Source organism: Streptomyces sp. NBC_00122 (genome assembly GCF_045160845.1).
GTDB lineage: Bacteria > Actinomycetota > Actinomycetes > Streptomycetales > Streptomycetaceae > Streptomyces.
Genome location: NZ_CP108191.1, coordinates 338116 through 449400 on the forward strand (window position 1 = coordinate 338116; position 111285 = coordinate 449400).

General features: G+C 72.9%; 107 protein-coding genes and 1 pseudogene (2 of these 108 cut by a window edge). 54 read left to right on the plus strand and 54 right to left on the minus strand.

Annotated elements, in window-relative coordinates:
- The 3 genes from OG737_RS01555 to OG737_RS01565 form a co-directional block, all read left to right on the plus strand.
- Positions 1-202, plus strand: partial view of a VOC family protein gene (locus OG737_RS01555; protein ID WP_405921109.1) — the end only. It extends 266 nt beyond the left edge of the window; the window shows 202 of its 468 coding nt (coding positions 267-468); its start codon lies off the left edge, out of view; it ends in the stop codon at positions 200-202.
- 107 nt (positions 203-309) lie between these two features.
- Positions 310-900 carry a TetR/AcrR family transcriptional regulator gene (locus OG737_RS01560; RefSeq protein WP_405680363.1) on the plus strand — a complete coding sequence of 197 codons (591 nt, stop codon included), beginning with the start codon at positions 310-312 and terminating at the stop codon, positions 898-900.
- The gene (locus tag OG737_RS01565) at positions 879-1823 is read left to right on the plus strand and encodes an ADP-ribosylglycohydrolase family protein (protein ID WP_405680362.1); all 945 of its coding nucleotides are present in this window, start codon (positions 879-881) and stop codon (positions 1821-1823) included. The genes OG737_RS01560 and OG737_RS01565 overlap by 22 nt, the downstream gene beginning before the upstream one ends.
- 3 nt (positions 1824-1826) lie before the next feature.
- On the opposite strand, the gene OG737_RS01570 is transcribed toward OG737_RS01565, so the two are convergent.
- Positions 1827-2618: a glutamate racemase gene (locus OG737_RS01570; RefSeq protein WP_405680361.1), complete on the minus strand. Its 792-nt coding sequence runs from the start codon at positions 2616-2618 to the stop codon at positions 1827-1829.
- 175 nt (positions 2619-2793) lie between these two features.
- On the opposite strand from OG737_RS01570, the gene OG737_RS01575 reads away from it, so the two are divergent.
- The 5 genes from OG737_RS01575 to OG737_RS01595 all read left to right on the plus strand — a co-directional run bounded on the left by OG737_RS01575 (position 2794) and on the right by OG737_RS01595 (position 9198).
- Positions 2794-3972, plus strand: coding sequence for a glycosyltransferase (locus tag OG737_RS01575; RefSeq protein WP_328924314.1), 1179 nt, complete (start codon positions 2794-2796; stop codon positions 3970-3972).
- 245 nt (positions 3973-4217) lie between these two features.
- Positions 4218-4724, plus strand: coding sequence for a DUF6643 family protein (locus OG737_RS01580; RefSeq protein WP_328924315.1), 507 nt, complete (start codon positions 4218-4220; stop codon positions 4722-4724).
- A gap of 54 nt (positions 4725-4778) precedes the next feature.
- Positions 4779-5603, plus strand: a complete 825-nt coding sequence (locus OG737_RS01585; RefSeq protein WP_328924316.1) for an MOSC N-terminal beta barrel domain-containing protein — start codon at positions 4779-4781, stop codon at positions 5601-5603.
- Positions 5604-5994: 391 nt separating this feature from the next.
- Positions 5995-6627 carry a hypothetical protein gene (locus tag OG737_RS01590; protein WP_405921110.1) on the plus strand — a complete coding sequence of 211 codons (633 nt, stop codon included), beginning with the start codon at positions 5995-5997 and terminating at the stop codon, positions 6625-6627.
- A gap of 102 nt (positions 6628-6729) precedes the next feature.
- The gene (locus OG737_RS01595) at positions 6730-9198 is read left to right on the plus strand and encodes a right-handed parallel beta-helix repeat-containing protein (RefSeq protein ID WP_328924318.1); all 2469 of its coding nucleotides are present in this window, start codon (positions 6730-6732) and stop codon (positions 9196-9198) included.
- Here the strand turns inward: OG737_RS01595 and OG737_RS01600 are convergent.
- Positions 9149-11605 carry a hypothetical protein gene (locus OG737_RS01600; protein WP_405921111.1) on the minus strand — a complete coding sequence of 819 codons (2457 nt, stop codon included), beginning with the start codon at positions 11603-11605 and terminating at the stop codon, positions 9149-9151. The two genes, OG737_RS01595 and OG737_RS01600, sit on opposite strands and share 50 nt — an antisense overlap.
- Before the next feature lie 176 nt (positions 11606-11781).
- Between OG737_RS01600 and OG737_RS01605 the strand changes: the two genes are divergently transcribed.
- Complete coding sequence (locus OG737_RS01605) at positions 11782-12273, plus strand: SRPBCC family protein (RefSeq protein WP_328924319.1); 492 nt, start codon at positions 11782-11784, stop codon at positions 12271-12273.
- Here the strand turns inward: OG737_RS01605 and OG737_RS01610 are convergent.
- Together OG737_RS01610 and OG737_RS01615 are read right to left on the minus strand one after the other, a co-directional pair.
- A complete protein-coding gene (locus OG737_RS01610; protein ID WP_405680358.1) occupies positions 12267-13010 on the minus strand; it encodes a hypothetical protein in 744 nt (247 codons plus the stop codon). The genes OG737_RS01605 and OG737_RS01610 overlap by 7 nt on opposite strands.
- A gap of 96 nt (positions 13011-13106) precedes the next feature.
- Entirely contained in the window at positions 13107-14243 is a 1137-nt protein-coding gene (locus tag OG737_RS01615; RefSeq protein WP_328924321.1) for a PLP-dependent cysteine synthase family protein, read from the minus strand.
- 198 nt (positions 14244-14441) lie between these two features.
- Here OG737_RS01615 and OG737_RS01620 point away from each other — a divergent pair, with 198 nt between their 5' ends.
- On the plus strand, positions 14442-14990 hold the full coding sequence (locus tag OG737_RS01620; protein WP_328924322.1) for an ATP-binding protein: 549 nt from the start codon (positions 14442-14444) through the stop codon (positions 14988-14990).
- 309 nt (positions 14991-15299) lie between these two features.
- Here the strand turns inward: OG737_RS01620 and OG737_RS01625 are convergent, their stop codons facing one another.
- A complete protein-coding gene (locus OG737_RS01625; protein WP_328924323.1) occupies positions 15300-16607 on the minus strand; it encodes an ROK family protein in 1308 nt (435 codons plus the stop codon).
- Between the two features lie 267 nt (positions 16608-16874).
- On the opposite strand from OG737_RS01625, the gene OG737_RS01630 reads away from it, so the two are divergent.
- The 3 genes from OG737_RS01630 to OG737_RS01640 all read left to right on the plus strand — a co-directional run bounded on the left by OG737_RS01630 (position 16875) and on the right by OG737_RS01640 (position 18702).
- A complete protein-coding gene (locus OG737_RS01630) occupies positions 16875-17618 on the plus strand; it encodes a maleylpyruvate isomerase family mycothiol-dependent enzyme (RefSeq protein ID WP_328924324.1) in 744 nt (247 codons plus the stop codon).
- Between the two features lie 74 nt (positions 17619-17692).
- The gene (locus tag OG737_RS01635; protein WP_405680357.1) at positions 17693-18205 is read left to right on the plus strand and encodes a hypothetical protein; all 513 of its coding nucleotides are present in this window, start codon (positions 17693-17695) and stop codon (positions 18203-18205) included.
- Positions 18202-18702: a GNAT family N-acetyltransferase gene (locus tag OG737_RS01640; protein WP_405921112.1), complete on the plus strand. Its 501-nt coding sequence runs from the start codon at positions 18202-18204 to the stop codon at positions 18700-18702. Before OG737_RS01635 ends, OG737_RS01640 begins: the two co-directional genes overlap by 4 nt.
- 15 nt (positions 18703-18717) lie before the next feature.
- Here the strand turns inward: OG737_RS01640 and OG737_RS01645 are convergent, their stop codons facing one another.
- Positions 18718-19704, minus strand: a complete 987-nt coding sequence (locus OG737_RS01645; RefSeq protein WP_328924327.1) for a spherulation-specific family 4 protein — start codon at positions 19702-19704, stop codon at positions 18718-18720.
- A gap of 162 nt (positions 19705-19866) precedes the next feature.
- Complete coding sequence (locus tag OG737_RS01650) at positions 19867-20565, minus strand: TetR/AcrR family transcriptional regulator (RefSeq protein ID WP_328924328.1); 699 nt, start codon at positions 20563-20565, stop codon at positions 19867-19869.
- 157 nt (positions 20566-20722) lie between these two features.
- Here OG737_RS01650 and OG737_RS01655 point away from each other — a divergent pair, with 157 nt between their 5' ends.
- Positions 20723-21181 (plus strand): nitroreductase/quinone reductase family protein, encoded by a 459-nt coding sequence (locus OG737_RS01655; RefSeq protein ID WP_328924329.1) that lies wholly within the window; start codon positions 20723-20725, stop codon positions 21179-21181.
- Positions 21182-21476: 295 nt separating this feature from the next.
- On the opposite strand, the gene OG737_RS01660 is transcribed toward OG737_RS01655, so the two are convergent.
- Complete coding sequence (locus tag OG737_RS01660; protein WP_405680354.1) at positions 21477-22829, minus strand: geranylgeranyl reductase family protein; 1353 nt, start codon at positions 22827-22829, stop codon at positions 21477-21479.
- A 183-nt stretch (positions 22830-23012) separates the two neighbouring features.
- On the opposite strand from OG737_RS01660, the gene OG737_RS01665 reads away from it, so the two are divergent.
- Positions 23013-24377: a dipeptidase gene (locus OG737_RS01665; protein ID WP_405921113.1), complete on the plus strand. Its 1365-nt coding sequence runs from the start codon at positions 23013-23015 to the stop codon at positions 24375-24377.
- Between the two features lie 107 nt (positions 24378-24484).
- A complete protein-coding gene (locus OG737_RS01670; protein WP_328924332.1) occupies positions 24485-25174 on the plus strand; it encodes an MBL fold metallo-hydrolase in 690 nt (229 codons plus the stop codon).
- Positions 25175-25189: 15 nt separating this feature from the next.
- On the opposite strand, the gene OG737_RS01675 is transcribed toward OG737_RS01670, so the two are convergent.
- A complete protein-coding gene (locus tag OG737_RS01675; RefSeq protein WP_405921114.1) occupies positions 25190-26227 on the minus strand; it encodes an NUDIX domain-containing protein in 1038 nt (345 codons plus the stop codon).
- Between the two features lie 188 nt (positions 26228-26415).
- Here OG737_RS01675 and OG737_RS01680 point away from each other — a divergent pair, with 188 nt between their 5' ends.
- Complete coding sequence (locus tag OG737_RS01680) at positions 26416-27402, plus strand: LacI family DNA-binding transcriptional regulator (RefSeq protein ID WP_328930179.1); 987 nt, start codon at positions 26416-26418, stop codon at positions 27400-27402.
- Positions 27403-27538: 136 nt separating this feature from the next.
- Here OG737_RS01680 and OG737_RS01685 read toward each other — a convergent pair whose 3' ends face one another.
- The 5 genes from OG737_RS01685 to OG737_RS01705 form a co-directional block, all read right to left on the minus strand.
- Complete coding sequence (locus OG737_RS01685; protein WP_405680352.1) at positions 27539-28837, minus strand: DUF6986 family protein; 1299 nt, start codon at positions 28835-28837, stop codon at positions 27539-27541.
- 163 nt (positions 28838-29000) lie between these two features.
- On the minus strand, positions 29001-29963 hold the full coding sequence (locus OG737_RS01690; RefSeq protein ID WP_328924335.1) for an electron transfer flavoprotein subunit alpha/FixB family protein: 963 nt from the start codon (positions 29961-29963) through the stop codon (positions 29001-29003).
- Positions 29964-30022: 59 nt separating this feature from the next.
- Positions 30023-30808: an electron transfer flavoprotein subunit beta/FixA family protein gene (locus OG737_RS01695; protein WP_328924336.1), complete on the minus strand. Its 786-nt coding sequence runs from the start codon at positions 30806-30808 to the stop codon at positions 30023-30025.
- A gap of 202 nt (positions 30809-31010) precedes the next feature.
- Positions 31011-31541, minus strand: a complete 531-nt coding sequence (locus OG737_RS01700; RefSeq protein WP_328924337.1) for a flavin reductase family protein — start codon at positions 31539-31541, stop codon at positions 31011-31013.
- 313 nt (positions 31542-31854) lie between these two features.
- Positions 31855-32256 carry a TlpA family protein disulfide reductase gene (locus OG737_RS01705; RefSeq protein WP_405921115.1) on the minus strand — a complete coding sequence of 134 codons (402 nt, stop codon included), beginning with the start codon at positions 32254-32256 and terminating at the stop codon, positions 31855-31857.
- Between the two features lie 197 nt (positions 32257-32453).
- Here OG737_RS01705 and OG737_RS01710 point away from each other — a divergent pair, with 197 nt between their 5' ends.
- Positions 32454-33176 (plus strand): lysophospholipid acyltransferase family protein, encoded by a 723-nt coding sequence (locus OG737_RS01710; protein WP_328924339.1) that lies wholly within the window; start codon positions 32454-32456, stop codon positions 33174-33176.
- Between the two features lie 76 nt (positions 33177-33252).
- Here OG737_RS01710 and OG737_RS01715 read toward each other — a convergent pair whose 3' ends face one another.
- The 3 genes from OG737_RS01715 to OG737_RS01725 all read right to left on the minus strand — a co-directional run bounded on the left by OG737_RS01715 (position 33253) and on the right by OG737_RS01725 (position 35701).
- Complete coding sequence (locus OG737_RS01715) at positions 33253-33723, minus strand: hypothetical protein (protein ID WP_328924340.1); 471 nt, start codon at positions 33721-33723, stop codon at positions 33253-33255.
- Positions 33724-33851: 128 nt separating this feature from the next.
- A complete protein-coding gene (locus OG737_RS01720; RefSeq protein ID WP_328924341.1) occupies positions 33852-35057 on the minus strand; it encodes an alginate lyase family protein in 1206 nt (401 codons plus the stop codon).
- A gap of 92 nt (positions 35058-35149) precedes the next feature.
- Positions 35150-35701, minus strand: a complete 552-nt coding sequence (locus OG737_RS01725) for a CGNR zinc finger domain-containing protein (protein WP_328924342.1) — start codon at positions 35699-35701, stop codon at positions 35150-35152.
- Positions 35702-35779: 78 nt separating this feature from the next.
- On the opposite strand from OG737_RS01725, the gene OG737_RS01730 reads away from it, so the two are divergent.
- Positions 35780-37027 carry an MFS transporter gene (locus OG737_RS01730; RefSeq protein WP_328924343.1) on the plus strand — a complete coding sequence of 416 codons (1248 nt, stop codon included), beginning with the start codon at positions 35780-35782 and terminating at the stop codon, positions 37025-37027.
- Here OG737_RS01730 and OG737_RS01735 read toward each other — a convergent pair.
- From OG737_RS01735 to OG737_RS01770, 8 genes are all read right to left on the minus strand, one after another.
- On the minus strand, positions 36963-37565 hold the full coding sequence (locus OG737_RS01735) for a transglutaminase family protein (protein ID WP_328924344.1): 603 nt from the start codon (positions 37563-37565) through the stop codon (positions 36963-36965). The genes OG737_RS01730 and OG737_RS01735 overlap by 65 nt on opposite strands.
- 43 nt (positions 37566-37608) lie before the next feature.
- Positions 37609-38703 (minus strand): threonine aldolase family protein, encoded by a 1095-nt coding sequence (locus OG737_RS01740; RefSeq protein ID WP_405680348.1) that lies wholly within the window; start codon positions 38701-38703, stop codon positions 37609-37611.
- Positions 38682-39443 (minus strand): SDR family oxidoreductase, encoded by a 762-nt coding sequence (locus OG737_RS01745; protein WP_328924346.1) that lies wholly within the window; start codon positions 39441-39443, stop codon positions 38682-38684. The genes OG737_RS01740 and OG737_RS01745 overlap by 22 nt, the downstream gene beginning before the upstream one ends.
- Positions 39444-39469: 26 nt before the next feature.
- Positions 39470-40876: a DUF6421 family protein gene (locus OG737_RS01750; RefSeq protein WP_328924347.1), complete on the minus strand. Its 1407-nt coding sequence runs from the start codon at positions 40874-40876 to the stop codon at positions 39470-39472.
- An 81-nt stretch (positions 40877-40957) separates the two neighbouring features.
- Entirely contained in the window at positions 40958-41272 is a 315-nt protein-coding gene (locus tag OG737_RS01755) for an alpha/beta hydrolase (RefSeq protein WP_405680346.1), read from the minus strand.
- A complete protein-coding gene (locus OG737_RS01760) occupies positions 41206-41592 on the minus strand; it encodes a hypothetical protein (RefSeq protein WP_328924348.1) in 387 nt (128 codons plus the stop codon). Before OG737_RS01760 ends, OG737_RS01755 begins: the two co-directional genes overlap by 67 nt.
- 151 nt (positions 41593-41743) lie before the next feature.
- A complete protein-coding gene (locus OG737_RS01765) occupies positions 41744-42322 on the minus strand; it encodes an HD domain-containing protein (RefSeq protein ID WP_328924349.1) in 579 nt (192 codons plus the stop codon).
- 14 nt (positions 42323-42336) lie between these two features.
- Entirely contained in the window at positions 42337-43455 is a 1119-nt protein-coding gene (locus OG737_RS01770; protein WP_405680344.1) for a helix-turn-helix domain-containing protein, read from the minus strand.
- A 173-nt stretch (positions 43456-43628) separates the two neighbouring features.
- On the opposite strand from OG737_RS01770, the gene OG737_RS01775 reads away from it, so the two are divergent.
- The 3 genes from OG737_RS01775 (at position 43629) to OG737_RS01785 (ending at position 45062) form a co-directional block, all read left to right on the plus strand.
- Positions 43629-43940 carry a hypothetical protein gene (locus OG737_RS01775; RefSeq protein ID WP_328924351.1) on the plus strand — a complete coding sequence of 104 codons (312 nt, stop codon included), beginning with the start codon at positions 43629-43631 and terminating at the stop codon, positions 43938-43940.
- A 202-nt stretch (positions 43941-44142) separates the two neighbouring features.
- Complete coding sequence (locus OG737_RS01780) at positions 44143-44418, plus strand: hypothetical protein (protein ID WP_405921116.1); 276 nt, start codon at positions 44143-44145, stop codon at positions 44416-44418.
- Between the two features lie 164 nt (positions 44419-44582).
- Complete coding sequence (locus OG737_RS01785; protein ID WP_405921117.1) at positions 44583-45062, plus strand: hypothetical protein; 480 nt, start codon at positions 44583-44585, stop codon at positions 45060-45062.
- Positions 45063-45535: 473 nt separating this feature from the next.
- Here the strand turns inward: OG737_RS01785 and OG737_RS01790 are convergent, their stop codons facing one another.
- A complete protein-coding gene (locus OG737_RS01790; protein ID WP_328924353.1) occupies positions 45536-46075 on the minus strand; it encodes a DUF3887 domain-containing protein in 540 nt (179 codons plus the stop codon).
- 1047 nt (positions 46076-47122) lie between these two features.
- On the opposite strand from OG737_RS01790, the gene OG737_RS01795 reads away from it, so the two are divergent.
- Positions 47123-47767: a hypothetical protein gene (locus OG737_RS01795; RefSeq protein ID WP_405921118.1), complete on the plus strand. Its 645-nt coding sequence runs from the start codon at positions 47123-47125 to the stop codon at positions 47765-47767.
- Positions 47768-48009: 242 nt separating this feature from the next.
- Here OG737_RS01795 and OG737_RS01800 read toward each other — a convergent pair.
- Positions 48010-48195 (minus strand): annotated as a pseudogene (locus OG737_RS01800) (LLM class flavin-dependent oxidoreductase); the annotation flags it as partial.
- A 49-nt stretch (positions 48196-48244) separates the two neighbouring features.
- On the opposite strand from OG737_RS01800, the gene OG737_RS01805 reads away from it, so the two are divergent.
- Positions 48245-48859: a PadR family transcriptional regulator gene (locus OG737_RS01805; RefSeq protein ID WP_328924355.1), complete on the plus strand. Its 615-nt coding sequence runs from the start codon at positions 48245-48247 to the stop codon at positions 48857-48859.
- A gap of 235 nt (positions 48860-49094) precedes the next feature.
- On the plus strand, positions 49095-49787 hold the full coding sequence (locus OG737_RS01810; RefSeq protein ID WP_328924356.1) for a glycerophosphodiester phosphodiesterase family protein: 693 nt from the start codon (positions 49095-49097) through the stop codon (positions 49785-49787).
- 9 nt (positions 49788-49796) lie between these two features.
- Here OG737_RS01810 and OG737_RS01815 read toward each other — a convergent pair whose 3' ends face one another.
- Complete coding sequence (locus tag OG737_RS01815) at positions 49797-50336, minus strand: GNAT family N-acetyltransferase (protein WP_328924357.1); 540 nt, start codon at positions 50334-50336, stop codon at positions 49797-49799.
- Between the two features lie 173 nt (positions 50337-50509).
- On the opposite strand from OG737_RS01815, the gene OG737_RS01820 reads away from it, so the two are divergent.
- The 4 genes from OG737_RS01820 (at position 50510) to OG737_RS01835 (ending at position 53556) form a co-directional block, all read left to right on the plus strand.
- Entirely contained in the window at positions 50510-51043 is a 534-nt protein-coding gene (locus OG737_RS01820; protein ID WP_328924358.1) for a DUF5134 domain-containing protein, read from the plus strand.
- Between the two features lie 85 nt (positions 51044-51128).
- Complete coding sequence (locus tag OG737_RS01825; RefSeq protein ID WP_328924359.1) at positions 51129-52067, plus strand: M56 family metallopeptidase; 939 nt, start codon at positions 51129-51131, stop codon at positions 52065-52067.
- Between the two features lie 46 nt (positions 52068-52113).
- Positions 52114-52761, plus strand: coding sequence for a phosphatase PAP2 family protein (locus OG737_RS01830; protein ID WP_328924360.1), 648 nt, complete (start codon positions 52114-52116; stop codon positions 52759-52761).
- A 114-nt stretch (positions 52762-52875) separates the two neighbouring features.
- Positions 52876-53556, plus strand: coding sequence for a helix-turn-helix domain-containing protein (locus OG737_RS01835; protein ID WP_328924361.1), 681 nt, complete (start codon positions 52876-52878; stop codon positions 53554-53556).
- Here the strand turns inward: OG737_RS01835 and OG737_RS01840 are convergent.
- Positions 53525-55009, minus strand: a complete 1485-nt coding sequence (locus OG737_RS01840) for an LVIVD repeat-containing protein (protein ID WP_405921119.1) — start codon at positions 55007-55009, stop codon at positions 53525-53527. The two genes, OG737_RS01835 and OG737_RS01840, sit on opposite strands and share 32 nt — an antisense overlap.
- A 78-nt stretch (positions 55010-55087) precedes the next feature.
- Here OG737_RS01840 and OG737_RS01845 point away from each other — a divergent pair, with 78 nt between their 5' ends.
- Together OG737_RS01845 and OG737_RS01850 are read left to right on the plus strand one after the other, a co-directional pair.
- Entirely contained in the window at positions 55088-55774 is a 687-nt protein-coding gene (locus tag OG737_RS01845; protein ID WP_405680343.1) for a DUF305 domain-containing protein, read from the plus strand.
- Positions 55775-55826: 52 nt separating this feature from the next.
- Entirely contained in the window at positions 55827-57188 is a 1362-nt protein-coding gene (locus OG737_RS01850) for an FAD-dependent oxidoreductase (protein WP_328924363.1), read from the plus strand.
- On the opposite strand, the gene OG737_RS01855 is transcribed toward OG737_RS01850, so the two are convergent.
- The 3 genes from OG737_RS01855 to OG737_RS01865 all read right to left on the minus strand — a co-directional run bounded on the left by OG737_RS01855 (position 57181) and on the right by OG737_RS01865 (position 60177).
- Positions 57181-57537, minus strand: coding sequence for an ArsR/SmtB family transcription factor (locus tag OG737_RS01855; protein WP_405921120.1), 357 nt, complete (start codon positions 57535-57537; stop codon positions 57181-57183). The two genes, OG737_RS01850 and OG737_RS01855, sit on opposite strands and share 8 nt — an antisense overlap.
- Before the next feature lie 108 nt (positions 57538-57645).
- The gene (locus OG737_RS01860; protein WP_405921121.1) at positions 57646-58746 is read right to left on the minus strand and encodes an NADH:flavin oxidoreductase/NADH oxidase; all 1101 of its coding nucleotides are present in this window, start codon (positions 58744-58746) and stop codon (positions 57646-57648) included.
- An 81-nt stretch (positions 58747-58827) separates the two neighbouring features.
- Positions 58828-60177 (minus strand): wax ester/triacylglycerol synthase family O-acyltransferase, encoded by a 1350-nt coding sequence (locus OG737_RS01865; RefSeq protein ID WP_405921122.1) that lies wholly within the window; start codon positions 60175-60177, stop codon positions 58828-58830.
- Between the two features lie 251 nt (positions 60178-60428).
- On the opposite strand from OG737_RS01865, the gene OG737_RS01870 reads away from it, so the two are divergent.
- The 3 genes from OG737_RS01870 (at position 60429) to OG737_RS01880 (ending at position 63229) form a co-directional block, all read left to right on the plus strand.
- Positions 60429-61520 (plus strand): exo-alpha-sialidase, encoded by a 1092-nt coding sequence (locus OG737_RS01870; protein ID WP_328924367.1) that lies wholly within the window; start codon positions 60429-60431, stop codon positions 61518-61520.
- An 11-nt stretch (positions 61521-61531) separates the two neighbouring features.
- Positions 61532-62218, plus strand: a complete 687-nt coding sequence (locus OG737_RS01875; RefSeq protein WP_328924368.1) for a uracil-DNA glycosylase — start codon at positions 61532-61534, stop codon at positions 62216-62218.
- Between the two features lie 96 nt (positions 62219-62314).
- A complete protein-coding gene (locus OG737_RS01880; RefSeq protein ID WP_328924369.1) occupies positions 62315-63229 on the plus strand; it encodes a hypothetical protein in 915 nt (304 codons plus the stop codon).
- Positions 63230-63290: 61 nt separating this feature from the next.
- On the opposite strand, the gene OG737_RS01885 is transcribed toward OG737_RS01880, so the two are convergent.
- From OG737_RS01885 to OG737_RS01895, 3 genes are all read right to left on the minus strand, one after another.
- Entirely contained in the window at positions 63291-64370 is a 1080-nt protein-coding gene (locus tag OG737_RS01885; protein ID WP_405680340.1) for a lactonase family protein, read from the minus strand.
- 54 nt (positions 64371-64424) lie between these two features.
- Positions 64425-65564: a nitric oxide synthase oxygenase gene (locus OG737_RS01890; RefSeq protein ID WP_328924371.1), complete on the minus strand. Its 1140-nt coding sequence runs from the start codon at positions 65562-65564 to the stop codon at positions 64425-64427.
- 215 nt (positions 65565-65779) lie between these two features.
- Positions 65780-66361 carry a GNAT family N-acetyltransferase gene (locus OG737_RS01895; RefSeq protein WP_328924372.1) on the minus strand — a complete coding sequence of 194 codons (582 nt, stop codon included), beginning with the start codon at positions 66359-66361 and terminating at the stop codon, positions 65780-65782.
- A 141-nt stretch (positions 66362-66502) separates the two neighbouring features.
- Here OG737_RS01895 and OG737_RS01900 point away from each other — a divergent pair, with 141 nt between their 5' ends.
- On the plus strand, positions 66503-68794 hold the full coding sequence (locus tag OG737_RS01900) for a helicase (RefSeq protein ID WP_328924373.1): 2292 nt from the start codon (positions 66503-66505) through the stop codon (positions 68792-68794).
- On the opposite strand, the gene OG737_RS01905 is transcribed toward OG737_RS01900, so the two are convergent.
- Complete coding sequence (locus OG737_RS01905; RefSeq protein ID WP_328930181.1) at positions 68784-70277, minus strand: FUSC family protein; 1494 nt, start codon at positions 70275-70277, stop codon at positions 68784-68786. The two genes, OG737_RS01900 and OG737_RS01905, sit on opposite strands and share 11 nt — an antisense overlap.
- Before the next feature lie 654 nt (positions 70278-70931).
- Between OG737_RS01905 and OG737_RS01910 the strand changes: the two genes are divergently transcribed.
- Genes OG737_RS01910 through OG737_RS01930 form a run of 5 tightly spaced genes read left to right on the plus strand, consistent with a single transcriptional unit; the run spans position 70932 to position 75189 of the window.
- Positions 70932-72473, plus strand: a complete 1542-nt coding sequence (locus OG737_RS01910; RefSeq protein WP_405680339.1) for a sensor histidine kinase — start codon at positions 70932-70934, stop codon at positions 72471-72473.
- Positions 72470-72877, plus strand: a complete 408-nt coding sequence (locus tag OG737_RS01915) for a roadblock/LC7 domain-containing protein (RefSeq protein WP_328924375.1) — start codon at positions 72470-72472, stop codon at positions 72875-72877. Before OG737_RS01910 ends, OG737_RS01915 begins: the two co-directional genes overlap by 4 nt.
- Positions 72874-73233 carry a DUF742 domain-containing protein gene (locus OG737_RS01920; RefSeq protein ID WP_328924376.1) on the plus strand — a complete coding sequence of 120 codons (360 nt, stop codon included), beginning with the start codon at positions 72874-72876 and terminating at the stop codon, positions 73231-73233. The genes OG737_RS01915 and OG737_RS01920 overlap by 4 nt, the downstream gene beginning before the upstream one ends.
- A complete protein-coding gene (locus OG737_RS01925; RefSeq protein ID WP_328924377.1) occupies positions 73214-73834 on the plus strand; it encodes an ATP/GTP-binding protein in 621 nt (206 codons plus the stop codon). The genes OG737_RS01920 and OG737_RS01925 overlap by 20 nt, the downstream gene beginning before the upstream one ends.
- Positions 73828-75189, plus strand: coding sequence for a cytochrome P450 (locus OG737_RS01930; RefSeq protein WP_405681464.1), 1362 nt, complete (start codon positions 73828-73830; stop codon positions 75187-75189). The genes OG737_RS01925 and OG737_RS01930 overlap by 7 nt, the downstream gene beginning before the upstream one ends.
- 7 nt (positions 75190-75196) lie before the next feature.
- On the opposite strand, the gene OG737_RS01935 is transcribed toward OG737_RS01930, so the two are convergent.
- The 5 genes from OG737_RS01935 to OG737_RS01955 form a co-directional block, all read right to left on the minus strand.
- Positions 75197-76306: a hypothetical protein gene (locus OG737_RS01935; RefSeq protein ID WP_405680337.1), complete on the minus strand. Its 1110-nt coding sequence runs from the start codon at positions 76304-76306 to the stop codon at positions 75197-75199.
- A gap of 2 nt (positions 76307-76308) precedes the next feature.
- Positions 76309-77229: a methyltransferase domain-containing protein gene (locus tag OG737_RS01940; protein WP_328924380.1), complete on the minus strand. Its 921-nt coding sequence runs from the start codon at positions 77227-77229 to the stop codon at positions 76309-76311.
- Positions 77230-77382: 153 nt separating this feature from the next.
- Positions 77383-77811, minus strand: coding sequence for a universal stress protein (locus tag OG737_RS01945; RefSeq protein WP_328924381.1), 429 nt, complete (start codon positions 77809-77811; stop codon positions 77383-77385).
- A gap of 9 nt (positions 77812-77820) precedes the next feature.
- Positions 77821-79290, minus strand: coding sequence for an APC family permease (locus tag OG737_RS01950; RefSeq protein WP_328930182.1), 1470 nt, complete (start codon positions 79288-79290; stop codon positions 77821-77823).
- A gap of 150 nt (positions 79291-79440) precedes the next feature.
- Positions 79441-80034, minus strand: coding sequence for a histidine phosphatase family protein (locus OG737_RS01955; RefSeq protein WP_328924382.1), 594 nt, complete (start codon positions 80032-80034; stop codon positions 79441-79443).
- A 70-nt stretch (positions 80035-80104) separates the two neighbouring features.
- On the opposite strand from OG737_RS01955, the gene OG737_RS01960 reads away from it, so the two are divergent.
- Positions 80105-80815 carry a YoaK family protein gene (locus tag OG737_RS01960; protein ID WP_328924383.1) on the plus strand — a complete coding sequence of 237 codons (711 nt, stop codon included), beginning with the start codon at positions 80105-80107 and terminating at the stop codon, positions 80813-80815.
- A 121-nt stretch (positions 80816-80936) separates the two neighbouring features.
- Positions 80937-81527 carry a sigma-70 family RNA polymerase sigma factor gene (locus tag OG737_RS01965; RefSeq protein WP_328924384.1) on the plus strand — a complete coding sequence of 197 codons (591 nt, stop codon included), beginning with the start codon at positions 80937-80939 and terminating at the stop codon, positions 81525-81527.
- Here OG737_RS01965 and OG737_RS01970 read toward each other — a convergent pair.
- Genes OG737_RS01970 through OG737_RS01980 form a run of 3 tightly spaced genes read right to left on the minus strand, consistent with a single transcriptional unit; the run spans position 81451 to position 85479 of the window.
- Entirely contained in the window at positions 81451-82473 is a 1023-nt protein-coding gene (locus OG737_RS01970; RefSeq protein WP_328924385.1) for a MerR family transcriptional regulator, read from the minus strand. The two genes, OG737_RS01965 and OG737_RS01970, sit on opposite strands and share 77 nt — an antisense overlap.
- A 37-nt stretch (positions 82474-82510) precedes the next feature.
- The gene (locus OG737_RS01975) at positions 82511-83884 is read right to left on the minus strand and encodes a cryptochrome/photolyase family protein (RefSeq protein ID WP_405680335.1); all 1374 of its coding nucleotides are present in this window, start codon (positions 83882-83884) and stop codon (positions 82511-82513) included.
- Positions 83881-85479 (minus strand): SDR family oxidoreductase, encoded by a 1599-nt coding sequence (locus OG737_RS01980; protein WP_405680334.1) that lies wholly within the window; start codon positions 85477-85479, stop codon positions 83881-83883. The genes OG737_RS01975 and OG737_RS01980 overlap by 4 nt, the downstream gene beginning before the upstream one ends.
- 143 nt (positions 85480-85622) lie before the next feature.
- Here OG737_RS01980 and OG737_RS01985 point away from each other — a divergent pair, with 143 nt between their 5' ends.
- The 4 genes from OG737_RS01985 to OG737_RS02000 all read left to right on the plus strand — a co-directional run bounded on the left by OG737_RS01985 (position 85623) and on the right by OG737_RS02000 (position 89439).
- Positions 85623-86150, plus strand: a complete 528-nt coding sequence (locus OG737_RS01985) for an Lrp/AsnC family transcriptional regulator (protein ID WP_328924388.1) — start codon at positions 85623-85625, stop codon at positions 86148-86150.
- A complete protein-coding gene (locus OG737_RS01990) occupies positions 86147-86824 on the plus strand; it encodes an HAD family phosphatase (RefSeq protein ID WP_328924389.1) in 678 nt (225 codons plus the stop codon). The genes OG737_RS01985 and OG737_RS01990 overlap by 4 nt, the downstream gene beginning before the upstream one ends.
- 83 nt (positions 86825-86907) lie before the next feature.
- Positions 86908-88290, plus strand: a complete 1383-nt coding sequence (locus OG737_RS01995) for a cytochrome P450 (protein ID WP_405921123.1) — start codon at positions 86908-86910, stop codon at positions 88288-88290.
- A gap of 60 nt (positions 88291-88350) precedes the next feature.
- Positions 88351-89439 (plus strand): FAD-dependent oxidoreductase, encoded by a 1089-nt coding sequence (locus OG737_RS02000; RefSeq protein ID WP_328924391.1) that lies wholly within the window; start codon positions 88351-88353, stop codon positions 89437-89439.
- Positions 89440-89461: 22 nt separating this feature from the next.
- Here OG737_RS02000 and OG737_RS02005 read toward each other — a convergent pair whose 3' ends face one another.
- The 3 genes from OG737_RS02005 to OG737_RS02015 form a co-directional block, all read right to left on the minus strand.
- Positions 89462-90283 (minus strand): hypothetical protein, encoded by an 822-nt coding sequence (locus tag OG737_RS02005; protein ID WP_328924392.1) that lies wholly within the window; start codon positions 90281-90283, stop codon positions 89462-89464.
- 186 nt (positions 90284-90469) lie between these two features.
- The gene (gene mltG / locus OG737_RS02010; RefSeq protein WP_328924393.1) at positions 90470-91336 is read right to left on the minus strand and encodes an endolytic transglycosylase MltG; all 867 of its coding nucleotides are present in this window, start codon (positions 91334-91336) and stop codon (positions 90470-90472) included.
- A 63-nt stretch (positions 91337-91399) separates the two neighbouring features.
- Complete coding sequence (locus tag OG737_RS02015) at positions 91400-93262, minus strand: ABC transporter ATP-binding protein (RefSeq protein WP_328924394.1); 1863 nt, start codon at positions 93260-93262, stop codon at positions 91400-91402.
- Positions 93263-93358: 96 nt separating this feature from the next.
- On the opposite strand from OG737_RS02015, the gene OG737_RS02020 reads away from it, so the two are divergent.
- The 4 genes from OG737_RS02020 to OG737_RS02035 all read left to right on the plus strand — a co-directional run bounded on the left by OG737_RS02020 (position 93359) and on the right by OG737_RS02035 (position 100553).
- Positions 93359-93811, plus strand: a complete 453-nt coding sequence (locus OG737_RS02020) for a MarR family transcriptional regulator (RefSeq protein ID WP_328924395.1) — start codon at positions 93359-93361, stop codon at positions 93809-93811.
- A gap of 40 nt (positions 93812-93851) precedes the next feature.
- Positions 93852-96788, plus strand: a complete 2937-nt coding sequence (locus OG737_RS02025; protein WP_328924396.1) for an FAD-binding and (Fe-S)-binding domain-containing protein — start codon at positions 93852-93854, stop codon at positions 96786-96788.
- Positions 96789-96936: 148 nt separating this feature from the next.
- Complete coding sequence (locus tag OG737_RS02030) at positions 96937-98775, plus strand: ABC transporter ATP-binding protein (protein ID WP_328924397.1); 1839 nt, start codon at positions 96937-96939, stop codon at positions 98773-98775.
- Complete coding sequence (locus OG737_RS02035; RefSeq protein WP_328924398.1) at positions 98772-100553, plus strand: ABC transporter ATP-binding protein; 1782 nt, start codon at positions 98772-98774, stop codon at positions 100551-100553. Before OG737_RS02030 ends, OG737_RS02035 begins: the two co-directional genes overlap by 4 nt.
- A gap of 75 nt (positions 100554-100628) precedes the next feature.
- Here the strand turns inward: OG737_RS02035 and OG737_RS02040 are convergent, their stop codons facing one another.
- Positions 100629-101420: a metal-dependent hydrolase gene (locus OG737_RS02040; RefSeq protein ID WP_328924399.1), complete on the minus strand. Its 792-nt coding sequence runs from the start codon at positions 101418-101420 to the stop codon at positions 100629-100631.
- A gap of 144 nt (positions 101421-101564) precedes the next feature.
- On the opposite strand from OG737_RS02040, the gene OG737_RS02045 reads away from it, so the two are divergent.
- From OG737_RS02045 to OG737_RS02055, 3 genes are all read left to right on the plus strand, one after another.
- The gene (locus tag OG737_RS02045) at positions 101565-104087 is read left to right on the plus strand and encodes a DUF3516 domain-containing protein (RefSeq protein ID WP_328924400.1); all 2523 of its coding nucleotides are present in this window, start codon (positions 101565-101567) and stop codon (positions 104085-104087) included.
- A gap of 49 nt (positions 104088-104136) precedes the next feature.
- On the plus strand, positions 104137-105045 hold the full coding sequence (locus OG737_RS02050) for an acyl-CoA thioesterase II (RefSeq protein ID WP_328924401.1): 909 nt from the start codon (positions 104137-104139) through the stop codon (positions 105043-105045).
- Between the two features lie 86 nt (positions 105046-105131).
- Positions 105132-105533, plus strand: a complete 402-nt coding sequence (locus tag OG737_RS02055; RefSeq protein ID WP_328924402.1) for a YchJ family metal-binding protein — start codon at positions 105132-105134, stop codon at positions 105531-105533.
- Here the strand turns inward: OG737_RS02055 and OG737_RS02060 are convergent.
- Together OG737_RS02060 and OG737_RS02065 are read right to left on the minus strand one after the other, a co-directional pair.
- Complete coding sequence (locus OG737_RS02060) at positions 105497-106312, minus strand: DUF6397 family protein (protein WP_405921124.1); 816 nt, start codon at positions 106310-106312, stop codon at positions 105497-105499. The genes OG737_RS02055 and OG737_RS02060 overlap by 37 nt on opposite strands.
- Before the next feature lie 93 nt (positions 106313-106405).
- Positions 106406-106804: a roadblock/LC7 domain-containing protein gene (locus OG737_RS02065; protein WP_328924404.1), complete on the minus strand. Its 399-nt coding sequence runs from the start codon at positions 106802-106804 to the stop codon at positions 106406-106408.
- Positions 106805-106910: 106 nt separating this feature from the next.
- On the opposite strand from OG737_RS02065, the gene OG737_RS02070 reads away from it, so the two are divergent.
- Positions 106911-107348 carry a PPOX class F420-dependent oxidoreductase gene (locus tag OG737_RS02070; protein WP_328924405.1) on the plus strand — a complete coding sequence of 146 codons (438 nt, stop codon included), beginning with the start codon at positions 106911-106913 and terminating at the stop codon, positions 107346-107348.
- A 46-nt stretch (positions 107349-107394) separates the two neighbouring features.
- On the opposite strand, the gene OG737_RS02075 is transcribed toward OG737_RS02070, so the two are convergent.
- The 4 genes in view from OG737_RS02075 to OG737_RS02090 are tightly spaced (at most 17 nt apart) and all read right to left on the minus strand, a layout consistent with a single transcriptional unit that may run on beyond the window.
- Positions 107395-108039: an ATP/GTP-binding protein gene (locus OG737_RS02075; protein ID WP_328924406.1), complete on the minus strand. Its 645-nt coding sequence runs from the start codon at positions 108037-108039 to the stop codon at positions 107395-107397.
- Positions 108039-108419, minus strand: a complete 381-nt coding sequence (locus OG737_RS02080) for a DUF742 domain-containing protein (protein ID WP_328924407.1) — start codon at positions 108417-108419, stop codon at positions 108039-108041. The genes OG737_RS02075 and OG737_RS02080 overlap by 1 nt, the downstream gene beginning before the upstream one ends.
- A 17-nt stretch (positions 108420-108436) precedes the next feature.
- Positions 108437-108880: a roadblock/LC7 domain-containing protein gene (locus OG737_RS02085; RefSeq protein ID WP_328924408.1), complete on the minus strand. Its 444-nt coding sequence runs from the start codon at positions 108878-108880 to the stop codon at positions 108437-108439.
- Positions 108880-111285, minus strand: partial view of a nitrate- and nitrite sensing domain-containing protein gene (locus OG737_RS02090; protein ID WP_328924409.1) — the 3' portion only. The gene runs 180 nt beyond the window's last position; the window shows 2406 of its 2586 coding nt (coding positions 181-2586); its start codon lies off the right edge, out of view; its stop codon occupies positions 108880-108882. Before OG737_RS02090 ends, OG737_RS02085 begins: the two co-directional genes overlap by 1 nt.

The window sequence follows — 111285 nt, forward strand, 5'->3', positions numbered from 1 at the left end:
GCACGTGTTCGTACCGGACGTGGACGCGCTCGTCCGGACCGCCGTGGCGGCCGGGGCGGAGCTGGTGCAGGAGCCCGCCGACCAGTTCCACGGCGACCGGACCGCCATCCTGCGGGATCCGTCCGGGCACCTGTGGATCTTCCTGACCCACCTGGAGGAGGTCTCCCAGGAGGAGTTGACGCGCCGGCTCGCCAGGGCGTAGGCCCCGGCCGGCGCCCTGGTCCCTGCGGCCGGGGCGGCGGATCCGGGCGTCGCACGACGGCCGCGGTACTACACCTGCGGTACCACGGCCGTGGTTATCCTGGCGGCGTGAATCAGGACCGGAGGGACCGGCTGCGGGACGCGGCCATCGCCGTGCTGGCCGAGGCGGGCGGGCGCGGGCTGACGCACCGGGCCGTCGACGCGGCGGCCGCCGTACCCACGGGCACGGCCAAGAACTACTTCCCGACCCGCGACGCGCTGCTGCGGGCGGTGGCGGAGCGCTGCCTGGAGCAGTACCGGGCGCTGGCCTCCGCCCTGGCGGGGGGCGACACCGGACCGGGCGACGCGCGCGAGCTCGCGGCGCTGCTCGCGGGCCTGCTGCGGGATGTGGCGGGCCCCGGGCGGCCGCGCATGCTGGCGTACCTGGAGCTGCAGACCGAGGCGACCCGGCGGCCCTGGCTGGCCGCGCTGCTGGACCCGATCGCGGCGTCGGACTTCGCGGCGCACGCGCGGCTGCTGCGTGGGGCCGGGCTGCCGGCGGGGCCCGAGCCGACGCGTGCGCTCACCCTCGCTCTGCACGGCGCGATCCCCCACCTGCTGGCGGGCGCTCCGGACACCTTGTCGGCGGCCGGCCTGGACGACCTCGACCGCTTCACCGGCGACCTGCTGGCCGCCGTATGCGCCCGGCAGGCGCGGTGACCACCCGACTCGACCGGGCCGTGGGCGCCGTACTCGGCTCGGCGGCGGGCGACGCGCTGGGGGCGCCGTACGAGTTCGGGCCCGCGGGGCAACTGAGCGCTCGGGGCGAGGAGATGCGGGGCGGCGGCGGGTGGGATCCGGGTGAGGCGACGGACGACACGCAGATGGCGGTGCTGGTCGGCGAGTCCCTGCTGGAGCACGGAGGCCTCGAACTCCCGGACGTCTTCGGCCGGTTCCAGCGGTGGGCGGCCGGCCGGCCGAAGGACATCGGCCTCCAGACGGAGGACGTGCTGACGAACGGCGAGCCCTGGGACCTCGCGGCCGCCCTGCACTTCCAGATCAACGCCCGTGCGGCGGGCAACGGTTCGCTGATGCGCGCGGCCACCTCGGCGGTCTATTTCGCGGGCGCCGGACGCGGGGGAACCATGGAGGCGGCACGGCGGATCGCGGCACTGACGCACGGCGACCGGGCCGCCTGGGAGGGCACGGCCGTCCTGCACGAGCTGGTACGCGTGGCACTGGACGGCGCCGATCCGCTGGCCGCCCTGCCCGCGACGCTCGGCGCGGTCCACCCGGACCACCGCGAACGGTACGGCCGCGTGCTCGACCCCGCGTGGCACCCCGGCCTCGCCACCGAGTTCAACGGGGCGGTGTGGCCCTGCCTGGGCTCGGCGGTGTGGGCGCTGCGGACGACCGGCGGGTTCGCGCAGGCCGTACGGGCCGCCGTGGACCTGGGCGGGGACACCGACACCGTGGCGGCGGTGACCGGAACGCTCGCCGGGGCGCGGTACGGGGAGCGCTCGATCCCCGCGCACTGGACGGCGGCGCTGCACGTGCCGCTGCCCGGGTTCGGGGACCGGGTCCTGGACGCGGACGATCTGCGCGAGCTGGCCCGCCGGCTGGCGTCGGCCGGGCCCGGCTGAGGGTCAGCCGACGGGCGCGCCGTGGCCGACGAGCAGCCGCCCCTCCGCGTACCTGAGGGCAGCGGCGGGAAGGGTTCCCACGCGCCCGCTGCGCAGGACGGTCAGGCCGCCGGTGGCGGGCAGGGTGGGCTCGGGCCGGGCACCGATCCGGCGCAGCGCCTGGACGGCGACGGGCTCGGCGGAACCGTGGAATACCAGCTCCGCGCCCTGCGTCCGGGCGGCCAGGGCGGCTCGGATCGCGGACTCGACCAGCTCGTAGTGCGTACAGCCGAGCACCACGTCGGTGACATCGGCCGGCGTCAGGGCGGCGGCCGCGGCGACGGCGGCCCTCACGGCGTCGTCGTCGGCGGCCTCGACGGCATCGGCGAGCCCGGGGCAGGGCACTTCGGTGACGTGGACCCCGGAGGCGAACTCGCGGATCAGGCCGCGCTGGTACGGGCTGCCGGTGGTGGCGGGGGTGGCCCAGATCGCCACGCGCCCGCCCGCGGCCGCGGCGGGCTTGATCGCCGGTACGGTCCCGATGACCGGGATCCCCGGCTCCAGTTCGGCCCGCAGGGCGGGCAGGCTGTGCACGGAGGCGGTGTTGCAGGCCACGATCAGCGCGACGGGGCGGTGCGTGGCGGCGGCCCGCGCGACGTCGAGGGCCCGCCCGGTGAGGTCGGCGGGGGTCCGCGGCCCCCAGGGCATCCCGTCGGGGTCGTTGGACACGACCAGATCGGCGTCCGGCCGCAGCCGCCGCACCGCCGCGGCCGCCGCGAGGAGGCCGATTCCGGAGTCCATGAGCGCGATCTTCACCCGCTCACCTTAGTCGACGCCCCCGCCGAGCCCCCTCCCGCCCGGCCCCCGACACCTTCCCGGAGCGGGCCCGGGGGCCGCCGGGCCCACCGCCCCGCCCGCCGTCGGCGGGGCCCGCCGCACCCGGGGCTGCCGGATGCGCGACACGCCCCGCGCGGCCCGGCACACTGCGGCCATGGGCCTCCTCACCGCCGCCTGCGCGGCCTACGCCTCCCTCGCCGCCTGGCTCTGGCTCACCCTCGCCCAGGGCATGTTCTGGCGTACCGACGTCCGCCTCCCGCCGCGTAACGCCCCCGCCCGCTGGCCTTCCGTCGCCATCGTCGTCCCGGCCCGGGACGAGGCCGGGGTACTGCCCCGCAGCCTGCCCTCCCTCATCGCCCAGGACTATCCCGGCGAGGCCGAGGTCATCCTGGTCGACGACGGCAGTACGGACGGGACGGCCACCCTCGCCCTGCGCCTCGCCCGCGAGCATCCGGGGCTCCCGCTCACCGTCACCTCCCCCGGCGACCCCGCCCCCGGCTGGACCGGCAAGCTGTGGGCCCTGCGCCACGGCATCGCGCTGGCCCGCACCGCGCACGCCGCCGAGCCCGACTACCTCCTCCTCACCGACGCCGACATCGCGCACGAGCCCGACAGCCTCCGCGAGCTGGTCGCCGCCGCGACCTCCGCCGACCTCGACCTCGTCTCCCAGATGGCGCGGCTGCGTGTCGCCGGCCTCTGGGAGCGGCTCGTCGTACCCGCCTTCGTGTACTTCTTCGCACAGCTCTACCCCTTCCGCCGGATCAACCGCCCCGCCGCCCGCACCGCGGCGGCCGCCGGCGGTTGCGTCCTGCTGCGCACCGGGGCCGCCGTGCGCGCGGGCGTGCCCGACGTCATCCGCCACGCGGTCATCGACGACGTCTCGCTCGCCCGCGCGGTCCAGCGCTCCGGCGGCCGGATCTGGCTCGGGCTGGCGGAGCGGGTCGACAGCGTGCGCCCGTACCCCGCGCTCGGCGACCTGTGGCGGATGATCTCGCGCAGCGCCTACGCACAACTGCGCCACCAGCCCCTCCTGCTCGCCGGCACGGTCGCGGGCCTGGCGCTCGTGTACCTCGTACCCCCGGCGGCCCTTCTGGCCGGGCTCGCGAGCGGACGGTCGGCGATCGCGTGGGCCGGCGGTCTGGCCTGGCTGCTGATGGCCGGCACCTACCTTCCGATGCTGCGCTACTACGGGCAGTCCGCCGCCCTCGCGCCGCTGCTTCCGTTCACGGCGCTGCTGTACCTCCTCATGACCGTCGACTCGGCCGTCCAGCACTACCGGGGGCGGGGCGCGGCATGGAAGGGCCGTACCTATGCCCGTCCCAGTGACGCCTGAAACGACGAACTACTGCCCCGGACAACGTCATCCGAGGTCACCGGCTTGTGACGCTGCGTCAGCACCAAGTCGGTGCACTGCACAACCGGTAGGTACGAGTGGGACAAGCTGGGGTGGAAGTGGCGAATCGTGCACGTGAACGTCAAGTGAAAGCTGTGGCCCTGACCTGCGAATATGCAGGTCAGGACGGTGTTCGGGCCACCTCGCTATGGACCCCGTGAATTCGTGGGCTTAACTTAGGTCCCATGACCTCCCCCCGCTCCACTTATGGCGGCGGTTACTACTCCGCGCCCTCCTTCCCGGACACCCCCATCTACGACTCCCTCGTCGCCGAACGGGGCACTCCGCAGATCGCCCCGATCCGCGTCCCGGCCGCCTACGACTCCCCGAGCGCCGGGTATTCGAGCGGTGGGTACCTGCCGGCCCTCGCGTCGTCGCTGCCGGCCCTGCCCCCGGCGACGCCCCAGCAGCAGTCACCCGCGTACGGATACCCGTACCAGCAGCAGGGCGCACCGCAGCCGATGCCGCTGCAGAACGCGCCCGCCCCCTACATCCCGCAGCAGCAGCCGATGGCCGCCCGCGGGGGGTACATGCCGCAGCCCCAGCCGCAGCAGCCCCGCCCGGTCGCCACTGCCACCGGGTACGAGGCCATGCGCCCGGCCGCGCCGCGTCCGATGCAGGCTCCCGCGCCGGTGCCGGCCGCCTCGTACGAGGACCCGTACGGCCGCCCGTACCAGGGGCGCGGCTACTGACGGAGGAGCGTTAACCGCTGGGGCGGTGGAGGGGGCGGCTGGCAGGATGCCCCCATGGCGAACTTGTATGTCCAGGCGCTTCACGTCCATCCCGTCAAGTCGGTAGCGGGGACCGCTCCCGACGAGGTGGCCGTGGAGCCCTGGGGGCTGTCCGGGGACCGGCGGTGGGCGCTGGTCGATTCCGGGGGAACCGTCATAACCCAACGCCAGCAACCGCGACTTGCCCTGGCCCGTGCCCGTCCGCTCGACGGCGGCCGGATCGCGGTGTCGGCCCCCGGAATGGCGGAACTGGTCGTGGAGATGCCCGCGCCGGGTTCGCTGGAGCCGGTCCTGCTGTTCGGGAAGAAGATCGACACCGTGGTCGCGGCGAGCGCCGCGGCCGACTGGTTCAGCGCGTACCTCGGAGAACCGGCGCGGCTGGTGCACCTGGACGATCCGGCCGTACGGCGGCCCGTGGACCCGGACTACGCGCTGCCGGGCGAAACGGTGAGCCTGGCTGACGCGTACCCGCTGCTGATCACGACCCTGGCCTCGCTGGACGCGCTCAACGCGCTGATCGCGCAAGGGAACCATCCGCAGGAAGGCCCCCTGCCGATGAACCGGTTCCGCCCCAATGTGGTGGTCTCCGGCGCGGAGGCCTGGGCCGAGGACGGCTGGCGGCGCATCGCGATCGGCGACGCCGTCTTCCGCGGGGTCCGGGAGTGCGGGCGGTGCATCGTCACCACCACCGACCAGCGGACGGCGGAACGGGGCAAGGAGCCGCTGAAGACCCTTGCCGTACACCGGCGGATCGGGAAGTCGCTGGCCTTCGGACGGCAGCTGGTGCCGGTGCGGCTGGGCACGGTGCGCGTCGGCGACGAGATCCGCGTCCTGGAATGACCCGTGAACGACCTTTTGGAAATGAACTGTCTCGAATGAACTGTCGCGAATGAACCGTCGCGAATGGACTGCCTCGAATCGAGCTGCCTGGAATCGAGCTGCCTCGAATGGCCTGTCGCGCGGCTGCGTTCGGCCGCCGGAATGACACCTTCGAGGGGCTCCGTCCCCGGGCTGGAACCAACTGGTGCGACCACGCCGTTGGAGCAGTCAGGACAGGTGGACACCCGCGAGGACCGGCACGGGCTCCGGCGCATGACCAGCGCCGGGAACGGGCTCCGGATCGGGTGGCACAGGTCTCGCGCGTCCCGGAATGCGTGTCCCCGGGGCGTGCGGAAGGCTTGGGCGCGCAGGCAGGCGGAGGCAAAGGGGGTGCCGGACCGTGTGGACAGCAATGGGTGTGTGGCGTTGGCGGCGCAATCCGCTGCGCCGGCCTACCGATCTCTTCGAGGCGTGGGTGGCGTTCGCCGCGCTGGTGTGCGTCCTGCTGGTGGCTCCGGCCATCGGCTGGGTCGCGGGTGTGCAGGTCGACGGGACGCTGCAGCGGGCCGCGCGCGAGCAGCGGCAGGAGCGGCATCTCGTTCCGGCGGTGGTGGTCCGGCCGGCTCCGGAATCGGCGTCGGCTGCTGCTTCGGCGCCGCCGTCCGGCGCGTCCGCCGATCCCTCCGCTCCCTCCGCGCAGCAGACGGCTCCGCAGCGTACGCAGATCGTGGCCGCGTGGACCGCTCCCGACGGCAGCAGCCACGAGGGGACGGTGCCGGCCGCGGAGGAACCGCCGCGCCCCGGCGAGCGGTTCCGGATATGGACCGATGCGCACGGCCGGGTGGTGGGGCAGCCGCTCGACCCGTCCTCGGCCGCCGTCCACGCCGGGGTGGCGGGCCTGGCGGCCGCGATCGCAGTTGCCGTACTGGGCGAGACGGTCCGCCGACTGGTCGTACGGCGGCTCATGCATCAGCGGTACATACGGCTGGACCGCGCGTGGGCGGCGGCCGGGCCGGACTGGGGCAGGGCGGGCGCGGGCAGTTGACCTGGCAACTCACCGGCCCCGCGCGCGCTACGGTGGACCGGCCAGAGAAGACCGTCCGCATCGGCGGCGCGGCGAGCAAGAGGGTGGGGGCACGACAGCACCATGGCTCAGGGCACGGTCCAGGTGACGCACGGCGGGGCTTCGCGGTGGCGGCGCCGCTCCGGTGAGTATCCGACGCTGGCGGCGGCTCTGGCCGTCGCGGGCGACGGGGACGTGCTGTCCATCTCTCCCGGCACCTACCGGGAGAACCTGGTGCTGCACCATGCCGTCACCCTGCGCGGGCCCGAGGGCGGCCTGGGGTCGGTGCGGATCGCCCCGCTCGACGGGGTCGCGCTGACCGTGCGCGCCTCTGCCGTGGTCCAGGACCTGCACCTGGAGGGCCAGGACCGGGCCGCTCCCGCACTGCTGGTGGAGGACGGCGCCCCCGAGCTCACCGATCTGCGGGTCAGCACGCGGTCGGCCGCCGGCATCGAGGTACGCGGCAGCGGGGCCCGGCCCCTGGTCCGGCGGTGCACGGTGGAGAATCCGAGCGGGGTCGGGATCGCCGTACTGGACGGCGGCGGCGGAGTGTTCGAGGAGTGCGAGGTCGTGGCCGCCGGGCAGACCGGGATCTCGGTGCGCGGCGGCGGCCGCCCCCGGCTGGAGCGCTGCCGGATCCACCACGCCACGGGCACGGGCATCGGGGTCACGGGCGAGGGTTCGGGCCTGGAGGCGCTGGGCTGCGAGGTGTACGAGATCAAGGGCTCCGGCGTGCAGATCGCGGCCCGCGCCACGGCCCGGCTGACGGACTGCGCGGTGCACCGCACCACGGCCGACGGGGTCACCCTCGACACCGACGCGGTGCTCACCCTGGCCGGCTGCGACATCCACGACATCCCGGAGAACGCGGTCGACCTGCGGTCCCGTTCGGTGCTCACCCTCAGCCGCACCACGGTGCGCCGCTTCGGCCGCAACGGCCTGTCGGTGTGGGACCCGGGGACCAGGGTCGACGCCGAGTCCTGCGAGATCCACGACAGCACGGGCGACTATCCGGCGGTGTGGATCAGCGACGGCGCCGCCGTGTCGCTCGACTCCTGCCGGGTCCACGACGTGCCGGACGCGCTGTTCGTACTGGACCGGGGTTCGCGTGTGGACGTGGTCGACAGCGATCTGTCCCAGGTGCGCAACACCGCGGTGTCGGTGAGCGACGGGGCCACGGCGCAGCTCGACGACTGCCGGATCCGCGAAGCGGCCACCGGGGCATGGTTCCGCGACCACGGCAGCGGGGGCACCCTCGCCAACTGCACCATCGACGCCGTGCAGACCGGCGTGATCGTCACGAAGGGCGCCGACCCCACCCTGGAGCGGTGCACGGTCACCTCCCCCGCCGAGGCCGGGTTCTACGTGTCGGCGGGCGGCCGCGGCACCTTCACGGCCTGCCGGGTGACGGGCAGTTCCGGTTTCGGCTTCCACGTCCTCGACGGCTGCCGCACCACCCTGGCGCGCTGTCACACCGAGCGCTGCGCGCGCGGCGGGTACGAGTTCCCGGAGACCGGGCCGGTCGCCGAGGACTGCACCGGCGACGAGTCCGCCGCCCGCCCGGCGGCCCAGGCAGCCGCGGGCGGCGCGTTCGCCGGGGCGCACGCGGGGATCCGTACGGACGCGGCCGGGCAGAGTCCCGTACTCCGGGCGGCGGAGGTACCGGCGGCGCGGCCCGCCGACCGGCCCGACGGCGGGGCCGCGCCGACGGCTGCGGCCACGGCTGCGCCCGCCCGGGGCTCGGGTGAGGTGCTGGGCCAGCTCGACGCGCTGGTCGGCCTCGACAGCGTCAAGCGCGAGGTGCGCGCGCTCACCGACATGATCGAGGTGGGCCGGCGACGGCAGCAGGCGGGCCTGAAGGCCGCGTCGGTACGCCGGCACCTGGTCTTCACCGGCTCCCCGGGCACGGGCAAGACCACGGTCGCCCGGCTGTACGGGGAGATCCTCGCCTCCCTCGGCGTGCTGGAGCGCGGGCACCTGGTCGAGGTGTCCCGCGTGGACCTGGTCGGCGAGCACATCGGCTCCACCGCGATCCGTACGCAGGAGGCCTTCGACCGGGCGCGCGGCGGGGTGCTGTTCATCGACGAGGCGTACGCGCTGGCGCCCGAGGACTCCGGCCGGGACTTCGGCCGCGAGGCGATCGACACCCTGGTCAAGCTGATGGAGGACCACCGCGAGGCGGTGGTGGTGATCGTCGCCGGGTACACGGCGGAGATGGAGCGCTTCCTGACCGTGAACCCGGGAGTGGCCTCACGGTTCTCCCGGACCATCACCTTCGGCGACTACGGGCCGGGGGAACTGCTGCGGATCGTCGAGCAGCAGGCGGAGGAGCACGAGTACCAGCTCGGGGAGGGCACCTCCGAGGCGCTGCTGACGTACTTCACGGAGCTGCCGAAGGGACCGGCCTTCGGCAACGGCCGCACGGCTCGCCAGACCTTCGAGTCGATGGTGGAGCGGCACGCGGGGCGGGTGGCCCAGCTGTCGGAGCCGAGCAAGGACGAACTCACCCTGCTGTTCCCGGCGGATCTGCCGGGGCAGCCCGCGCCTTGTTGAGGCCCTGACCCGGTACTCCCCCGGCCGCCTCCCCCGGACTCCGTCCGGGGGGACCCCCGGGGCGGGGCACCCAGGCCCGTGCCGCGGTGTTCAGGCGCGCGAGCAGGGCGTCGCGTTCGGCGGCGAAGGACGGATCCGCCTGGTAGTCGGAGTGGCCGAGGATCGGCGCGGGCAACGGGTGGCGGGCACTGCGGCCGTAGGCGATCGGGTCGGCCAGCGGGCCGCGGTCCACGCCCTCCTGGGTGCCGGGGAACACCGCGCCGCCGATGGGGTCGGTGGCCCGCCACAGGTTGCGCCAGCAGTCGACCTCCCGGTGCAGCGCGGTGAGCGGGCCGGGGCCGAAGTAGGCGGGGAACCAGCGGCCGTAGAGGCGGCCGAGCGGGGAGCCGTAGGTGAGCAGGGCGACCCGGCGGCGGACGGGCGGCGGCAACTGCCAGACGGCGGCCGCGGCGAGCACACTGCCCTGGGAGTGGCCGGAGATCACCAGACGGCCGCCGGTGCGGCCGGTCCAGCCGGTCATCCGCCAGGTCAGGTCGGGGACGGCGCGCTCGGCGTAGCAGGGCGGTGCGAAGGGGTGGGCGGCGCGCGGCCAGAAGGTGCCGACGTCCCACAGGATTCCTATGGTGCGGCGGGCGGCGGGGTCGCGGTAGGCGCGGCGGCCCCAGGTGACGAAGAGGACGAATCCGAAGCCTATGAGCCAGGACCCGGTGTCCTGGGCGGCGCGGGCGGCGCTCTCCAGGAGCGGCCCGGTCCCGCGGGCCGCCTCGCCCGGGACCCGCCCGCTGAACCAGGCTCCGGCGAGCGCGCCCGCGCCGAGCAGGAGGGTGATCCCGGAGACGGCCGCCACGAACCACGGCGCGGAGTCGGTGAGCGCGGCGGCGGCCCGGGCCCCGGCGATCCGGCGGCTGCGGGCCTGATCGGGCGTCTCCCCCGGGTACTCGGCGGCGACCGTCGCGGCGAGCCGGCGCCGGACCAGGACTCCGCGCCCCGCGAACCAGGCGGCGAGCAGGGCCAGTACGAGCAGCAGCGGCGGCAGCACGGCGGCCTGCCACGACAGCAGTACGGGCGGCCCGGGCAGCGGCGCCCCGGCCATGCCGGGGGTGGCTCCCCCGTCCAGCCAGTCGGCGACGCGCTGGGCGACCCCGCCGGACATCACCCCGCCGAGCGCGCAGCCGAGCATGGCGACGGCCGGCCCGCCGAGGCCGTGCAGGGCGGCGGCCGGGTCGGGGGCCCGGCGGTGGAGGTACGCGGCGACGCCGGTGAGGGCGAGCACGCAGACGCCCTGGCCCAGCATGAGGATCCCGAAGGCGAAGTCCCCGGGAAGCCGCCCGGCGGAGGTCCAGCCGGGGCGCGGCCAGCAGGCGTACAGGAGGACGGCGGCGAGGAGGGCGAGGGCGGCGCCCGGCAGCAGGGTGACGGCGGCCCGGTCGAGCCGGTGGTCGGGCCGGGCCTCGGTGCGGCCTCGCCGGATGACGACCCACGCCACGGTGAGTCCCCCGGCGACGAGCAGCGACTGGGCGGCACAGCCCAGGACTTCGAGTACGGCGGAACCGGCGCGGCGGTCGTAACGGGCGGTGGGGGCGGTGACGGCCGCGGCCACGGTGAGCAGCCCGGCGGCGGTGTGCGCGGCGCGCAGGCGGGCCACGAGCCGCCGCCCGTACCAGAATCCGGGGCGGCCGAGCGCGGGCGCGGTGTCCGACGCGGTGTCCGGGTCGACGGCGCCGGCGGGCGGCGGCTGGGACTCGTAGGCACTCCACGTACGGTTCGACAGGAACCAGAGCAGCCCGGTCAGCGCGGCGGGGACCAGGGCCGCGAGGGCCAGGCGGCGCCCGGGCAGGGCCCACCAGCCGCCTCCGGGCGCGAGGAAGCGGAGCCAGGACCGGGAGCCGGCGCAGGTGCCGGAGCCCGCGCACTGCCAGGCGAACAGGTCGAGCGCGACCTCGCAGGCGGCCGCGATCAGCAGCACGGTCAGGCTGAGCGCGAGGATCCGTACGAGCACCCCGTACGTGCGAACCGTGCGCGGCGCGGGGTCGGCGGCGGGCGTGGCCGGGCGGGCCCAGTGGGCGAGGTTGGCCACCATGAAGGGCAGGAGCAGCAGCCACAGGGCGCGGGCGCCGTTGCCCGAGGTGAGCCGGGACCAGCAGTAGGCCTCGGGGACGGGCCGCCCGGGGTAGCGCTCGGGGTGGGTTTCGGCGTCGGCGTCCTCGGTGCGGCGGAAGACGGCCGCGGTGGAGTCGCCGGTGACGCGCACGGTGCGCGGGTCGCCGAGCAGCTCGGCGGGAGCGGCGCCGGCGACGCCGTGGACCAGGAGTTCCAGGGCGAGGGGCGGTACGGGGGCCAGGGGCGGGTCGGAGGCGAGGGGCGGTTCGGGAGTCAGGGACGGTTCGGGGCTGGGGGCATCCGGCAAAGCGGCCTCCGCTCGCGGGGCGTGATCGGCGCGGTTCCAGCATCCCGCGCGGCGGACCGACTGCCCAGCCCCCGCGCCGCGGGTTTCACCCTCGGGGCGGACTTCTGACTGATAGTCAGCTAGGGTCGCTCGTGTTCCGTGCGTGCGTTCCGCATACCGCCCCAGGGGGTAACGCCATGGCTCTGCGCCGACTCCGCCCGGTGGGGCTGGACTTCATCGAGGACGCGCCCGTACGACTGGTCTTCGCCGCGCGAGCCACCGCAGCACCCGAGGCCGTGTACGGGGCACTGGCGGCGGAGGTCGAGGGCTGGCCGCGGTGGTTCGGGGCCGTCACCCTGGCCCGCCCCACGCACGGCGGCGCGGGCCGCGAGATCAAGCTGGTGGGCGGGGTGCGCTTCCAGGAGACGATCATGGCCGCGGACCCCGAGCGGCGGTACGCGTACCGGGTCGACGAGACCAACGCCCCTGGAGTCCGCGCCCTCTTGGAGGAGTGGCGGCTGACCCCCGACGGCTCGGGCACGCACGTCCGCTGGACCTTCGCCGCGGACGGGCCCGCCCTCTTCCGGCTGGCCCTCACCGCCGCCCGCCCGGGCCTGGGCCACTCCTTCCGTACGGCGGTCCGTACGCTCGACGGCCGCCTCACCGGACGGCGCGGGGCGGATCAGTAGTCGCCGCCCGCTCCCATCACCCGGTGCTCCCGGGCGAGGTCTCCGTAGCCTCCCGCGCCCCACACCGTCGCCCGGAACTCCCGCAGGGACATCGCCGGACCCCCGGCGAAGTGGACCACCGCGCAGCGCGCGCAGCACCAGCCGCGGGACCAGACCTCCTCGGCGGCGTCCCGGCCGGCGGCGATCCGCGCCCGGAAGGCACGTTGGATCCGTACGGCCGAGAGGATGAGCAGGGCCGCCCCGAGCAGCGCGAACGCCGAGATCCACCCGAGGAACAGGAGACCGGCCGCGGGCTCGGGCGGGGCTTCCCCATGGGCGCCGCCCCAGAGTTGGAGCGACCCCTGGGGCCCGCTCTTGGGCGGGTCGGCGAACCACTTCCCGCCCGTCGCCCCGCCGACGAACGTGCCGATCGACACCAGGATCAGCAGCACGCTCAGAGCGGCCCGCCCGGCGGTCACCGGCGCGGGCGGGGTCGCGGCCAGCGCTGCCGCCAGCCGGGGGACGACCTCCCGGGTGTGGACGCTCCGGTCGTCACCGCGGGTGCCGCCCTGCTCGAGCCGGCTGTGCCCGCTGAGGCAGACGGCGGGGACGGCGCGCACCTCGTCGGAGCGCAGGCAGCTCGGACACTCCAACGGCGACGCCTGCACCCCGCTCCCGTCCCCCGTGCCCGTGCCCGAATCCGTCTGGGCCCGCGTACGCGCGTCCCGCTCCGGCCTGTTGTACGCAATGCCCGCCATGGCTCCCCCCGAAGCTCCGCCGTGATCGAAGTCCGCACAGCGTAGCCAGCGAACTGCGGCTCGAACAGGGCGGGTTCACGCTGCGGGGCGCCCGCGTCAGGCGGTGGGCTCGCGCCAGACCCCGGTCGCCAGCAGCGTCTCGATCGTGTGCGCGTACGGGGCGATGTCGAGCCCCTGCGACGCCAGCCACGCGTCGGAGTAGTACTTGTCGAGGTAGCGGTCGCCCGGGTCGCAGAGGAGGGTGACGACACTGCCCGTACGGCCCTCGGCCACCATCTCCGAGATGATCTTGAGTGCGCTCCACAGGCCGGTTCCGGTCGAGCCGCCCGCCTTGCGCCCTATCGCCGTCTCCAGCGCGCGGCACGCGGCGACGCTCGCCGCGTCCGGGACCTTCATCATCCGGTCGATGGCGCCGGGGACGAAGCTCGGCTCCATGCGCGGCCGGCCGATGCCCTCGATGCGCGAGCCGCAATCGCTGCTCGCGTGCGGGTCGTTGTTGGTCCAGCCGTCGAAGAAACAGGAGTTCTCCGGGTCCGGGACGCAGATGCGGGTGTCGTGCTGCATGTAGTGCACGTAGCGCGCGATGGTCGCGGAGGTGCCGCCGGTGCCGGCGGTGGCCACGATCCAGGCGGGCTCGGGGAAACGTTCCAGCCGCAGCTGCTGGTACATCGATTCGGCGATGTTGTTGTTGCCGCGCCAGTCGGTGGCCCGCTCCGCGTAGGTGAACTGGTCCATGTAGTGGCCGCCGGTACGAGCCGCCAGTTGCGCCGATTCCTCGTACATCTTCATCGAGTCGTCCACGAAGTGGCATTCGCCGCCGTGGAATTCGATGAGCCGGCACTTCTCCGGGCTGGTCGTGCGCGGCATGACGGCGATGAACGGGACGCCGATCAGCTTGGCGAAGTACGCCTCGGAGACGGCCGTCGAACCGGACGAGGCCTCGATGACCGGGCGGCCGGGGCGGATCCAGCCGTTGCACAGCGCGTAGAGGAACAGCGAGCGGGCGAGGCGGTGCTTGAGGGAGCCCGTCGGGTGCGTGGACTCGTCCTTGAGGTAGAGGTCGATGCCCCAGGCCTCGGGGAGCGGGAAACGCAGCAGGTGGGTGTCCGCGGAGCGGTTGGCGTCCGCCTGGACCTTGCGGACGGCCTCCTTCAGCCAGGCGCGGTAGTCCGCGTCGCTGCGGTCGACGTCGACGGTCGTGGCAGTCGGACCGCTGGTACGGGTGGTGCTCATGCGCCGTGCTCCTTTGTGCGTGTATTCGCCCCCTGCTTTCGCAATGTACCTCCCTCACCTGCACAAACAGTCGCTTTGGGGTTCCATGCGAATCGCTTTTGGTCGCATTCGGTTGCACTGTGGAGCACCGTGGGTGACCCTGGTGGAGCATTACCGAGGGTGCAGCACCCGTAACACTCATTTCGGGGAGTCGCAGCCGTGATCAGTCATTCCCGCAGACACTGCGTCGTCGAACTTCAGGCGCTGCCGTCACGCATAGGCCAGATCCGCAGAATCATTTCCGCGCAATTGCGTCACTGGCAGCTCGATCCGCTCATAGACCGGGCCGCGCTCGGCGTGACGGAACTGCTGAGCAACGTCCATCGCCACGCGCAGCCGGACAAGACGTGCATCGTCGAGATCGAATTCCGCCTCGGGCGGCTCACGGTCTCGGTCATCGACAGCGATCCGCGGCTTCCGGTGCTCCGGGAGGCGGTCGCGGGGTCCCTGGAGACCTGCGGGCGCGGGCTCGCGCTCGTGGAGGCGCTCAGCGAGGCCTGGGGCGCCCGGCATCAGGCGGACGGTCCGGGCAAGGTCGTGTGGTTCTCGCTCACCGCGGCCCCCGCGCCGGCGGCTTTGACGCAGCCGGTACGGATCGGGACCAAGCCCGTACGAGAACCCGCCCGGACCGCGATCGTCGCCGTGGACCCGGTGACCGTCTCGACAGGCGTGTCGGTGGCGGCGTCGGTCGGCGTCAGGCCCGGGTAGCGCACGGCGGCGGTGCCCCCCGGACGCCCGGCAGCCGACCGGGGAGCCCTAAGCGGCCTCGGGGAAGTGGGGTGCGTTTCCGCGTCGTCCGGTGCGGTGCATCGCAAGGCGGAGCAGTGCCCTTGTACTGGACGCACTCGGGTACTGCGACAACGCGGCGAGGTGCCGTGCCTGGGGGCACCTCCCAGCGGTAGCTGGAGGAGGCGCGGGGACGTGCCCCACTTCCCCGAGGCCGCTTAGCGAGGCCCGGGCAGAGCCGGGCCGAGCCGGCCCAGGCCGGGCGGCGAACCCGGCCACGGGCGGGCGGCTCTACGCCGCGGCGCCCAGCGCCCCCAGCGGGTCGTCGAGCACGGGCTGCCACGCCAGCTCCGCCGCGCCGACCAGGCTGTTGTGGTCCAGGGTGCACGGCAGGATCGGGACGCCACCGCTGCGCCCCCACAGGCTGCGGTCCGCGACCACCGCGCGCAGCCGCTCCGGGTCGGCGTACAACAGCTCCCGGTGCAGCCCGCCCAGGATGATCCGGTCCGGATTCAGGATGTTCACCAGGCCCGCGAGGCCGAGCCCGAGCCGGTCGATCAGCTCCTCGGCGGCCGCCCGTACCGCCGGCTCCGCGTACTCCGCGCTCAACAGGTCGCGGGCCTGCTGGAGCAGCGACACCTCCGGGCCGGGCGTGCGCCCCGCCGCCGTGAGGAAGGCCAGCGGGTCGGCCTCCACGTCCAGGCAGCCGCGGCCCCCGCAGTGGCAGGGCCGCCCCTCGGGATTCACCGTGAGGTGGCCGACCTCCAGGGCCAGGCCCGAACTCCCGCTGTGCAGGCGGCCGTCCAGCACCAGCGCCCCGCCGACCCCGCGGTGCCCGGTGGCCACGCACAGCAGGTGCTGCGCGCTGCGCCCCGCGCCGTGCCGGTGCTCGGCCAGGGCCGCGAGGTTGACGTCGTTCCCGGTGAGGGCCGGGCCGTCGATCCCGGCGGCCTTCACGCACTCCGCGAAGACGGCCCGTACGGGGGACCCGGGCGGCCAGGCCAGGTGCAGCGGGTTCAGCGCCGTACCTTCCGGCTCGGCGACCGCGGAGGGGACCGCGAGCCCCGCGCCGATGCAGCGGCGGCCGCTCTCCGCCAGCAGCGCGGCCCCGGCCTCCACCACCGCGCCGAGCACCTGCGCCGGGTCGGCCGCGACGGTGAGCTTGCCGGGGGCGGTGGCCACGATGCGGCCGCCCAGACCGACCAGCGCGGCCCGGAAGCCGTCCGCGTGCACCTGCGCGGCCAGCGCCACGGGGCCGTTCTCGTCGACCGACAGGCGGTGCGAGGGGCGGCCCTGGGCGCCGCCCGCGCCACCGGGGCGGGAGTCGACGCGGATCAGCCCGAGCGCCTCCAGCTCGGCGGCGACCGCTCCGGCGGTCGCGCGGGTGACCCCGAGCTCGGCCGTCAGGACGGCCCGGGTCGGTGCGCGGCCGGTGTGGACGAGCTCCAGTGCCGGACCGAGCGCGCTGCGGCCGCGCTCCAGTTTGGCCCTCGTGGAGGCCGAGGAAGCCGACGAATCCGACGAAGCGGTAGAAGCCGTGGAAGGCGTGGCCACCGTGGTCACATCCCCCACCCGCGGCGGGGCCCCGTTGCCGTTCATGGCATCGATCCTCGCATGATCGGGGGCCCTCGGATGCCGCCCCGCCTGCCGAGGCCGCCGACCCGGAGCGTGATGTCCGTCCGGCCGGTGAGCCGGGGCCCTCGCGGGGCGGTGTCCGGCAGCGCCTTCGGCACCCGCTGACAGGCCGGTCGGGCACGTGCGGACGTGCACGGCGTCGGCGGCGCCGGCGATCACGGTCCCGTCGCGCGGGAACAGTTCCCCCGTCCGTGGCCTCCATTGTCGCGGGCCTGCTGGCAGACTCCCGGCATGGAGATCAACGACTTCGTGAAGACCCTTGAGCGAGACGGCGAGCTGCTCGGCGACGTTGCGGAACAGGCGGGTACGACCGCCCTCGTACCCACCTGTCCGGGGTGGCACGTCGCCGATCTGCTGCGGCACACCGGCTCGGTGCACCGCTGGGCGGCCGGGTACGTCGAGGGAGGACTGCTGGAGGGGGCGCCGTTCCCCGACGCCCCGGAGCTGGCCGGCGCGGAGCTGCTCGCCTGGTTCCGCGAAGGACACGCGGCCCTGGTCCGCGCCCTGGGCGAGGCCCCGGCCGATGTGCAGTGCTGGACCTTCCTGCCGACCGCCCCGCCGTCGCCGCTGGCGTTCTGGGCGCGGCGCCAGGCCCATGAGACGGCCGTGCACCGGATGGACGCGGAGGCGGCGCTCGGTGTCGCGTTCTCACCGGTGGCGCCCGAGTTCGCGGAGGACGGGGTGGACGAGCTGCTGACCGGCTTCCACGCACGGCCGCGCAGCCGGGTGCGGACCCCGGAGCCCCGGGTGCTGCGGGTCAGGGCCGCGGACACGGGCGCGGCGTGGACCGTACACCTGTCGCCGGAACCGCCGCGGACGGTGCTGGGTGCCACGGACGACGCGGTCGACTGCGAAGTGACGGCGGAGGCGGCCTGGCTGTACGCGGCGCTGTGGAACCGGCTGCCGCTGGCGGGTCCGGGGGTGACCGGCGACCTGGCGCTGGCCCGCCTGTGGACCGAGGCCGCCGGGATCTGAGGAGGCCTGCCCGGCGGGCGCCCGCCGGGCAGGCAGTAGGGTCGGCTTCCTCAGTCGATCATGGGGGTCAGTCGATGTTCGTGTCCTCAGCGCGGTCCGCCGCGGTGCTCGCCGTCGCCCTGGCGGCGTTCGCCGTCTCCTGCGGCACGGAGCCAGCGGCCCCGGCTGCCGGCCCGGCCGCGGCGCCGTCCGCGTCCGCGGCCCCCGCGGCCGGGACTTCGACGGCCCCGGGCTCGACGGCCCCGGGCTCGGCGGTCGCGCCGTCTTCCAGCGCCGTCCCGGCCGAGAAGGTGCGGGACGCGTTCGCCGGCCTCCAGGCGACGCTGAACGACTCGTGCACTCCGGGCAACTGCGCGTACTTCCTCGGCCGGGTCCACGACGAGCTCCACCGCGTGGACCGCGCGATGAAGACCGACCCGAAGGGGCCCGGCCACTTCCCCGAGCCGATCGACCTGATCGCGCAGCTCGACAAGGAACTCGGCGGGGACCGCTCCTTCGAGAACCTGAAGAAGCACCAGGCGTCGCTCATCGGCACCCGGGACAAGATCAACACCTGGATGCAGGGCCACCCGGACGACTACCGGTGATCCGGCAGCGGGCGTCCGCCGACCTCGACGCGTGCGTCGGCCTCCTCCGCACGGTGCACGACCGCGACGGCTATCCCGTGGACTGGCCCGGGCGTCCCGCCGAGTGGCTGACGCCGCCCTCCCTGCTGGCGGCTTGGGTGGCGGAGACGGACGGGCGGATCGCCGGTCACGTCTCCCTGGCACGCAGCGGCACGGGGGACCTCGCGCCGGCCCTGTGGAGCGGGCGCGCGCGGGTACCCGTCGAGCGCGCCGCCGTGGTCGGCCGCCTGTTCGCCTCGCCCGCCGCGCGCGGCCTCGGGCTCGGCGCACGGCTGCTGGCGCGGGCCGCGTGCGAGGCGCGGGAGCGTGGTCTGCATCCGGTCCTCGACGTCCTCGCCCACGACACCGCCGCGGTCGCGCTGTACGAACGCGAGGGCTGGAGCCTGCTGGACACCGTCGACCAGCGGTGGAGCGCGAACCGGACCGTCACCGTGCACTGCTTCGCCGCACCGGTCTGACGCCTTGCGCCTGCGTCAGCCGAGGGTGGCGGCGTAGGCGGTCTGGGCTCCGTACTTCCACGCCGGGCCCGTGTTCCAGGGATTGGGCATGGCCGCGCTGGTCGCGTACGCGTAGCCCGCGCCCCGGTCGAAAGCCGTGCGCAGGGCCGTACGCATCGCCGCGGCGTCCGGGACGTCGTGGACCAGGTGCCAGAACGCCGTGCCGCTCGGGTCGAGTTCGGTACCCGCGCGGTAGCCGGTGAGCGGGTCGAAGACGTTGCCGCCGAGCCAGCCGCCGCCGGTGTACGCGGCGTAGGAGTCCTCGTACGTGACGAAGACGTCCGCGGTCCGGCGGCCCGGCTCCAGGTAGCAGTCGGCTATGGCCGTGCCGGGGTTGTTGACGACGAGGGGGGAGGCGGCCGGGTCGATGGCGCGCATGGTGTCCTCCACGTGGCGGCGGAGCTCCGCGTAGTGGTCGCGGGTGGCGTTGCCGGGGCCGCAGTCGCGGCTGACGACGTCGAAGAAGACGCCGTCGACGTGGAGGCGGCCGTCCGGGGTCCTGAGGTAGTTGTCGACCGAGGCCTTCACTGCGGCGGCGGCGCGGTTGCCGTGGTCGGTGTGGACGTAGCCGAGCACCTTGGTCTTCCCGCCGGTGGCGGTCGTGCCGCGGCGCAGGGCGTCGGCGCGGGCCCGCCAGGGGGCCTCGAAGGGTGAGTCGCCGTTGCCGGGGTTGAGGACGACGACGGAGGCGGCCGGGCCGGTGGTGGTGAGGTCGGTCAGCATGGCGTCGTTCGCCCAGACGTACGCGGGGACGCCGATGTCCAGGCCCCGCACGCCGGGAATCCGGGGCGCCGGGGGTGCGGGAGTCGCGGTCGGGGCCGGGGCCGGGGGTTCTGCGGGGGCCGCCGACCGGCCCGGTGGCGCCGGTTCCGCGGTGCGCGCCGGCGCCGTGACCGCGGGCGCCGGCGCGGCCAGTAAGACGGTCACCAGGACGGCGTACAGGGCCTTCACGGCGCGGGGCATGACTGTTCCTCCGGCGGCGGCAGGGGGGCGGGTGCGACCCGAGGAACACTAGACGGGCGGCGCTTGGTTCAAGGGTGAACCGCCTCCCTTCGTACGAGGAACAGAAGAGCGACCCGTCACCTCATCATGTGATTCTCCGTCAGGACCCCTGTGGGGCCGCCGTCACACGGCGGGCAGTCCGACCCCGTGGGCCAGCTGCCCGGCGGCGTGCGTGAAGAAGACGGCCCGGTCCTCCACGACGCGGTTGAACTGGCCGAACAGCTCGAAGGAGACGAGGCCGACCAGCTGCGCCCAGGCGGCGACCAGAGCGGCCGTGACCTCGGGGGGCAGGCCATCGGCGAAGTCGGCGGTCATCCGGACGGCCTCGGGGCGCAGGGCGGCCGGCAGCGGCGGCAGTGCGAGGCCGCGGCCCTCGTGCGCGGCGCGGAGGATGGCGATGAAGGTGTTCCCGACGCGGGAGGCGGGACCGATGGTGTCGAGGGGGGCGCTGTAGCCGGGAACCGGAGAGCCGTAGATGAGGGCGTACTCGTGCGGGTGCTCCAGCGCCCAGGCACGGACGGCCTCGCAGACCGCGATCCAGCGGGCGCGGGGCGGGTGACCGGCGGCGAGGGCGCGGGCGTCCGCCTCTTCGGCCGCCGCGCCGACGCTGTCGTACGCGTCGACGATGAGCGCGGTGAGCAGCTCGTCGCGGCTGGGGAAGTAGCGGTAGAGGGCGGAAGAGACCATGCCCAGCTCGCGGGCGACGGCACGCAGGGAGAGTTTGGCGGCGCCCTCGGCCGCGAGCCGGCGGCGCGCCTCGTCCTTGATGGCGGCGGTGACCTCGATGCGGGCCCGCTCCCTGGCCCCTCGCACGGTGTTCATGCGTGTCAGTGTGCCACGCAAATAGAGCAGTGCCCAAAAATCGGATCCCCGATCCATTTAGAGAGCGGTGCTCTTGTTTTGGCGCACCGATCCGTGCACACTGTTCTCAAGCGAGAGCACCGCTCTCTCAATAAGGAAAACGACCCCGGAGGTCACCATGAACGCGTCTCAGCCGTATTACGTCCAGGCCGGCCCGTTCGCCGTCCGCTTCAACGCGCTCTTCGGCAAGCTCGCCCGGCTGGGCGTCAGCCTGGCCGGCACCGCCGAGCTGTCGGTCCGGGGCCGCAAGTCGGGCGAGATGCAGCGGATCCCGGTCAACCCGCACACGTTCGAGGGCATGCAGTACCTCGTCTCGGCCCGCGGCCACTCCCAGTGGGTCCGCAACATGCGGGTCGCGGGCGGCGGCGAGCTGCGCGTCGGGCGCAAGGTCCGGACCTTCACCGCCACTGAGATCACCGACCCCGTCCAGCAAGCCGTCATCCTGCGCGCCTATCTGGAGAAGTGGGGCTGGGAGGTCAACCGCTTCTTCCAGGGGGTCACCGCGAAGTCCTCCGACGCGGAGCTCCAGGCGGCCGCCGGCGACCACCCGGTCTTCCGGATCACGGTGTCGAACTGACCCGCCGCCCCCGGGTCGGCCCGCGGCCGGTCAGCCGCTCCGAGACCCGCGGTCGCGGTCGCGTCGGCGGTCGGGGAGCAGCCGGGCCGTCCGCTCGCCCACGTGGGCAACACCTCGGCCGGGCCGTGGTGGTTGGGCGCGAGAGCGATCACCGCCACCCCGACGTGCCTCTCACCGCGCGCGGAGGCCACGACGACCTGTTCCGGCCGGTCCACCCCGTTCAGGTTCGATCCGCCCCGCCGGTCCGGGCCGCCGTCCCGGCCTCCGCCCTCACCTCCGCGCTCGACGTCGGCGCCTACGCCGTCCCGTGTCCGCCGCTCCCACCGCTGCCGGCGCCACCGCTGCCCGTGCCGCTGCCACCGCCGAATGCGCCACGAGCCGCCTGCCGGGCATCCAGCGCGTGCAGCACCCTGCGCGCCAGCGGGTACGTACGCACCATGTCCGCCAGCGTCGTCGAGCCCCGCGTGATGCGGGCGAAGGCCCGCCACGCCGGGCGGAACCCGGTGATCGCCGCGTGCAGCATCCCCGGCCGGGCCTCGAAGACGGACAGCATCCGCCGGCCGACGCCCATCTCCACACCCAGCCCCGCCTTCACGGCGAAGGCGTAGTTGAGCGCCTGGCGGCGCGCGTCCACCGCGTCCTGCGCCTCGGAGATCTTCACCGCCCACTCCCCCGCCAGCCGCCCCGAGCGCAGCGCGAAGGAGATGCCCTCCCGGGTCCACGGTTCCAGCAGTCCGGCGGCGTCGCCCGCCACCAGCACCCGCCCGCGCGAGAGCGGCGAATCGGGCTTGCGGCAGCGGGTCAGATGCCCGGAGGAGACGGCCGGTTCGAAGCCGGCGAGTCCGAGCCGGGCGATGAAATCGTCGAGGTACCGCTTGGTCGCGGCGCCCTCGCCCTTGGCCGAGATGACCCCGACGGTGAGGGTGTCGCCCTTGGGGAAGACCCAGCCGTAACTGCCGGGCAGCGGGCCCCAGTCGATCAGCACCCGCCCCTTCCAGTCCTCCGCGACCGTCCGGGGCACGGGGATCTCCGCCTCCAGCCCGAGGTCCACCTGCTCCATCTCGACCCCGACGTGCGCGCCGATCCGGCTCGCGCTGCCGTCCGCGCCGACGACCGCGCGGGCCAGGACGGTCTCCCCGTCGGCGAGGAGCACGGCCACGGTACGCCGGTCGGGCACGGCCGCCCCGTGCTGCTCGACGCGGGCCACGGCCGTACCCGTACGGACGGTCGCGCCGGCCTTCTCCGCCACGGCGACCAGCCCGGCGTCGAACTCCGGCCGGTTGATGAGCCCGAACAGCATCTGCTTCGAGCGCCGCGTCCGGGTCAGCTTCCCGTCCAGCGAGAAGGTCACCGCGTGGATGCGGTCCTTGAGGGGCAGTACGAAGCCCGGGGGCAGGGCGTCGCGCGAGGGGCCGATGATGCCGCCCCCGCAGGTCTTGTACCGGGGCAGCTCGGCCTTCTCCAGCAGCAGGACGCGCCGGCCCGCCGTCGCCGCCGCGTACGCCGCCGAGGCCCCGGCCGGACCGGCCCCGACCACGACCACGTCCCAGACTTCGCCCACTTCGCCGGTCCCCCCGGCCACCTCGTCGTCCGCCCCCTGCGCTTCGTGTCCTGCGCTTGCGTCGCGTACGTCGTCGTCGCTGCTCACGATGTGCTGCTGCTCCTGATCACCCGGTTTGCTCCGATGCCGGGGAAATCCTACGGCGCGACGCCGCCTCGCCCCGCTGTGCGAGGATCGGGACTGTCTTTCGCCGTACCCGGCATACGCATACCCCGCGGATGCGGGTGGCGTACCGAAGAGCACAACGTCGCACCCAAAAGGAGCGTGCCCATGTCCCAGAATCCGATCGCCGAGACCATCGCCTCGCTGATGCCCCGCGCCAAGCAGGAGCTGACCGAGCTGGTGGCCTTCCAGTCGGTGGCGGACTGGGCGCAGTTCCCCAAGAGCGAGAGCGAGGCGGCCGCGAACTGGGTCGCGGACGCGCTGCGCGTCGAGGGCTTCCAGGACGTGGCGCTGCTCGACACCCCCGACGGCACCCAGTCGGTGTACGGCTTCCTGCCCGGCCCCGAGGGCGCGCCGACCGTACTGCTCTACGCGCACTACGACGTGCAGCCGCCCCTGGACGACGCGGCCTGGATCTCCCCCGCCTTCGAGCTGACCGAGCGCGACGGCCGTTGGTACGGTCGCGGCTCCGCCGACTGCAAGGGCGGGTTCATCATGCACCTGCTGGCGCTGCGCGCCCTGAAGGCCAACGGCGGCGTTCCGGTGAGCGTGAAGGTGATCGTCGAGGGCTCGGAGGAGCAGGGCACCGGCGGTCTCCAGCAGTACGCCGAGGCGCACCCGGAGCTGCTGACCGCCGACACCATCGTCATCGGCGACGCGGGCAACTTCCGCCTCGGGCTGCCGACGGTGACGGCGACGCTGCGCGGCATGTGCCTGCTCAAGGTGAAGATCGACACGCTGGGCGGCAACCTGCACTCCGGGATGTTCGGCGGCGTCGCCCCCGACGCGCTGGCCGCGCTGATCCGGGTGCTGGACTCGCTGCGCGCGGCGGACGGTTCGACGACCGTGGACGGGCTGGCCTCGGACGCGGTGTGGGAGGGCCTGCAGTACCCGGAGGCGGACTTCCGCGGCGACGCGAAGGTGCTGGACGGGGTCGAGCTGATCGGCCAGGGCACGATCGCTGACCGGCTGTGGGCCCGTCCGGCCGTGACGGTGCTCGGCATCGACTGCCCGCCGGTGGTCGGCGCGACGCCGTCGGTGCACGCGAGCGCCGGCGCGCTGATCAGCCTGCGGGTGCCGCCGGGCGTGGACACCACCGAGGCCGTCAAGCTGCTGGAGGCGCACATGGTGGCGCACACCCCGTGGAAGGCGCGCCTGGAACTGGAGATCGTGGGCCAGGGCCAGCCGTTCCAGGCGGACACGAGCAGCCCGGCGTACGCGTCGATGGCGGCGGCACTGCAGGAGGCGTACCCGGGCGAGGAGATGCAGGTCGCCGGCATGGGCGGCTCGATCCCGCTGTGCAACACGCTGACGCAGCTGTACCCGGACGCGGAGATGCTGCTGATCGGGCTGAGCGAGCCGGAGGCGCAGATCCACGCGGTCAACGAGAGCGTGTCGCCGCAGGAGCTGGAGCGCCTGTCGGTGGCCGAGGCCCTCTTCCTCGTCAACTACGCGGAGTCCAAGCGCGGCTGACCCGCCGCGAGTCCGGTCGTACGCCCAGGGCGCAGTGCGCCCTGGGCGTACTGCGCTCCGGGTGAACTCGCGTGCGCGGGGCGGGGCCGGATCCGTACGTTCGCGGCATGGATCTTGTCGAAGTGCTGCCGAACCGGCTCCACATGCTCCGCTTCCCCATCGGCCAGGCGTACGTCTGGCAGGACGGCGAGGCACTCACCCTGATCGACGCCGGTCACGCCGGGTCCGCCGACGCGATCGAGGGGGCGCTGCGATCACTCGGGCTGATTCCCGAGCGGCTGGAGCGGATCGTGCTGACCCACTGCCACCGCGACCACGTCGGTGCCGCCGGTGAGCTCGCCGCCCGCTGGGGCGCGCGGGTGCTCGCGCACCGCCTGGACGCGCCCGTGATCCGGGGCGAGTCGCCCGTGCCCGAACCGGTACTGCTGGACTGGGAACTCCCCCTGTACGCGCGCGGGCTGACCGTCCCCGAGGCCCCGCCCACCCCGGTCGACCGGGAGCTGGAGGACGGCGACGCGCTGGGCTTCGGGGACGGGGCGTACGTGGTCCACGCCCCGGGTCATACGGACGGCAGCATCGGCGTCCATCTCCCGCGCCACGGCGTGCTGTTCACGGGGGACTGCGTCGCCGCCGTCGGCCCGCTGATGCTGGGCGTCTTCAACGTGGACCGGGCACGGGCGGCCCGGTCGTTCCGGCGGCTGGCCGCGCTCGCCCCTTCGACGGCCTGCTTCGGACACGGGGATCCGCTGACGGAGGACACCGCGGCGGCCCTCTCCGCGGCCGCCGCGGCTTCCTGATGGACCGGGCCCCGGTCAGCCCACGGGGACGCCCGCCTCCAGGTACAGGGGGCGGCCCCGCTCCCGGGCGCGCAGGGCCCAGCGCAGGCGCTCGTAGCGGTGCCGCGGGAGCAGTCCGGCGGCCTCGTCCTCCGTGACGAAGCGCCAGGCCCGCAGCTCCGGGCCGGGCAGCCGAAGCCGGTCCTGCGCGCCGTCCGTGAGGCGGCCGCCGTCGAAGAGCAGGCGCAGCCCCCCGTAACCGGGCGGCTGCGGGGGCTCCCAGTCGACGACGAGGAGCCCGGGCGCCCGGTCCAGTACGAGGCCCAGTTCCTCGGCGACCTCCCGTACGCCCGCGCACCCGGGTGCCTCGCCGGCTTCGACGACGCCGCCCGGGAACTCCCAGCCCGCCTTGTACGTCGGATCCACCAGCAGCACCCGGTCCTGTTCGTCGAAGAGCAGCACTCCGGACGCCACCGTCTCCCGCGTGGGCTCCGGGGTCTGCACGATGTCGCAGACCCGGGCCTCCTCGGTGCGCACCGCTTCCGCGATCCGCTCCGCGGTCTCGCGCACGCTCAGGGCGCCGTTGTCGATGACGTGCGCGTCGGCGGTGAGCCAGCCGAGTGCCTGCTGGTAGACGGGGATGTGGTCGTAGGCCCACTGGCGGACCCGGAAGTCCACGTCCTGCGGCTCGCCCGGCTCCTCCCGCGTCGCGATCCGCTGTCGAAGGATCGTTTCCTCAGGGGCCAGCAGCACATGGCGCACCGCTATCCGGCGAGCCGCCAGACCGCCGAAGATCTCGTCCCGGTACTCCTGCCGGAGCAGGGTCATCGGTACGACCAGCACCCCGCCCAGTTCCGCGAGCATCGCCGCCGCCGTGTCCACCACCAGGCGCCGCCAGCTCGGCAGGTCCTGGTAGTCGGAGACCTCCGCCAGGCGCTTGCGCGGCAGCAGCACGCGCAGCGCGTCGCCGATCAACTCCGGATCGAACAGAGTGCTGTCCGGCAGGATTCCTGTCAGTTCGCGGGCCGTGCTGGTCTTTCCGGCGCTGAATGTGCCGTTGATCCAGACAATCACGTCTACCCCTCTCCCCATGGCTCCGCCGGAGCCCCCAGTGGCTTGCCCGCCTCACCCTGCCACGGAAACCTCACTATCGGCCGAGTGCATATCCTCAAGGTCACAGCGCCGCCCGATACTCCGGAGGTTTCCCCACCGTGCCCATCAGCCGCCGCCCGTCCGACCCCCGTTACGGAAACCGGCCGACCATGAAGGACGTGGCGGCCCGGGCGGGCGTGGGCCTGAAAACGGTGTCCCGGGTGGTCAACGGTGAGGCCGGCGTCACCCCCGACACCGAGCAGCGGGTCCAAGAGGCCATCGACGCCCTCGGGTTCCGCCGCAACGACAGCGCCCGCGTCCTGCGCAAGGGCCGAACCGCCACCGTGGGCCTGGTCCTTGAGGACCTCGCCGACCCCTTCTACGGCCCGCTGAGCCGCGCGGTGGAGGAGGTGGCCCGTGCGCACGGCGCGCTCCTCTTCAACGGCTCCAGCGCCGAGGACCCGGACCGCGAGCGGGAGTTGGCGCTCGCGCTGTGCGCGCGCCGGGTCGACGGGCTGATCGTGATCCCGGCCGGCGACGACCACCGCTACCTGGAACCGGAGATCCGGGCGGGCGTGGCCACCGTCTTCGTGGACCGCCCGGCCGGCCGGATCGACGCGGACGTGGTGCTCTCGGACAACTTCGGCGGCGCCCGGGACGGGGTGGCGCACCTGATCGCGGGCGGCCACCGCCGCATCGGCTTCATCGGCGACCATCCGCGCATCCACACGGCGGCGGAACGCCTGCGCGGCTACCGCGAGGCGATGGCGGACGCGGGCCTGCCCGTGGCCGAATCCTGGGTCTCCCTCGGCTCCACGGCGCCCGAGCGGGTCTCCGCGGCGGCCCGGGCGATGCTCGCGGGCCCGGAGGCGGTGTCGGCCGTCTTCGCCGGCAACAACCGCGTGACGGTCACCGTCGTACGGGTCCTCGCCGACCGGGAGCACCCCGTGGCTCTGGTCGGCTTCGACGACTTCGAACTGGCCGACATGCTCCGCCCCGGCGTCACCGTGGTCGCCCAGGACCCGGCGAAGCTGGGCCGGGTGGCCACGGACCGCCTCTTCCAGCGCCTCGCCGGAACCGACCTCCCCCCGACCCGGATCGAACTCCCGACCCGCCTGGTCCCCCGCGGTTCGGGCGAACTCCCGCCGACTGCCTGACGCCCCACCGGATCAGCCCGCACAGCCCGGGAGCGGCCCCCGCCGGGTCGGATGGCCCCGCCGGGTCGGACGCGCCTGAAGACGGCGAGGCCCGGCCAGGGTCTCCCCGGCCGGGCCTCGTGCGGTACTGCACGGCTCAGGAGGTCGCCGTCAGCGTCGCCGAGCGGCGCGGGATCGCGAAGGCGTCCAGTTCCGCGCGGGTCAGACCGGTCAGGGCGGTGACCTCATCGGCGCCGACGGCGCCGCAGTCGAGGCCGCGCACCAGGTAGCCGGCCAGCGCCTTCGCGGTGGCGGGCTCGTCCATCACGTCGCCCTCGATCTTGGCGACGTACGCCTTCAGGCGCGCGGCGGCGGCGTCGAGGCCCTCGCGGTAGAAGGTGAAGACGGCCGCGTAGCGGGTCGGCAGGTGGCCCGGGTGCATGTCCCAGCCCTGGTAGTAGGCGCGGGCCAGGGCGCGGCGGGTCAGGCCGTAGTGGAGCTTCCAGGCCTCGTGGACGTGCTCGGTGGTGCCGATCGGCAGGACGTTCGTGGAGCCGTCGGACACGCGTACGCCGGTGCCGGCGGCCGCGACCTGCATGATCGCCTTCGCGTGGTCGGCGGCCGGGTGGTCGCTCGACTGGTACGCGGCGGAGACGCCGACGCAGGCGCTGTAGTCGAAGGTGCCGTAGTGCAGACCGGTGGCGCGGCCCTTGGCGGCCTCGATCATCCGGGCCACGGTGGCGGTGCCGTCGGAGGCCAGGATGGACTGGCTGGTCTCGATCTGGATCTCGAAGCCGATCCGCCCCGGGCGCAGGCCGCGGGCCGTCTCGAAGGCCTCCAGCAGCTTCACGAAGGCGCTGACCTGCTCGGCGTACGTGACCTTCGGGAGGGTCAGGACGAGGCCCTCGGGAAGTCCGCCGTTGGCCAGCAGGCCGGACAGGAAGATGTCGGTGGTGCGGATGCCGCGGTCGCGGACGTTGGACTCCATGCACTTCATGCGGATGCCCATGTACGGGGCGTTCGTGCCGTTGGAGAAGGCCTCCGAGACGAGGCGGGCGGCGCGGGCCGCGGCCTGGTCCTCCTCCTCGTCGGAGCGGACGCCGAAGCCGTCCTCGAAGTCGACGCGGAGGTCCTCGATGGGCTCGGAGGCGAGCTTGGCACGGACGCGGTCGTAGACCGGCACGGCCAGTTCGTCGGAGATGCCGAGCACCTTGGCGAAGGTGGCGGCGTCCGGGGCGTGCTCGTCGAGGGCGGCGAGGGCCTGGTCGCCCCAGGTGCGGATGGTGTTCGCGGCGAAGACGTCACCGGGCACGTAGACCGTGTGGATGGGCTGGCGGGTGCCGGGGTCGCCCGGGTAGTGGCGCGCGAGTTCCGCGTCCACCGGCGCGAGGGAGGCGCTGATGCCCTCGCTGACCGCACCTGCGAGGCTCGTCGCCACCTTCTCCTGCTGACCCATCGTGCACTCTCCTCTTTTCCGCTTCACGGAAGCTTAGATCCGCATAGCAGAATTTAGTCACGTGGTTCCGCTCCGTCAATGGTCCCTCTCCGGTCCTGGACAAACGACTCGGGGCCGTGCGGTGAGAATCACCACACGGCCCCGGGGACCACTTATCCGCAGGTCAGCCCTTGCGGACCTTGATCTCCTCGGTCAGCTGCGGGACGACCGCGAAGAGGTCGCCGACCACGCCGTAGTCGACCAGGTCGAAGATCGGGGCCTCGGCGTCCTTGTTGATGGCCACGATGGTCTTCGAGGTCTGCATGCCGGCCCGGTGCTGGATCGCGCCCGAGATGCCGGAGGCGATGTACAGCTGCGGGGAGACCGACTTGCCGGTCTGGCCGACCTGGTTGGAGTGCGGGTACCAGCCGGCGTCGACGGCGGCGCGCGAGGCGCCGACGGCCGCACCGAGGGAGTCCGCGAGGTCCTCGATGATGTGGAAGTTCTCGGCACCGTTGACGCCGCGGCCGCCGGAGACCACGATCGCGGCCTCGGTGAGCTCGGGGCGGCCGGTCGACTCGCGCGGGGTGCGGGAGACGACCTTGGTGCCGGTGGCCAGGGCGCCGAAGGAGACGGCGAGCGTCTCGACGGCGCCGGCGGCCGGGGCGGCCTCGACCGGAGCCGAGTTCGGCTTCACGGTGATGACCGGGGTGCCCTTGGAGACACGGGACTTGGTGGTGAAGGACGCGGCGAAGGCGGACTGCGTCGCCACCGGGCCATCGTCACCCGCCTCCAGGTCGACGGCGTCGGTGATGATGCCGGAGCCGATGCGGACCGCCAGGCGGGCGGCGATCTCCTTGCCCTCGGCGGAGGACGGGACGAGCACGGCCGCCGGGGAGACGGCGTCGTACGCGGCCTGGAGCGCGTCCACCTTCGGTACGACGAGGTACTCGGTGAACTCGGGGGCGTCGGCGGTGAGGACCTTGACGGCGCCGTGCTCGGCGAGCACGGCGGCGGTGTCGGCCGCACCGGCGCCCAGGGCGACGGCGACGGGCTCGCCGATGCGGCGGGCCAGCGTCAGCAGCTCAAGGGTGGGCTTGCGGACGGCGCCGTCCACGTGGTCGACGTAGACGAGAACTTCAGCCATGGGACTGCTCTCCTGCTATTGCGAAGTGTCTGGGGGCTTGTGAGGAGTGGCCGAAGTTCTTAGATGAACTTCTGGCCGGCCAGGAACTCGGCCAGCTGCTTGCCGCCCTCGCCCTCGTCCTTGACGATCGTGCCGGCGGTGCGCGCCGGACGCTGGGCCGCGGAGTCGACCGTGGTCCAGGAGCCTTCCAGACCGACCTCGTCGGCCTCGATCTCCAGCTCCTCCAGGTCCCAGGACTCCACCGGCTTCTTCTTGGCGGCCATGATGCCCTTGAAGGACGGGTAGCGGGCCTCGCCCGACTGGTCCGTCACCGAGACGAGCGCGGGGAGGGAGGCCTCCAGCTGCTCGCTCGCGGTGTCGCCGTCGCGGCGGCCGGTCACGGTGCCGTCCTCGACCTTGACCTCGGAGAGCAGGGTGACCTGCGGGACGCCCAGGCGCTCGGCCAGGATCGCCGGGAGCACGCCCATGGTGCCGTCGGTCGACGCCATGCCGGTGATGACCAGGTCGTAGCCGGCCTTCTCGATCGCCTTGGCGAGCACCAGCGAGGTGCCCATGACGTCGGTGCCGTGCAGGTCGTCGTCCTCGACGTGGATGGCCTTGTCGGCGCCCATCGACAGCGCCTTGCGCAGCGCGTCCTTGGCGTCCTCGGGGCCCACCGTCAGAACGGTGATCTCGGCATCGTCGGCCTCGTCGGCGATCTGCAGCGCCTGCTCGACGGCGTACTCGTCGAGCTCGGACAGCAGGCCGTCGACGTCGTCGCGGTCGACGGTCAGGTCATCGGCGAAGTGCCGGTCGCCGGTGGCGTCGGGCACGTACTTCACACAGACAACGATCCTCAGGCTCACGCCGGCTCTCCTACCGCATCGTCTTTTTCTGATACCGCCTTGTGCAGGCAGCATAGGCGCCTTGTCGGGCGGATCCCGGTCGGGGCGGCCCGCGCTCCGAAGGGAATGTTACTCGTCAGTACACCTTGGGTTCCGCCAAGTCGCAAGGCCGGTCAACTGTGATCTGCCCAACGCCGCCCGACCCCGCCCAAGCAGGGACGATTCAGTCGCGCAACGCGTTGAAGCGACCCTGGTGGTAGAGCAGGGGGCGGCCTTCCCCGGCCGGATCCCCCACAACCGCCTCCGCGATGATCACACGGTGCTCGCCGGCGGGCACACGGGCCACCACCCTGCACACCAGCCACGCCAGTACGCCGTCCAGAACGGGAACCCCGTGGGGCCCCGTGCTCCAGCCGGTGCCCGGGCCGAATCGGTCGGCTCCGCTCCGCGCGAACAGGCCTGCCAGCTCCCGCTGGTGCTCGCCGAGTATGTGGACGCCGAGGTGCTCGCTGTCGCGCACCGCGGGCCAGCTGGAGGCCCCGGTGCCGATGGTGAACGAGAGCAGCGGAGGGTCCGCGGACACGGAGTTGAGCGAGGTGGCGGTGAAACCCGCCGGGCGCCCGCCGGTCTCGGCGGTGATCACGGCGACTCCGGCGGCGTGCTGCCGGAACACGGAGCGCAGGAGGTCGGGCGAGCCGGGGAGCCCTGTGTGGAATCGGGGGGACGGAGCCGTCGGGGCCGCGGGAGCGGTCATCGGGGTACTTCCTTCTGCCGCGGAGCACGCGGGCACTGTCGGGGATCGGGGACCGGGGGCGTTCAGTGATCCCAACAGCGCGCGCTCGCGTGGCGGACGAGGTCGACATGGACCCGTCCGTAGAGCAGGAGTTCATACGGCATGCGGCCAGCCTGGCGATCGCGCGTGTACACAGTCAAGCGGGATCCGGCAGATGTCAGGCGCGTCACGCTGCGTGCGGGCTCGCGGCACGGCGCGTGTGCCGGTGCTCACACCGGTGCCCGGACCGACGCGTCCACCCACACGTCCGCCGACCCGTCCACCTGCGCGCCTCTCAGACGGCGGCCCCCAGGGCGGCGATCACATCCGCCTTGCGCGGCATCCCGGACGCCCGCCGGACGATCCGGCCCGCCGCGTCCAGGACGAGCACGGTCGGGGTCTTCTCGATCCCCAGCGCCCGGACGAGTTCGAGACTGTCCTCGGCGTCGATCTCGATGTGCGCGACGCCCTCGACCATCGCCGCGACCTCGGCGAGGATCCGCCGGGTGGCCCGGCAGGGCTGGCAGAACGCGCTGGAGAACTGCACCAGGCTGGCCCGCTCCCCCGGCTCCGCGCCCAGTTCCGCCGCGCCCAGCCGGCCCGGCGCCTCATCCTGCCCGCGCACCCGCACTCCCGTCGTCGCCCCGGCCGTCACCCCGGCCTTCGCCCGGCCGTCACCTTCGTGTGCGTACATCATCGACGTACGCTCGTACGGGAACGAAGCGCCCACCGGACCTGCATGATTCCCGGCGTGACGAGAATCTCCCCGGGCACGGCCGTCTGGGCTGGCCAGCAGCGCGCGCATGGGGCACGATCCCCAATGGCGCGTAACCTACGCTGCCGTAACTTCCGGCCGGGAGCACCTCCCCAGGCAGAAAGCGGGGTCTCCGCACCATGGCTGAGTTCGTCTACCCCCCGGTGATCGGCGCCGCGCACACGCTCTTCCGCGCGCTGGACATCCGTATCGACATGAAGGGCACCGAGAACATCCCGCGCAAGGGCGGGGCGGTCCTGGTGTCGAACCACATCGGCTACCTCGACTTCATCTTCGCCGGCCTGACCGCGCGGCCGCAGAAGCGCCTGGTGCGGTTCATGGCGAAGGAGTCGGTGTTCCGGCACACGGTGTCCGGCCCGCTGATGCGCGCGATGAAGCACATCCCGGTGGACCGCGCGCAGGGTGAGTCGGCGTACCAGCACGCGCTCGACTCGCTGCGCTCCGGCGAGATCATCGGGGTGTTCCCGGAGGCGACGATCTCCCAGTCGTTCACCCTCAAGAGCTTCAAGTCTGGTGCGGCGCGCATGGCGCAGGAGGCCGGCGTCCCGCTGATCCCGGTGGCCCTGTGGGGCACCCAGCGCCTGTGGACCAAGGGTCGCCCGAAGAACCTCAAGCGCAGCCACATCCCGGTGACGATGCGCGTCGGCGAGCCGCTCGAGGCGCCGACGGACCAGTACGCCGGTGCCATCACCCGGCGGCTGCGCGAGCGCGTGCAGGAACTGCTGGACGCGGCGCAGCGCGCCTACCCGGAGAAGCCCAAGGGCACCGAGGACTCGTGGTGGCTGCCGGCCCACCTGGGCGGGACCGCCCCGACGCCTGCCCAGGTGAAAGAAGCGGGCTGATCCCCACCGCGGACCGCGGCCCCGTCCCTCCAGGGGACGGGGCCGCGGTCGCACCGGGATCCTGGCGCCGGGCGCCTCAGCCCGGGTAGGTCCTGCCGTCGGGCAGCTGCGGCGGGTCCACGGTGCCGGTCACGGCGATACCGCCCGCGACCGTGTCGTCCTCGGGGGGACCACACGGTGCGACGATGCACTGCCATTGGGTCGGCTTCCCGGGGGTGACGATGATCCTGTCGTCGGATGAACCGCCCTTGCCCGGATGCTTCTTGCCCCACTTGCCCCACTGGCCGGACCGGTCCTTGCCGGGCTGACCCTTGGTGGGCTGATCCTGGTCGGGGTTGACCTTGATGGTGCCCTCACTGCCGGGCGGCTGGACCAGGAGCAGGTTGGACTTGGTGCTGTTGTCCCCGTCGCTGCCGTCCGCCACGATCGTGTGCGGTGTCGCCGGGGTGGCGGCGAAGGCGGTGGTGGGCACCAGCACGCCTCCGGCGGCTATGGCGGTCGAGGCGGCGAGCAGGGCGAGGCGTCGCTTTCGAAAGGGGTGGGTCATTGCGGTTCTCCTCTGGCGGGAAAGGTGGAACGGACACCACCAGTACGCCTCGCCGCTCCCGTCGCGTCACGCCCCTGGATCTCGTGGCTTGACGGCCCGCAGCGACTGCGCTAAGCCGCGCCGACCGCTCAGTTGGGGTTGTCGGCGTGGGTCAGGGTCTCCCATGCCTCGAAGTGGTTCTCGGTACCCGCCGGGCGCCGCCCCTCGGTGAGCCTGCGGGTGTTCTCCATGGTCACGCCGAGCCGGGTGTGCAGGGCGTTGTAGCCGACCTCGGTCGCCGGGCCGATGCCCTTGGCCAGGGTTCCGCCGCACAGCCAGGACGGCACCGCCTCGCCGAGTTCGTACTTCGCGTGGAAGCCGAGCGCGTGCCGGAAGCGGTCCTTGAACTGCGGGTACAGGTCACGCCCCTGGATCCGCGAGGTCTCGGCGACGTGCATGGTCGCCGCGATCCCCATGCCCGTGTGGCCGAAGTCCCGGCAGGTCTCCTGGGCGAGGCCGTCCACGAAGGTGCTCTGGCCGTGCCAGTACTCCACCAGCTCGCTCCTGGTGTCGATGCCGGAGCGTGGCGGGTACACGGGCTGCGCCCCGTCGGACGCCAGGTAGAAGTAGGCGGGGACGCGGCCGAGGTAGATCCCCATCGCCTTGTCGTAGCTCGCGCGGTCGTCGAGGTGGACGGCGATGCCGACGGCGGCGTCCATCATGATCAGTTCCCAGTTGCCGTTGCTGTTCGGCCGGCCGTTGATGACCTCGGGCAGGTAGACGTCGCGCAGCATGGTCGCGAACCGCCCCTGGCCCGGCCAGCCGCCGTCGTACGTGTGCTTGACGATCTCGGCGGCGCGCGGCCAGGTGGATCCCGCCCAGCCGCTCTGCAGCGGGGCGTTGCTGTTGGTGTGGTCCTTGATCTGCGCGGACCAGGCGTCCATCAGCTCGATCGACTTCTTCGCGTACCTGCTGTCCCTGGTGATGTACCAGGCGAGCGCCTGGGTGTAGGCGGCGATGGCGTCCTCGCGCTCGTCGGAACACCCGATGTCCGGGTTCGAGTACGAGCCGCACTCGACGACGGCGCGCGGCTTGGGCGTGCGCGACAGCGAGCCGTACTTGCTCGCGAGCATGGAGTCGAAGGCCGACTTCCACGGCTGCTGTCCCGCCTGCACCTTCGTCCGTACGAAGTCCAGCTGGGCGCGGCTGCTCAGGACTCCGGGGTGGGCGAACTGCGCGGGCGCGGCGGGGGCGGGGGCGGCGGCGGGGGGCGCCGCGAGGGTGGGGACGGGGACCACGGCCGCCGCCAGGCCGAGGGCCAGGGCGGTGAGCGCGGCGGGCAATCCGAAACGCATGGGGGGCCTTCCGGTGGGAGGGGTTCCGGCGCCCTTGAAAGTACTCATGCCCATGCCAAGCTGACAACGATATCCGACAAGAAACTTTCCTGTCAGCTCTCCCGCCTGCGGCGGCGATGGGCGGCGACGCGCGCCCGGCCGGCGCACGTGGTGGAGCAGTACCGGCGGGCGCTGCCCGGCCCGGTGGCGAGGAAGAACCGCCCGCAGCCCGCGGCGGCGCAGGCGCCCCAGGCGATCCGTCCGTACTCGGTGAGCAGCTGGGCGAGCGCGAGGGCGCCGGAGGCGAGGAACCAGTCGCCCCAGCCCGCCTCCTCCCCGCGGTCCACGTGCAGGTGCCAGGGGTGGCCGTCGTGCCGGGTCAGCCGGGGCCGGGTGGCGCACTCGGCCAGCAGCGCGTTGAGGGCGTCGGCGGCACGGTCCTCGTCGCTCTCGCCGAGCACCCCCGCCATCCGGCGGACGGCCGTGCGCAGTTCGGCGGCGCCCGCCTCGGAGAACGCCTGCTCGGTGAGGTCCGACGGACGCTCCCCGTGCCCGGCGAGCAGCTCCGCGAGGGCGGCGCGCGGAAGTTCGGGGTCGGCGCGGACCGCGTCTGCGAGGTCGATCAGCCGCCGGGCCGCCGAGAAGCCCTCTCGGGAGTCCGCCATGCCAAAGTCCTTTCCCCTTACACGCGAATGGCGTAACGTCTTGTGCGCCTATCACGTTACACACTGGGGGGTCCGGGGATGAGCGGGTTCGGGCGGTACCTGGCGGCGGCGCTGACCGCGCGGTTCGCCTCGGAGGGCATGGGGATGGCCGTGGTGCTGCTCGCCCTGGAGCGCACCGGGAGCGCCGCGTACGGGGCGTTCGTAGTGACCGCCTGGCTGGCCCCGCACGTGCTGGCGGCCCCGCTGGCGGGCGCCGCCGCGGCCCGGGCCCGCCGGCCGAGGCTGTTCCACGTCGGCGCCCTGGCCGGGTTCACGGCCGCCGTGGCGGTGCTGGCCGTACTGCTGGGCCGGGCGCCGATGCCGCTGGTGCTGGTGGTGGCGGCGCTCGGCGGCAGTTGCGGGCCGATGGTGACGGGCGGACTGTCCAGCCTGGTCACGGGACTGGTCCCGGCGGGCGCCGGGCGCGACCGGGCGTACGGCTGGGACGCCTCCACCTACAACGCCGCCTCGGTCACCGCGCCCGCGGCGGTCAGCCTGGCCGCGGCGCTGGGTTCCGCCGCTCCCGCGATGGCGGCCCTGGCGGCCTCCGGCGCGCTGGCGGCGGTGTTCGCGGCCACGCTTCCGTACGAGGACCCGGGCGCGGCCCCGTCGAAGGGCGGACCCCGGGCCGGGCTGGGCGCGGGGCTCGCAGCCCTGTGGCGGGTCCGGGAGCTGCGGGCGGTCACCTCGGCGACGACCGTGGCCTTCGTCGGCGTGGGCGCCCTCACCACCACCTCGGTCCTGCTGGCCGACGGGCTCGGCAGCCCGGGCGCCGGGGGCGTCCTCATGACGGCCTTCGCGGTGGGCGCGCTGGCGGGCTCGCTGACGCTGGGCCGGATGACGTCGGTGGAGCCGGGCCTGCTCGTGCGGTGGGCGCTCGCCGGTACCGGGGTGGCTCTGGCGGCGGCCGCGTTCACGTCCTCGGTCGCCGCGGCGGCGGCGCTGTTCGCGGTGGCCGGGGTGTGCGACGGACCGCTGCTCACGGCCACGCTGCGGATCCGCTCGGAGTACGCCCCGGACGAGGTCCGGACGCAGGTGTTCACCCTGGGCGCGGGGCTGAAGGTGACGGCGGCGTCGGCCGGGGCGGCCCTGGTGGGGCTCGCGGCCGACGCGCCCGCGTGGACGCTGCTGACCGGGATCGCCGGACTGCAGCTCGCGGCCGCCCTGCTGCACGCGCTGACGGCGGCGCGGGAGCCCCGCCCGTCGGCGGCGCTGTCGCCGGTTACAGCGCCGTCGGAAGCCTCCGCCACAACTCCGGCCGGTCGGCGGACTCCTGGAGGGCCTTGAGCGCGGCGGGGTGCGGGGCGGCGTACAGCACGGGGTAGTCGATCTCGCCGAGCTCCGGGCGGACGGGGAAGGCGAGTCGTTCGCCGTCGAGGCTGAACCGGGCGTCCACGCCCGGCTTGTTGCCCCGCGGGTCCTGGCGGTGCCAGCGCGAGTCGCCGGGCAGGCGCAGGGCGATCAGACCGTGGATCACGGGATTGGTCCCGTCGTCGTCCGCGAGGCGCTGGTAGCACAGGGCCGTCGCGATGCCCTGGGCGCGCAGGAGGGCGGCCAGGGCGTGGGACTTGGCGTAGCAGATGCCGTTGCGGGTGGCCAGGACGTCGGAGGCGCGCCAAGCGACGCGCGGGTCGCCCGAATCCCCCGAGTGCGGGATCGTGTCGCGGACGAACTCGAAGGCGGCCTCGGCGTACGCGTGCGCGTCGCCGCCCGTCGCGGTCCAGAACGCGTCCGCGGTTTCGCGCACGAGCGGGTGGTGGTGGTCGATGGCGTCATCGGCCGCCAGGTAGGCGGCAAGGCCGGTGTGCTCCTGGATCAGTTCCATGATCCAGGAGCATACCTATGCCGCTTTTTGCATATCTATTGAATTAGCGGGCGAGCTCTTCCTTGAGCGCCTGGAGGAAGCCGTCCACGTCCTCTTCCTGGGTGTCGAAGCTGCACATCCAGCGGACGTCACCGGCCGCCTCGTCCCAGAAGTAGAAGCGGTAACGCTTCTGCAGCCGCCGCGAGACCTCGTGCGGCAGCCGCGCGAACACCGCGTTCGCCTGCACCGGGTAGAGGATCTCCACGCCGTCCGTCTCGCGCACGCCCGCGGCGAGACGCTGCGCCATCGCGTTGGCGTGCCGGGCGTTGCGCAGCCACAGGTCCTTGGCGAGCAGCGCTTCCAGCTGTACCGACACGAACCGCATCTTCGACGCGAGCTGCATCGACATCTTGCGGATGTGCTTCATCTGCCGGACCGCGTCCGGGTTGAGCACCACCACGGCCTCGCCGAACATCATGCCGTTCTTGGTGCCGCCGTACGACAGCACGTCCACGCCGACCGTGTTCGTGAAACTGCGCATCGGCACGTCGAGCGCCGCGGCGGCGTTGGCTATCCGGGCGCCGTCGAGGTGCACCTTCATGCCGAGGCCGTGGGCGTGATCGCAGATGGCCTTGATCTCGTCCGGGGTGTAGACCGTGCCGAGTTCGGTGTTCTGGGTGATCGAGACGACCTGGGGCATGGCCCGGTGCTCGTCCTCGAAGCCCCAGGCCTCCTGGTCGATCAGCTCGGGGGTGAGCTTGCCGTCGGGGGTGGGCACGGCGAGCAGCTTGATGCCCGCCATCCGCTCGGGCGCGCCGCCCTCGTCCACGTTGATGTGGGCGGTCTTGGCGCAGATCACGGCGCCCCACCGGTCGGTCATGGCCTGCAGGGCGACGACATTGGCGCCCGTGCCGTTGAAGACCGGGAAGGCTTCCGCGTACGGACCGAAGTGGCTGCGGATGACCTTCTGCAGGTGTTCGGTGTACTCGTCGTCGCCGTACGAGACCTGATGGCCGCCGTTGGCCAGAGCGACGGCCGCGAGCAGCTCGGGGTGGATCCCCGCGTAGTTGTCGCTCGCGAAACCGCGCACCGCCGGATCGTGGTGCCGCCGGGCATCGGTCTTCCCGGCATCGGTTCTCACGGTTGCGGAGTGAGCCACAGACGCTGTCCGTTCACATCGGTGGCGGGCCGCTCCCAGACGCCGGCGATGGCCTCAGCCAGCTCCTTGACGTCGGTGAAGCCCGCGAACTTCGCATTGGGACGCTCGGCGCGCATCGCGTCGTGCACCAGTGCCTTGATGACCAGGATCGCAGCCGCCGCCGCGGGGCCCTCGTCACCCCCCGCCTTGCGGAAGGAGTCCGCCATGGCCAGGGTCCAGGCCTCGGCGGCCGCCTTGCCCGCGTTGTACGCGGCGTTGTTGGCGACCGGCTTGTGCGCGCCGGACTGGCTGACCAGGACGAAGCGTCCGCGGTCGCTGCGCAGCAGTCCGTCGTGGAAGGCGAGCGAGGTGTGCTGGACCGTGCGGATGAGGAGCTTCTCCAGGAAGTCCCAGTCCGCGAGGTCGACGTCGGTGAAGGTCTTGCTGCCGCGCCAGCCGCCGACGAGGTGGACGAGACCGTCGATCCGGCCGAACTCCTTCTCGGTCCGCTCGGCCCACGCCTTGGTCGCGTCGAGGTCGAGCAGGTCCACGGTGTCACCGGTGACGGTGGCACCGCCGTGGGCGTAGCGCGCCGCGTCCACGGCCTCGGCGAGGCGCGCCGGATCGGCGTCGGACGCCACGACCACCGCACCCGCTTCGGCGAGGCGGAGCAGGGCGGCGCGGCCGGCGGGCCCGCCGGCCCCGGCCACCGCCACCACCGCTCCGTGCAGCTTTCCGTTGCCGTTCCCGGAGCCGTTCATCTGTTCAGCCTCCTGAGGGCGAGTGCTCACGCGGCGGCCCGATCGGCGTTCTCCGCGTTGCCGGCCGTGATGCCCTTGGTCGAAGCGATCACGCTCTTGAGCTTCTTGGCGAGGGCCTCATAGAACATGCTGAGCGGAAACTCGTCCGGAAGCACGTCGTCCACGAGCTTGCGCGGAGGCTGCGTCATGTCGAGGGCGTCGGGGCCCTTGGCCCACTTGGAGCCCGGGTGCGGGGCGAGGTACGTCGAGACCAGCTCGTAGGCCTTGAACCAGTGGACGAGCTTCGGGCGGTCGATGCCGGCCCGGTAGAGGTCCTCGATCTCGCCGCACAGCTGGTTGGTGACCTGCGGGGCACGCATCCAGTCGATCTTCAGCTTGTTGTCCGTCCAGCGCACGACGTCGTGCTTGTGGAGGTACGCGAAGAGCAGCTGGCCGCCGAGGCCGTCGTAGTTGCGGTTGCGGTCGCCGGACACCGGGAAGCGGAACATCCGGTCGAAGAGGACGGCGTACTGCACGTCGCGGCCGTGCTCGTTGCCCTCGGACTCCAGCTTCACGGCCTCCTTGAAGGCGGTGAGGTCGCAGCGCAGCTCCTCCAGGCCGTACATCCAGAACGGCTGGCGCTGCTTGATCATGAAGGGGTCGAACGGCAGGTCGCCGTGGCTGTGGGTGCGGTCGTGGACCATGTCCCACAGGACGAAGGCCTTCTCGCAGCGCTCCTGGTCCTCGACCATGCGGGCGATGTCCTCGGGCAGCTCGATGCCGAGGATGTCGACGGCGGCCTCGGTGACCTTGCGGTAGCGGGCGGCCTCACGGTCGCAGAAGATCCCGCCCCAGGTGAAGCGCTCGGGGGCCTGGCGCACCGCGATGGTCTCCGGGAAGAGCACCGCGGAGTGGGTGTCGTAGCCCGGGGTGAAGTCCTCGAAGGTGATGCCGAGGAACAGCGGGTTGTCGTACCGGGTGCGCTCCAGCTCGGAGAGCCACTCGGGCCACACCATCTTGAGGACGACGGCCTCGAGGTTGCGGTCGAGGTTGCCGTTCTGCGTGTACATCGGGAAGACGACCAGGTGCTGGAGCCCGTCGACGCGCTCGGCGGCCGGGTGGAAGGCCAGCAGGGAGTCCAGGAAGTCCGGCACCTGGAAGCCGTCGGCGGCCCACTTGCGCAGGTCGTCGACGAGCGCCTGGTGGTACGCCGTGGCGTGCGGGAGCAGCGGGGACAGCGTCTCGACGGCGCGGATCACGCGCCCGACGGCAGCTTCGGCGGTGTGCTGGGCGGGTGCGCCCTCGACCCCGAAGGCGATGGACCCGTCCGCGGACTGCCAGGGGCGGATCTCCTCCACGGCGGCCTTGAGCTCGGGCCACGCGGGGTGGTCGACCACCCGCGCCCCGGCGGTTATCACGGCACCGCCGACACCCGGCACAAGAGTTTCCGTCATGTCACTTCCTCCACAGGAGAACCTCACGTCAAGGCAGCGTAAACGTGTGAGGCTCTTCCGCTCAAGTGGTAACTCGGGAAATTATCCTGCGCGACCCCCTGATTCACCGAAAGTCTTCCCGTTCGTCAGCGTGGAACGGATGGCTCCGCCCAGTCGCGACATGGCCTGTCGAGCCTCCGGCAGCACCCCGGCCAGCGCCAGGAAGCCGTGGAACATCCCGTTCCGGAAGTCGAGGACCGAAGGAACTCCGCTCTCGCCCAGCCTGCAGTGGTACGCCAGCCCGTCGTCCCTCAGCGGGTCGCACCCGGCGACGAGGGCGCTTTCGTGCGTTACGAGGCAAGTTCCTTCTTGATCTGAGCGGCCTCCAGGCCGGCGTCCCGCTTCGGCATCGTCCACCGGTAAGCCTTACCCTCCCCGTCGGTGTAGATGAGGATGCCGCCAGCGTGGACGGTGTCAAGGTCGAACACAGCCCCGTCCAGGACGAACGATCCCGGCTGCACGGTCCGACCCGCGTTGAACGAGTCCGCGACCACATTGAACGCTTCCCCGTTGCCTTGCGCGATGGCCTGCCCGTCGGGTGCTACCCAGCTCCAGCCGCCACCGTCGATGGGTGCGACCTGGTCGGCTGCGACCGCGGTAGTTGCGCGCGCCTTGTAGGCAATGAAGGCGAACGTAGCCTTTGTCGGCTTCGTGACGCTATTCCCAGTGGTGTACACGAGCTGGTCGGGGTGATCTCAAGTCGGCCGGTACCGCCCGCGCCGACTGTCTCCGCGGGCTGCCCGAGCTGGAGCGCTGCGGCCGGCGGGGCCGACGCGGACCCCCTCTCGGCCTTCAGCCTGGGAGGGGGCCTCTTTCGTGCGTCCTGGGTCAGGGCTTCTCGCCGATGGCCGCACGCAGCCAGTCGAGAGTGCCCTGGCCGAGGAGCTCGTCGGCGAGCCGCTGGCCAGACTCCGTCGTCAGCCGCGCTCGGCTGTTGTCGATCCATCGCTGCGCAGCCTCGTACCCCTGGGCCTTGTACTCAATGCCCTGGAGCATGCACTCCAGCTTGTCCGCGTCGCGCGCGCAGATCGCCTCCGGCGAGTCCTTCCCCTCGTACTCGGCGACCAGCTCCTGGATCGCCGACGCGAGGACTTCGGGCATGCCCGCAGTCTGGTCGGCCGTCACCGCCTGCGGGTCGGCGCTCGTCGCGTACTTCTTCCCGAGGTGGTTGACGTCCCCGGTGCGGGTCTCCTGCGTGTCGTGCCACACGGCGAGGAAGGCGGCGCGCGCGGGGTCGGCGCCTTCCAGCTTTGCGATGATCGACGCGATGAGCGAGGTGCGCCACGAGTGCTCGGCTACGCTCTCGGGGGTCCTGACGCCAGCCATCCACCAGCCCGTTCGGGCGGTGTGCTTGAGCGTGCCTGCCTCGTAGAGGAAGCGCGCCACCGCAGACAGGTCGTCAGCCACTGTGTCTCTCCTTCTCACGCCTCGGCGAGGCGGATCGCGTACCAGATACCCTCCAGCTCTCGGCGCGCACGCGTCGAGGCTGTAGTGCTATCCAACAGCACGGGCAGCTGTGCACGCAGCGCGCGGCCGGCGTCTGAGCCGGTGCGGAGCAGGCCCGGGCGCGCGGCCAGCAGAGCCCACAGAGTGTGCACGTTGAGATCGAAGAAACCGTGCTGCGGCGCGAGGCCGCTGACGAGGTGCTGAAGCAGCCGGTGCCCGTGCCAGGACATCGTGCCGGGGGCTGCGATGAAGTCGTCGGAAAGCTCGGGGTACACCGACTCCCCAATCCAGTAAGCCCAGTAGCTCAGGTTGGCCGCCTCCCCAGCCTCGTCATCGTCCAAGGTCGTGGAGATGAAGTGCCGCATCCGGTCTCGGTCTCCCTGCCGTGCAGCCACGGCGGCGACGGAGCGGGAGGTGAGCCACTGCGTGAGCCAGTCGGACGACCGCTCGGCCTTCCGCTGCTGGGCCAGCCAGTCGGATGTGTCCGACGCGTCGTCGTAACCGGCGAGGTACAGGGCCTGCCTGCGTAGAAGGAACTGCCCGTCCTTCTGGGATTCCTCAGCCATGCGCCGCATGTGGCCGAAGAAGCGACGGTGCTCGTCCCGCGTGAGCTCGGGCCGGCTGGCGGCGGGCCCGCGGCGGGGGCGTGACGGCGCCTGTAAAGCCCGCATGGGTTCGGGGGTGACGCCGTTCAGCGGCCAAGCGAGCACCTCGACGAGGTCGCGCTGCATGACCCAGGCGCCGAGCGGGCTGTCGCCCGGGGTGCCCTCGTCGTCTAAGGCACTGGCCAGCAGAACGTCGGCTTCCAGGGCCTTTTCCAGAGCGATGAGCAAGGCGGAGCTGGCGCCCATCCGCATGAGGCGGTGTCGATGCACGAGCATCTGGCCGACGGCGAGGGAGGTAAGCGGCCGGCGGCCGGTCTCCCAGCCAGCGACCGTGTCCGCTGAAACAGCGAACGCCTCCGCGAGGGTCTCCTGGGTGTGGCCGAGCTGCTCACGAATGACGCGGAACAGGTAGCCGGACACTATGCCTCTGCGGACCCGCCGGGGGGCGCCCTGACTGGCGGTCAGGGTAGAAGTCGGGGTGGTGCCCATGACGCTCCCTCTGCCTAGGCGTGCGTGCCAAGTAACCCGTACTGCCGGTCACTTCGAGCGGATCGGCCCGAAATCTACGCTCGTGGCTGTGGTCACCGGGCGCTCAGCGTAGCGCCGATGAGTGCCGCGGGAGACCCGCTCGACACCCCCTGACGAGGCTAGGGAGCACCGGCATGTCCAGCAAACGGCCTGATCTGGAACAGGCGGCCGCCCTCACGGCAACCGCCCTTGTCCCTCTCGGGCGTAAGCCCTCCGAGGTCAAGATCGCCGGTATTACAGACGGGCTCATCGATCAGGAAGTGCTCCTGGCGGCCGCCGTCGAGCACCTCCCCGGCGGAGCCGTCGCGCGAGCTACCTGGGAAGGCCTCGTCTTCCAGGGCCCTGAGGACACACCGCTGGGAAACTGGGCGCACTCCCGGGCGCTGGCCCGCACGGTCAGGCGGATGACCGAGATCATGTCGGCCGCGCCCAAGGCAGTCCGATGACCGCGGTAACGAGGCTCTGCCACACGGCCCCTCTCCCCCGGGCGCACGGACTGCCCGTAGAGGTCGCCGCTGGCCGAGCGTGCGTAGCGTGCGGACAGCGGCTCACCACCGGCGCGGTCCTGCTCGGCCGAGCACCGGGCCGTCACGGCGCCCACGACGTGAGCGTCGAGGTATGGGCCTGCCCCGCACCGGAGGGGGCGTAGTGACAGCCATGCGCCGGATGGACGAGGAGGCCTTTGACCTCTCACGGCTCCGGATGACGGTCGAGACATCAGCGGCACATCCCGAGGGCGTCTGCACGCTGGAGCACATGTTGTGTGCCGGCTGCCGGATGCTGGCCCGCATCGCGACCCAGTACGGCGGCCCCATGGCCGACTGCCGGATCTGCTGTTACGCCTGGGCCGTCCAGCATGACCCAGTGCGCTGCTGGCAGAGAGTGGATGTCTACGGGCCGTGGCTCTCGCTGCGGGCCACGTGACCGAGCGCGTGCGTCAGGCCCTGTACCTCGTGATCCTGATCGGCACCCTCGCCGTGATCATCATCGGCACCGTCTGCCCCTAAGAGTCCCGCCCGGCCGCGTATCTGCCAGGACCCACGGCCGGAACGGGTTGCACCACCCCAACGCAACTACTCGGAGGAATGATGACAACTCCCACTACCCTGGAAGCGTCCGCCCGACACCTGCTTTCGGCAGAGGGCTTCAGCCGCGTCGTACACCTCGTGCAGCGCGACAACGAGGGCATCGACCTGGCGCTGGCCGAGCGCATTACGGACGAAGCGATCAAGTTCGTGGCGGCGGCCGCGACGGCCACGGGCCGACACCTGCGCCCCTCCAAGGCCGTGGACATGGGCTGGCATGCGCTCATCCTCCACACGGCCATGTACCGCGGGCTGTGCGCGTCGCTCGGCCGGTTCGTGGACCACCGGCCGGAGGGCCCGGAGACCCTGCGCCGCGACGCGGACACCTTGGACCACACGATGGACGCGATCCGGGGGGCCGGGTACGAGCCGGACGCCTATCTGTGGGGGCCACTGGCGGACACGGAGATCCACGCCGGGGACTGCATGCACAGCGAGTGCACGGAGGGCGGGTCGGCTTGCGCTGCCCCGCCGATGGCCTGACTCCTCCCGCTCCCCTACAGTCGACTACGTTCCGCGAGGAAGGGGTTGCTGTGAGCGAAGAGGCCGGAGGGCCGGAACGGGGAGTGTGGATTGACCCTCGATTCCACAGCATGGTTGCGGGCTGGTCCGCGAACCGGGTTGAGCGCCGACCCGGGAGGCGGCCGCGGCGAGTCTGCCCGCATGGGTTCGGGGTGACCGTCATGGTCGATCCAGAAACGTGCACGCCCCGTAATGTCCAGTGCGGGACGTGCTACCCGCTTGAGGACTGATTCACAACGACTGCCCCGGCCGGAGCCCCCTTCCGGCCGGAGCTACTCGCGTACGAGGTGCGCGAGGGGGACGGACTAGCTAGGAAGTGTCCTGGCGATCATGACGCGGGCAGCCCGGCGGTCGCCCGCCCCCATCTGCCACCGCAGTCTGGCAACAATGGATGACGCCCAAGCAGCCGGCCAAGGCCCTGCACGTGGGTTGATCTACGAGACCGGCGCTCCTGTCCAGAGGAAAAATAGAGAAGCGATGCTTCCGTCCTTGTGGAAGGTCACGCGGAACTCCGCAGGTGTGCGTTCCATGCGCAACGGCACCTTGACCGCAGTGAACTCGCCGAATGCGACGTCCTTGGGATCCCCGTGTGACTGATAGCGTCCGAACTGATTCTGGAAGGTCTTCCATGCCGTCGCGAGGGTGGCTGGGGGCAGTTGTGTACGCATCGTCGCATCGAAGCGGGCTGTGGCCGCGGTGAAGTTGCCCTTCACGATGTCGTCGAGCGTCTGAAGGGCGATCCGGTCGTATCGAGTCTGAGCCGGGGTTGCTGCCGAGGCCGAGCCCGCGACCGTCGTGGTTGCGTGGGCCTGCACCGCAGCCAGCGCGACACCGTTGGCCAGCAACAGCGCGCAGGCCGCCAGCGTGATGGTTGCCACCGCCTGGACCAGTTGCCGCTTGCTGCTGAGCGTTGTGTCTCTGTCGGACATCAGGACCACGACCTTCTTCAGCCCGGCGGGTCCGGATACGTCCATCTTGCTCCACTCGCCCTCCCCTCGCCTGCGGGGGAGCGGGACCGCCAGCCGTCCGCCCGGAGGGTGTTTGATCCGTTGTTCGGAGCGGGAGTCGAAGCGGAGGGTGGGCCACTGCGGGGCCTGACAGCGCGGGTCCGTGCGGCGGCGCAAAGCCGGCGTGGGGGGGTTGCGACGGCCCCGGGCTCGCTCATTCTGCACCGACTGCCTGCCGAGGCCGACCCGTTGCCACTCGCGCGTCTCCGCCCGGGCCGCCGGGCCGCAGCCGAGCACCGGACACCCCGACAACCGGTACGGCCCTTCGTCTGCCGATGGCCCCGGCGGCGTGGGCCCTGTCCCCGACTGCCCCTCAACTCCCAGCCGGACGGCAACGGCACCGTGTCATTGCCGTCACACCTCACGCCTCTTTCGCCCCGGGCGCCGTACGCGTCTGTTCCCGGGACGCCCCGTACCCGCGAAGCACCTCCACCAGTAACCCGAGCTGCCGGGCCAGCCGTCCCACTGCGGTCGGCGGGGCTGCCTTCACCTCGTCCGGTGCGAAGCCCAGCCACGGCAGCGGGCACGCCGACAAGGCCACGCGTTCACGCGAGGGACCTGGCGCCGACTTGCTGCACGGCGGTGAAGCTCTCCGCGACCAGGGCCTCCATCGTGGCGTTGGGCGAGGATGTACTGCCAGCGCAGGATGTCGTCCGGGACGCGCCGGTCCGGCACGCGTCGGAAGGCGGGGCGGGTCGGCGACGTCGATCCGCCCGTCGCCGCGGCGACGGGGCCGAACGGTCCTGCGGCGTCACGTAATGGCGCAGGCGCAGGACGACTTCGTCCGCATGCCGCCCGGCGGTCGAGTGGCCCAGTCCCGGCCGTGTGGATAGCCATCGGGCCGTGTCAAGTCCCGAAATTCAGTGTCGTGACGCGAATCGACTGCCCGGGCCTACTTGAGGTTCGGAGCCACACAGAGCGTGCGGCCCCGCCGCCCCATTCGCAGCCCGCTTCGGCCCATGAACCGACGGGCAGCGACAACCCATACCCCTCTATCAGTGATGGAGAATTCCCATGTCTCGCACATCTCAGACCAAGCGCCTCGTGCTGTTTGCCACCTCGACCGCCCTGGCGGCAGGAGGGGCACTGCTACCCTCCAGCGCCTTCGCCACCCCGGCGGAAGGGCATACCAACGCCGTGACCCTGACGGCGGACAGGCACGGCGACAGCGACAGCGACTACCACAAGAACAAGGGCTACAAGGGCAGAGGCAAGGGCAAGGGCAAGCCGAAGCCCATCCAGAACATGCCGGGCTGCCACTTCTACAAGAGCGAGGTGTACTGCAAGCCGGGTGAGCAGAAGCCGGGCGAGAAGCCGGGTGAGCAGAAGCCGGGCGAGAAGCCGGGTGAGCAGAAGCCGGGCGAGAAGCCGGCTGAGCAGAAGCCGGGTGAGCAGAAGCCGGGTGAGCAGAAGCCGGGCGAACAGACACCGAAGAAGACGCCGAAGATCCTCACCAAGACGCCGAAGAAGCCGCCGAAGATCCTTACTAAGACGCCGCCGAAGGCGATCAGCCAGGACACCGGTGGCGTGGTCGACGGCACTGACAATGCAACCAGCCAGGATACCGGTGGCGTGGTCGACAGCGCTGACAATACGACCAACCCGGACACCGGTACCAGCACCGACGCCGGAGGCGTAGGCAGTGACTCCGGTTCCTGACGACCAGGATTTTGTCCGGTCGATCATGTTCGGAGCCCCATGACGAGGGCTGCTGCGTTGCAGTACCGAGGAAGACGTAGCCGCGCTTCTCGTATCGGGTGGCGACGGCTCAAGAGTGCTTGAGCTTGTCGATGGCCCGTTCGACGGTGTTGCGTCTTGTACCGCTCCTCGCCGAAGCCGGGTGGCCGTCCGCCGCGTGAGCCTTTACGCAGGCGGGCGGCCTGGCGCGAACCTATGCGCTATAAAAACTCCTCGGGGGCGGACATGTGTGCGTACCACTTCAGCGAGTGGTGCTCTACCGCCCAGATCCGGTCGAATCCCATCCGTTCGGCCAGCACGGCCTGTTCGACGCAGTCGCGGATGACCTGGTGCTCCCGCTCCACGGTCGGGTCGGCCAGCTGGGCTTCGAAGATCACGGAGAATTTCACGGTGCCTCCAGGGTTGCGTCCCGTGCCCGGTCTTACTTCAATTAGGAATATGACTAGTAGTCAGAAGACGAAGAAGCAAGAGCTACCGCCGACCGCGTGGGCGGTTCTCGGTCTGCTCTCCTTCCCGGGGGAGCGCACCGGCTACGAGCTGAAGAAGTGGGCGGACTCCTCACTGCGCTTCTTCTACTGGTCACCGGCCATCAGCCAGATCTACGCGGAGCTGCGCCGGCTGGAGGAGCTGGGTTACGCGGCCTCCGCGCGCTCGGGGCCCGAGGAGGCGCGGGCCAAGCGCCGCTACGCCATCACCGACGCCGGGCGCGAGGCCCTGGCCGGCTGGGCCGCCGACACCGCCGAGGCCGGTCCCCCGGTGCTCAAGCACGGGCTGCTGCTGCGAGTCTGGCTCGGGCACCTCGCCGAGCCGGAGCGGCTGCGCGCGATGGTCGGCGAACACATGGAGCGCACCCGGGCCGAACTGGCCGCCGTACGGGAGGCGATGGAGCACGCGGCCGAGGTTCCGCAATGGGCCTTCCCCGCCCTCGCGCTGCGCTGGAGCGAGCGGCAGCACCTGGCGGAACTGGAGCTCGCACAGGCCCTCCTGCACGACCTGGCCGACCTGGCCGCCGACCGCGGGGAACCCGCTCCGGCCACCGTCACCGAGGCCTGAGCCGGGGCTGGTCAAGCCGGCCGGGACACGCCCACGCCCGGGTGACGCGGCGGGACCGCCACCGGCCGCACCCGGGCGCACAACCCCGGCGGGAAGCGGCCGGTGGGCCCCTGCGGGGCCTTGCACGGCCGGTCCCTTCGCGCCGTGGGCGCACTAGCATGCGTCCTCACCGCGCGCGGCCGGTCGGGACACCGCGACCGCGCGGGGAGCCGCCGTCGACGGAAGCGAGAGAACCTTGACTTTCCTCACCATCGGTCACCGCGGGGTCATGGGTGTCGAACCGGAGAACACCCTGCGGTCGTATATCCGAGCGGAACGTTCCGGCATGGACGCCATCGCCCTGGACCTCCAACTGAGCAAGGACGGCGCCCTCGTCGCCCTGCGCGACCCCGAGGTGGACCGGACCACCGACGGCTCGGGCGCCGTCGCCCATCTGACCCTGGCCGAACTGCGCGAACTCGACGCCGGCGAGGGCGAGCGCGTGCCGGTCTTCGAGGACGTCCTGGACGCGGTCCGGATCCCGCTGCAGGCGTCGGTACGGGACCGGGCCGCCGCCGGAGTGCTCACGGAACTGCTCCTGCGCCTCGACCTGACCGCCCGCGTGGAAGTGGTCTCCCCCGACGACGCGCTGCTGGCCGAGACGGCGCGGCGGGTGCCGGGCGCGCGGACCGTGCTCCACGCCGACTCCCTCGGCGACGGGGCCGGGGACCTGGTGGCGCGGGCGCTGACCGCGGGCGCGGCGACGATCTCCGCGGACATCCGGCGGCTCACCCTGGAGGCCGTGGAGACGGCGCACACGGCCGGACTGCGGGTGACCGGCCGGGCCGTCAACACCCTGGACCAGCTGCGGCTCGCGCGGGCGCTCGGCCTGGACGGCGCGGTCACCGACTTCCCGGAGATCCGCAGCACGGGGCGCTTCACCGCATAGCCGGTCCGGCTACAGCGACTTGACCAGCAGTTCGAAGGCCAGGTCGTCGCGGAGCGGGACCCCGAAGCGCTCGTCGCCGTAGGGGAAGGGGCTCAGCTCACCGGTGCGCCGGTAACCGCGGCGCACGTAGTAGGCGATGAGCTCCTCCCGTACGTTCACCACCGTCATGCGCATCTCCTTGGCGCCCCACGTCTCGCGGGCGCGGCGCTCGGCCTCGGCCAGGATCTCCTTGCCGAGGCCCGCGCCCTGGAGGCCGGGACGGACCGCGAACATCCCGAAGTAGGCGTGGTCGCCCCGGTGTTCGAGCTGGCAGCAGGCGACGGTCTCACCGGCGCGCTCGACGACCACGAGGGTGCTGTCGGGGGTATCGATGATCTGGCGGACCCCGGCCGCGTCGGTGCGCTGCCCCTCCAGGTAGTCGGCCTCCGTGGTCCAGCCGCCGCGGCTGGCGTCACCGCGGTACGCCGACTCGACGAGTGCCACCAGCTCCGTCACATCCGCCTCGACGGCGGTGCGGAAGCTCAGGGCTGCGGGGTTGGCGGTCGACATCGGGGGCTCCGTTCTGCGCGGTGGCATGTGACATGCCCGGTACGGCTCGGGAGAGCCTATCCCGGGGCCGCATAAGGAGAACCTAACCGGGGGCTGCGTGCGGGCCACCCCGGGCGGGCATCTCTTTCCGTGACGCCGACGAACCGGGAGGTTCCGCCGTGCACGGTTCCACCATGTCCGCATCCGCCTCCGTCTCCTCCTGGCTGCTCGTCCTGCTGTGCGCGGTGAGCGGCGGGTACTGCCTCGGGCAGGTGCGCAGATCGGGTGGCGGCGCCGCCGGGGAGGCCGTGATGGGGTTCGGCATGGCACTGATGGCGGTGCCCGTCGGCGTCCGTGACGGGTGGCAGGCCCTCGTGCTGGGGGTGGTCTTCTGCGCCGCCGCCCTGCACGCCGTGTGGATGCTGCGCGGCGGGGTGCACCACGCCCACCACCTGATCGGCTCGCTGGCCATGGCCTACATGGCGCTGACGACGGCCGCGGGGTCCGGGCACGGCGCGGGGCTGCCCCTGGTCACCGGGGCGCTGCTCCTCTACTTCGCGGGGTACGTCCTGCTGGGCGGGGCCCGGCTGGCGGCGGACGGCGGGAGCACGCACACGGCCCTGGCCTCGGGCGGCCCGGCCGCCGGTCCCCAGAAGGCGGCCGAGCTGACCCGGGCCTGCCGACTGGCCATGGGAACGGCGATGTTGGCCATGCTGCTCGCCATGTGACGGCGGCGCACGCCCCACGTGTCCTGCGTCACCAATCCCCCGAGGCCGTACCCGCAGGTAGCCCCCCGCTCATAGGCTGGTGGCCATGATGGTCCCCGCCGCACTCCTGCTGCTCGGCGCTCTGACCGCGGTGCTCGCGCCCCGTCTGCTGGGCCGGGCCCGATGGCCCGAGCGTGAACCGGTCGTCGCCCTGTGGGTGTGGCAGTGCGTGGTGGGTGCGGTGCTCCTGTGCCTGGGACTGTCGATGCTGCTGAGCGCGGCGGCCGCCTGGCAGGCGGTCCGGGGCCGGCTGTTCGCCGCCGCCCCGCACGGGGTGGTCGACGCGTACGCCCTGGGCGCGTCCGGAGGCCCCTGGGCCGCCGGTACGGCGCTCGCGCTGGCGGGCGGGGCGCTGTGGACCGGGACGATGCTGGCCCGGGAGGTCCTGCGGGCGCGGGCCCGGCGGCGCACCCAGGGCACCGAACTGCTGGAGCGGGCCCCGCTGTTGCCCGGGGAGGACCCCGCGGGCGGGCGGCTCGTCGTCCTGGAGGGGCAGCGGCCGGACGCCTGGTGGCTGCCCGGGGCGGCCCCGCAACTCGTGGTCACGACGGCGGCGCTGGGCCGGCTGAAGGGGAGCCAGCTCGATGCGGTGCTCGCGCACGAGCAGGGGCACGCGGCGGCCCGCCACGACTGGCTGCTGCACTGCTCGCGGGCGCTGGCCGGGGGGTTTCCGCAGGTGCCCGTCTTCGCGGCCTTCGAGGCGGAGATGCACCGCCTCGTCGAGCTGGCCGCCGACGACGTGGCCTCGCGGCGGTACGGGCGCCTCACCGTCGCGCTGGCCCTGGTCGGACTGAACGAGGACCGCGGGGTGTTCGGGCCCTCCGCCGCCCCCCAGGCACACGTACAGGAGCGGGTGGCGCGGCTGCTGTCGGCCGCACCCCGGCTGTCCGCGATGAACAGGCTGCGGCTGACGGCGCTGGCGACGCTGGTCCCGGCGGTGCCGCTGCTGGTGGCCCTCGTACCGGGGCTGAGCGCCCTGGCGTAGCACGCCCGCCCGGCAGCGGTTCGCCCCCGGGTGGCAGGATCCTTGTATGCGGAACGATCACTTGCGTTGGGCGGGCATCGGCTGCGCGCTGCTCGCGGCCGTACTGACAGCGCTGGTGGTGGCGGAGTGGCAGCCGCTGCTGTCGTACGACGACCGGGTCGCCCGGGATCTGCACGGCCATGCCGTCGCCCATCCCGGGGTCACCCACACGATGCGGATCCTCACCGACTGGGTGTGGGATCCGTGGACCATGCGGGCCCTGGCCGCCGCCGCCTGCGTGACGCTGTGGTGGCGCGGTGACCGGGAGCGGGCACTGCGGGTGGCGCTGGTGACGCTGGTGGCCGTAGTGGTGCAGCAGGGGATGAAGGGGCTGGTGGGACGGGCGCGCCCGGTGTGGCCGGACCCGGTGGATTCGGCCCACTATTCGGCCTACCCGTCCGGCCACGCGATGACGGCGACGGTGGTGGTCGGGCTGCTGCTCTGGCTGCTCCCCCGGCGGGCTCCCGCGCGGTGGGCGGGCACTGCCTGGGCGGTGGCCGTCGTCTCCGTGGTCGGAGTCGGTTTCACCCGTCTCTACCTGGGGGTCCACTGGGTGACGGACGTGGTGGCGGGCTGGCTGCTGGGCGTGGCCCTGGTGGCACTCATGACGTCCGTCTCCGTCCGCCGGCCGGGACCCGGCCGCGCCGGACCGTGAGGTGTGGTGCGCCTGGCCGGTGTGCCTGCCCTGGGCGATCCCCCGTTTCACCCAGAGCAGGCGGACCCGCGCGCTGAGTATATTGGCTCTGAGCCAGTCAACGCAGGAGTAAGCATGTCCCCGCGCAGCGCATCGGTCAATGAAGAATTGCGCAGACGTTCCCGCGAGCGGCTGCTCCACGCGACGGTCGAACTCGTCGCCGAGCGGGGCTACGAGGCCACCACGCTCGGCGACATCGCCGACCGGGCGGGCGCCGCGCGCGGCCTGGTCTCGTACTACTTCCCGGGCAAACGGCAGCTGCTGCAGTCGGCGGTGCACCGGCTGATGCACCTCACCCTGGAGGCGGCGCTGGAGCGCGAGCCGCTGCCCACCGGCGAGGACGAAGGGCGCGAGCGGCTGGCCCGGGCCATCGACGCGATCCTCGGGCTGGCCCGGGACGAGCCGCGGCTGATGCGCACGCACATGGCCGGCATCCTCCAGGCCGAGGGCTTCGTCCAGTGCGCGGAGCAGCAGCGGCTCGCCGAACTGCTGCGGGACACCGTCACCCGGTACGGCTCGACGGACGTGGACGTGGACTATCCGCTGCTGCGGGCGCTGCTGATGGGCGCCGTGGTGGCGGTCCTGCTGCCGGGCGCGCCGATGCCTGCGGCCCGGCTGCGGGCCGAGCTGTTCCAGCGCTACGGGCTGGACTGGGAGCTCGGTGTCCCGCCGGACGGCGGGCCGCCCGGCGGAACGTTCCCGTCACACACCCAGCCCCTGGGCGTCAGTGGTACTCGGGCTGGCTCTGCACGTTGAGCCGGTCCAGCCACACCCACTTCGCGCTCGCGGTGCGCCAGTCGTCCAGCCGCAGCACGTCGAGGCCCTTGGTGATGTCGTTCGAGTAGATGTGCCCGTTGTAGTAGTACGCCGACCAGGACCCGCCGAGTCCGAGCTTGTCCGTGGTCAGCGGGCCGCGTTCGAAGTACCCGATCTCCTTGGGCTGCGCGGAGTCGGTGAACTCCCACACCGAGACCCCGCCCTGGTACCAGGCCTGCACCATGATGTCGCGGCCGCCGCCGACCGGGATCAGCGAGCCGTTGTGGGCCACGCAGTTCTCGGTGTCGGCCTGGTGCCGCGGGATCTTGAAGTAGCCGCGGAAGGCGAGCTTGCGCTGGTCCCCGCTGCCGGTGATGTCGTAGATCCCGTCGGCGCCGCGGTGGGGACCGGTGGCCTCGTTGCAGGTGGGGCCGCCACCGCCGCCGAGTTCGTCGGTGAACACCACCTTGTCCGCCCGCTCGTTGAAGGTGGCGGAGTGCCAGAACGCGAAGTTCACGTTGTCCTGCACACGGTCGATGACCCGCGGCTGCTCGGGCTTGCTGATGTCGAAGAGGATGCCGTCGCCCATGCAGGCGCCGGCGGCCAGGTTCTTCGACGGCAGCACGGTGATGTCGTGGCAGCCGGTGGTCTTGGAGACTCCGGGGTTGGTGGGCCCGCCCGGGTTGCCGCCGTCCGGGAACAGGATCGGGAAGGAGACGACCGCGGCCTGCGTCGGCGCCTTCTTGGGGACCTTCACCACCGAGATGCCGTCGTGCGGCGGCTGGCAGTCGGGGAAGGCCTCGTTCGGGGAGTACGAGGCGACGTAGAGGTAGATGTCACGGCCGCCCGGCACCAGCGTGTGGGTGTGGGAGCCGCAGTTGGTCTCGACGGACTTGATGTACTTGGGGTTCTTCTTGTCCTTGATGTCGAAGATCTTGATGCCCTCCCACGAGGACTTCTCCGTCGCGGGCTGCGAGACGCTGTTGCAGGAGTCGTCGCTGCGCGAGGAGTCGGTGGAGAGGAAGAGCAGGTCCCCGTAGACGGAGACGTCGTTCTGTCCGCCGGGGCACAGCACCTGGGTGACGGTCTTCGGTGCCTTCGGGTTGGCGATGTCGTAGATCGTGAAGCCGTTGTAGTTGCCCGCGTAGGCGTACCTGCCCTGGAAGGCCAGGTCGGAGTTGATGACGGTGGGGTCGGCGCTGGGGATGTTGGCCAGGGGCTTGATGTTGGCGCTGTGCACGATCTCGTCCTGGCCGGGGATCTCGCCGGGGGCGAGCTCCCTGCCGTCGACGAGGGCCGCGCCCCGCTGGTTGCCGCTCCCGGGCGATAAGTCACCCGGGTCCGGGGTGGCGGCCGCCGGTCCGGCGGTCAGAAGCGCGGTGAGGAGCCCGGCCGCAGCGACGGCCGCTCCCGCCCTTGCGCTGCGCGCTCTCGTGGTGTGGAACGTGCTCAACGTGCCCTCCCAAGGGAGTCCGATCGGTTCCGGTCCTCAGGGGAACGGAACCAGGACCCCGGCAGTATCTTCCTTTCCATGGACATGGCAAAAGACCCCCGGGGCCGCACGGCCTTATCCGCGCGGCTCGGCCGGCTCGCCGGAGCGGCCGCGGCCGCCGGTCTCGTGCTGACACTCACCGGCTGCCAGGGAGACGACCGGGCGGAGGGGGCCGAGGACGGACGCGCCGTGGTCGTCGCGCCGGGCAAGCCGGGCGAGAAGGCCCGCACGCTCACCCCCGAGCAGGCCGCGAAGGAAAAGCCCGACGACAGCCCGAACGCCGCCGACCACGCCTACGCCCAGAACATGATCGAACACCACAGGCAGGCCCTGACGATGAGCGCGCTGGCGCCGGACCGGGCCTCGGCGGACGGCGTCAGGCGGCTGGCGGAACGGATCACCGCCGCGCAGCAGCCCGAGATCGCGGCGATGGAGAAGTGGCTGACCCTCCATCCGGCACCGTCGGCGCCGGTCGGCGGACACGCGCACGACCACGGCGCGATGCCGGGCATGGCGACCGAACAGCAGCTGAAGGAACTGTCCGACGCCCGGGGAGCCGACTTCGACCGGCTCTTCCTGAAGCTGATGACCGCCCACCACGAGGGCGCCCTGAAGATGGCCGGCGAGGCGCTGACCGGCGGCAACAACGTCGCGGTCGAGGAGATGGCCACCGAGGTGGTGGCCACGCAGAGCGCCGAGATCCACCGGATGCGCGCGATGGGCTGACTGCCGGGGAAGCCGGTGTCATGCTGGGACCACCTGCGGGAGGAGCTCCGCCGTGCTTCGTGTCGCCGTCGTCGGATCGGGCCCCAGCGGGGTCTACGCGGCCCAGACGCTGGTCCAGCAGCGCGAGGTGCCCGGGGTGCGGGTCGACGTGCTCGACCGACTGCCCGCTCCGTACGGGCTCGTCCGGTACGGGGTCGCGCCGGACCACGAGAAGATCAAGTCGCTGCAGGGCAGCCTGCGCACCGTGCTGGAGGACGAGCGGATCCGCTTCCTCGGGAACGTCGAGGTCGGCGGTGAGCGGCTGCCCACGCAGCGGCTGTTGGAGCTCTACCACGCGGTGGTGTACTGCGTGGGCGCGGCCCGGGACCGGCTGCTGGGGATCCCCGGCGAGGAGCTGGCCGGGGTGCATTCCGCGACGGCCTTCGTGTCCTGGTACAGCGGGCACCCGGATGCCGCCGCCGAGGTCTTCGACCTGGGCGGGGTGGACTCGGCGGTCGTGGTCGGCGCGGGCAACGTCGCGGTGGACGTGACGCGGATCCTGGCGCGGGGCGCGGCGGAGCTGGCGCCGACGGACATGCCGCAGCCCGCCCTCGGCGCGCTCGCGGACAGCGGCGTGCGCCGGGTGGCGATGGTGGCCCGGCGCGGCCCCTCGCAGGGCAAGTTCACCACCAAGGAACTGCGGGAGCTGGGCACGCTGCCGGAGGTGGACGCCGTGGTGGACCCCGCCGAGGCGGCCCTGGACCCGGTGTACGGGGATCCGGAGGCGGCCGCGGCGCTGCCCGCGGTGGCGCGGCGGAACCTGGAGGTGCTGCGCGGCTGGGCACAGGCCGGCCCGGGCGACGGGCCGCGCCGCATCGCCCTGCGGTTCTACCTGCGGCCGGTGGAGGTGCTGGGCGGGCCCGACGGCCGGGTGACCGGCGTGCGCTTCGAGCGGACCGCCCCGGATGGCCGTGGCGGGGTGACCGGGACCGGCGTGTACGAGGACATCGAGGCGCAGCTGGTCCTGCGCTCGGTGGGGTACAAGGGCGTCCCGCTGGCCGGGCTGCCCTTCGACCCGGCGAAGGGCACGGTCCCGCACGCGGCGGGCCGGGTCGTGCGCGCGGGCCGGGCCTCGGTCGGCGAGTACGTGGCGGGCTGGATCAAGCGCGGCCCGACGGGGGTGATCGGCACGAACCGGCCCTGCGCCAAGGAGACGGCGTCCTCGCTGCTCCAGGACGCGGGGGCGCTGGCCCGGCGCGAGGTGCCCGACGAGGACCCGCTGGACGCGATGCGGGCGGCGGGCCTGCGGCCGGTGGAATGGCCGGGCTGGCAAGCCATCGAAGCGGCCGAGTCCGAGCTCGGCCGCTCCCTGGGCCGCCGCTCGGTCAAGATCCCCGACTGGCAAGGCCTGTTCGACGCCGCCGGAGTCAGCTGAGGATCCGGGCCGACCGCGCTTCCTCGGCGGCCGCCGCCGTGAGGACGCTGTCGAGGAGGCCGGGGAAGAGGTCCTCCAGCTCCGCGCGGCGCAGGGCGTTGAGCTTGGTGGTGCCCCGGTAGGTCTGGCGGACGAGGCCGCTCTCGCGCAGGACGCGGAAGTGGTGGGTGGTCGTCGACTTGGTGACCGGCAGGTCGAAGTACGAGCAGGCCAGCTCCGTGGCCGAGCCGGCCAGGTCCCGGACGATGGAGAGCCGGAGCGGGTCGGAGAGCGCGTGCAGGACGCCCTCCAGCCGGATCGCGGCCGCCTCGGGGTGGTCGAGGGCGCGGGCCGTGTCACGTTCCGTCATGTCCCTGCTCCGCTCGCTCGGCTTGCCCGGGCCCCCATCGTACGAGAGTCGTCGTAGGAACAGGGCGGGGTGCGGCTCCGGCATGGGGGCGCCGGAGCCGCACCGGCTTCACCAGGACCGGTGGTACTGGTCGGGCGTACGGAGCTCCGCGCCGAGCTCGACGGCCGCGCGGCGGGCCCAGTACGGGTCGCGCAGCAGTTCGCGGCCCAGCAGGACGGCGTCGGCCTCGCCGTTGGCCAGGATCTTCTCGGCGTGCCCCGGTTCGGTGATCAGGCCGACGGCGGCCACGGGGAGACCGGTCTCCGCCTTGACCCGCGCGGCGAACGGCACCTGGTAGCCAGGGCCGACGGGGATCTCCACCCTGGGGGCCAGGCCTCCGGTGGAGACGTCGAGGAGGTCCACGCCGTGCTCCTGGAGCAGCCCGGCCAGCCGGACCGTCTCGTCGGCGGTCCAGCCTTCCTCCTCCAGCCAGTCGGTGGCGGAGATCCGGAAGAACAGCGGGAGCTCCTCGGGCCACACCGCCCGTACGGCGTCCACGACTTCGAGGGCGAGGCGGGTGCGGTTCTCGAACGAGCCGCCGTACGCGTCGGTGCGCTTGTTGCTGAACGGGGAGAGGAACTCGCCGATGAGGTAGCCGTGGGCGCCGTGGATCTCGACGATCTCGTAGCCCGCCGCCAGCGCGCGCTCGGCGGCGGCGGCGAACTGGCCGACGATCTCCGCGATCTCATCGGCCGTCAGCTCGTGCGGCGCCGGGCGGTCCCCGTCGAACGGCACGGCGCTCGGGGCGACCGGCAGCCAGCCGTGCGCCTCGGGCCCGACCGGGCCACCGCCCTTCCAGGTCCGGTCGGTGGAGGCCTTGCGTCCGGCGTGCGCGATCTGGATGCCGGGGACGGTGCCCTGGGCCTTGAGGAAGGAGGTGATCCGGCGCAGCGCCTCGACCTGGGTGTCGTTCCAGATGCCGAGGTCGTAGGGGGAGATCCGGCCTTCCGGGGAGACGGCGGTGGCCTCCTGGATGATCAGGCCGGTGCCGCCGACGGCGCGGGCGGCGTAGTGCGCGAAGTGCCAGTCGTGCGCCACGCCCGCGCCGGGGCCGAAGGCCTCGGCGCTGTACTGGCACATCGCCGCCATCCACACGCGGTTCGGGACGGTGACCGAGCGAAGGGTGTAGGGAGCGAACAGGGCAGCGAAACCAGCGGGGGCAGCACTCATCAGGGCTCTCCAGGACGTCACCGGGCGCGCCGGGGGTCGGCGGCTAAGTACGAGACTCACCGTACTACGAAATCTTTCGTACTACGAGACCTCTCGTACAAGCGCGTCGAGCTCCGCACGCAGCGCCTCGGCCAGCGCGGGCAGATCCGGGACGGCCGCCGCGTCCGCCACGAGGCCGTAATGGACCGTTCCCTTGTACGTGGAGACCGCGACGGCCAGGGACTGCCCGCGGGCCAGCGGGGCGAGCGGGTAGACCTCGGCGACCCGGCTCCCGCCCAGCGAGAAGTTCAGGCCGGGCAGCGGGACGCTGGTGACCAGGATGTCGAAGAGCAGCCGGGCGGCCTGGGCGACGAGCGGTCCGCCGAGGCGGTGGCCGAGCGGGTGGACGTGGTCGGCGAGCAGGGCGACGGCCCCGGCGCCGCGGGCGGGTCCGGCGTCCTTGTTGCGGTCCATGGCGGCCCGGACGCGGTCCAGGCGCAGCAGCGGGTCGCGCTCGGCGAGCGGGAGCCGCAGCAGGTAGCCGGAGAGCCGGTTGCCGCCGCCGGTCCCGGGCCGGCCCCGGCGGGACACGGGGATCAGGGCGCGGGGGCCCGGTCCGATGGGCGCGGGGTCGCCGCGGCCCTCCATCCAGCGCCGCAGCGCGCCGGCGACCATGGAGATGAGCACGTCGTTGACGGTGCCTCCGGCGGCCTTGCGGATCAAGTTGACCTCGTCCAGGTCGAGGGCGAGGCCCGCGACCGTACGGGATCCCGCGCCGGCGGCGCCCGCGGTGAGGACCGCGGGGACCCCGACCGGCAGCCCGGCGCGGGCCACCGCGGCGCCGATCTCCAGAGCCTGGCCGACGTCCTGGGCCCGGGCCGCGAGGATTCCGGAGAGCCGTCGCAGGGCCGGGGCGGCCCGTCGCCCGGGGGCGGGACGGGCGGACGGACGAGGAGCGGGGCGCGGCGCCGGGCCCGGCGGCGGACGCAGGGACGCACCCTCGTCGAACAGCGCCGCGGCCAGGGCGAGCGCGCCGAGCCCGTCGGCGAGGGCGTGGTGGAACTTGAACAGCACCGCGAAGGAGTCCGGGTCGGACCCGGCGAGCACGTGCGCCTCCCAGGGCGGCAGGCTCCGGTCCAGCGGCCGGGCCATCAGCGGTCCCGCGGCCTCGTGCGGCGGGACCCGCGTGGAGACGAGGAACACGTGCCGCGCCGGATCGAAGCCCGGGTCCGGCGACCAGGCGGCCGCGCCGACCGGCAGCAGGACGTCCCGGATCCGGCGGCGCAGGCCGGGCACGCCGGCGCAGCGGGCGGTGAGCAGTTCCGCGGCGTGCCCGGCGGCGCCGGGCCCGGCGGCCCTGAAGACCGCCAGGGCGCCGAGGTGCATGGGGTGGGCGGCGGATTCGATCCGCCAGAAGGCGAGGTCGAGCGGGGACAAGTGCTCCGTGGCCACGTACGTCCTCTCGCGTGCGGCAGCAGTGGCCTGAAGTCAATCTATTGGGAACATCTCCATGCAAGCAGCGATCGTTTCCTGCGGGTAAATGATCGGTATTAATCCGCCGCCCAGGCCCCCGCGCCGCCCGCCGGGCCGCTGTCGGTGGGCGGGTGCAGACTGACCGGAAAGAGACGGACAGCTCGCAAGACACACCCAGAAGACACCGAAGACACCGAAGACATGGACGACGAAGTCCGGAGGTGCCGGCCATGGCCGACGTACTGCTGCTCGTGGGTACCCGCAAGGGGCTCTTCATCGGCCGCCGCCGGGGCGAGGGGGCCTGGGAGTTCGGCGGGCCCCATTTCAACGCCCAGGCGGTCTACGCGGTCGCCGTCGACCGGCGGGGCCCGGCGCCCCGGCTGCTGGTCGCCGGGGACAGCTCGCACTGGGGGCCGTCCGTCTTCAGCTCCGACGACCTCGGGGGGACCTGGAACGAGCCCGCCGAGGCCGCCGTGAAGTTCCCCAAGGACACCGGCGCCTCGCTGGAGCGCGTCTGGCAGCTCCAGCCGGCCGGGCCCGAGGCCCCGGACGTGGTCTACGCGGGGACGGAGCCGGCCGCGCTGTTCCGCTCGACCGACCGCGGCGCGTCCTTCGAGCTGGTCCGCCCGCTGTGGGAGCACCCCAGCCGGGGCAGCTGGCAGCCGGGCGGCGGCGGTGAAGGGCTGCACACGGTGATCACCGATCCGCGCGACGCGGACGCCGTGACGGTGGCCGTCTCCACCGCCGGGGTGTTCCGGACGAAGGACGGCGGGTCCAGCTGGGAGCCGTCCAACGACGGGGTGTCGGCGGTCTTCCTGCCCGATCCGCACCCCGAGTTCGGCCAGTGCGTGCACAAGATCGCCCAGGACGCCGGGAACACCGACCGGCTGTACCTGCAGAACCACTGGGGCGTCTACCGCAGCGACGACGCCGGGTCCCGGTGGACCGACATCGGCGGCGGGCTGCCCTCCGACTTCGGCTTCGCGGTGACCGCCCACCCGCACCGGCCGGACACGGCCTACGTCTTCCCGCTCAACGCCGACTCCGACCGGGTCCCGGCCGAGCACCGGTGCCGGGTCTTCCGCACGCGGGACGCGGGCGCCACCTGGGAGCCCCTGTCGCACGGCCTGCCCGCGGGCGACCACTACGGCACGGTGCTCCGCGACGCCTTGTGCACGGACGACGCGGACCCGGCGGGCATCTACTTCGGCAACCGCAACGGCGAGCTCTACGCCAGCCACGACGACGGCGAGAGCTGGCGGCTGCTGGCGGAGCACCTGCCCGACGTGCTGTGTGTGCGGGCGGCGACGATCGGCCAGTAGAGTGATCCACCGTGGCAGCACGACCGTTGAACGAGATCGTCGAGCCGGGCTGGGCCCGGGCTCTGGAGCCTGTGGCGGGCCAGATCGCCGCGATGGGCGACTTCCTGCGCGCCGAGATCGCGGCGGGCAGGACCTACGTCCCGGCCGGGGCGAACGTCCTGCGCGCCTTCCAGCAGCCCTTCGACGAGGTCAAGGTGCTGATCGTGGGCCAGGACCCGTACCCCACGCCGGGGCACGCGGTGGGCCTGTCCTTCTCGGTCGCGCCCGAGGTGCGGCCGGTGCCGCCGAGCCTCGACAACATCTTCCTGGAACTGCACCGGGACCTCGGTACCGGCCGGCCCGCGAACGGCGACCTCACCCCGTGGACCCGGCAGGGCGTGCTGCTGCTCAACCGCTCGCTCACCACCGCGCCCCGCAGGTCCAACGCCCACCAGGGCAAGGGCTGGGAGGCCGTGACCGACCAGGCCATCCGGGCCCTCGCCGCGCGCGGCAAGCCGCTGGTGTCCATCCTCTGGGGCCGGGCGGCCCGCAATCTGCGGCCGCTGCTCGGCGAGCTGCCGGTGGTGGAGTCCTCGCACCCCTCCCCCAAGTCCGCCGATTACGGATTCGTCGGATCCAGGCCGTTCAGCAGGACGAACGAGCTACTGGCGGGCCAAGGTTCACAGCCCGTGGACTGGCGCTTGCCGTCCGTCAGTTGATGGTATCTGTTATTCACCGGATAAATACGGACAGATGCCTCAGGAGAAGGCCCTGCCCGAACACCCGGTTCCGATAAGCCAGTAGCATGCGGCGCCATGAGCTCCCCCACTGGGCCCGCAAATGGCCTGCCCGTACGAATGCCGCGACCCCGCCAGACCGGACGGCACCGCCGGCCCGAGCCCGCGGCGGCGCCCGAGGGCGCGCCCGCGCTGGTGCTCGCCGTGCCCGGTACCCCCTCGGCCGCCGCGCGGGGGCTGGCGGAAGAGATCATCAGCATCGGCCGTTCCGAGCTGCCGGGCCTGGACGCCCGGATCGGCTTCCTCGACGGTGACGACGCCACCGATTTCCCGTCCCTGTCCGGCGTGCTGACCGCCGTCGCGACCGAGCGCGTCGCGCGCGCGGAGTTCGCCCGCGCCGCCGGCCACGAGGTGCCCGCGCCGACCGGCCCGGACGCCGTGGTGGTCCCGCTGCTGCCCGGTCCCGACGGTGACCTGCTCCGCCGGATCCGCCAGGCGCTGATGGACTCCTCCGCCGCCGCCGAGCTGGCCGACGTGCTCGGCCCGCACCCGCTGCTCGCCGAGGGCCTGCACGTGCGGCTGTCCGAGGCCGGCCTGGCCCGCGCCGACCGCGCCCGGCTCTTCACCGTGACCACCGCCGCCGACGGCATCGTCCTGGCCACCACCGGTGGCGAGGAGGCCGTGCAGGCCGCCGGGATCACCGGGATGCTGCTCGCCGCCCGGCTCGCCGTGCCGGTCATGGCCGCCGCGCTCGACGAGGAGGGCTCGGTGGCCGCAGTCGCCGACCAGCTGCGCCGGGAGGGCTCCACGCAGGTCGCGCTCGCCCCGTACCTGATCGGCCCGGAGGCCGCCGAAGGGCTGCTGGACAGCGCCTGCAAGGACGCCGACTGCAGCGCCGCCGAGGTGCTCGGCGCCTACCCGGCGCTCGGCAAGCTCGCCGTCGCGCAGTACGCCGCGGCTCTCGGGATCACCCAGGGCGCGGCCACGCGCTGACCGCCCGCCACGCCGAAAGGGCCCCCGCCGTTCGGCGGGGGCCCTTTCGGCGTCGCCGGACTCAGAGCGACCGGCCGAAGACCACGCAGGCGGCGGCGGGCACGGCCACCGAGCCGGCCTCGCGCGGCCGCCCGGTCACGGGGTCGACGTCGAACCAGGTGACGTCCCCCGAGTGCTCGTTGGCCGCGTACAGGCGGCGCCCCGAGGGATCGGCGGCGAGATCGCGCGGCCAGCTGCCGCCGCAGCCCACGACGCCGGTGAGCCGCGGCTCCTCGGCGCCTGCGGCGAGGGAGAGGGTGGCGATGGTGTCGGTGCCGCGGATCGCGGCCCAGACGAATCGCCCGCCGGCCGAGGCGACGACCGCCGAGGGATAGGGCCGTACGGCCCCCGAGGGGCCCTCGGAGGCGACCGGAACCTCTCCGATCGGTTCCAGTCGCCCGGAGGCCGCGTTCCACCGGCAGACGGTCAGCTGCGGCTCCAGCTCGTGCAGTACGTAGGCCACCGCGCCGTCCGGGTGGAAGGCGAGGTGTCGGGGTCCGGTCCCGGCCCGCAGCGCGGTCTCGGTGTGCAGCCGCGGCTCCCCCGTGGCCGGGTCGAGCGCGCAGACCCGTACGGAGTCGGTGCCGAGGTCGACGCTGAGCACCCAGCGGCCGCTCGGGTCGGGCAGCACCTGGTGGGCGTGCGGCCGCTCCTGGCGGTCGGCGTCGATGCCGCAGCCGTGGTGCGCGAGGACGGCAGCGGGTCCTTCCGGGCGGCCGTCCGCGGCGAGCGGGAGGCTGCTGACGCTGCCGGAGGTGTAGTTGGCTGTGAGCAGCCGGCGCCCGGCCAGGCTGAGGTGGGTGGGCCCGGAGCCGCCGACGCCGACGGGCGCGCCGAGGGGTGCCAGGCCGGCGGCGGTGGGCGTGAAGGCGGCCACCGCTCCCTGTCCGGTCTCGCTCACCGCGTAGAGCACGCCGGTGTCCCCGGCGAGCGTGAGGTACGAGGGGTCCGCCACGGCGGCGCCCGTGACCGCGATCGACGTCAGGGCTCCCGTGGCCGGATCCACAACCGCGGTGGTGACGCCGAGGCCGCCTCCGGAGGTGAACGAGCCGATGTAGGCCCGGTGTCCGCCGTTCTGGTCCGTGCTGTCCGCGCCGCCCACGGGAGGCCCCTCTCCGCTTTCGGATCCGTCCGGAGGCGACGGTAGCAGAAGGGTCTAGACCAAATCCCGCCCCTGGGCCCGTTCCTGGGCGCCGGGGTGGTGGACGTACGCGGTACTGCTGCGGCGGTCCTCGTAGGTGCGGTGGAAGACCGGGGTCGCGGCGCCGGAGATCGGCGGCACTATCCAGGACCAGTCCGCGCCCACGTCACGGCCCTTGCGTTCCTCCCGTGCCATGTGGGACAGGAAGCGCCGGGACTCGGAGTGATGGTCGGCGATGGTGACCCCGGCGCGGTCGAAGGAGTGCAGGACCGCCCGGTTGAGCTCGACGAGCGCGCGGTCCTTCCACAGCGAGCGGTCGCTGGAGGTGTCCAGGCCGAGGCGGCGGGCGACGGCGGGCAGGAGGTTGTACCGGTCGGTGTCGGCGAGGTTGCGGGCGCCTATCTCGGTGCCCATGTACCAGCCGTTGAACGGGGCGGCCGGGTAGTGGATGCCGCCGATCTCCAGGCACATGTTGGAGATGGCCGGTACGGCGTGCCAGCGCAGTCCCCAGTCCGCGCCCCAGCCCTCGTCCTCGGGGTGGCCGATCGGGACCTCCAGGACGGCGTCCGAGGGGGTTTCGAACCAGCGGGGCTTGTCGTCGACGCCCTGGACCACCAGCGGCAGGAGGTCGAAGGGGGTGCCCGCGCCGCCGGTCCAGCCGAGCCGGAGCAGGGCCTCGGTCAGCGGGGCGTTGCGCGCGTCGCCGACGGTGACGGAGTGGTGGTCCCCGTACCCGGCGTACCGGACGAGCTGCTCGCTCCAGATCAGCGGCCCCGGCCGGTCCGGGGCGTCCGGGGCGAAGACCGTGATCGTGGGCCGGATCCGGCCGCCGTTGGTCGCCTCGCGCAGGTGCCCGAAGCATTCGGCGGCGATCTCGTCGCCTTCGGTGAGCTCCCGGCGGTCACGGACCCGCAGGGAGTTCCAGTAGAGCCTGCCTATGCAGCGGTTGCTGTTGCGCCAGGCCACCCGGGCCCCGTGGACCAGCTCTTCGGGGGTGTGCCGGTAGGTGCCGGTCTCCGCGAGCTCCGCCCGCACGGCGGCGAGCCGGGCACGCGGATCACCGGCGCTGCGGTCCTCCTGGTGGAAGAGTCGGATGAACTCCTCGGCCGCTTCCCACACCTGGGCGGTGGTGGAACGCTGTTGAAGTATTTCCATCCCGGGCCGTTACCCCCTGTCCGACCAGATCCACCCTGTACATGCCGGATGAATGTGCAATAGACCATCAGCCGTTGTACATGCCGCAGGTCAGGGGCGGGCGCCAGGCACGTATGGAACACCCGTCCGAGTGGTCTTCGGGGATCGGACTGCGGGCGGGGAGCAGGACGGCGTACGATCCGCCGCAATCCGGGAGTTGACCACCGCACGGCGGGTCAGCGGCAGGGCCGGCTCATGAACAGCGCCTGCTCGCCCGCGGCGGGCGTACCGCCGTAGAGGGTCGTGTCGAGGCCGCAGAGGGTGAATCCCATGCGCCGATAGGCGTGCACGGCCGGGGCGTTGACCGAGCTGACCTCCAACCAGAGGTGTTCGGCGCCGCGTTCGCGCGCGAATCCGTCCGCGCACTCCATCAGGGCACGGCCGATGCCGCGGCCGCGGTGGCCGGGCGCGACCTCGATGTCCTCGATCGTCAGCCGCCGGTTCCACGCGGCGTAGCCGACGGCGGCGAAGCCGCACACCCGGCCGCCGTCGAGGGCGACGTAGGTCCGGGCGTCCCCGGTGGTGTCCGACCCGCCGCCGAGCCCCTGCTCGTCGTGCTCCTCGGGCGGGAACTCCTTGTAGAGCGGCGGGTCGGCGGGGATCTCGCGGAGCAGGAATCCGAAACCGGCGCCGGAGGCGGCCACCTCGAAGACGGTGTCGGTGGTGAAGGAGCCGTCCAGGGCCTCGATGGCTCCCGCGTCATCGGGGCGGGCGAGGCGGTAGACGATGCCGTCGGCGGAGCCGTGTGCGGTGGTCATGGAATCCACGGTACGCAAAAAATCCCCCGGCCGAATTGACTGCCGAGGGAGAATAGAGCGTATATTCAATGGTTCATGACTTCGCGGAAACCGAAGACACGAAGAAGCTTACGAGGACACCGTACCGCGCCAGGAGTGCAATTGTCAACCGAGGAATTCCGGAAAGAACAGCAATTCGTCGACGGTCTCTACGCGCGCCTCGACCACCTGCGTGACCAGGCCGAACGTGCCGTCGAGCGGGCATTGCGCGATGTCGGGACCGGGCTTCAGACACGCCTGGAGCGTGATGTCCTGGTCGCGGAGCAGTCCGGCCTGCTATCCGCGCTGAATGCCGGCGAGAACGGTCTGTGTTTCGGCCGTCTGGAGTTCTCCGACGGCCGCGACCACCACATCGGCCGCATCGGAATCCGCGCGGACGACGCCGACCGCACACCGCTGGTCCTGGACTGGCGCGCGGACGTGGCCCGCCCGTTCTACCTCGCCACCGGCCACACCCCCATGGGGCTGCGGCGCCGCCGCCACATCAGCAGCCGGGGACGGGTGGTCACCGCCCTGCACGACGAGATCCTCGACCTGACCGACGCGGAGCGCACCGGGTACGAGGGCGCCGACGCGGACGCCGTGCTGCTCGCCGCGCTCGACGCGGCCCGGACCGGCCGGATGCACGACATCGTGCGCACCATCCAGGCCGAACAGGACCGGGTCATCCGCTCCACGCACCGCGGGGTGCTGGTCGTCGAGGGCGGTCCGGGCACCGGCAAGACGGCGGTGGCGCTGCACCGCGCCGCGTACCTGCTGTACGCGCACCGGGAGCTCCTCGCCAAGCGCGGGGTGCTGATCGTCGGACCCGGCCCGGCCTTCCTGGGCTACATCGGCGGGGTGCTGCCCGCGCTCGGCGAGACGGGCGTCCTGCTCGCGACCCCCGGCGAGCTCTTCCCCGGCGTCCACGCGACGGGCACCGACCGCCCCGGGGCGGCCGCGGTGAAGGGCCGGGCCGCGATGGCGGAGGTCCTGGCCAGGGTCGTCGCCGACCGGCAGCGCCTGCCGCAGACGGTACCGGCGGACACCGGCGAGGAGTACGACACGGTCCCCGAGCCCGCGCTGGAGATCGACCACGACGACTACGGGACCCTGCTGCTGGACCGCACGATGGCCTACGAGGCGCGGGACCGGGCCCGGGCCACCGGGCTGCCGCACAACCAGGCGCGTCCCTCCTTCGCCTTCCCGATCATCGACGCGCTCACGGCGCAGCTCGCCGACCGGCTCGGGGCGGACCCGTACGGCGGCCCGAACCTGCTGGGCTCGGACGACGTGGCGCAGCTGGGCAAGGAGATCGCGATGAGCCCGGCCGTGCACGCCGCGATCGACTCGCTGTGGCCCTCCCTCACCCCCGAGCAGCTCGTCGGCGACTTCCTGGCGGAGCCCACGCACCTGCCCGCGCACGAGGCGGAGCTGATCCGGCGCGAGCCGTCGGCCCGGCCACGGTGGACCCCGGCCGACGTGCCGCTGCTGGACGAGGCGGCCGAACTGCTCGGGGAGGACGACAGCGCCCGGCGCGCCGCCGAGGAGCGCGAGCGGCAGCGGCGCATCGCGTACGCGCAGGGCGTGCTGGACCTGTCGCAGGGTTCCGAGACGTACGAGTTCGAGGACGAGGAGAGCGAGTTCCTCGCGGCGCACGACATCATCGACGCCGAGCGGATGGCCGAGCGCCACGAGGAGGCCGACCACCGCAGCACGGCCGAGCGGGCCGCGGCGGACCGCACCTGGGCCTTCGGGCACGTCATCGTGGACGAGGCGCAGGAGCTGTCGGAGATGGCGTGGCGGCTGCTGATGCGGCGCTGCCCGACCCGCTCCATGACGCTGGTCGGCGATCCGGCCCAGACCGCCGACGAGGCGGGCTGCGGCTCGTGGGAGCACATCCTGGGCCCGTACGTGGGCGAGCGCTGGGAGCTGGTCCGACTGGGGGTCAACTACCGCACGCCCGCCGAGATCATGGACGTGGCGGCGTCCGTACTGCGGGCCCGCGATCCCGGCTTCGAGCCGCCGAGCTCGGTGCGGACCACCGGGGTCCGGCCGTGGGCGCGGGCGGCCGGGAACCTGGCGGAGGCGGTCGGGGACGCGGTCCGGCGGGAGCTGCCGGACGAGGGGCGGCTCGCGGTGATCGCGCCGCGGGCGCTGCACGCCTCGCTCGCCGCCGGGCTGCCGGGCGTACGGTCGGGGGCGGAGCCGGACCTGACCGAGGACGTGGTGCTCCTCGATCCGCGCCAGGCCAAGGGGCTGGAGTTCGACACGGTGATCGTGGTGGAGCCTGCCGACCTCGGGCCGAGCGACCTGTACGTGGCGCTGACCCGGGCCACCCAGGCCCTCGGCGTGGTGCACACCGAGGGCCGGCTGCCGACCGGGCTGGGCCCGGAGGGGCTGATCAGGCGCTGATGACCAGCGGCGCCCGCGGGTCGGTGCGCAGCGGGGTGGCGAGCGCGACGAGGGCGTGTTCGAGGCCGTGCAGGTGGGCGAGGGCCGGCTCCGCGGGGGCGGGCCGGGCCGGCGTCACCGGCGCGGGCTCGGGGGCGCCCTGCGGCGCGGTCAGCGCCAGGGCGGCCGCCTCGACGCGCCAGCAGGCCGCGGCCAGCCGGGCGTCGTGCGAGGCCTGCGGGTCGGCGGCGACGGCGACCAGGCCGCGCACCTCCCGGGCGCAGTCGTCGAGCAGCGCCAGGACCTGCCGGGCGCGGGCCTTGCGGGCGCGCAGCGGGCTCAGCGGGTGGACGAGGGGCGCGAGCGCCATCCGTACGCGGCCCAGGAGGAGCTCCAGCTCGGCGGCGTGGGGGGCCGGGTCGGCCGCGGGGTTCCCGGCGAGGCGGTCCAGGGAAGCCGCGGTGGAGGCGCGTACGCAGTGCAGGGCGCGCTGGATCCAGGCGTCGTTCGCGGCGTGGGTGGTCACCGGGAGGATGATCACGACGGCGAGGGCGGCGCCGAGCGCGCCGATCGCGGTCTCCTGGAAGCGCAGGAGCAGCAGCCCGGGGTGCAGGACGCCGAGGAGCCCGTAGAGCAGCCCGGCCATGACGGTGACGAAGAACATCATCCAGGAGTACGACGGGGCCGCTGTGTAGAAGATCCCGAAGACGCACACGGCGACGAGCGCGGCGGTCGGCGCGGGCGCGCCGTGCAGCGGTACGGCGATCAGCAGCCCGGCGGCGATGCCGGTGACGGTGCCGACGACCCGGCGGAAGCCGCGGACGAGGGTCTCGCCCCGTGAGGCGGTGTTGACGAAGATCCACCAGGCGGTGCCGACGGCCCAGTACCAGCGGTCCTCGGAGAGCGCCTGGCCGATACCGAGGGCGAAGGCGCAGGCTGCGGTGGCCTGGAAGGCCTGGCGGGTGGTGGGCCGTGCGAGCCCGGAGCCCGGCAGCCCGGGCGGCGCCGCGGCGGGCGGGGTGCGCCGCTCGATGGGCCACAGCGCGAAGCGCACGGCTCCGGCGGCGAGGAGCGCCAGCCCGACGGCCGCGTACAGCTCGGGCAGCTGCCCGGGCCGGGCGTGCAGGAACTGGGTGACGAAGAACATCATGAAGCCGAAGATCCCGAGGGCGTGTCCGCGCGGGCCGAAGCGGCGGGCGTAGACACCGGCGAACACGACGGCGAGGAAGGCGGCGTCACGGGCGAGGGGCACCCCGTGGAGGGTGGTGGCCAGCGCGAGGACGGGGAATCCCGCGACGGGCAGCAGGGCGGTGGTGGCGCGCTGGGCGCGGACATCGGCGTCGAGCACGGTGAAGAGGGCGAGCAGGGCCGCCAGCCCCCCGGTGATGGAGGCGGTCAGGGAGAGACCGCACAGCTCGGCGAGGGCCACGGCCGCGCCGACGCCGATCACTGCGCGAGCCGAGTTCCTGAGCCTCATACGCCCCGGATCCGGAGCCACGAACATCCTCTTCACGGCTGTGAGCCGCCCCCTTGCGATGGTGCGCGCCGGCCCGGCGGCCGCCCGGGGGTGGTGGGCGGCGTACGGGCACGGCGAAGGCGCCACGGTCCGGAGCGGCGTCGTTGCCGTCCGGCGCTGCGCGGCGCCGAAAGTACATGGATACGACACAGATAAGCATCTGCGGGCCCAGTGGCTCAACCGGGTCTCGCACCACTGGGCCATTGGCACAGCGCGGTCCGGCGATCTTCGGCCAGGAGGGAGCCAACGGCCCGGCACGGCACGGCGCCCGCGACGGCGTTCCGCTTCCCGGACGTCCGGATCGGGACAAACGGCCGGGCGGTGCCGTGCCCCCCAGCCCGGTCGGGGCCCGTCGGCCGACGTCGGAAACCAGCCGAATCGGGCTGGGCGCCGCGTCGGTTCGCGCGGCCTCGCGCACAGGTGCCGGACGGGGGTACACCGGGTCCTGGCTGCACGGACGCCGGTCGCGCACCACCGGGGCGGCCGGTCGGGAGCGCCGTCCGTTTCAGGTCAGGTCTCCCCACCCCCAACAACGGTTGCCCGTCCGCATCATGACCTGTTGTCAAGGGGCCACGCGCAGAGCAGATAAGATCCCGGGCTGTTGTCCAATGATCTTTCGCTTTCGATCGTTTGAGGGTTCTGATGGTTCGAGAGGGATCGTCGCCCGGCAGTCCAGGGCCCACCTCACCCGTCGTATGGGCACTGCCCGCCCTGCTGACCGCCGCACTGTCGGCGGTCGCCGTGGCACTGGTGTCAGCACCTGCCCGCACCCCCGTGGCCTGGATCGGCGCCGCGGCCTTCGTCGCCGTCGCGCTCTCCTGTGGTGAGGCCGCCCGGCGCGGCAAGGCCGTCACGGCGCTCCGAGCCAAGGTGGCCGCGCAGGACGAGGCCCTGTGGCGGCAGCAGGCCGAGACCGTACGGCTGGCCGAGACGCTGCTGCCCGATGTCGTGGCGCGCCTGCGCAAGGGTGAGTTCCCCGAGGACGTGCTCACGTCCCTGGAGGACCCCGGTATCTACCAACCCGGGCTGACCCCCGAGTTCAGGGCGGCCCACCACGCGGTGCTGCGCTCGGTTCTCGATGCCGTGGTCGCCGAGGAGGACCTGCGCGACTCCGCGCAACGGGCCTTCGTGAACATCGCCCGCCGCGTCCAGGCGATCGTGCACCAACAGGCACAGGAACTCCGGGAGATGGAGGACCGGCACGGCCAGACCCCGGCCGTCTTCGGCGATCTGCTGCGGCTGGACCACGGCACCGCGCTCATCGGCCGGCTCGCCGACTCCATCGCCGTGCTCGGCGGTGCGCGGCCCGGCCGCCAGTGGAGCAAGGCCGTCCCGCTGTACAGCGTGCTGCGCGGCGCCATGTCGCGGATCATCGACTACCAGCGGGTGGAGCTCCACTCCGTGTCCCAGGTCGCCGTCGTCGGCCCCGCGGTCGAGCCGCTCATCCACGCACTGGCCGAGCTGCTCGACAACGCGACCCGCTACTCCCCGCCGCAGACCAAGGTCCATCTGACCGCCGTCGACGTGAACTCGGGCATCGCCATCGAGATCGAGGACGGCGGCCTGAGCATGAGCGAGGAGGCCCGCAAGCGGGCCGAGCGCATGCTGCGCCAGGCGCAGGAGGGCATCGACCTCACCGACCTGGGCGAGACGCCCCGGCTGGGCCTCGCGGTGGTCGGCCGGCTCTCGCAGGCGTACGACTTCCGGGTCTCGCTGCGCTCCTCGGCGTACGGCGGCGTACGCGCCGTGCTGGTCATCCCGCAGGAACTGATCACCACCGTCTCGACCGCGACCGGCGTCGCCCATGGCATCGGTACGTCCTCGGGACCCCGTGCCGCCCTGGAGCCGACCGCCGCACCGCCGCAGCCGTCTCAGCCCGCGCAGCCGCCGCGCCCGGCCACGGGCCCGCGGCACGCCGCGAACATGGACATGGACGAGGTGCCCATCGTGACCGAGCGGGCACCGAACGGACTGCCGCAGCGGCGCCGCAAGAGCCGGGCGACGGCGCCGGCAGAGCCCGCGGCAGCCGAGCGGACCACCGCGGCCGCCCCGGACCAGACCGAAGCGCAGCCCGGCATGTGGCTGGCCGCCTTCCAGAGCGGCCTGTCCGGGGACAGCCAGGCCGGCGCAAGCCAGAACACAGACGTCTCGCCGGCCTCGGCGAGCAAGGGGGAACAGCCATGAGTCAGCAGCAGACCAATATGGACTGGATGCTCAAGGACCTGGCCGAGAGCGTTCCGCAGACCCGGCACGTCATCGTGCTCTCCGCCGACGGCCTGCGGATGGCCCAGTACGGGGCGGAGACCGACACCGCCGACCGGCTCGCCGCCGCGTGCGCCGGACTCCAGAGCCTCGCCGGCGCGGTCGCCTCCGAACTCCCGAACAGCAACGGCCGCATGCGTCTGGTCGTGATCGAGATGGACGGCGGGTTCTTCTACCTGATGGCGGCCGGCGCCGGCGCCTACCTCGCGGTGCTGGCGAACGAGGGCGTCGACGCCGGGCTGATGGGCCAGCGCATGCGTGACCTCGTGGCGCGGATCGGAGAGCACCTCAGCAGCCCGCCGCGCAGCGACAGGCAGACCGCGTGAGCGACCCGGGCAACGGCTGGGAAGACGGCAGCCCCGAGCGGCTGTACGTCATCACGGGCGGTCGCAGCGGACCGTTAGTTCCCACCCGCCTCGACCTGGTCACGCTCATCGTCGCCAGGTCGGGGCCCAGGCCCGGCATGCAGCCGGAACACGCGGCCATCATCCGGCTGTGTCAGGCGCCCCTCTCGGTGGCCGAGATCTCCGCGTATCTCGGCCTGCCGGTGAGCGTGGTCACCGTACTGGTCGACGATCTGATCACCGCGGGCCAGGTGCTCTCCCGCGCACCCGTCGCCCGCGCCCAACTCCCCGACCTGGCACTGATTGAGGCAGTCATCGATGGACTTCGAAAGCTCTGAGCGGCCCGCCGGGCCGCGGCGCGAGGACGTACTGCCGGCCACGGCCGCCGCCGCGGTCAAGGTGGTGATCGTGGGCGGCTTCGGGGTCGGCAAGACGACCCTGGTCGGCTCGGTGAGCGAGATCCGGCCCCTGACCACCGAGGAGACGATGACCCAGGCCGGGGTCGGCGTCGACGACACGGCGGGAGTGGAGCGCAAGAGCTCCACCACCGTGGCCATGGACTTCGGCCGGATCAGCATCAACGAGGAACTGGTGCTGTACCTCTTCGGCACCCCCGGCCAGCAGCGTTTCTGGTTCCTCTGGAACGGCCTGTTCGAGGGCGCGCTGGGCGCGGTGGTCCTGGTCGACACCCGCCGCCTGGAGGTCAGCTTCGACGTGATCGGCCGGCTGGAGGAGCGCGGGGTGCCCTTCGTGGTCGCCGTGAACTCCTTCCCCGACGCGCCCGAGCACCCTGTCGAGGACCTGCGCAGCGCCCTCGACCTGCCCGCTTCGGTACCGCTGGTGCTCTGCGACGCCCGGCGGCGCGAATCCAGCCGTGACGTCCTGATGACGCTGATGCGCTATCTGCACTCCCTCGCCGTGACCCCGGAGGCATCGTGAGCACCACCCCGTTCCCCGCAGCTTCCACTCCGCCGCCGGGCTGCCCCGCACACCGGCTCTACGGCCCCGAGGCCGAGGCCGATCCGATGGGGCTGTACGAGAAGCTGCGTGCCGAGCACGGCGCGGTGGCCCCCGTCCTCGTACAGGGCGACCTGCCGGCCTGGCTGGTGCTCGGCCACCGCGAGAACCTGGACGTGGCGCGTACGCCGTCCCGGTTCTCCCGGGACCCGCGGCGCTGGCGGGACATGCAGGAGGGCAACGTCCCCGCGAACCATCCGCTGACCCCGATGACCGCGTGGCAGCCGGTGTGCCACTTCGTCGACGGCGCCGAGCACGAGCGGCTGCGCGGGGCGCTCACCGACTCCCTCGAGCGCTTCGACCGGCGCGGCGTACGGCGGTACGTCAAGCGCTTCGCCGACCAGCTGATCGACGGTTTCGCCGAGTCCGGGCGGGGCGATCTCGTCGCCGACTTCGCCGAACCGCTGCCGATGCTCGTCATGACCCAGTTGGTCGGGGCTCCGGACTCGTACGGACCGCGGCTCGTCGAGGCCGCCCGCGACATGATCCGGGGCACCGCGACGGCCGTCGCCAGCAACGAGTACGTCACGGCCACCCTGCGGGAACTCGTCGCGGCCAAGCGGGTGGTGCCCGGCCGGGACTTCACTACCTGGATGCTGGAGCACCCGACGGCGCTGAGCGACGAAGAGATCGTGGAGCACCTGCGGCTGGTGATGATCGCGGCGTTCGAGTCGACCGCCAACCTCGTGGCGAACACGCTGCGCCTGGTCCTCACCGACCAGCGCTTCCGCGCGAACCTCTCCGGCGGTCACATGACCCTGCCCGACGCGCTCGAACAGGTCCTGTGGGACGAGCCCCCGTTCACGACGATCCTGGGCCGCTGGGCCACCGGCGACACCGAGCTCGCCGGGGTGCACATCAACGCCGGGGACATGCTGCTGCTGGGCCTCGCGCCCGGGAACGTCGATCCCCAGATACGTCCCGACCAGACGGTGCCCGTCCACGGCAACCGCTCGCACCTGGCCTTCAGCAGCGGCCCCCACGAGTGCCCCGGCCAGGACATCGGCCGGGCGATCGCGGACACCGGTATCGACACCCTGCTGACGCGGCTGCCCGATCTGGAACTGGCCGTGCCCGAGGACGGACTGCGCTGGACCTCGTCCCTCATGTCCCGCCATCTGGTCGCGCTTCCGGTGAGGTTCACACCGCGCGGCACCTCGGTCACGGCCGCCACGCGCGCGCCCGCGCCTGTGGCCGCGGCGCCGGCCGCTCCTCTGCCCGAGGAGCGGCCAGCGGTGCGGGCCTCGTGGTGGGCCCGGCTGCTGGGCCGCCGCTGACGACGGATCAGGCGTCGAGCTGCTGCCACCACCAGGCGAGAGCCGGGACCGGCGGCGGCTCGACGCTCGCGTCGCTGGGCGTGTCGCTCCGGACGATGTCGAACCGGGCGCCGTCCACGGGCAGGGCGTTGCGGTTGCGCGGGCTCGCGTAGCGCGGCGCCCTGCTGTGGTATTCGAGGTCGCCCGCGATCCAGTGCTCCAACGAGCGCAGGTAGCGGCCGAGTTGTTCGCTCGCCGCCCGGCCGATCTGCTCGCGGAGCCGGACGAACAGGGTCACCGTCCGGTCCCGCAGGGCGTAGGCGGCGGGAAGCGCCTCGGCCGGGGTGCAGTCGTGCAGCCGGGCCAGGACGTTGATCAGGTTCTGCTCCCAAGGGACCATGTGGTCGTCCTTGTTGTACGAGAACAGGTCGTTGTCGCAGCTGACGATGAACCCGGCGGCGTCGGTCAGGGCCTGGACGGGGGCCGAGTACAGCTCGTCGCCCGGCACGTCGATCCCGTTCGCCACGTCGCACCACGTGAGGGTGAACCGGGTGCCGTTGCTGGAGATCCGCTTCGCCACGAAGTCGTTGAGGCTCGGCATGATCTCGCGCTCGGCGTTGGCGGTCTGCCAGGTGGCGCCGAACACCCAGTCCCGGATGCCCTCGGTGAAGCGGCGCAGCTGAATGGGGGTGAGCATGTCCCGGGTCCGGGCCGCGAGGTCCTCCAGCGCGGCGGTGTGCGGGCTCGGCGGCAGCAGGCCGGAGCCGGGTGCCTCGACGGTGCGGATCAGCCGGGCGCCGTGGTCCGCGACGGCCGCCGTGCCCGCCGAGCCGGTGTTGGAGTCCTGCCAGTCGTCGGTGGCGAAGGCCCAGTAGTTCCACTGGGCGAACAGCACCATCGGTTCGACGTCGCCGTGGGGGATGATCCGGCTGGTGAAGTCGGCGCTGTGGGTGGCCAGCCCCCACGCGCGCTCGGTGGCGTCCGGGTAGAGCCCGAACCTGTCGATCCAGGCGATGGCCCGCTTCTCGATCTCGTCCACAGCGGGGTGGACGAGGCCCTGCTCGAACGGGCAGTGGAACGGCGGCAGTTCCCATCCGATGCGGGAGGGGTGCGTGGCCTCCTCATAGGCGGGCGGCATGATCAGTTCCCCCCGCCGAGCCGGAAGAGCAGCAGCCGGGTCTCCAGCGCGTGGTCGCGCCAGATCCGGAACAGCTTGCCGTGCGTGATCGTCGACTCCTGGAGCCGCTCCCGGCACCAGGCGGCCGGCGTGACGACGGTGCCCGCCTGCTCGATCCGGTCCAGTTCGGCGGTGTTCCAGGCCATGGACTGCACCCAGAACTCCGCGACGCGGTCGGTGACGTCCTCGTCCTGTTCCAGCTCGAACCCCGCGGCCTCGGCGGCGGTGATGTACTCGGTGAGGGTGCCCAGGCGCGTCTTGTAGTAGCCGTCGATGAACTCGGTCCACTCGGGACGGCAGATGAAGTGCTCCTGTATCCCGAACCAGCCGCCCGGTTTCAGCGCCTTGGCGACGACCTGGAAGAGCCGCTCGCGGTCCATGTAGCCGGAGCTCTCGTTGGCGTAGGCCGCATCGAATCTTCTGCCGGTGGTGAAGCCGTGGACGTCGGCGAGGAGCGGGGTGACCCGGTCGCCCACGCCGGCCTGACGCGCGAACTGCTCGATGACCGGGACGTGTTCCGCGGCGACGGTGAGGCCGGTGACGGACGCGCCATGCTCCTGCGCCCAGTAGAGCGAGCCGCCGCCGACCCCGCAGCCGATGTCGAGCAGGCGCGCGGGCGGGGTGGCGTACGCGCCCCACGTCCGGGCGGCGTGCTCGACTATCGCCTCCTGCGACTCGACTATGCGGCGCTTGAGCACCCGCTGGGACACCGTGGTGTTGGGTGTCGATCCCGGGGCGAAGAGCCCCATGTGGAAGTGGACGCGCGGTCCCGGCCCGTACTTGTGGAGGATGTCCGCCGTCTTGCGGCTGTAGTAGAGGGGCACTTGCCTCTCGTCGAATGCCTGGCCACCAGTGTGGGGCTGGATGACGAGGTTGCTGTCCATCAGTTCTCCGGTCATGCGGTCGCGTGGGGGTGTTTCTCGGCCGCCCCACTCTGCCCAAGAGTGATCAATAAAACGCCTCAATCACTTAGGTCTTGAGCATAGTCACACCTGAAATAGCCACATTCCCGGCACAGTTGGACTATAGTGTCCGCCTCATTCGGGCGCTCCGCCCTCCGTCGGTACGCACAACACCGGTACCGGAGACAGGTGCAGGAGTTTGTGCGGGGTGGAGCCCAGCAGGGCGCCGCGGATCGGACTGTCGCCCCAGGTGCCGACGATGACGACGCGGGCGCCGTGGCGACGGGCCGCGTCGAGCAGCGCCTGCGCGGGCTTCTCGTCGACCAGCTCCACCGTCGACGGCACACCCGCTTCGTCGGCCGCCTCGACCGCGTGCGCGAGGGCGCTGCGGCCCGCCTGGCGGACGGCTTCCCGGTGGGTGCGGGACTCCTCACCGGTACTGCCCGGAGCGGCCGCTCCGTAGACGAGGACGAGCGGCTCGCCGAAGGCGGCGGCCACCTCCAGCGCCACCTGCAGGGCGCGTGCCGCGCCGGGTGACTCGTCGTATCCGAGGACGACGGACATCGGGACTCCTCAGTGCTTCCCTGCGTGGACGAGGGCCGGGTCGACCACGCCTCGCCGCTCCTGCCAGAACCTGCCGTCCCGTACCCGCCAGAAGCACATGACGAGCACGCCGACGACGGCGATGCCGATCCCGATGACCAGCGGCGGGCCGAGCCCGAACCAGGAGACGCCGCTGGCCGAGTTCTCCGGGTCCGACATGTCGCCGATCGACTCCACCAGCAGCCAGATCAGCAGGAAGGCGCCGACCACCGGGCCCACCCCGATGAGCAGGAAGTTGTGCGGGCTCTCCAGCAGGTGGCGGCGGTAGTAGACGGCGCAGGCCAGGCCGGTGAGCGCGTAGTAGAAGGCGATGAGCAGGGACAGCGCGGTGAGCGAGTCCAGGAGCGCGTTCTCGCTGATCTGGTTGACGACGAGGTACCAGCCGATGGCGATGCCCGCCACCCACCACGTGCTCACGTCCGGTGTCCGGAACCGCTGGTGGATGTGCGCGAGCGGCGGTGGCAGCGCGTGCCGACGGGCCATGGACAGGGCCGTGCGGGAGGCGGGGATGATCGTGGTCTGCGTGGAGGCGAGCGCGGAGGTGCAGACGGCGAGGAGCACCACCCAGTCCCAGCCGCCCATGACCTCGTGGGCGAGCACGGCGAAGATGGCCTCCTCCTCGGCCGCGTTCTCGGCGAGGAAGGCGGTGCCGGCGTACCCGACGACCGCGAATCCCACGGACAGGTAGGTCACCAGAAGGATCACGGTCGACCAGATACCGGCCTTGCCGGGCGCCGTTGCGGAGTTCTCGACCTCCTCGGTCAGGTTGACCGCGGACTCCCAGCCCCAGTACATGAACACGCCGAGCAGCAGTCCGCCGGTGAGGGCGGCGCCACCGGCGCCGAAGGGGTTGAGCCAGCTGAGCGAGGGCTCGATCTCTTCGAGGGTGCTGGTGCCGGCGTAGATGCGGTAGATGGCGACCACCGCGAAGGTCAGGAGGAAGAAGACCTGGGCCAGGATGAGGATGTCCTGGAGGTGGGCCGAGAGCTCGGTGCCGATGACACAGATCGCGGTCATGGCCAGGATCACCGCGACGGTGAGGCTCTGCCGGATCACTGCGTTGGCCGCCCAGTCGTCGAGCCCGAAGGCGAGCAGCCCGAAGTTGACGGCGACGTCCGCCAGCGAGCCGATGACCAGCACGCCCGTCATCGCGATCGCCCAGCCTCCGAGCCAGCCCGCCCAGGGGCCCATGGCCCGGGCGACCCAGGAGAAGGTCGTCCCGCAGTCCTGGTCGACCTTGTTGAGGTAGTAGAAGGCGGCGGCGATCAGCAGCATGGGCACGAAGGAGGCCAGCATCACGCCCGGAGCGTAGATCCCGACGAGCGCCACGATCGGCCCGAGGACGGCGGCGAGGGAGTAGGCGGGCGAGGTGGAGTTCAGGCCGATGACGAGCGCGTCCAGGAAACCGATCGCGTTGGCCTTGAGCCCCGCATCGGTCATGGGCCCCGCGTTGTCCGCAGGCCCGCTCCGCGGTCCGCCGCCACCGCCCGCACCACCCGTGTCGCCGGTGCCGTCCGCACCGCCCGCACCGTCGTCGGCCATGTACGCATCCTCGCCCGCGCCCGGCCGCCGCGCGAGGCGGAATGCCCCCTACGGGCGGATGTTCCAGCCCGCGATCACCGGAAGCCCGTGCTCCGTGGAGAGGACGCTGACCGTGCCGGTGCGCAGCAGGAACAGCCTGCCGTCCGCGGGGTCCAGGCCCAGATAGCGGGCGGTGAGCACGCGCAGGAAGTGGCCGTGGGCGACGAGTACCGCGTTGCCGCCGTCGGCGCGGAGCACCGGGGCGACGCGGGCCAGGGCGCGGTCCGCGCGGGCGCCCACCTCCGCGGCGCTCTCGCCGGGGTGCGCCGCGTCACCGGGCGGGACGCCATGGGTCCACAGGGACCAGCCGGGCGTGCTCCGCTGGATCTCCGCGGTGGTGACGCCCTCGTAGCCGCCGTAGTCCCACTCGCAGAGGTCGGGGTCGGTGACCGCGCCGGTGAGCCCAGCGAGTTCGGCCGTGGCGACGGCCCGGCGCAGCGGGCTGGTCAGCACCAGCGCCGGGTGGCGGTCCAGGAAGAAGGGAGCGAGGGAGACGGCCTGCTCGACCCCGCTCGCGGTCAGCGGGACGTCGGTCCGCCCGGTGTGCCGCCCGTCGGCGCTCCACGCCGTCTCCCCGTGTCTCACCAGCAGCAGGTCGCTCATCCTCCGGACCCTAAGCCCTCCGGCATGTCGGTGCCGGAGCACCGGGGCGGGCGTGTCACTGTCGGGCCTCATGAACGAGGGTGCGCATCCGGTGCGTCCGTCCCTGGCCGGGCTGATGATCGTCCTGACCGCGGTCACGGGGCTGATCGAGGCGGTGAGCCTGCTGGCCCTCGGGCCGGTGTTCACCTCGATGCAGACCGGCAATGTGCTCTTCCTGGCGTTCGGGCTCGCGCGGCAGGGCAACCTGCCGGCGCTGTCGGCCGCGGCCTCGGTGATGGCGTTCGCCGTCGGGGCGATGTGCGCGGCGCGGATGGAGTCGGCCTCGGAGGCCCGGGGATGGCGCTGGGCCGAGCTCGGCCTGTACGTGGAGGCCGCGCTGATCCTGGCCGGTGCGGCGACCGGATGGGGTGTGGCGCCGCGTTTCGGGCACCCGAGCGCCGAGCATCTGGCGGTGACCGGGATGCTGGCGGCGGCGATGGGCATCCGGACGGTGACGAGCATGCGGGTCGACGTGCCCGGCGTGCCGACGACCCTGATCACCCGGTCCCTCACCGCGCTGATCGGCAGCTCGGCCCTGGGGCATGACAGCGCCTTCGGGTACGGGACGGGAGCCTGGGCGCGCCGGGCCGGGGCGGTGCTGGCGATGTTCGCGGGCGGGCTGACCGGGGCCCTGCTGATCGGCGCCGGGTGGACGGTGGGCGCGCTGCTGCTGCCCGCGGCGGCGGCGGTCCTCGCGGTGGGCCTGAGCCACCGCGCCCTGCCGCTGCGGCACAGTGCCTAGTCTTTCCCGGAGCCCGTCCGGAAGTCCTTTCCAGGAGTCCGTTCCGGGAGTCCTTCCGCGGAATATCGATGCGGAAACGATGCGACTTTGACCGCCCCGCCGCGGCGACGAGGCTCGGGCCATGGACGACAACGGGCCCGAAAGGCTCGACGAACGCGTCGCGGCCGGTTTCGTGGCCGGCGCGGACGACTGTGTGGAGACGGTCTACCGGCGCTGGCGGCCGCTGGTCCACGCCCTGGCCCGGCGTGCGCTGGGCGACGAGCGGGAGGCCGAGGACGTGACCCAGCAGGTCTTCCTCGCCGCCTGGCACGGCCGCCACGGCTACCGGCCGGGACCCGGCGGGCTGGGTGCCTGGCTCACCGGGATCACCCGGCACAAGGTGGCCGACGCACTGCGGGCACGTACCCGTCGGGCCGAGGCGGCCGCCGCCGCGCGCGCCTGCCACGACCTGGCCCCGTACCCCGGCACGGCGGCACGGCCGGAGCTGGAGCCCGAGCGGGTCGTGGACCGGGTGCTGGTCCTCGGGGAACTGGCCCGGCTGCCATCGGCCCAGCAGCGGGTGATGCGCCTCGCCTTCTACGGGGACCTGACGCAGTCGCAGATCGCGGACCGCACCGGACTGCCGCTGGGCACCGTCAAGAGCCATATGCGGCGGGCCCTGCACGGCCTGCGCCGGTCACTGGAGGCGCGTCCGCCACCGGCGCGGCGATGACCTCCAGGCCCGAGCGCAGTCCGAACAGCCGCTCGGTGCGCGGGGCCTGACTGCCCGCGCCCCAGCCGGGTCCCGCGAGCAGCACCGTCGGGTGGCCCCGGGCGCCGCGCAGGCCCCACTCGATGCCCGCGGCCGAACGGGCCAGCGCCGCGTCCGCGGTGGTCCGGGACTGGGACCACAGCACGAGGGCCCGCGGTCCGGTCCGGCGTACGGCGTCGCGCAGGGCGCCCGGGGGCAGGTCGGCTCCGAACATCCTCACCGGCACGCCCCGTTCGCCGAGGGCCGCGGCCAGCGCCTCGATCGGCAGGCTGTGCTGCTCCCCCGGCACGCACGCGAGGAGCACCGGTGGGACGTCCGGGTGCGATGGCGTCCGGACCGGCCGGATCCGGCGCAGGGCCGAGGAGACGTGCCAGGAGAGCAGGTGCTCCACCTCCACGTATCGCTCCCCCGCCGTGGCCCATTTGCGGCCCACCGCGTGCAGGGTCGGCGCGATGACCTCCTCCCACGCGGTGACCAGGCCGTGTTCCGCGAGGGCGGCGTCCAGCAGATCCTCCACGGCCGGCGCGTCCAGCCGTACGGCGGCCCGTGAGAGCCCTCTGCGCTGCTGCCGGACCTCCCCGAGGGGAAGCGAGCCCGGGCCGCCCGGGTCCGGACCCGCCGTGCGGGCATCGGCGCGCGCGGCGGCTTCGTCCCGCACGGCCCGGGCCGCCTCGGCCGGGGGCACGCCCCGCGCGGTGAGCCGGCACATCAGTTCCAGCCGGGCGATGTCCTGCGCGGTCCAGCGGCGGTGGCGCCCGCCTTCCCGGTGGGCCGGGCCGATCGCGTACCGGCGCTCCCAGGAGCGCAGCGTGGTCGGCGAGACCCCGAGGCGCCGGGCGACGGCGCCGGTGCTGAGGCCGGCGGCCGGAAGGTCCTGCGGTGGTTCGGGCTGCGGCACGGACGGCACCCGCCCACGATACGACGGGTGGCCGGCGCGCGAGGGCTCAGCCGGTCCCGCGCCCCCGCCGGAAGCGGTCGAGGCCGTCGGCGAGCTCCACCACCGGGTCCGGGTAGTCGTACCGCGCCCGTTCCAGGCCCTGCAGCCGCCACGGCTCGTGCACCTGCGGGGCGGGGAGCCCGGCGAGCTCCGGCACCCAGCGGTGGACGTAACGGCCCTGCGGGTCGTACCGCAGGCCCTGCCGGACGGGGTTGAGCACCCGGTTGGGGCGGGTGTCGGTGCCCGTGCCCGCGGTCCACTGCCAGTTGAGCTGGTTGTTGGCGAGGTCCCCGTCGACCAGGAGGTCCAGGAAGTGGCGCGCCCCGGTCCGCCAGTCGACGTACAGCGTCTTGGTGAGGAAGCTCGCGGCGAGCAGGCGGCCGCGGCCCGGCATCCAGCCCTCGTGACGCAGCTGGCGCATCGCGGCGTCCACCACCGGGTAGCCGGTGCGGCCCTCCTTCCAGGCCTCGGTCTCCTCCTCGGCGGCCGCGCCGGTGCGCCACCGGTCCTGCCGGGCGCGGTAGTCCTCGGCGGCGGCCTCGGGGCGGGCGGCGAGGACCTGGTGGTGGAAGTCGCGCCAGCAGAGCTGCCGGACGAAGGCCTCGGCGCCGGGCCCGCCCGCGGCACGGGCCCGGTGGACCGCCTCGGCGGCCGAGAGGGTGCCGAAGTGCAGGTGCGGGGAGAGCCTGGAGGTGGCGTCCCCGGCCAGGTCGTCGTGGGTGTCCTCGTAGCGGGTGATGCCGGAGCGCAGCCAGTTCGCCAGGAGCCGGCGGGCCTCGGTCTCGCCGCCGCGGGCCAGGCCCGGGGAGACGCCGGTGAGGGCGCCGCGCACGGGCAGCGGCTCGGAGCCGACGCCTTCGGGGAGCCGGACGGTACGGGGCGCCGCGGCGACGGGCCGCGGCGGCAGTTCGGCCCAGCGGCGGAAGTACGGCGTGAAGACGGCGAAGTGGTCGGAGCCGGCGGGCAGGACGGCTCCGGGGGCGACGGCCGTGACCACCGTGTCGTGCACATGGAGCCGGCGGCTCTCGGCTTCGAGGGCGGCGCGCAGCCGCTCCTCGCGGGCGTGGGCGTAGCCGCTGACCCCGGCGGCCATGTGCACCTCGTCGGCGTCGGTCTCCCGTACGAGTGCGCAGACCTCCCGGACGGCGTCCCCGGAGCGGATCACGAGGCGGCCGCCGCGCTCGCGCAGTCCGGCGTCGAGGTCGGCGAGGCAGTCGGCGAGGAAGGCCTGGCGGTTGGGCGGGGCGAATCCGGCGGCCGCGAGGGCGCGGTCGCGGACGAAGAGCGGGACCACCCGGTCGCAGGAGGAGAGGGCCGCGCGCAGCGGCGGATGGTCGTGCAGGCGCAGGTCGGAGGTGAACAGGACCACCGCTACGTTCATGGCTCTCGCTCCTCGTCGGGCTGGGGAGGACGGCTGTCGTGCGGTACTTCGGCCACGGGGGCCCCGCCGGATGCAGGAGATGCGGGGGATGCATGAGACGGGAGGCCATCGGCCGTGTCCGGACGTTCGGCGGCGCGGGCGATGTTGCGGGCCATCCCGCCGAAGACCACGGTGTGGAAGGGGGACACGCTCCACCAGTACATGTGGCCGAGCAGTCCGTGCGGGTGGAACAGCGCCCGCTGCCGGTAGCGCGCGCGACCGCTCTCGGGGCAGGGGTCCACGTACATCTCCAGCCAGGCCAGGCCGGGCAGCCGCATCTCGGCGCGCAGGCGCAGCAGCCGCCCCGGCTCGATCTCCTCCACCCGCCAGAAGTCGAGGGAATCGCCCACGCGCAGCCGGGTCGCGTCGCGGCGGCCGCGGCGGATGCCGACCCCGCCGACGAGCCGGTCCAGCCAGCCCCGTACGGACCAGGCCAGCGGGAAGGAGTACCAGCCGTTCTCCCCGCCGATGCCCTCCACCACCCGCCACAGCGCGCCGGGCGAGGCCTCGACGGCCTTCTGCCGCCGGTCGGTGTAGAGGCTGCCGCCCGCCCAGTCAGGGTCCGTGGGCAGCGGGTCGCTGGGCGCGCCCGGCACGGAGGCGGAGGACCAGCGGGTGGTCACCTCGGCTTCCCGCACCCGCCGGAGGGCCAGCGACAGGGCCCGGTCGACCCCGATCGGCGTGCCGGGCGGGTCAGGAACGTGGCGCGCGATGTCGTGCTCCGCGCAGACCACCTCGTGGCGCAGTGATTCGGCGAGCGGCCTGGCCAGCGCCCGCGGTACGGGGGTGACCAGGCCGATCCACAGGCTGGACAGGCCGGGGGTGAGCATCGGGACGCGCAGGATGAGCCGGTGGGGCAGCTCGGCGACGGCGGCGTAGCGGCGCATCATCTCCTCGTACGTGACCACGTCCGGGCCGCCGATGTCGAAGGCCCGGTTCACCTCCGGCGGCATGGCGGCGCTGCCGACGAGGTAGCGCAGGACGTCGCGCACGGCGATGGGCTGGCAGCGGGTGCCGACCCAGCTGGGGGTCACCATGACGGGCAGCCGTTCGGTGAGGTAGCGCAGCATCTCGAAGGAGGCGGACCCGGAGCCGATGATGACGGCGGCACGCAGGACGGTGGCCGGTACGGGACCGGCGAGGAGGATCTCGCCGACCTCCGCTCGGGATCGCAGGTGCGGGGAGAGCTCGCGGACGGGGATGCCGGTGGGGGTGAGCCCGCCGAGGTAGACGATGCGGCGGACGCCGGCGCCGTGGGCCTGCTCGGCGAAGATGCGGGCGGCGGCGCGGTCGCGCTCCTCGAATCCGGAGCCGCCGCCGAGGGCGTGCACGAGGTAGTAGGCCACGTCGATGCCTTCCAGGGCCTCGGCCACGGACCGCGGGTCGGTGGCGTCGCCGCGGACGGTCTCGGCCTGTCCGGCCCAGGGGTGGTCGCGGAGTTTCTCCGGGGACCGGGCCAGGCAGCGGACGCGGTGTCCGGCGCCCAGGAGCTCGGGAACGAGCCGGCCTCCGATGTAGCCGGTGGCGCCGGTGACCAGGCAGTTCAGACCTGACATGGCTCGCTCCGCTCGTGGATCCGGTTCCGAGTGCCGACCAGAACACAGTCGCCCCTCGCACCCGGGAGTGCCATGCGGGCCGCCCCGCGGTTCACCCGCCTCGGCAAGATCCGGGTGAACCGGGCCATTGGTACAGTCGCGGCATGGCGGTGGACGAGCTCGACACCAGGATCCTGCGCCTGCTGATCGAGCAGCCGCGGACCAGCGTCCGCGAGTACGCCCGGATCCTCGGGGTCGCGCGGGGCACCCTCCAGGCCCGTCTGGACCGGCTGGAGCGCACCGGGGTGATCACCGGGACGGGGCCCGTCCTCTCGCCCGCCGCTCTGGGGCATCCGGTGCTGGCCTTCGTACACATCGAGGTGACCCAGGGGCATCTGGACGACGTGGGTGACGCGCTGGCCGCCGTCCCCGAGATCATCGAGGCGTTCTCGATCACCGGTGGCGGGGATCTGCTGACGCGGGTGGCCGCCCGGGACAACGCGCATCTGGAAGACGTGATCCAGCGGCTGATCCAGCTCCCGGGCGTGGTCCGCACGCGCACGGAGGTGGCCCTGCGCGAGCGGGTTCCGCACCGGCTGCTGCCGCTGGTCGAGTCCGTGGGACGGGCCGCCCGCACGAGCCGACAGCATGACCGGACAGGACAGGACCGGCAGGACGGGCGCAGCGGATGATCTCCGTCATATTCGATCTCGACGGCACCCTCGTGGACAGCGAGCCGAACTACTACGAATCGGGACGCCGCACCCTCCGGCAGCACGGGGTTCCCGATTTCACCTGGGAGGAACACTCCCGGTTCATCGGCATCGGCACCCTGGAAACGCTGGAGACCCTGAAGGACCGGTACGGCATCCGGGCGCCGGTCGAGCAGCTGCTCGCCGAGCAGAACGCCGCCTACCTGGAGCTGGCCCGCGCCGGGACCGAAGCCTTCCCCGAAATGCGGAAGTTCGTGGAGCGGCTGCATGCCGAGGGCGTGGCGATGGCGGTGGCCTCCGGCTCCTCGCGCGCGGCGATCGACGCGGTGCTGGCCGGCACCGGGCTGGACGCCCTGCTGACGACGGTCGTCTCCGCCGAGGAGGTCGCGCACGGCAAGCCCGCCCCGGACGTGTTCCTGGAGGCGGCCCGCCGGCTGGGCGCCGGCCCCGCCGACTGCGTGGTCGTCGAGGACGCGGCCCCGGGCGCGCTGGCCGCCCTCGCCGCGGGCATGGACTGCGTGGCGGTCCCGTACGTGACGGACACCGCGCACGATCCGGCCTTCGCGACCGCCGGGCTGCTCTTCGCGGGCGGGCAACGGGAGTTCACCGCGGCCGCGGCGTACGACTGGCTCGCCGCGCGCGTGGCCACCTGACCCGTCGCGGCACTCGCACGGGGATCGGCGAACGGCGCGGCGACGCTCTGGCGCCCGGTCCCGACGGCTGCCACCATGCCTGCGTGACCGCCACCACGCTGCCCCGGGGTGCCGGGCACGGGCCGCGTCCATGGCCCCTGCTCGGGAATCTGCCCGCCTTCGCCCGTGACCCGCTGGCCTTCTTCGAGTCCCTGCGCGACGAGTACGGCGACTGGGTGCCGTGGTCGCTGGGCCCGCAGCGCAATGTGCTGGTCTCACGGCCCGAGCACGTCGGTGAGCTGCTCGGCGCCGTGGAGGGCACCTTCAAGCCGATGGAACTGGGCTGGGCCTTCCACCAGTTGCTCGGCGAGGGGGTGGTCGTCGCCACCGGCGACGACTGGCGGCGCAAACGGGCCCTGGTCCAGCCCGCCGTGCGGCCGCGCCAGGTCCGCTCGTACGCCGCGACGATGGTGGAGTGCGCGGACGCGCTGGCCGGCGGCTGGGCCGAGGGCGAACGGATCGACGTACACCGGGAGATGGCCGGACTCACCCAGCGGATCGCGGTGCGCACGCTGTTCGGGAGCGACGCCGCCGGCCGGGAGGCGCCCATCAGCGCGGCCATGGCCACGGCCCAGCGGGAGCTGGGAGCCGAGTTCCGGGGGCTGACCCTGTTCCTGCCGCCGTGGGTACGGACGCCCGGGCGGCGCCGGATGCGGGAGGCGGTGGCGGTCCTCGACCGCGAGATCGCGCACGTCATCGGCGAGCACGAGGCGGCCACGGCGGCCGGGGTCGAGCGCGACGACCTGCTGAGCCGGCTGCTCGCCGCCCGCGACGAGCACGGCGCCCCGCTCTCCCGCAAGGAGCTCCGGGACGAGTCGATCACCCTCTACATCGGCGGCCACGAGACCACCTCGACCACCCTGACCTGGGCCTGGCAGCTGCTGTCGGGGGCGCCCGAGGCGCGGGCCCGGCTGACCGAGGAGCTGGACCGGGTGCTCGGCGGACGGCTGCCCACGTACGACGACTACGACCGGCTGCCGTGGACCCGGCAGGTGGTCAAGGAGGCGCTGCGGATCTATCCGCCGATCTGGCTGATCTCCGCGGTGGCCGTGGAGGGCGCGAGCATCGGCGGGCGGCCGGTTCCCGCGGGGACGGCGGTGTGGACCAGCCCGTGGTCGATGCACCGGGACGAGCGCTGGTTCCCGGATCCGGAGGACTTCCGCCCCGAGCGGTGGGACGCGGACGCCCCGCACCCGGTGCCGGAACACGCCTGGTTCCCCTTCGGCGGCGGCCCGCGGGCCTGCCTGGGGGCGCGGTTCGCGCTGGTGGAGGCCGCGCTCCTGCTGGTGGTGCTGGGGCAGCGGTTCCACCTGGACAGCGGGAGCGGGCGGGCCGCGGTGTTCCCGGGGCTCACCCTCCAGCCGGCCGGGCCGGTCCTGGCGACGCTGCGCCGCCCGGGCCGGCCCGGTGGTGGCTGCGGCCGCTGACGCCCTGAGCCGGCAGACGGCCGCGGGAAGATCCCGCAGCCGTCGCGAGTTGGTAGAACCGTGAACAATGTGACGTGGAACGTGGACGTGGCGGTCATCGGCGCTGGACAGGCCGGCCTGTCCAGCGCGTACCACCTGACGCGGGCGGGGATCGACCACGTGGTCCTGGACCACGCGCCCCGACCGGGCGGGGCCTGGCAGTTCCGCTGGCCCTCGCTCACCTACGGCAGGGTCCACGGGATGCACGCCCTGCCCGGCATGGAGCTGACGGGCGCCGACCCGCTGCGCCCGTCGTCCCAGGTGATCGGGGAGTACTTCGCCGCCTACGAGGAACACTTCGGCCTGCGCGTACGGCGCCCCGTGGACGTGTCGGCCGTACGCGAGGGGGACGCCGGACGGCTGCGCGTGGAGACCTCGGCCGGGGACTGGTCGGCCCGGGCCCTGATCAACGCCACCGGGACCTGGGACCGGCCGTTCTGGCCGCGCTACCCCGGCCAGGAGACCTTCCGGGGCCGCCAACTGCACACGGCGAACTACCCGGGGCCCCGCGAGTTCGCCGGGGCCCGGGTGATCGTGGCGGGCGGCGGCACCTCGGCGGTGCAGCACCTGCTGGAGATCTCCGAGGTGGCCGCGGAGACCACCTGGGTGACACGGCGGCCCCCGGTCTTCCGCGACGGGAGCTTCGGCGAGGCCGAGGGCCGGGCGGCGGTGGCTCTGGTGGACGAGCGGGTCCGCCGGGGACTGCCGCCGCACAGCGTGGTGAGCGTGACCGGGCTCCCGCTGAACGAGGCCGTCCGGGCCGGGCTGGCGTCGGGAGTGCTCGACCGCCGACCCATGTTCGACCGGATCACCGCCACCGGTGCGACCTGGGCGGACGGCAGTCACGTGGACGCGGACGTCATCCTGTGGGCCACCGGCTTCCGCGCGGCCGTCGACCACCTGGCGCCGCTCCGGCTGCGCGAACCGGGCGGCGGCATCCGGATCGACGGGACCCGGGCGGTGCGCGACGAGCGGGTCCACCTGGTCGGCTACGGCCCGTCGGCATCGACGATCGGCGCCAACCGGGCGGGCGGAGCCGCGGTCCGCGAGATCCGCCGCCTCCTGGACGGCGAGCGGGCGGGCGAGCCGGTCGCAGCCCCCGTGGGCTGAGCCCGCTGCGGGACCCTCAGTCTCAGTCGGCCTCCTGTTCGTCGATGGGGAAGATCCGGTCCGGGGCGCCGCCGGCCGCGCGGTCCTCCCGGGTCGGGTACACCCAGCCCATCCCGTCGCGCACGGCCAGAACGGGATCGGTCCAGTTCTCGGTGTCCTCTGGGACGAGGATGCGCGTGGTGCCCCGCTCCGCGTCGTGGATCAGGAGCGAGACGATGTTGTACAGCTGGGAGCCCATGGGGCCGAGCCCCTGCTCGGGGTGATCCTTCGGGCCCTCTATCCGGATCGTGAAGAAGCGCTCGTCCACCCAGAAACCGCCCTTGTCCAGCCACTGGCCCTCCCCCACGCGGACGCCGTCCACCCAGAGCCGCGCTTCGGCCGGGTGGTCGCGGAACAGGAGCACCGACCGGTGGTTGTCGCCGTCGGCGAAGGTCACGTCGATCTCCCGCTTGGACCAGCAGTCGATGAAGCTGCTGCACGCCCCGGGTATCCCTCCGTACCGATAGCTCGCGAGCTTTTCGCCCGGCGGTACGACGGGATCCTGACTGCAGATCTCGGCGAAGCGGCAGGCCCGGTCGACACGCCGGGTGCAGCCGAGCCCCATCGCCGCGATGTCGCGCGCCGCGGCCTGCGAGAGCAGTTCCCCCAGCCGTTCCACGTACCGTTCCTCGCCGACCAGGGCGGTCAGTTCGACCTCGTCGAACCACCAGTGGATCAGGTCCACTCCGACGGGGGAACGCGCCAGCCAGCCCTGCCACTCGACCGCGCTGCGACCCCACCGTTCGACCATGCGCTGGTGTCCCGCCCGCTCGGCTGCCGCGGCGGCCTCCGCGGCAGCGTCCATGCGCTGCTGAATGCGCTTTCCGATCGACTCCGCGTCGAACGCGAGCTCGCCCGTCGTTTCCGCGCTCGTTTCCGCGCTCGCTTCAGCCTTCGTTTTCGCTCTCCATGGCCATTTCACGGTTCGCCCCCTGGGTCCACGCACTCGGCAGGCCGCCGATCGTAGAACCGTCACGGGGTCGACCGCGCCTCATTTCCCGGTGGCAGCCCCCTGGCCTGCGCGGGAACCCGCCTGGCCCCGGAGCCGGTTGAAGTCGGCCACGTGTTTGCGGTGTTCGTCGTAGGTCACCGAGAAGCGGGTGTCGCCCGGTTTGACGGTGACGAAGTAGAGCCATTTGCCGGACGTCGGTGCGACCGCTGCCGCCATGGCGTGCAGGCCGGGGCTGTCGATCGGGGTGGGCGGGAGCCCCTGGCGCTCGTAGGTGTTGAAGGGGCTGTCGATCCGGGTGTCGCTCAGCCTGGTGTCCACCGTGCTGCGGTTCAGCGCGTAGTTGATGGTGGAATCCATCTGGAGCGGCATCGACTTCGCCAGCCGGTTGTGCACCACCCGGGCGACCTTGCCCATGTCGGCGGGGCCGTCGGCTTCCGCTTCGATGATGCTGGCCAGGGTGGCCGTCTGGTACGGGGTCATCCCGTGGGCCTTGCCGCCGTCCGCGACGGCCTGGGTGGCGAGGTTCCGGTTCGTCGTCTGCACCATGTACGCGAGGAGCCCGCCCGGGGTGGTCTTCGAGGTCACCGGGTAGGTGGCCGGGAAGAGGTAGCCCTCGGGGTTCCCCTTCGCCTCGGCGGGCAGGGCCAGGCCGGCGGTGGGCACGGCCGCCTTGGCCGAACCGGCCGGGAGCCCCAGTGCGCGGTCGATCGCCGCGTACACCTGTGGTGCCCGCCATCCCTCGGGGATCACCAACTGACGTGGCTTCTCCGGCTCTTCACCGCCCTGCAGCAGCGGGATCAGGACTGCCGCCCCGATCGCGACCAGCGTGCCGAGGAAGAGCAGCGCCAGCCGGCCCCGGCGGGTGAGCCGGGAACGACGCCGTGGCGGCCGGTACTCATGACGCATGCGGGAAAGCTAACCCGCACATCAACCTATTTCCGACAACCACTCGGCGCGCCGGTCGTACGGTCACACATTCACCGGAGCGAGCTCGGCGTCCTGCACCGCCGTCGGCGGCGGCTGCGCCGCGTCCCGGTCGCGGCGGACCAGGGCCGCGTACCGGCCGTCGGCCTTCAGCAGTTCCTCGTGGGTACCGCGCTCGGCTATCCGGCCCGCGTCCAGGACCACGATCTGGTCGGCGTCGCGGACGGTGGAGAGGCGGTGCGCGATGGTGATGGTGGTACGGCCCTGGGAGAGGTTGTCGATGGCCCGCTGGACGGCGTGCTCGGTGCGCGTGTCGAGGGCGCTGGTGGCCTCGTCGAGGATCAGCACCGGCGGGTCCCGCAGGATGGTGCGGGCGATGGCGAGGCGCTGCTTCTCGCCGCCGGAGAACCGGTAGCCGCGCTCGCCGACCAGGGTCTGGTACCCGTCGGGCAGGGACTCGATGTGGTCGTGGATCTGGGCCGCGCGGGCCGCTTCGGTGATCTCCTCGTCCGTCGCGTCCGGCTTGGCGAAGCGCAGGTTGTCCGCGACCGAGGCGTGGAAGAGGTACGTCTCCTGGGAGACCACGCCTATGGAGCGGGCCAGCGAGTCGAAGTCGAGGTCGCGCACGTCCACCCCGTCGAGGGCGACCCGTCCGCCGGTGACGTCGTAGAGCCGGGGCACCAGGTAGCTGAGCGTGCTCTTGCCGGAGCCGGTCGGGCCGACCACGGCGAGGGAGCCGCCGGCCGGGACGGTGATGTCGATTCCCGTGAGGGTCGGGCCGCTCCGGGCGTCGTACGCGAAGTGCACGTCCTCCAGGCGGATCTCGCCCTTGGCCCGCTCCAGGCGCACCGCGTCCTCGCGCTCGGTGATGTCCACCGGCAGGTCGAGGTACTCGAAGATGCGGGCGAAGAGGGCGAGCGAGGTCTGGATCTGCACACCGGTCGACAGCAGGCTCACGGCGGGCCGGAACAAGCCCTGCTGGAGGGTGACGAAGGCGACGAGGGTGCCGACGGAGAGCGAGGGGGCGCCCGTCTGGAGGGCTATGCCGGCGGCCCAGTAGATGAGCGCGGGCATGGCCGCCATGACGATGCCGATGGTGGACATCCGCCAGCGTCCGGCCATGCTGGAGCGCACCTCGAGGCCGACGAGCTTCTCGGACTCCTCCGAGAACGCGGACGTGAGGGACCCGGAGCGGCCCATCGTGCGGCCCAGCAGGATGCCGCTCACCGACAGCGACTCGGTCACGGTCGCGGCCATGGCGGCCATCTGCTTCTGCCGCTGCGTGGTGATCTTCTTCCGCTCGCGGCCGACCCGTCGGCTGATCCACACGAAGACGGGGAGCAGGAGCAGCGACACCAGGGTGAGCCGCCAGTCGAGCGCGAGCATGGCGACGACGGAGGCGATGACGGCCGTCAGGTTGGAGACGAGTGAGGTCGCGGTGGAGGTGACGGTGGCCTGCATGCCGCCGATGTCGTTGGCTATGCGGGACTGCACCTCACCGGTGCGGGTCCGGGTGAAGAAGGCCAGCGGCATCCGCTGGAGCTGGGCGTAGACGGCGGTCCGCAGGTCGTGCATGACGCGCTGGCCGACCGTGGTGGAGATCAGGGTCTGGAGCACGCCGAAGACGCTGGTGACGACCGCCGTGAGGATCATGCCGAGGGCGAGCAGGCTGAGCAGCCCGGTACGGCCCTCGGGGATCGCGACGTCCAGGATCTCCTTCAGGAGGAACGGCGAGGCGACGCCGACCAGCGAGGAGGCGGCGACCAGCAGGCCGACTACGGCGAGGCGGCCGCGGTAGGGCCGGAAGAGGCCCATGATGCGGCGCAGCTCGCGCGGCTGCTCCGCCGGGGCGGGCCGGTCGGGGTCGAGGGGGACTTTCGATGGGGTCCAGTTCGGTTCGTCGCGCATGGGCACCCTCTCGGGGGGTCGGAGGTCGAGGCCATTGGAGCATAGGTCATTGTTACCTATACTCACAATGAATGGGGTCCTGATATCGTTCCCGGCATGAGCTCCGCCTCCGACACCGATCGCCTCCTCGCCGAACAGCTGCTGCGCCTGACGCGCAGGCTCCACCGGATCCAGAAGCGCCACATGGAACCGCTCGGGATCACTCCCGCCCAGGGTCGGCTGCTGCGCCTCGTCTCGCACTACGAGGACGGCCAGGCACCACGAATGGCGGATCTCGCCGCCCGCCTGGAGGTCGTCCCGCGCGCCGTGACCACCCTCGTGGACGGCCTGGAGGCGGCCGAATGCGTGCGCCGCGCGCCCGACCCCGCGAACCGCCGCGTCATACGGATCGAGCTCACCGACACCGGCCGCGCCACGCTGCGCCGTCTGCGCAACGCGCGGACCGACGCGGCAGAGGAGATCCTGGCCCCATTGACCGCCGAACAGCGCGAGGTGCTCGGCGGACTGCTGAACGCCCTGTCGGACGCCCCGGCGGAGCGCCGCTGCTGACGGGGCCACGCGTGGGCCGCGATGAGGCGAGGGGTCCCACATGCCGCTGCTGGAACCGAGGCCCGGGGCGCTGCGCCCGCGCAGCATCAGCGGCCCCGCCCCCGACCGGGTGCCCGGGCACCGGGCCGCCGGCACCCCGGAACCGCTGCGCACCGAGCTGGCCGAGCTGCTCGGCCCCGAGAAGGTGCTGTGGAAGATCTCCGACCTGGTCCGCTACGCCTCCGACGCCTCCCCCTACCGCTTCGTCCCCCAGGTCGTGGTGATCGCCGAGGACATCGACGACATCTCCGCGGTCCTCTCGTACGCCCACGGCCGCGGGCGCGAGGTCGTCTTCCGTGCCGCGGGCACCTCGCTCAACGGGCAGGCCCAGGGCGAGGACATCCTCGTCGACGTACGCCGCCACTGGGCCGGCATCGAGGTGCTGGACGGAGGCCGGCTGGCCCGGATCCGGCCCGGCACCACCGTCTTCCGGGCCAATGCCGCCCTCGCCCGGCACGGCCGCGTGCTCGGCCCGGACCCGGCCAGTGCCATCGCCTGCACCCTCGGCGGAGTCGTCGCCAACAACGCCTCGGGCATGACGGCGGGCACCACGAGGAACTCGTACCGCACGCTCTCCTCCCTCACCCTCGTGCTCCCGGGCGGCACGGTGGTGGACACGGCGGACCCGCTGGCCGACGAGGAGCTGGCGCGCGCCGAGCCGGCCCTGTGCCACGGGCTGATGGGGATCAAGGCGGAGATCGAGGCCGACCCCGCGCTGGTCGCCCGGATCCGCGCCAAGTACGAGATCAAGAACACCACGGGCTACCGGCTCGACGCCTATCTGGACGGCAACACCCCCGTGGAGATCCTGCGCGGGCTGACGGTCGGGTCGGAGGGCACCCTCGGCTTCATCGCCGAGGTCGTCTTCGACACCCTCCCGCTGGACCGCGAACTCTGCTCCGCCCTGCTGTTCTTCCCCTCGCTGCCCGCCGCGGCCGCCGCCGTACCGCTCTTCAACGAGGCCGGCGCCTTCGCCGTCGAGCTGATGGACGGCAACACCCTGCGGGCCTCGGTCAGCGTCGCGGGCGTCCCCGCCGACTGGGCTGACCTGCCCAAGGACACCACCGCCCTGCTGGTGGAGTTCCGCGCACCGGACGAGGCCGGCCGGGACGCGTACGAGCGCCGCGCGACGCGGCTGCTCGCCGGACTCGACCTCGTCGCCCCGGTTGCCTCGGTCACCAACGCCTTCACCCGGGACCCCAGGACCATCGGCGGCTACTGGACGGCTCGCAGGGCCTTCATCGCCGCCGTCGGCGGAGCTCGCGCCCCCGGCACCACGCTGATCACCGAGGACTTCGCGGTGCCCCCGTCCCGGCTGGCCGAGGCCTGCGAGGCGCTCCTCGAACTCCAGGCGGAGCACGGCTTCGACTCGGCCGTCGCCGGGCACGCCGCCCACGGCAACCTGCACTTCCTGCTCGCCTTCGACGCCGCCGACCCGGCGGACGTCGAGCGGTACGCGGCCTTCATGGACGCCTTCTGCCGGCTCACCGTGGAACGCTTCGACGGCTCGCTGAAGGCCGAGCACTCCACCGGGCGCAACATGGCGCCCTTCCTGGAACTGGAGTGGGGGGCCAAGGCCACCGAACTGATGTGGCGCACCAAACGAGTCGTCGACCCGGAGGGGGTGCTCGCCCCGCGGATCCTCCTCGACCGCGACCCGCAGGCGCACCTGCGCGGTCTGAAGACCATTCCGCGGGTGGAGGAGGTGGCCGACCCGTGCATCGAGTGCGGATTCTGTGAACCGACCTGCCCCAGCGGGGACCTGACGACCACTCCGCGCCAGCGGATCGTGCTGCGCCGCGAGATGACCCGCCAGCAGCCCGGCTCCACGGTGCTGGACGGGCTGCTCGACTCCTACGGCTACGACGCCGTCGACACCTGCGCGGCCGACTCCACCTGCAAGCCGGCCTGCCCGGTCGGCATCGACACCGGCGCGCTGATGAGGGATTTCCGCCACCGCCGGCACAGCGCCCGCGAGGAGCGGGCCGCGGAGCTGGCCGCGCGGCGGTTCCGTGCCGTCGAGACCGCCACCCGGCTCGCGGTGGCCACCGCCGATCAGGTGAGGAGCCGGTTCGGGGACCGCCTGCTCGAGGCTGTCACAGGGGCCGCCCGCAAGGCCGTACGACCGGACCTGGTGCCGCGGTGGCTGCCGCAGATCCCCGGAGCCGCGGCGCGGCGACTGCCCTCCACCCGGCGGGTGGGCGCCTCGGCGGTGTACTACCCGTCCTGCGTCAACCGGATCTTCGGCGGTCCCGACGACCGGCCCGGGCCCTCCCTGCCACAGGCCGTGGTGGCCGTGTCGGAGCGGGCCGGGAAGCCCGTGTGGATCCCCCGTGACGTGACCGGCACCTGCTGCGCGACGATCTGGTACTCCAAGGGCTACGACGCCGGGAACCGGGTGATGGCCAACCGCATCGTCGAGGCGGCCTGGGGCTGGACCGCCGGCGGACGGTTGCCGCTGGTCGTCGACGCCTCCTCCTGCACCCTGGGCATCGCCCACGAGGTCGTCCCCTACCTGACGGAGGGGAACCGGTCCCTGCACGCGCAGTTGCGCATCGTCGACTCGGTGGTCTGGGCGGCCGAGGAGCTCCTGCCGCACCTGGAGATCCGTCGCACGGCCGGCTCGGCGGTCCTCCATCCCACCTGTTCGATGCGGCACTTGGGTGACGAGGGACAGCTGCGGACCGTCGCCGAGGCGTGCGCCGACGAGGTGGTGGTTCCGGACGACGCGGGGTGCTGCGCCTTCGCGGGTGACCGGGGCATGCTGCACCCCGAGCTGACGGCCTCGGCGACGGCACGCGAGGCCGCCGAGGTGACGGCGCGGCCGTTCGACGCGCACCTGTCGGCGAACCGGATGTGCGAGGTGGGCATGGAGCGGGCGACCGGGCGTGGCTATCACTCGGTTCTGCTCGAACTGGAGCGTGCCACCCGCCCCTGAGTCGCTTTTCTGACCTCGCGCTACGTCGTAGGGCGGGCCCGTAAACCTCCCCGCGGCGAGGCGTGGGGGACGGAAAATCGATTGCCCGGCTCCGGTCAGGAAGGCGAACCTTGCACGGTTTGGACCACTCGACCAGTCATGGGGCGTCATGCAGATCAGCGATCTTCCGTATCCGGACCCCGGGGTACCGGACGCCCGCTCCGGGCCCCGGTTCCTGGTGTGGCTGGGCCGGGGTCAGCTCGGCGGACAGCTCAAGAGCCTGTGCTGGGGACTGGTGCACTTCGGCGGCATCGCCGGACTGCCGTACGCGGTGGGCACGGGCATCGACGCGGTCGTCGACCGCGACTCCACCCGGCTGCTCCTCGTCGGCGGGCTGCTGGTGCTGCTCGGCGCCGCCATCTCGCTCGGCGACGCCATGCTGCACCGGACGGCCGTCACCAACTGGATCACGGCCGCCGCTCGCGTGCAGCAGCTGCTGGCGCGCAAGACCGCCGAGCTGGGCTCCGCCCTGACCCGCCGGGTCGCCGCGGGCGAGGTGGTCGCGGTCTCCACCGGCGATGTCGAGAAGATCGGCTGGTTCGTCGAAGCGGTCTCCCGCTTCCTCGCCGCCGCGTTCACCGTCGTGCTCGTCTGCATCGGTCTGCTGTTCTACGCGCCCGAGCTGGGCGTGGTCGTGGCGCTCGGGGTGCCGCTGGTCGCCCTGGCGGCGCTGCCGTTGCTGCCCCGCGCCACCCGACGCGCCGACATCCAGCGGGAGAAGGCGGGCAAGGCCACCGAGCTGGCCTCCGACACCGTCGCGGGTCTGCGGGTGCTGCGCGGCATCGGCGGCGAGGAGCTCTTCCTCGGCCGCTACCGCGAGGCATCGCAGGAGGTCCGCAAGGCGGCCGTGCGCAGTGCCCGGATGTGGGCGCTGATCTCGGCGATCCAGGTACTCCTGCCGGGCACGCTGCTGATCACGGTGGTCTGGTACGGCGCCGCGCTCGTGGCGGACGGGCGCATCGCGGTGGGTGAACTCGTCGCGGTGTTCAGCGCGGTGGCCACGCTGCTGTACCCGCTGCGCCACTTCGAGGAGATCGCCATGGCGTACTCGTTCTCGCGGCCCTCGGCCAAGCGGGCTGCCCGGGTGCTGTCGCTGACCCGTACCGACGCCGCCGAGCGGCCGCCGGCCGCCGAGGCACCCGAGGCGCCGTCCCCGGGCGCGGACCTGTACGACCCGCAGACCGGACTGCTGGCCCCCGCAGGCCGGTTCACCGCCGTCGTGTGCGGGGACCCGGACCTGGCGGGCCGGCTCGCGGAGCGTCTCGGCGGCCACCCGATGGACGCGGACGCCGATGCCGCCGCCGGACCCTCGGCGCTCCTCGGCGGGGTCGCGCTGGACGAGCTCGCGCTGGACACCGCGCGCACGCTGGTCCTCGTACAGGACAAGGATCCGGTCCTGCTGTCCGGGACCCTGCGCGAGCTGTTCGACGTACCGTCCTCGGGGGCGACCCCGTCCGGTGCGGCCCTGGCGGCGGCCCAGTGCGCGGACGTCCTGGACGCGCTGCTGCAGTCGGCGCCGGACGGGGTCGACGATCCTATGGACGCGCGGATCACCGAGCGCGGCCGGTCGTTGTCCGGCGGGCAGCGCCAGCGGCTCGCGCTGGCGCGCTCCCTGGTGACCGACCCGGAGGTGCTGGTGCTGGACGAGCCGACCTCGGCGGTCGACTCGCACACCGAGGCACGGATCGCCGACGGGGTCGCGTCCCTGCGCGCCGGGCGCACCACCGTGGTCCTGGCGTCCTCGCCGCTGCTGCTGGACCGCGCCGACCGGGTCGTCCTCATCCACGAGGGCACGGTCGCGGCGGTCGGTACGCACCGCGAACTGCTGCACGGCGAACCGCTCTACCGGGCGGTCGTCACGCGCGAGACGGAAGAGGAGCAGCAGGTCGCGCCCCACGGGCTGACCGAGCTGGAAGAAGCACTCACAGAGATCGAGGAATCCGCATGATCGGCGTGGCACCGCCGGAGTACGATCCGGCGGCCCCCGAGTCGGCCGCGACCCTGCCCGTGGGCACGTCGGCGACCGTACGGGGCTATGTGCGCGGCCTGTTCCGGCGACACCGGCGGGCCTTCGCGGTGCTGGTGGGCGTCAACGCCGTCGCGGTGATCGCCTCCATGGTCGGCCCGTACCTGCTGGGCCGGGTCGTGGACGATCTCGCGGCGGGGGCGCGGGAGCTCCATCTGGAGCGCGTGGCGCTGCTGTTCGCGGTGGCTCTCGCCGTCCAGGCGCTCTTCGTCCGGCTGGTCCGGCTGCGCGGGGCGATGCTCGGCGAGGAGATGCTCGCCGATCTGCGCGAGGACTTCCTGGTGCGGTCCGTGGGGCTGCCGCCCGGTGTGCTGGAGCGCGCGGGCACCGGTGACCTGCTGTCGCGGATCACCACCGACATCGACCGGCTCGCCAACGCCATGCGCGAGGCCGTGCCGCAGCTGGCCATCGGCGTGGTGTGGGCGGGGCTGCTCTTCGGGGCGCTCGCGGTGACGGCGCCGCAGCTCGCGCTGGCCGCGCTGGTGGCGCTTCCGGTGCTGGTGATCGGCTGCCGCTGGTACTTCCGGCGGGCGCCGTCGGCGTACCGCTCGGAGGCGGCCGGCTACGCGGCGGTCGCGGCCGCGCTCACCGAGACGGTGGACGCGGGCCGCACGGTCGAGGCGCACCGTCTCGGGAAGGACCGGATCGCGCTGTCCGAGCGCCGGATCAAGCAGTGGACGGCGTGGGAGCGGTACACGCTGTTCCTGCGGACGGTCCTGTTCCCCGTCGTCAACGTCACGTACGTGACGATCCTCGGCTCCGTGCTGATGATCGGCGGGTACTGCGTGCTGCGGGGCTGGATGTCGGTGGGACAGCTGACCACGGGTGCACTGCTGGCCCAGATGATGGTCGATCCGATCGGGCTGATCCTGCGCTGGTACGACGAACTGCAGATCGCCCAGGTCTCGCTGGCCCGGCTGGTGGGCGTGCGGGAGATCGAGCCGGACGCCGGGGACCCGAGGGTCGGGCCCGAGGGCCGGGAGGTCCGGGCGGACGAGGTGCGCTTCGGCTACCGGGAGGGCGTGGACGTACTGCACGAGGTGTCGATGTCCGTGCCGCCGGGCACCCGGATGGCGCTCGTCGGCCCCTCGGGTGCGGGCAAGTCCACGCTGGGCCGGCTGCTCGCGGGCATCTACGCGCCGCGGACCGGCGAGATCACCCTCGGCGGGGCGCGGCTGTCGCGGATGCAGGCGGAGCGGGTGCGCGAGCACGTGGCACTCGTCAACCAGGAGCACCACGTGTTCGTGGGTTCGCTGCGGGACAACCTGCGCCTGGCCAGGACGGGCGCCGCGGACACGGAGCTGTGGGCGGCGCTGGGTGCGGTGGACGCGGACGGCTGGGCACGCGCCCTGGAGGCCGGCCTGGACACCGAGGTCGGCTCCGGGGGCACGGCGCTGACCCCGGCTCAGGCGCAGCAGGTCGCGCTGGCCCGGCTGGTGCTGGCGGACCCGCACACGCTGGTGCTGGACGAGGCGACCTCATTGCTGGACCCGCGTGCGGCACGGCACCTGGAGCGTTCGCTGGCCCGGGTGCTGGACGGCCGTACGGTCATCGCGATCGCCCACCGGCTGCACACCGCGCACGACGCGGATGTGATCGCGGTGGTCGAGGGCGGCAGGATCAGCGAACTCGGATCGCACGACGAGCTGGTCGCCGCCGACGGCGCGTACGCGGCGCTGTGGCGGTCCTGGCACGGGTGACCCCGGTGCGCGGGGCGACCGGGGGGCGGCCGGACCACCGGGGGTCCGGCCGCCCCTCGGCGTCCGGGACCGGTCCTAGATGAAACCGAGGGCCGAGGCGCCGCCAAAGCCGCCGAGCAGCAGGAACACCGGCATGAGGACCTTGAGCTCCACCCAGCTGCCGGCCCGGAAGCGCATCATCTTCGGCGGGCCGATCGGGTACCAGCGCTTGCCGGCTATCGGGAGCGGCCACAGGACCGGGCAGCCGGAGACGGTCAGGGCGTCGCCGATGTCGTGGACCAGGGCTCCGAGCAGGATCGGCAGGCCGAGCCAGAGGTACTCCTGCCCCGGCGCGGTGAACAGCCAGCCCGCGCCGTTGCCGGGCTGGTCGAGCACACCGGCCAGGATCCACGCGCTGGTCGCGCCGAGCAGCCAGACGAGGATGTCGCTGGACATCCGGGCGGCCCGCCACAGCAGGCCTTCGACCGCGAGCACCAGGTGGACGAAGAGCAGCGCGAGCACGCCCCAGCGGTCGGCGGTCACGGCGAGCGCGGACGCACCTGCGCCTATCAGGACGGCCCAGAGCCAGGTGTGCGTCAGGGTGCGGTGGCCCCCGGTGCGGCGGGCGTCCTTCGGCGAGCGCGTGGCCTTGTAGACGGCGTAGGAGATCTTGTCGACCACCTCGCACAGTCCGCGGGAGAGCGGGCCGAAGGCGCGCGAGATCGTCGCCGACTTGTGGTCGAGATCGGGGGCGAGGGCGGCTCCGGCACAGATCAGCGCCCCGACGACCAGGACCGGCCACGGCATGGGGTGCCCGGCGGCCGCGGTGGCCGCGCCCACCCCCAGCCAGGCCGCCGCCCCGGAGAGTGAATGCGCCGGACCCATCATGGTCGTTCCCCGCCCCGGTGGTGTGCTGGTCGGGCCCGGTGACTGTTTCATTCGGGCCGCATCGACGGCACAGCGTACCGTCGGTGATCTTCCCTCCGTCGGCCGGTTCCCTGATCCGGGGGGAAGCCAGGCAAGATGGGGGGTGTGACCCTCATTGATCAGCTCCCGCCGAACGCCGACCCCGACGCCCTCTTCGAGGCTTTCTCCTCGTGGGCGGAGGACCAGGGCATCACCCTGTACCCGGCTCAGGAGGAGGCGCTGATCGAGGTCGTCTCCGGGGCGAACGTGATCCTTTCCACCCCGACCGGCTCCGGCAAGAGCCTCGTCGCCGCGGGCGCGCACTTCACCGCCCTGGCCCAGGACAAGGTCACCTTCTACACCGCCCCGATCAAGGCACTGGTGTCGGAGAAGTTCTTCGACCTGTGCAAGCTCTTCGGCACCGAGAACGTCGGCATGCTGACCGGCGACGCCTCGGTGAACGCGGACGCCCCGGTGATCTGCTGCACCGCCGAGGTGCTGGCCTCCATCGCCCTGCGCGACGGCAAGCACGCCGACATCGGCCAGGTCGTGATGGACGAGTTCCACTTCTACGCCGAGCCGGACCGCGGGTGGGCCTGGCAGATCCCGCTGCTGGAGCTGCCGCAGGCGCAGTTCATCCTGATGTCCGCGACCCTCGGCGACATGAAGCGGTTCGAGGAGGAGCTGACCCGGCGCACCGGCCGGCCCACCTCGGTGGTCCGCTCCGCGACCCGGCCCGTCCCGCTCTCGTACGAGTACGTCACCACGCCGATCACCGACACGATCACCGAGCTGCTGGAGACCCGGCAGGCTCCCGTCTACATCGTGCACTTCACCCAGGCCCAGGCGGTCGAGCGGGCGCAGTCGCTCATGAGCATCAACATGTGCACCCGCGAGGAGAAGGACAAGATCGCCGACCTGATCGGCAACTTCCGCTTCACCACCAAGTTCGGCCAGAACCTGTCCCGCTACGTCCGGCACGGCATCGGCGTGCACCACGCCGGCATGCTGCCCAAGTACCGACGCCTGGTCGAGAAGCTGGCCCAGGCCGGTCTGCTGAAGGTCATCTGCGGTACCGACACCCTCGGCGTCGGCGTCAACGTCCCGATCCGTACGGTGCTGTTCACCGCGCTCACCAAGTACGACGGCAACCGGGTCCGCACCCTGCGCGCCCGCGAGTTCCACCAGATCGCCGGCCGCGCGGGCCGGGCCGGCTTCGACACGGCGGGCTACGTGGTCGCACAGGCGCCCGAGCACGTCATCGAGAACGAGAAGGCCCTCGCCAAGGCGGGCGACGACCCGAAGAAGCGCCGCAAGGTGGTGCGCAAGAAGGCTCCCGAGGGCTTCGTGGCATGGTCGGACACCACCTTCGAGAAGCTCATCGCCGCCGATCCGGAGGCGCTGACCTCGCGCTTCAAGGTCACCAACATCATGCTGCTGTCGGTCATCGCCCGGCCGGGCGACGCCTTCCAGGCGATGCGCCACCTCCTGGAGGACAACCACGAGCCGCGCAAGGCCCAGCTGCGGCACATCCGCCGGGCCATCGCGATCTACCGCTCGCTGCTGGACGGCGGTGTGGTCGAGAAGCTCGACAGCCCTGACGCGGAGGGCCGCACCATCCGGCTCACCGTCGACCTCCAGCAGGACTTCGCACTCAACCAGCCGCTCTCCACCTTCGCGCTCGCCTCCTTCGACCTGCTGGACCCGGAGTCCCCTTCCTACGCGCTGGACATGGTGTCCGTCGTGGAGTCCACGCTGGACGACCCGCGCCAGATCCTGGCCGCCCAGCAGAACAAGGAGCGCGGCATCGCGGTCGGCCAGATGAAGGCCGACGGGATCGAGTACGAGGAGCGGATGGAAAGGCTCCAGGACGTCACCTATCCCAAGCCGCTCGAAGAGCTGCTCTTCCACGCCTACGACGTGTACGCCAAGAGCCACCCGTGGGTGCGCGACCACCCCGTCTCCCCGAAGTCGATCATCCGCGACATGTACGAACGCGCGATGACCTTCACCGAGTTCACCTCCTTCTACGAGCTGGCCCGCACCGAGGGCATCGTGCTGCGCTACCTGGCCAGCGCGTTCAAGGCCCTGGACCACACCATCCCCGACGACCTCAAGTCCGAGGACCTCCAGGACCTGATCGCCTGGCTCGGCGAGCTGGTCCGCCAGGTGGACTCCAGCCTGCTCGACGAGTGGGAGCAGCTGGCGAACCCGGAGGTGGAGACGGCGGAGCAGGCCCAGGAGAAGGCCGACCAGGTCAAGCCGGTCACCGCGAACGGGCGCGCCTTCCGCGTGCTGGTCCGCAACGCGATGTTCCGCCGGGTTGAGCTGGCCGCCCTCGACCACGTCAACGTGCTGGGCGAACTGGACGCCGAGTCCGGCTGGGACGCGGACGCCTGGGGCGAGGCCATGGACGGGTACTGGGACGAGTACGACGACCTGGGCACCGGTCCCGACGCACGCGGCCCGAAGCTGCTGCAGATCGAGGAGGACCCGGTGCACGGCCTGTGGCGGGTCCGCCAGACCTTCGCCGACCCGAACGGGGACCATGGCTGGGGCATCAGCGCCGAGGTCGACCTCGCGGCCTCCGACGAGGAGGGCCGGGCTGTCATCCGGGTCACCTCGGTCGGCGAGCTCGGCGCGCTCTGACCGCCACCGGCGTCCCGCCGTCCCCACCACCGACAGTGGAGATCCTCTGATGACGAACCCCGCCGAGAGACTGGTCGACCTGCTCGATCTGGAGCAGATCGAGGTCAACATCTTCCGCGGCGCCAGCCCGCAGGAGTCCCTCCAGCGCGTCTTCGGCGGCCAGGTCGCCGGCCAGGCGCTGGTGGCCGCCGGCCGCACCACGGAGAGCGGCCGCCCGGTCCACTCACTGCACGCGTACTTCCTGCGCCCCGGTCTCCCCGGGGTGCCGATCGTGTACCAGGTGGAGCGGGTGCGCGACGGGCGGTCCTTCACCACGCGCCGCGTCACCGCGGTCCAGCAGGGCAAGACGATCTTCAATCTCACCGCCTCCTTCCACCATCCGGAGGAGGGCAGCATCGAGCACCAGCTGCCTCCTCACCACGTTCCTCATCCGGACACGCTCCCGAAGGTCGCGGACGAGATCCGCGAACACCTGGGCGCCCTGCCCGAGACGCTGGAGCGGATGGCCCGCCGCCAGCCCTTCGACATCCGGTACGTGAACCGGCTCCGCTGGACTCCCGAGGAGCTCAAGGACGCCGATCCCCGCAGCGCGGTGTGGATGCGGGCGGTCGGCCCGCTGGGCGACGACCCGCTCGTGCACACCTGCGCCCTCACCTATGCCAGTGACATGACCCTCCTCGATGCCGTGCGCATCCCGGTAGAACCCCTGTGGGGGATGCGCGGGTTCGACATGGCGAGCCTGGATCACGCCATGTGGTTCCACCGCCCGTTCCGGGCGGACGAGTGGTTCCTGTACGACCAGGAGTCCCCCATCGCGCACGGCGGCCGGGGCCTGGCCCGGGGCCGTATCTACGACCTGGAGGGCAGGCTGCTGGTCTCCGTGGTCCAGGAAGGCCTCTTCCGCCCGTACCCCGCCAAGCCGCCCCGGCCCGCCGGGTCGGCCCCGCCGGCCCAGTAGTCCGGGCACCCCCCGCAGTCCAGCCAACCCCCGTAGTCCAGGCACCTCCCGAAGTCCCCGCCCTCCACGAGGAACCGAGCACACCCATGCCCACCCCGGCCCTCCCCTGCCCCTGCGGTCTGCCCGCCACCTACCCGGAGTGCTGCGGCCGCTTCCACTCCGGTGCTCAGCAGGCACCCACCGCCGAGAAGCTGATGCGCTCCCGGTTCAGTGCCTTCGCCGTCGGCGACACCGCCTACCTGCTGCGCTCCTGGCACCCCTCGACCCGGCCGTCCCGGCTCGACCTGGATCCCGGGCAGTGCTGGGAGCGGCTGGAGATCCTCGCCACCGAGCGCGGCGGGATGTTCGAGACGGAGGGCTCGGTGGAGTTCCGGGCGCACTACCGCGAGGGCGGGCACACGGGTTCCCTGCACGAGCACAGCGCCTTCTCCCGCGAGGAGGGGGCCTGGGTCTACGTCGGCCCCCTCTCCCCCGTCGACTTCGACTGACCGCGGGCCCCGGTCAGCGCGAAGTCCAGGCTCGTGCGGTACCAGTGGATCTCCTCCGGCAGCTCGGCCTTCAGCAAGCGCAAGGCCACGGCCACGGCCGCCGGGACCTGCGGATGCCCGTACGGTGGGGGTGGGGCGAGGGCGGCCAGCACGACCCGCTCCGCCGGGTCGGGCACGGCCTGCCGCAGCTCTTCCTCCGGGAGTACGGACGCCAGTACGGCGGCGCGCTCCCAGGAGTCGGCGGTCCGTCTCAGCAGCAGCCCGACACGCCGCCCGCGCCACTTCCGCGGACGCAGGTCCGCCTTGGCCGCCATCAGCTCCCGGTCCGCCTCACGTGCCGTCCCGCGCAGTATCGCCGGCTCCCGCGCCGCGAACTCCCGTAGCTCCGCGACCAGGTAGAGCCACACCACCGCCCGGTAGCGGTTGACGCGGTAGCCGACCGGGGCGACGTGCCCGCAGCGCGCGAGCCGCGTGAACCGGCTCGGGCCGACCCCCAGTACCCCCGCCGCCGCCTCCGCCCCGCCCACGGTGGCCACCCGTTCGCGCAGAGCCTCCGGCCACTCCGTGCCCGGCCGGCCCTCGGCCGACCTGACCCGCTCCAGCTCGGCCCGCGTGTAGCGCGCGGCCCCGCCGGGCGCGGGCGGCCCGGCCGCCCGCACGATCCCCAGCTGAACGGCTCTGGCGAACTCGCCCCGGCTCAGCCCCAGTTCCCCAGCGGCCCGCACGCCGCCCACCAAGGCCTCGGCGGTCACGGCGTCCCGCAGCACGGTCGTCTCCATCGGCATCATCACGGTCTCCCCCCACGAGCATCGATTACTCTGCGTGAAGACCGTAACTCAGCGCGACGACACCCCGCGGGGCCTGTGGATAACTCAGCCGCCCGTGATGCGCCGCTCCGCGACGCCCAGGTGCTCACCCACCCGGTTGACCAGCAACGTCATCTCGTACGCGACCTGCCCGATGTCCGCCTCGGAGGCGCTCAGCACACACAGGCAACTGCCCGCGCCCGCCGCCATCACGAAGAGGACCCCTTCGTCGTATTCGACCATCGTCTGCCGGACCTCCCCGGCCCTGAAGTGCCGCCCCGACCCCTTCGCCAGGCTCTGCAGACCGGCGGCGACGGCCGCCAGGTGCTCCGCGTCCTCCCGCGCCAGCCCCGCACTCGCGCCCGTCACCAGGCCGTCGTTGGACAGCACCACCGCATGCCGCACCTGCTGGACCCTGCGCGTCAGGTCGTCCAGCAGCCAGTCGAGCTGCTTGTCCAGTGCCATTGCGAACCCCTCCCCGTCGACGCGGCCGGCATGGCCGCGCCCCACCCCGCGTAGTCGTGCCGCAAGCCTTCCCCACCAGCCCCTTTCCGGCAAGGAGGATGTCCCCATGGCGAAGAAGATGACTCAAGAGGAATGGCGGGCCTTCGTCTCCCATTCCACTCGCACCGGGAAGCTCTCCACCGTCCGTGAGGACGGCAGTCCCCATATCGCTCCCATCTGGTTCGTGCTCGACGGCGACTCCTTCGTGTTCAACACCGGCAAGGACACGGTGAAGGGACGGAACCTGGCCCGTGACGGCCGGGTCGCGCTGTGCGTGGACGACGACCGCCCGCCGTTCTCCTTCGTCGTGCTCCAGGGCCGGGCCCAGATCAGCGAGTACGCCGGGAACGAGGACGAAATGCTCGCCTGGGCGACCACGATCGCCGCCCGCTACATGGGCGAGGAGCGCGCGGAGGACTTCGGCCGCCGCAACGCCGTCGCGACCGAACTCCTCGTCAGGGTCCCCATCGACAAGGTGACCACCCTAGGCGGGGTGGCGGACTGACGGGGGCCGCCCACCCGACGCCCCCACCTCCGCGGGCCGGTCCGGTTCACACCGAATCGGCCTGCGGCTCCACCGAGTCCAGCAGCCGGGCGGTATGCACCCGCCCGGCGTACTCGACCAGCCTGATCAGCACTTCCTTCCCCGAGTCCTTGTCCCGCGCGTCACACAGCACCACCGGCGTCCCCTGATCCAGGTCCAGCGCCCGCGACACGTCGTGCGCCCCGTACCGCAGCGCGTCCGTGAAGCAGTTGACGGCGACCACGAACGGGATGCGCCGGTGCTCGAAGTAGTCCACCGCCGGGAAGCAGTCCTCCAGCCGACGCGTGTCGGCGAGCACCACCGCTCCCAGCGCCCCCTGCGACAGTTCGTCCCACAGGAACCAGAACCGGTCCTGACCCGGCGTGCCGAACAGGTACAGGGAGAGCCCGGACCGGATGGTGATCCGGCCGAAGTCCATGGCCACGGTCGTGGTGGTCTTCTGGTCCACCCCACCGGTGTCGTCGACCAGTTCGCCCGCCTCGCTCAGCGTTTCCTCCGTCCGCAGCGGTCTGATCTCGCTCACCGCGCCCACCAGCGTGGTCTTGCCGACCCCGAAGCCGCCCGCCACCAGGATCTTCAGCGAGAGCGCGGCCAGTTCGGTGTCCTCGCCGGGAACCGCGGCCGGGGCGGGTCCGTTGTCGTGTTGTCCCATCACAGTGCTCGCAATCCCTCGATGACTTCCCGCAGAATCCGCTCGTCCGGCAGCTGTGCGGGCGGTACCGGCCTGCTGACCTTGACGTGCCCGCCCTCCAGCAGGTCGCCGAGCAGCACCCGCACCACCCCCACCGGCAGGTCCGCGTCGGCGGCGAGCTCCGCCACCGACTGCGTCTCGGACCGGCAGAGTCCGAGCAGCGCCCGGTGTTCGGGACCGAGCAGCGACTCGGCCGCCTCGTCCGTACCCTGCGGATCCACGACGACCAGCGCGATCAGGTCGAAGCGGACTCCGTGGGGTCCGGGTTTCGTCCGCCCGCCGGTCATGGCGTACGGACGGACGAGCGGGCCCGCGTCGGCGTCGTACCACTGGCCGTTCATGTGCCGGACCGCCGCCCTCAGCCGGCGGCCGGCGGCCGCGCCGCGAACCGGGGCGGGGTGTAGAGGTGTTCGCCGACGCGCTTCACCAACCGGGCCATCTCGTAGGCGATCAGCCCCATGTCCGCGTCGGCACCGCTGAGCACGGCCAGACAGGAGCCGTCCCCGGCGGCCGCGACGAAGAGGAAGCCCTCGTCCATCTCGACCATCGTCTGGCGCACACCCCCGGCGTGGAAGTGCCGGCCCGCGCCCTTGGCCAGGCTGTGGAAGCCGGATGACACGGCGGCCAGGTGCTCCGCGTCCTCCCGGCTCAGCGCACTCGAAGCACCGACCGGCAGCCCGTCGTTGGAGAGGACCACGGCGTGCCGGACCTCCCGGACCCGGACCACCAGGTCGTCCAGGAGCCAGTCCAGTTCGCCGGTCCTTCGGACGCCGCCCCGGTCGATCCTCTGGTGTTCGATCATCACAGTTCTCCTTCGCTGCCTGCGTGAGGGGAGTTCTCCTGGGCGCCGCGGACCCAGCCGGCCCGGTAGGCCGCCATCCGATCCCGGGCCTGCTCCGGGCTGCGGCCCGGCGGGTCCTCGGGGAGGCCTGCGCCGGCCGGCGCCTTGGGGGCGGGGGTCTCGCGCAGCTGCGGGACGAGGCTGGCCTGACGTACCCGGCGCGGCAGTTCCGTCACCGAGGCGGCGGGGGCCGGGGGCGGCGGCGCCACTTGTGTACGGGTCACCGCGCCGCCGGGAACGCGCGGCCGCAGCGCCGCCACCGGTGCCGGACGCGGCTCCTCGGCTGCGGGGGTGCGGTCCGGGTCCCGTTCCGGGAGACCGCGCGGGTTCTCCCGTACGACGGCCATGGCGGGCGGCCGCTCCGCCCGCGCGGCGCCCTGCGCTCCCTGCGCCGCCGCCCGCTCCGCAGCCGCGTCCGCCGCCGAGGCCGCTGCCGGAACCGAGGCCGCTGCCGGGACCGACGGCTCGGCGGATCCGGCCGTGATCGCGCTCTGGAGCATGGAGTTCGGCAGCAGCACCACGGCGGTGGTGCCTCCGTACGGCGACGTGCGCAGGTGCACCTTCACGCCGTGGCGGGCCGAGAGGCGGCTGACGACGAACAGCCCGAGCCGGTCGCTGTCGAAGAGGTCGAGCGCCTCGGACTGCTCGATGCGCCGGTTGGCGTCACTCAGGGTCTCGCGGCCCATGCCGAGCCCCCGGTCCTCGACCTCCAGTACGTAACCGGCGCCGACCGGCTCGCCGCTGACCCGGACCTTGGTGTGGGGCGGGGAGAACTGGGCGGCGTTCTCGATGAGTTCGGCGAGCAGATGGGTGAGGTCGGCGACGGCTCCCCCGACCACGGCGGCCTCCGCGAGCTGGCGGACCTCCACCCGCGGGTAGTCCTCGATCTCGGAGACGGCCGCCCGTACGACGTTCGTGAGGGGGACCGGCATCCGCCAGGCCCGGCCCGGGGCCGCGCCCGACAGGATGATCAGGCTCTCGGCGTGCCGGCGCATCCGGGTGGTCAGGTGGTCGAGGCGGAAGAGGTCGCCCAGCTCGTTGGGGTCGTCCGCGCGGCGTTCCATCGAGTCGAGGAGCGTCAGCTGCTTGTGCACGAGGACCTGGCTCCGGCGGGCGAGGTTGACGAACACCCCGGACACCCCGCTGGCCAGTTCCGCCCGCTCGACGGCGGCGGTGAGAGCGGCCCGGTGGACGGTGGCGAGCGCCTCGCCGACCTGGGTGATCTCGTCGTCGGCCGGCGGCCCGGACGGCGTCTCGGCGGCGGCGTCGATCTCCTGGCCCGCGCGGAGCCGCTCCATCGCGTCCGGGAGCTTGCGGCGGGCGATCTCCAGGGCGGTGTTGCGCAGCGAGACCAGCTCCACGACCAGGACGCGGCCGATGCGCACGGAGATGACCAGCGAGGCCGCGACCGCGGCCAGGCCCAGCAGCACGGCGGCGCCGGCCGGGCTGAGCGCCCCTTCGGCGACCGGGTCGGCCCGGTGGGCGGCCGCGGCGTGTGCGGCTCCCTCGATCTCGCGCATGGAGGCACTGATGGAGGTGTAGGCCGCCTCCCATCCGGCGGGCACCCCGCGGGCCTCCTTGGCCGTGCCGGCGGCCAGCGCCCGGTCCTCGGCGGCGGTGAGGTCGGCGTAGGCGGAGCTCTTGGCGACGGACTGCCAGGCGTCCTGCTGGGCGGTGGGGAGGTCGCCGGCCGAGGCGGTGGTGAGGGCGCGCCGGGTCTCGACGGCCCCGGTCAGCTGACGAAGCGATTCAGCGGTGCGCTGGCCCGGTACGGCGAGCAGTGCGTCCTCCCTGGAGAGGAGTTCCCCGGCCCGGGCGAATTCGAGCAGGACGCGGGACTCCGGGCCGAGTTCGACGTCTTCCCCGCCGGTCAGGGCGCCGCCCACGGCGAGGGCCGAGTCGACCACGCGGGTGTAGATCTCGTACGCGGCCTCCGGGGTGGCCCGGCGGCCGGTGACGTCCTTGCGGGCCGACCCGAGCGCCTCGGCGTCGGCGACGAAGGTGCCCAGGCGGACAACGATGTCGGAGCCGTAGTCGCCGGAGTCGGCGACGGTGTTGCGGTCCCCGAGGCGGAGCCGCCCGACGGCGGTGTCGGTGCGGCGGGCCTGCTGGTCCAGGGCGGCCGGGTCGGCGGCGGGGTCGGCGAGGAGGCGGACGGCGGCGCGCCGTTCGGCCTGGAGCTCGATGACGGCGGCGGTGACGGGGGTGCGTATCTCGGTGTCGGCCTGCTGGACGCGGCTGAGCCGGGCGATGTCCTGGGCGGTGCTGACCGTGGCGAAGGCCCAGAGTGCGAGCAGCGAGACGACCGGAACCATCAGCAGCGAGACGATCTTCGCGCGGACGGTGGCGGGGCGCAGCCGCAGCCG

Coding starts and splice junctions, on each gene's coding strand:
- OG737_RS01775 (WP_328924351.1), top strand. CDS start 43,629: ATGTCCAGCAAACGGCCTGATCTGGAACAGGCGGCCGCCCTCACGGCA.
- OG737_RS01975 (WP_405680335.1), bottom strand. CDS start 83,884: ATGAACGTAGCGGTGGTCCTGTTCACCTCCGACCTGCGCCTGCACGAC.
- OG737_RS01735 (WP_328924344.1), bottom strand. CDS start 37,565: ATGGAACTGATCCAGGAGCACACCGGCCTTGCCGCCTACCTGGCGGCC.
- OG737_RS01955 (WP_328924382.1), bottom strand. CDS start 80,034: ATGAGCGACCTGCTGCTGGTGAGACACGGGGAGACGGCGTGGAGCGCC.
- OG737_RS02080 (WP_328924407.1), bottom strand. CDS start 108,419: ATGAACGGCCAGTGGTACGACGCCGACGCGGGCCCGCTCGTCCGTCCG.
- OG737_RS01580 (WP_328924315.1), top strand. CDS start 4,218: ATGACCTCCCCCCGCTCCACTTATGGCGGCGGTTACTACTCCGCGCCC.
- OG737_RS01750 (WP_328924347.1), bottom strand. CDS start 40,876: ATGACGGAAACTCTTGTGCCGGGTGTCGGCGGTGCCGTGATAACCGCC.
- OG737_RS02055 (WP_328924402.1), top strand. CDS start 105,132: ATGCCCACCCCGGCCCTCCCCTGCCCCTGCGGTCTGCCCGCCACCTAC.
- OG737_RS02030 (WP_328924397.1), top strand. CDS start 96,937: ATGCAGATCAGCGATCTTCCGTATCCGGACCCCGGGGTACCGGACGCC.
- OG737_RS01945 (WP_328924381.1), bottom strand. CDS start 77,811: ATGTCCGTCGTCCTCGGATACGACGAGTCACCCGGCGCGGCACGCGCC.
- OG737_RS01960 (WP_328924383.1), top strand. CDS start 80,105: ATGAACGAGGGTGCGCATCCGGTGCGTCCGTCCCTGGCCGGGCTGATG.
- OG737_RS01985 (WP_328924388.1), top strand. CDS start 85,623: ATGGCGGTGGACGAGCTCGACACCAGGATCCTGCGCCTGCTGATCGAG.
- OG737_RS01720 (WP_328924341.1), bottom strand. CDS start 35,057: ATGCGTTTCGGATTGCCCGCCGCGCTCACCGCCCTGGCCCTCGGCCTG.
- OG737_RS01805 (WP_328924355.1), top strand. CDS start 48,245: ATGACTAGTAGTCAGAAGACGAAGAAGCAAGAGCTACCGCCGACCGCG.
- OG737_RS02070 (WP_328924405.1), top strand. CDS start 106,911: ATGGCGAAGAAGATGACTCAAGAGGAATGGCGGGCCTTCGTCTCCCAT.
- OG737_RS01605 (WP_328924319.1), top strand. CDS start 11,782: ATGGCTCTGCGCCGACTCCGCCCGGTGGGGCTGGACTTCATCGAGGAC.
- OG737_RS01700 (WP_328924337.1), bottom strand. CDS start 31,541: ATGACCGCTCCCGCGGCCCCGACGGCTCCGTCCCCCCGATTCCACACA.
- OG737_RS01890 (WP_328924371.1), bottom strand. CDS start 65,564: ATGGAAATACTTCAACAGCGTTCCACCACCGCCCAGGTGTGGGAAGCG.
- OG737_RS01790 (WP_328924353.1), bottom strand. CDS start 46,075: ATGGACGTATCCGGACCCGCCGGGCTGAAGAAGGTCGTGGTCCTGATG.
- OG737_RS01835 (WP_328924361.1), top strand. CDS start 52,876: ATGTCCCCGCGCAGCGCATCGGTCAATGAAGAATTGCGCAGACGTTCC.
- OG737_RS01940 (WP_328924380.1), bottom strand. CDS start 77,229: ATGGACAGCAACCTCGTCATCCAGCCCCACACTGGTGGCCAGGCATTC.
- OG737_RS01910 (WP_405680339.1), top strand. CDS start 70,932: ATGGTTCGAGAGGGATCGTCGCCCGGCAGTCCAGGGCCCACCTCACCC.
- OG737_RS01855 (WP_405921120.1), bottom strand. CDS start 57,537: ATGACGGAACGTGACACGGCCCGCGCCCTCGACCACCCCGAGGCGGCC.
- OG737_RS01845 (WP_405680343.1), top strand. CDS start 55,088: ATGGACATGGCAAAAGACCCCCGGGGCCGCACGGCCTTATCCGCGCGG.
- OG737_RS02065 (WP_328924404.1), bottom strand. CDS start 106,804: ATGGCACTGGACAAGCAGCTCGACTGGCTGCTGGACGACCTGACGCGC.
- OG737_RS02015 (WP_328924394.1), bottom strand. CDS start 93,262: ATGCGCGACGAACCGAACTGGACCCCATCGAAAGTCCCCCTCGACCCC.
- OG737_RS02050 (WP_328924401.1), top strand. CDS start 104,137: ATGACGAACCCCGCCGAGAGACTGGTCGACCTGCTCGATCTGGAGCAG.
- OG737_RS01820 (WP_328924358.1), top strand. CDS start 50,510: ATGTCCGCATCCGCCTCCGTCTCCTCCTGGCTGCTCGTCCTGCTGTGC.
- OG737_RS01880 (WP_328924369.1), top strand. CDS start 62,315: ATGAGCTCCCCCACTGGGCCCGCAAATGGCCTGCCCGTACGAATGCCG.
- OG737_RS02035 (WP_328924398.1), top strand. CDS start 98,772: ATGATCGGCGTGGCACCGCCGGAGTACGATCCGGCGGCCCCCGAGTCG.
- OG737_RS01690 (WP_328924335.1), bottom strand. CDS start 29,963: ATGGCTGAAGTTCTCGTCTACGTCGACCACGTGGACGGCGCCGTCCGC.
- OG737_RS01670 (WP_328924332.1), top strand. CDS start 24,485: ATGGATCTTGTCGAAGTGCTGCCGAACCGGCTCCACATGCTCCGCTTC.
- OG737_RS01685 (WP_405680352.1), bottom strand. CDS start 28,837: ATGGGTCAGCAGGAGAAGGTGGCGACGAGCCTCGCAGGTGCGGTCAGC.
- OG737_RS01710 (WP_328924339.1), top strand. CDS start 32,454: ATGGCTGAGTTCGTCTACCCCCCGGTGATCGGCGCCGCGCACACGCTC.
- OG737_RS01595 (WP_328924318.1), top strand. CDS start 6,730: ATGGCTCAGGGCACGGTCCAGGTGACGCACGGCGGGGCTTCGCGGTGG.
- OG737_RS01915 (WP_328924375.1), top strand. CDS start 72,470: ATGAGTCAGCAGCAGACCAATATGGACTGGATGCTCAAGGACCTGGCC.
- OG737_RS02025 (WP_328924396.1), top strand. CDS start 93,852: ATGCCGCTGCTGGAACCGAGGCCCGGGGCGCTGCGCCCGCGCAGCATC.
- OG737_RS01935 (WP_405680337.1), bottom strand. CDS start 76,306: ATGCCGCCCGCCTATGAGGAGGCCACGCACCCCTCCCGCATCGGATGG.
- OG737_RS01830 (WP_328924360.1), top strand. CDS start 52,114: ATGCGGAACGATCACTTGCGTTGGGCGGGCATCGGCTGCGCGCTGCTC.
- OG737_RS01815 (WP_328924357.1), bottom strand. CDS start 50,336: ATGTCGACCGCCAACCCCGCAGCCCTGAGCTTCCGCACCGCCGTCGAG.
- OG737_RS01635 (WP_405680357.1), top strand. CDS start 17,693: ATGTTCGTGTCCTCAGCGCGGTCCGCCGCGGTGCTCGCCGTCGCCCTG.
- OG737_RS02085 (WP_328924408.1), bottom strand. CDS start 108,880: ATGATCGAACACCAGAGGATCGACCGGGGCGGCGTCCGAAGGACCGGC.
- OG737_RS01965 (WP_328924384.1), top strand. CDS start 80,937: ATGGACGACAACGGGCCCGAAAGGCTCGACGAACGCGTCGCGGCCGGT.
- OG737_RS01680 (WP_328930179.1), top strand. CDS start 26,416: ATGAAGGACGTGGCGGCCCGGGCGGGCGTGGGCCTGAAAACGGTGTCC.
- OG737_RS01785 (WP_405921117.1), top strand. CDS start 44,583: ATGACAACTCCCACTACCCTGGAAGCGTCCGCCCGACACCTGCTTTCG.
- OG737_RS01860 (WP_405921121.1), bottom strand. CDS start 58,746: ATGAGTGCTGCCCCCGCTGGTTTCGCTGCCCTGTTCGCTCCCTACACC.
- OG737_RS01645 (WP_328924327.1), bottom strand. CDS start 19,704: ATGCCCCGCGCCGTGAAGGCCCTGTACGCCGTCCTGGTGACCGTCTTA.
- OG737_RS01950 (WP_328930182.1), bottom strand. CDS start 79,290: ATGACCGATGCGGGGCTCAAGGCCAACGCGATCGGTTTCCTGGACGCG.
- OG737_RS01650 (WP_328924328.1), bottom strand. CDS start 20,565: ATGAACACCGTGCGAGGGGCCAGGGAGCGGGCCCGCATCGAGGTCACC.
- OG737_RS02040 (WP_328924399.1), bottom strand. CDS start 101,420: ATGATGGGTCCGGCGCATTCACTCTCCGGGGCGGCGGCCTGGCTGGGG.
- OG737_RS01980 (WP_405680334.1), bottom strand. CDS start 85,479: ATGTCAGGTCTGAACTGCCTGGTCACCGGCGCCACCGGCTACATCGGA.
- OG737_RS01575 (WP_328924314.1), top strand. CDS start 2,794: ATGGGCCTCCTCACCGCCGCCTGCGCGGCCTACGCCTCCCTCGCCGCC.
- OG737_RS01585 (WP_328924316.1), top strand. CDS start 4,779: ATGGCGAACTTGTATGTCCAGGCGCTTCACGTCCATCCCGTCAAGTCG.
- OG737_RS01625 (WP_328924323.1), bottom strand. CDS start 16,607: ATGAACGGCAACGGGGCCCCGCCGCGGGTGGGGGATGTGACCACGGTG.
- mltG (WP_328924393.1), bottom strand. CDS start 91,336: ATGCGTCATGAGTACCGGCCGCCACGGCGTCGTTCCCGGCTCACCCGC.
- OG737_RS02020 (WP_328924395.1), top strand. CDS start 93,359: ATGAGCTCCGCCTCCGACACCGATCGCCTCCTCGCCGAACAGCTGCTG.
- OG737_RS01615 (WP_328924321.1), bottom strand. CDS start 14,243: ATGAGCACCACCCGTACCAGCGGTCCGACTGCCACGACCGTCGACGTC.
- OG737_RS01630 (WP_328924324.1), top strand. CDS start 16,875: ATGGAGATCAACGACTTCGTGAAGACCCTTGAGCGAGACGGCGAGCTG.
- OG737_RS01825 (WP_328924359.1), top strand. CDS start 51,129: ATGATGGTCCCCGCCGCACTCCTGCTGCTCGGCGCTCTGACCGCGGTG.
- OG737_RS01795 (WP_405921118.1), top strand. CDS start 47,123: ATGTCTCGCACATCTCAGACCAAGCGCCTCGTGCTGTTTGCCACCTCG.
- OG737_RS01895 (WP_328924372.1), bottom strand. CDS start 66,361: ATGACCACCGCACACGGCTCCGCCGACGGCATCGTCTACCGCCTCGCC.
- OG737_RS01725 (WP_328924342.1), bottom strand. CDS start 35,701: ATGGCGGACTCCCGAGAGGGCTTCTCGGCGGCCCGGCGGCTGATCGAC.
- OG737_RS01745 (WP_328924346.1), bottom strand. CDS start 39,443: ATGAACGGCTCCGGGAACGGCAACGGAAAGCTGCACGGAGCGGTGGTG.
- OG737_RS01990 (WP_328924389.1), top strand. CDS start 86,147: ATGATCTCCGTCATATTCGATCTCGACGGCACCCTCGTGGACAGCGAG.
- OG737_RS01870 (WP_328924367.1), top strand. CDS start 60,429: ATGGCCGACGTACTGCTGCTCGTGGGTACCCGCAAGGGGCTCTTCATC.
- OG737_RS01665 (WP_405921113.1), top strand. CDS start 23,013: ATGTCCCAGAATCCGATCGCCGAGACCATCGCCTCGCTGATGCCCCGC.
- OG737_RS01655 (WP_328924329.1), top strand. CDS start 20,723: ATGAACGCGTCTCAGCCGTATTACGTCCAGGCCGGCCCGTTCGCCGTC.
- OG737_RS01610 (WP_405680358.1), bottom strand. CDS start 13,010: ATGGCGGGCATTGCGTACAACAGGCCGGAGCGGGACGCGCGTACGCGG.
- OG737_RS01705 (WP_405921115.1), bottom strand. CDS start 32,256: ATGATGTACGCACACGAAGGTGACGGCCGGGCGAAGGCCGGGGTGACG.
- OG737_RS02005 (WP_328924392.1), bottom strand. CDS start 90,283: ATGGACGCTGCCGCGGAGGCCGCCGCGGCAGCCGAGCGGGCGGGACAC.
- OG737_RS01715 (WP_328924340.1), bottom strand. CDS start 33,723: ATGACCCACCCCTTTCGAAAGCGACGCCTCGCCCTGCTCGCCGCCTCG.
- OG737_RS01925 (WP_328924377.1), top strand. CDS start 73,214: ATGGACTTCGAAAGCTCTGAGCGGCCCGCCGGGCCGCGGCGCGAGGAC.
- OG737_RS01905 (WP_328930181.1), bottom strand. CDS start 70,277: ATGTTCGTGGCTCCGGATCCGGGGCGTATGAGGCTCAGGAACTCGGCT.
- OG737_RS02060 (WP_405921124.1), bottom strand. CDS start 106,312: ATGGAGACGACCGTGCTGCGGGACGCCGTGACCGCCGAGGCCTTGGTG.
- OG737_RS02075 (WP_328924406.1), bottom strand. CDS start 108,039: ATGGGACAACACGACAACGGACCCGCCCCGGCCGCGGTTCCCGGCGAG.
- OG737_RS01770 (WP_405680344.1), bottom strand. CDS start 43,455: ATGGGCACCACCCCGACTTCTACCCTGACCGCCAGTCAGGGCGCCCCC.
- OG737_RS01590 (WP_405921110.1), top strand. CDS start 5,995: ATGGGTGTGTGGCGTTGGCGGCGCAATCCGCTGCGCCGGCCTACCGAT.
- OG737_RS01565 (WP_405680362.1), top strand. CDS start 879: ATGCGCCCGGCAGGCGCGGTGACCACCCGACTCGACCGGGCCGTGGGC.
- OG737_RS01730 (WP_328924343.1), top strand. CDS start 35,780: ATGAGCGGGTTCGGGCGGTACCTGGCGGCGGCGCTGACCGCGCGGTTC.